The 115,343-nt window shown below is 57.9% G+C and carries 102 protein-coding genes (1 of these 102 running past the window's edge); 72 read left to right on the top strand and 30 right to left on the bottom strand.

What is annotated here, in order from left to right; all coding sequences use genetic code 11:
* Positions 1 to 594, top strand: partial view of a GTP cyclohydrolase FolE2 gene (gene folE2, locus AC07RZ_RS19260; RefSeq protein ID WP_144742076.1) — the 3' portion only. It extends 210 nt beyond the left edge of the window; 594 of the gene's 804 nt are visible here — the last part of the coding sequence; its start codon lies beyond the left edge, outside the window; the stop codon is at positions 592 to 594.
* A 59-nt stretch (positions 595 to 653) separates the two neighbouring features.
* On the opposite strand, the gene AC07RZ_RS19255 is transcribed toward folE2, so the two are convergent.
* Positions 654 to 1,211, bottom strand: coding sequence for a cob(I)yrinic acid a,c-diamide adenosyltransferase (locus tag AC07RZ_RS19255; protein ID WP_494669158.1), 558 nt, complete (start codon positions 1,209 to 1,211; stop codon positions 654 to 656).
* A gap of 123 nt (positions 1,212 to 1,334) precedes the next feature.
* Here AC07RZ_RS19255 and AC07RZ_RS19250 point away from each other — a divergent pair, with 123 nt between their 5' ends.
* The 5 genes from AC07RZ_RS19250 to glcF all read left to right on the top strand — a co-directional run bounded on the left by AC07RZ_RS19250 (position 1,335) and on the right by glcF (position 7,705).
* Complete coding sequence (locus tag AC07RZ_RS19250) at positions 1,335 to 2,744, top strand: FAD-binding oxidoreductase (protein ID WP_494669157.1); 1,410 nt, start codon at positions 1,335 to 1,337, stop codon at positions 2,742 to 2,744.
* A 23-nt stretch (positions 2,745 to 2,767) separates the two neighbouring features.
* A complete protein-coding gene (locus AC07RZ_RS19245; protein WP_494669179.1) occupies positions 2,768 to 3,655 on the top strand; it encodes a LysR substrate-binding domain-containing protein in 888 nt (295 codons plus the stop codon).
* Between the two features lie 177 nt (positions 3,656 to 3,832).
* The gene (locus AC07RZ_RS19240) at positions 3,833 to 5,344 is read left to right on the top strand and encodes an FAD-linked oxidase C-terminal domain-containing protein (protein WP_494669156.1); all 1,512 of its coding nucleotides are present in this window, start codon (positions 3,833 to 3,835) and stop codon (positions 5,342 to 5,344) included.
* Positions 5,345 to 5,359: 15 nt separating this feature from the next.
* Positions 5,360 to 6,433 carry a glycolate oxidase subunit GlcE gene (glcE, locus tag AC07RZ_RS19235; RefSeq protein WP_494669155.1) on the top strand — a complete coding sequence of 358 codons (1,074 nt, stop codon included), beginning with the start codon at positions 5,360 to 5,362 and terminating at the stop codon, positions 6,431 to 6,433.
* A 36-nt stretch (positions 6,434 to 6,469) separates the two neighbouring features.
* A complete protein-coding gene (gene glcF / locus AC07RZ_RS19230; RefSeq protein WP_494669154.1) occupies positions 6,470 to 7,705 on the top strand; it encodes a glycolate oxidase subunit GlcF in 1,236 nt (411 codons plus the stop codon).
* A 23-nt stretch (positions 7,706 to 7,728) separates the two neighbouring features.
* Here glcF and AC07RZ_RS19225 read toward each other — a convergent pair whose 3' ends face one another.
* The 6 genes from AC07RZ_RS19225 to AC07RZ_RS19200 form a co-directional block, all read right to left on the bottom strand.
* The gene (locus AC07RZ_RS19225) at positions 7,729 to 8,904 is read right to left on the bottom strand and encodes a porin (protein ID WP_494669153.1); all 1,176 of its coding nucleotides are present in this window, start codon (positions 8,902 to 8,904) and stop codon (positions 7,729 to 7,731) included.
* Positions 8,905 to 8,932: 28 nt separating this feature from the next.
* Positions 8,933 to 11,350: a glycoside hydrolase family 31 protein gene (locus tag AC07RZ_RS19220; protein ID WP_494669152.1), complete on the bottom strand. Its 2,418-nt coding sequence runs from the start codon at positions 11,348 to 11,350 to the stop codon at positions 8,933 to 8,935.
* Between the two features lie 20 nt (positions 11,351 to 11,370).
* Complete coding sequence (locus AC07RZ_RS19215; protein WP_144742092.1) at positions 11,371 to 12,642, bottom strand: MFS transporter; 1,272 nt, start codon at positions 12,640 to 12,642, stop codon at positions 11,371 to 11,373.
* Positions 12,643 to 12,693: 51 nt separating this feature from the next.
* Entirely contained in the window at positions 12,694 to 13,647 is a 954-nt protein-coding gene (locus AC07RZ_RS19210; RefSeq protein WP_494669151.1) for an aldose 1-epimerase, read from the bottom strand.
* Between the two features lie 19 nt (positions 13,648 to 13,666).
* Positions 13,667 to 15,022: a glucarate dehydratase gene (gene gudD / locus AC07RZ_RS19205; RefSeq protein ID WP_494669150.1), complete on the bottom strand. Its 1,356-nt coding sequence runs from the start codon at positions 15,020 to 15,022 to the stop codon at positions 13,667 to 13,669.
* A gap of 137 nt (positions 15,023 to 15,159) precedes the next feature.
* Positions 15,160 to 16,233, bottom strand: coding sequence for a LacI family DNA-binding transcriptional regulator (locus AC07RZ_RS19200; protein ID WP_494669149.1), 1,074 nt, complete (start codon positions 16,231 to 16,233; stop codon positions 15,160 to 15,162).
* A 139-nt stretch (positions 16,234 to 16,372) separates the two neighbouring features.
* Here AC07RZ_RS19200 and AC07RZ_RS19195 point away from each other — a divergent pair, with 139 nt between their 5' ends.
* The 4 genes from AC07RZ_RS19195 to AC07RZ_RS19180 all read left to right on the top strand — a co-directional run bounded on the left by AC07RZ_RS19195 (position 16,373) and on the right by AC07RZ_RS19180 (position 21,473).
* Entirely contained in the window at positions 16,373 to 17,176 is an 804-nt protein-coding gene (locus AC07RZ_RS19195) for a DeoR/GlpR family DNA-binding transcription regulator (RefSeq protein ID WP_494669148.1), read from the top strand.
* A gap of 324 nt (positions 17,177 to 17,500) precedes the next feature.
* A complete protein-coding gene (gene glpD, locus AC07RZ_RS19190) occupies positions 17,501 to 19,036 on the top strand; it encodes a glycerol-3-phosphate dehydrogenase (protein WP_494669147.1) in 1,536 nt (511 codons plus the stop codon).
* A gap of 129 nt (positions 19,037 to 19,165) precedes the next feature.
* Complete coding sequence (gene glpK, locus AC07RZ_RS19185) at positions 19,166 to 20,662, top strand: glycerol kinase GlpK (RefSeq protein ID WP_144742102.1); 1,497 nt, start codon at positions 19,166 to 19,168, stop codon at positions 20,660 to 20,662.
* A 97-nt stretch (positions 20,663 to 20,759) separates the two neighbouring features.
* Complete coding sequence (locus AC07RZ_RS19180) at positions 20,760 to 21,473, top strand: MIP/aquaporin family protein (RefSeq protein ID WP_041742976.1); 714 nt, start codon at positions 20,760 to 20,762, stop codon at positions 21,471 to 21,473.
* A 68-nt stretch (positions 21,474 to 21,541) separates the two neighbouring features.
* Here AC07RZ_RS19180 and AC07RZ_RS19175 read toward each other — a convergent pair whose 3' ends face one another.
* Genes AC07RZ_RS19175 through AC07RZ_RS19165 form a run of 3 tightly spaced genes read right to left on the bottom strand, consistent with a single transcriptional unit; the run spans position 21,542 to position 24,247 of the window.
* Entirely contained in the window at positions 21,542 to 22,036 is a 495-nt protein-coding gene (locus AC07RZ_RS19175) for a glutathione peroxidase (protein ID WP_144742106.1), read from the bottom strand.
* Positions 22,033 to 23,169: a PilT/PilU family type 4a pilus ATPase gene (locus AC07RZ_RS19170; protein WP_092396624.1), complete on the bottom strand. Its 1,137-nt coding sequence runs from the start codon at positions 23,167 to 23,169 to the stop codon at positions 22,033 to 22,035. Before AC07RZ_RS19170 ends, AC07RZ_RS19175 begins: the two co-directional genes overlap by 4 nt.
* A 34-nt stretch (positions 23,170 to 23,203) precedes the next feature.
* Positions 23,204 to 24,247: a type IV pilus twitching motility protein PilT gene (locus AC07RZ_RS19165; RefSeq protein WP_092396626.1), complete on the bottom strand. Its 1,044-nt coding sequence runs from the start codon at positions 24,245 to 24,247 to the stop codon at positions 23,204 to 23,206.
* A 122-nt stretch (positions 24,248 to 24,369) separates the two neighbouring features.
* Here AC07RZ_RS19165 and AC07RZ_RS19160 point away from each other — a divergent pair, with 122 nt between their 5' ends.
* Together AC07RZ_RS19160 and proC are read left to right on the top strand one after the other, a co-directional pair.
* Entirely contained in the window at positions 24,370 to 25,113 is a 744-nt protein-coding gene (locus tag AC07RZ_RS19160; RefSeq protein WP_144742108.1) for a YggS family pyridoxal phosphate-dependent enzyme, read from the top strand.
* Positions 25,103 to 25,927, top strand: coding sequence for a pyrroline-5-carboxylate reductase (gene proC / locus AC07RZ_RS19155; protein WP_494669146.1), 825 nt, complete (start codon positions 25,103 to 25,105; stop codon positions 25,925 to 25,927). Before AC07RZ_RS19160 ends, proC begins: the two co-directional genes overlap by 11 nt.
* Positions 25,928 to 26,029: 102 nt before the next feature.
* Here the strand turns inward: proC and AC07RZ_RS19150 are convergent, their stop codons facing one another.
* The 4 genes from AC07RZ_RS19150 to recG form a co-directional block, all read right to left on the bottom strand.
* Positions 26,030 to 26,350, bottom strand: a complete 321-nt coding sequence (locus AC07RZ_RS19150) for an ElaB/YgaM/YqjD family protein (RefSeq protein WP_092396632.1) — start codon at positions 26,348 to 26,350, stop codon at positions 26,030 to 26,032.
* Positions 26,351 to 26,430: 80 nt separating this feature from the next.
* Positions 26,431 to 27,285, bottom strand: coding sequence for a 4-hydroxybenzoate octaprenyltransferase (gene ubiA / locus AC07RZ_RS19145; RefSeq protein WP_494669145.1), 855 nt, complete (start codon positions 27,283 to 27,285; stop codon positions 26,431 to 26,433).
* A gap of 115 nt (positions 27,286 to 27,400) precedes the next feature.
* The gene (locus AC07RZ_RS19140) at positions 27,401 to 28,348 is read right to left on the bottom strand and encodes a LysR substrate-binding domain-containing protein (RefSeq protein WP_092396636.1); all 948 of its coding nucleotides are present in this window, start codon (positions 28,346 to 28,348) and stop codon (positions 27,401 to 27,403) included.
* Between the two features lie 93 nt (positions 28,349 to 28,441).
* Positions 28,442 to 30,562: an ATP-dependent DNA helicase RecG gene (recG, locus tag AC07RZ_RS19135; RefSeq protein WP_494669144.1), complete on the bottom strand. Its 2,121-nt coding sequence runs from the start codon at positions 30,560 to 30,562 to the stop codon at positions 28,442 to 28,444.
* A gap of 161 nt (positions 30,563 to 30,723) precedes the next feature.
* Between recG and queA the strand changes: the two genes are divergently transcribed.
* The 5 genes from queA (at position 30,724) to secF (ending at position 36,562) form a co-directional block, all read left to right on the top strand.
* A complete protein-coding gene (gene queA / locus AC07RZ_RS19130; protein ID WP_144742116.1) occupies positions 30,724 to 31,743 on the top strand; it encodes a tRNA preQ1(34) S-adenosylmethionine ribosyltransferase-isomerase QueA in 1,020 nt (339 codons plus the stop codon).
* 23 nt (positions 31,744 to 31,766) lie between these two features.
* Positions 31,767 to 32,894 (top strand): tRNA guanosine(34) transglycosylase Tgt, encoded by a 1,128-nt coding sequence (gene tgt / locus AC07RZ_RS19125; RefSeq protein ID WP_494669143.1) that lies wholly within the window; start codon positions 31,767 to 31,769, stop codon positions 32,892 to 32,894.
* A 214-nt stretch (positions 32,895 to 33,108) separates the two neighbouring features.
* Positions 33,109 to 33,462, top strand: a complete 354-nt coding sequence (gene yajC / locus AC07RZ_RS19120; RefSeq protein WP_092396642.1) for a preprotein translocase subunit YajC — start codon at positions 33,109 to 33,111, stop codon at positions 33,460 to 33,462.
* Positions 33,463 to 33,655: 193 nt separating this feature from the next.
* On the top strand, positions 33,656 to 35,521 hold the full coding sequence (gene secD, locus AC07RZ_RS19115; protein WP_494669142.1) for a protein translocase subunit SecD: 1,866 nt from the start codon (positions 33,656 to 33,658) through the stop codon (positions 35,519 to 35,521).
* Positions 35,522 to 35,617: 96 nt separating this feature from the next.
* Positions 35,618 to 36,562 (top strand): protein translocase subunit SecF, encoded by a 945-nt coding sequence (gene secF, locus AC07RZ_RS19110; RefSeq protein ID WP_144742122.1) that lies wholly within the window; start codon positions 35,618 to 35,620, stop codon positions 36,560 to 36,562.
* A 68-nt stretch (positions 36,563 to 36,630) separates the two neighbouring features.
* Here secF and purB read toward each other — a convergent pair whose 3' ends face one another.
* Positions 36,631 to 37,998 (bottom strand): adenylosuccinate lyase, encoded by a 1,368-nt coding sequence (purB, locus tag AC07RZ_RS19105; protein ID WP_494669141.1) that lies wholly within the window; start codon positions 37,996 to 37,998, stop codon positions 36,631 to 36,633.
* Here purB and AC07RZ_RS19100 point away from each other — a divergent pair.
* On the top strand, positions 37,997 to 38,230 hold the full coding sequence (locus AC07RZ_RS19100) for a hypothetical protein (protein WP_494669140.1): 234 nt from the start codon (positions 37,997 to 37,999) through the stop codon (positions 38,228 to 38,230). The genes purB and AC07RZ_RS19100 overlap by 2 nt on opposite strands.
* Before the next feature lie 30 nt (positions 38,231 to 38,260).
* Positions 38,261 to 38,869, top strand: a complete 609-nt coding sequence (locus AC07RZ_RS19095; protein ID WP_144742128.1) for a glutathione S-transferase N-terminal domain-containing protein — start codon at positions 38,261 to 38,263, stop codon at positions 38,867 to 38,869.
* 124 nt (positions 38,870 to 38,993) lie between these two features.
* Here AC07RZ_RS19095 and AC07RZ_RS19090 read toward each other — a convergent pair whose 3' ends face one another.
* The gene (locus tag AC07RZ_RS19090; protein WP_494669139.1) at positions 38,994 to 39,800 is read right to left on the bottom strand and encodes an AraC family transcriptional regulator; all 807 of its coding nucleotides are present in this window, start codon (positions 39,798 to 39,800) and stop codon (positions 38,994 to 38,996) included.
* 212 nt (positions 39,801 to 40,012) lie between these two features.
* Here AC07RZ_RS19090 and AC07RZ_RS19085 point away from each other — a divergent pair, with 212 nt between their 5' ends.
* A complete protein-coding gene (locus AC07RZ_RS19085; protein WP_494669178.1) occupies positions 40,013 to 41,215 on the top strand; it encodes an MFS transporter in 1,203 nt (400 codons plus the stop codon).
* An 82-nt stretch (positions 41,216 to 41,297) separates the two neighbouring features.
* Here the strand turns inward: AC07RZ_RS19085 and AC07RZ_RS19080 are convergent, their stop codons facing one another.
* The 10 genes from AC07RZ_RS19080 to AC07RZ_RS19035 all read right to left on the bottom strand — a co-directional run bounded on the left by AC07RZ_RS19080 (position 41,298) and on the right by AC07RZ_RS19035 (position 49,671).
* Positions 41,298 to 41,837, bottom strand: a complete 540-nt coding sequence (locus AC07RZ_RS19080; protein ID WP_494669138.1) for a peroxiredoxin — start codon at positions 41,835 to 41,837, stop codon at positions 41,298 to 41,300.
* Between the two features lie 115 nt (positions 41,838 to 41,952).
* Positions 41,953 to 42,210 carry a hypothetical protein gene (locus tag AC07RZ_RS19075; RefSeq protein ID WP_494669137.1) on the bottom strand — a complete coding sequence of 86 codons (258 nt, stop codon included), beginning with the start codon at positions 42,208 to 42,210 and terminating at the stop codon, positions 41,953 to 41,955.
* A 206-nt stretch (positions 42,211 to 42,416) separates the two neighbouring features.
* Complete coding sequence (locus AC07RZ_RS19070) at positions 42,417 to 43,349, bottom strand: carbohydrate kinase family protein (protein WP_144742136.1); 933 nt, start codon at positions 43,347 to 43,349, stop codon at positions 42,417 to 42,419.
* Positions 43,350 to 43,456: 107 nt separating this feature from the next.
* A complete protein-coding gene (locus AC07RZ_RS19065) occupies positions 43,457 to 44,833 on the bottom strand; it encodes a DUF3426 domain-containing protein (protein ID WP_494669136.1) in 1,377 nt (458 codons plus the stop codon).
* A gap of 10 nt (positions 44,834 to 44,843) precedes the next feature.
* On the bottom strand, positions 44,844 to 45,755 hold the full coding sequence (gene prmA, locus AC07RZ_RS19060; RefSeq protein ID WP_494669135.1) for a 50S ribosomal protein L11 methyltransferase: 912 nt from the start codon (positions 45,753 to 45,755) through the stop codon (positions 44,844 to 44,846).
* Positions 45,756 to 45,797: 42 nt separating this feature from the next.
* Positions 45,798 to 47,180, bottom strand: coding sequence for an acetyl-CoA carboxylase biotin carboxylase subunit (gene accC, locus AC07RZ_RS19055; RefSeq protein WP_092396668.1), 1,383 nt, complete (start codon positions 47,178 to 47,180; stop codon positions 45,798 to 45,800).
* 168 nt (positions 47,181 to 47,348) lie between these two features.
* The gene (gene accB, locus AC07RZ_RS19050; protein WP_092396864.1) at positions 47,349 to 47,816 is read right to left on the bottom strand and encodes an acetyl-CoA carboxylase biotin carboxyl carrier protein; all 468 of its coding nucleotides are present in this window, start codon (positions 47,814 to 47,816) and stop codon (positions 47,349 to 47,351) included.
* 125 nt (positions 47,817 to 47,941) lie between these two features.
* Positions 47,942 to 48,379 (bottom strand): type II 3-dehydroquinate dehydratase, encoded by a 438-nt coding sequence (gene aroQ / locus AC07RZ_RS19045; protein ID WP_494669134.1) that lies wholly within the window; start codon positions 48,377 to 48,379, stop codon positions 47,942 to 47,944.
* A 129-nt stretch (positions 48,380 to 48,508) separates the two neighbouring features.
* Positions 48,509 to 49,030 carry a TlpA family protein disulfide reductase gene (locus AC07RZ_RS19040; protein WP_494669133.1) on the bottom strand — a complete coding sequence of 174 codons (522 nt, stop codon included), beginning with the start codon at positions 49,028 to 49,030 and terminating at the stop codon, positions 48,509 to 48,511.
* Positions 49,030 to 49,671 (bottom strand): hypothetical protein, encoded by a 642-nt coding sequence (locus AC07RZ_RS19035; protein ID WP_494669177.1) that lies wholly within the window; start codon positions 49,669 to 49,671, stop codon positions 49,030 to 49,032. Before AC07RZ_RS19035 ends, AC07RZ_RS19040 begins: the two co-directional genes overlap by 1 nt.
* Positions 49,672 to 49,845: 174 nt before the next feature.
* Here AC07RZ_RS19035 and mpl point away from each other — a divergent pair, with 174 nt between their 5' ends.
* From mpl to corA, 8 genes are all read left to right on the top strand, one after another.
* On the top strand, positions 49,846 to 51,243 hold the full coding sequence (gene mpl / locus AC07RZ_RS19030) for a UDP-N-acetylmuramate:L-alanyl-gamma-D-glutamyl-meso-diaminopimelate ligase (RefSeq protein ID WP_494669132.1): 1,398 nt from the start codon (positions 49,846 to 49,848) through the stop codon (positions 51,241 to 51,243).
* On the top strand, positions 51,240 to 51,842 hold the full coding sequence (locus tag AC07RZ_RS19025) for a YqiA/YcfP family alpha/beta fold hydrolase (RefSeq protein ID WP_494669131.1): 603 nt from the start codon (positions 51,240 to 51,242) through the stop codon (positions 51,840 to 51,842). Before mpl ends, AC07RZ_RS19025 begins: the two co-directional genes overlap by 4 nt.
* The gene (locus AC07RZ_RS19020; RefSeq protein WP_494669130.1) at positions 51,842 to 52,531 is read left to right on the top strand and encodes a chorismate--pyruvate lyase family protein; all 690 of its coding nucleotides are present in this window, start codon (positions 51,842 to 51,844) and stop codon (positions 52,529 to 52,531) included. Before AC07RZ_RS19025 ends, AC07RZ_RS19020 begins: the two co-directional genes overlap by 1 nt.
* Before the next feature lie 8 nt (positions 52,532 to 52,539).
* Positions 52,540 to 54,627 (top strand): ribonuclease catalytic domain-containing protein, encoded by a 2,088-nt coding sequence (locus AC07RZ_RS19015; protein WP_494669129.1) that lies wholly within the window; start codon positions 52,540 to 52,542, stop codon positions 54,625 to 54,627.
* 107 nt (positions 54,628 to 54,734) lie between these two features.
* A complete protein-coding gene (locus AC07RZ_RS19010; RefSeq protein WP_494669128.1) occupies positions 54,735 to 55,634 on the top strand; it encodes a TonB C-terminal domain-containing protein in 900 nt (299 codons plus the stop codon).
* On the top strand, positions 55,631 to 56,452 hold the full coding sequence (gene aroE, locus AC07RZ_RS19005; protein ID WP_494669127.1) for a shikimate dehydrogenase: 822 nt from the start codon (positions 55,631 to 55,633) through the stop codon (positions 56,450 to 56,452). The genes AC07RZ_RS19010 and aroE overlap by 4 nt, the downstream gene beginning before the upstream one ends.
* A gap of 34 nt (positions 56,453 to 56,486) precedes the next feature.
* Positions 56,487 to 57,182: a monofunctional biosynthetic peptidoglycan transglycosylase gene (gene mtgA / locus AC07RZ_RS19000; protein ID WP_092396688.1), complete on the top strand. Its 696-nt coding sequence runs from the start codon at positions 56,487 to 56,489 to the stop codon at positions 57,180 to 57,182.
* A gap of 104 nt (positions 57,183 to 57,286) precedes the next feature.
* Positions 57,287 to 58,252: a magnesium/cobalt transporter CorA gene (gene corA / locus AC07RZ_RS18995; protein WP_494669126.1), complete on the top strand. Its 966-nt coding sequence runs from the start codon at positions 57,287 to 57,289 to the stop codon at positions 58,250 to 58,252.
* 43 nt (positions 58,253 to 58,295) lie between these two features.
* Here corA and hemL read toward each other — a convergent pair whose 3' ends face one another.
* Both hemL and thiD read right to left on the bottom strand, forming a co-directional pair.
* The gene (gene hemL / locus AC07RZ_RS18990; RefSeq protein ID WP_494669125.1) at positions 58,296 to 59,579 is read right to left on the bottom strand and encodes a glutamate-1-semialdehyde 2,1-aminomutase; all 1,284 of its coding nucleotides are present in this window, start codon (positions 59,577 to 59,579) and stop codon (positions 58,296 to 58,298) included.
* A 62-nt stretch (positions 59,580 to 59,641) separates the two neighbouring features.
* Positions 59,642 to 60,493, bottom strand: a complete 852-nt coding sequence (gene thiD / locus AC07RZ_RS18985; protein WP_144742161.1) for a hydroxymethylpyrimidine/phosphomethylpyrimidine kinase — start codon at positions 60,491 to 60,493, stop codon at positions 59,642 to 59,644.
* 110 nt (positions 60,494 to 60,603) lie between these two features.
* Between thiD and AC07RZ_RS18980 the strand changes: the two genes are divergently transcribed.
* The 6 genes from AC07RZ_RS18980 (at position 60,604) to AC07RZ_RS18955 (ending at position 70,867) form a co-directional block, all read left to right on the top strand.
* The gene (locus AC07RZ_RS18980; RefSeq protein ID WP_061536974.1) at positions 60,604 to 60,756 is read left to right on the top strand and encodes a rubredoxin; all 153 of its coding nucleotides are present in this window, start codon (positions 60,604 to 60,606) and stop codon (positions 60,754 to 60,756) included.
* 160 nt (positions 60,757 to 60,916) lie between these two features.
* Positions 60,917 to 61,333 (top strand): response regulator, encoded by a 417-nt coding sequence (locus tag AC07RZ_RS18975; protein WP_092396696.1) that lies wholly within the window; start codon positions 60,917 to 60,919, stop codon positions 61,331 to 61,333.
* Between the two features lie 53 nt (positions 61,334 to 61,386).
* Positions 61,387 to 61,752, top strand: a complete 366-nt coding sequence (locus tag AC07RZ_RS18970; protein ID WP_038485766.1) for a response regulator — start codon at positions 61,387 to 61,389, stop codon at positions 61,750 to 61,752.
* Between the two features lie 65 nt (positions 61,753 to 61,817).
* Positions 61,818 to 62,408: a chemotaxis protein CheW gene (locus AC07RZ_RS18965; protein WP_494669124.1), complete on the top strand. Its 591-nt coding sequence runs from the start codon at positions 61,818 to 61,820 to the stop codon at positions 62,406 to 62,408.
* Positions 62,409 to 62,475: 67 nt separating this feature from the next.
* A complete protein-coding gene (locus AC07RZ_RS18960) occupies positions 62,476 to 64,860 on the top strand; it encodes a methyl-accepting chemotaxis protein (RefSeq protein WP_494669123.1) in 2,385 nt (794 codons plus the stop codon).
* 160 nt (positions 64,861 to 65,020) lie between these two features.
* The gene (locus tag AC07RZ_RS18955; protein WP_494669122.1) at positions 65,021 to 70,867 is read left to right on the top strand and encodes a hybrid sensor histidine kinase/response regulator; all 5,847 of its coding nucleotides are present in this window, start codon (positions 65,021 to 65,023) and stop codon (positions 70,865 to 70,867) included.
* Positions 70,868 to 70,933: 66 nt separating this feature from the next.
* Here AC07RZ_RS18955 and AC07RZ_RS18950 read toward each other — a convergent pair whose 3' ends face one another.
* Positions 70,934 to 72,412 (bottom strand): cryptochrome/photolyase family protein, encoded by a 1,479-nt coding sequence (locus tag AC07RZ_RS18950; RefSeq protein WP_494669121.1) that lies wholly within the window; start codon positions 72,410 to 72,412, stop codon positions 70,934 to 70,936.
* A 53-nt stretch (positions 72,413 to 72,465) separates the two neighbouring features.
* Here AC07RZ_RS18950 and AC07RZ_RS18945 point away from each other — a divergent pair, with 53 nt between their 5' ends.
* The 6 genes from AC07RZ_RS18945 to AC07RZ_RS18920 all read left to right on the top strand — a co-directional run bounded on the left by AC07RZ_RS18945 (position 72,466) and on the right by AC07RZ_RS18920 (position 77,252).
* Positions 72,466 to 73,191, top strand: coding sequence for a YqgE/AlgH family protein (locus AC07RZ_RS18945; RefSeq protein ID WP_144742215.1), 726 nt, complete (start codon positions 72,466 to 72,468; stop codon positions 73,189 to 73,191).
* 30 nt (positions 73,192 to 73,221) lie between these two features.
* Positions 73,222 to 73,641 carry a Holliday junction resolvase RuvX gene (ruvX, locus tag AC07RZ_RS18940; protein WP_092396704.1) on the top strand — a complete coding sequence of 140 codons (420 nt, stop codon included), beginning with the start codon at positions 73,222 to 73,224 and terminating at the stop codon, positions 73,639 to 73,641.
* 24 nt (positions 73,642 to 73,665) lie between these two features.
* Positions 73,666 to 74,187 (top strand): bifunctional pyr operon transcriptional regulator/uracil phosphoribosyltransferase PyrR, encoded by a 522-nt coding sequence (pyrR, locus tag AC07RZ_RS18935; protein WP_494669120.1) that lies wholly within the window; start codon positions 73,666 to 73,668, stop codon positions 74,185 to 74,187.
* Complete coding sequence (locus tag AC07RZ_RS18930) at positions 74,180 to 75,139, top strand: aspartate carbamoyltransferase catalytic subunit (protein WP_014004791.1); 960 nt, start codon at positions 74,180 to 74,182, stop codon at positions 75,137 to 75,139. Before pyrR ends, AC07RZ_RS18930 begins: the two co-directional genes overlap by 8 nt.
* Positions 75,140 to 75,204: 65 nt before the next feature.
* Positions 75,205 to 76,494, top strand: a complete 1,290-nt coding sequence (locus tag AC07RZ_RS18925) for a dihydroorotase (RefSeq protein ID WP_494669119.1) — start codon at positions 75,205 to 75,207, stop codon at positions 76,492 to 76,494.
* Complete coding sequence (locus tag AC07RZ_RS18920; protein ID WP_494669118.1) at positions 76,491 to 77,252, top strand: lysophospholipid acyltransferase family protein; 762 nt, start codon at positions 76,491 to 76,493, stop codon at positions 77,250 to 77,252. Before AC07RZ_RS18925 ends, AC07RZ_RS18920 begins: the two co-directional genes overlap by 4 nt.
* A gap of 34 nt (positions 77,253 to 77,286) precedes the next feature.
* On the opposite strand, the gene AC07RZ_RS18915 is transcribed toward AC07RZ_RS18920, so the two are convergent.
* Positions 77,287 to 78,120 carry a symmetrical bis(5'-nucleosyl)-tetraphosphatase gene (locus AC07RZ_RS18915; RefSeq protein WP_494669117.1) on the bottom strand — a complete coding sequence of 278 codons (834 nt, stop codon included), beginning with the start codon at positions 78,118 to 78,120 and terminating at the stop codon, positions 77,287 to 77,289.
* Between the two features lie 366 nt (positions 78,121 to 78,486).
* On the opposite strand from AC07RZ_RS18915, the gene rfbB reads away from it, so the two are divergent.
* The 32 genes from rfbB to AC07RZ_RS18755 form a co-directional block, all read left to right on the top strand.
* Complete coding sequence (rfbB, locus tag AC07RZ_RS18910; protein WP_494669116.1) at positions 78,487 to 79,566, top strand: dTDP-glucose 4,6-dehydratase; 1,080 nt, start codon at positions 78,487 to 78,489, stop codon at positions 79,564 to 79,566.
* Positions 79,566 to 80,465, top strand: a complete 900-nt coding sequence (gene rfbA, locus AC07RZ_RS18905; protein WP_494669115.1) for a glucose-1-phosphate thymidylyltransferase RfbA — start codon at positions 79,566 to 79,568, stop codon at positions 80,463 to 80,465. The genes rfbB and rfbA overlap by 1 nt, the downstream gene beginning before the upstream one ends.
* A gap of 2 nt (positions 80,466 to 80,467) precedes the next feature.
* Positions 80,468 to 81,013, top strand: coding sequence for a dTDP-4-dehydrorhamnose 3,5-epimerase (gene rfbC, locus AC07RZ_RS18900; RefSeq protein WP_494669114.1), 546 nt, complete (start codon positions 80,468 to 80,470; stop codon positions 81,011 to 81,013).
* Positions 81,010 to 81,903 carry a dTDP-4-dehydrorhamnose reductase gene (gene rfbD, locus AC07RZ_RS18895; protein ID WP_494669113.1) on the top strand — a complete coding sequence of 298 codons (894 nt, stop codon included), beginning with the start codon at positions 81,010 to 81,012 and terminating at the stop codon, positions 81,901 to 81,903. The genes rfbC and rfbD overlap by 4 nt, the downstream gene beginning before the upstream one ends.
* Entirely contained in the window at positions 81,900 to 82,727 is an 828-nt protein-coding gene (locus AC07RZ_RS18890) for an ABC transporter permease (RefSeq protein ID WP_494669112.1), read from the top strand. The genes rfbD and AC07RZ_RS18890 overlap by 4 nt, the downstream gene beginning before the upstream one ends.
* Before the next feature lie 10 nt (positions 82,728 to 82,737).
* Entirely contained in the window at positions 82,738 to 84,138 is a 1,401-nt protein-coding gene (locus tag AC07RZ_RS18885; RefSeq protein ID WP_494669176.1) for an ABC transporter ATP-binding protein, read from the top strand.
* Positions 84,135 to 87,383, top strand: a complete 3,249-nt coding sequence (locus tag AC07RZ_RS18880) for a glycosyltransferase (RefSeq protein ID WP_494669111.1) — start codon at positions 84,135 to 84,137, stop codon at positions 87,381 to 87,383. Before AC07RZ_RS18885 ends, AC07RZ_RS18880 begins: the two co-directional genes overlap by 4 nt.
* Complete coding sequence (locus tag AC07RZ_RS18875; protein ID WP_494669110.1) at positions 87,380 to 88,357, top strand: acyltransferase family protein; 978 nt, start codon at positions 87,380 to 87,382, stop codon at positions 88,355 to 88,357. Before AC07RZ_RS18880 ends, AC07RZ_RS18875 begins: the two co-directional genes overlap by 4 nt.
* An 11-nt stretch (positions 88,358 to 88,368) precedes the next feature.
* Entirely contained in the window at positions 88,369 to 89,403 is a 1,035-nt protein-coding gene (locus AC07RZ_RS18870; RefSeq protein ID WP_494669109.1) for a glycosyltransferase, read from the top strand.
* Between the two features lie 28 nt (positions 89,404 to 89,431).
* A complete protein-coding gene (locus tag AC07RZ_RS18865) occupies positions 89,432 to 89,995 on the top strand; it encodes an acyltransferase (RefSeq protein WP_494669108.1) in 564 nt (187 codons plus the stop codon).
* Complete coding sequence (locus AC07RZ_RS18860) at positions 89,992 to 90,384, top strand: GtrA family protein (RefSeq protein WP_494669107.1); 393 nt, start codon at positions 89,992 to 89,994, stop codon at positions 90,382 to 90,384. Before AC07RZ_RS18865 ends, AC07RZ_RS18860 begins: the two co-directional genes overlap by 4 nt.
* Before the next feature lie 166 nt (positions 90,385 to 90,550).
* Entirely contained in the window at positions 90,551 to 91,843 is a 1,293-nt protein-coding gene (locus AC07RZ_RS18855) for an NAD-dependent epimerase/dehydratase family protein (protein ID WP_494669106.1), read from the top strand.
* Positions 91,840 to 93,420 carry an FAD-dependent oxidoreductase gene (locus AC07RZ_RS18850; RefSeq protein WP_494669105.1) on the top strand — a complete coding sequence of 527 codons (1,581 nt, stop codon included), beginning with the start codon at positions 91,840 to 91,842 and terminating at the stop codon, positions 93,418 to 93,420. The genes AC07RZ_RS18855 and AC07RZ_RS18850 overlap by 4 nt, the downstream gene beginning before the upstream one ends.
* A gap of 2 nt (positions 93,421 to 93,422) precedes the next feature.
* Complete coding sequence (locus AC07RZ_RS18845) at positions 93,423 to 93,887, top strand: GtrA family protein (RefSeq protein ID WP_494669104.1); 465 nt, start codon at positions 93,423 to 93,425, stop codon at positions 93,885 to 93,887.
* Complete coding sequence (locus tag AC07RZ_RS18840; RefSeq protein ID WP_494669103.1) at positions 93,884 to 95,437, top strand: hypothetical protein; 1,554 nt, start codon at positions 93,884 to 93,886, stop codon at positions 95,435 to 95,437. Before AC07RZ_RS18845 ends, AC07RZ_RS18840 begins: the two co-directional genes overlap by 4 nt.
* A 1-nt stretch (position 95,438) precedes the next feature.
* Entirely contained in the window at positions 95,439 to 96,383 is a 945-nt protein-coding gene (locus AC07RZ_RS18835; RefSeq protein WP_342830670.1) for a glycosyltransferase, read from the top strand.
* Between the two features lie 94 nt (positions 96,384 to 96,477).
* Positions 96,478 to 97,254, top strand: coding sequence for a glucose-1-phosphate cytidylyltransferase (gene rfbF / locus AC07RZ_RS18830; protein ID WP_494669102.1), 777 nt, complete (start codon positions 96,478 to 96,480; stop codon positions 97,252 to 97,254).
* A gap of 8 nt (positions 97,255 to 97,262) precedes the next feature.
* The gene (rfbG, locus tag AC07RZ_RS18825; protein WP_494669101.1) at positions 97,263 to 98,336 is read left to right on the top strand and encodes a CDP-glucose 4,6-dehydratase; all 1,074 of its coding nucleotides are present in this window, start codon (positions 97,263 to 97,265) and stop codon (positions 98,334 to 98,336) included.
* A gap of 22 nt (positions 98,337 to 98,358) precedes the next feature.
* A complete protein-coding gene (rfbH, locus tag AC07RZ_RS18820) occupies positions 98,359 to 99,675 on the top strand; it encodes a lipopolysaccharide biosynthesis protein RfbH (RefSeq protein ID WP_494669100.1) in 1,317 nt (438 codons plus the stop codon).
* Entirely contained in the window at positions 99,668 to 100,561 is an 894-nt protein-coding gene (locus AC07RZ_RS18815; protein ID WP_494669099.1) for an NAD-dependent epimerase/dehydratase family protein, read from the top strand. Before rfbH ends, AC07RZ_RS18815 begins: the two co-directional genes overlap by 8 nt.
* Before the next feature lie 172 nt (positions 100,562 to 100,733).
* The gene (locus AC07RZ_RS18810) at positions 100,734 to 103,283 is read left to right on the top strand and encodes an ArnT family glycosyltransferase (RefSeq protein ID WP_494669098.1); all 2,550 of its coding nucleotides are present in this window, start codon (positions 100,734 to 100,736) and stop codon (positions 103,281 to 103,283) included.
* A gap of 250 nt (positions 103,284 to 103,533) precedes the next feature.
* On the top strand, positions 103,534 to 104,571 hold the full coding sequence (gmd, locus tag AC07RZ_RS18805) for a GDP-mannose 4,6-dehydratase (RefSeq protein WP_494669097.1): 1,038 nt from the start codon (positions 103,534 to 103,536) through the stop codon (positions 104,569 to 104,571).
* Positions 104,568 to 105,419 carry a GDP-mannose 4,6-dehydratase gene (locus AC07RZ_RS18800; RefSeq protein ID WP_494669096.1) on the top strand — a complete coding sequence of 284 codons (852 nt, stop codon included), beginning with the start codon at positions 104,568 to 104,570 and terminating at the stop codon, positions 105,417 to 105,419. Before gmd ends, AC07RZ_RS18800 begins: the two co-directional genes overlap by 4 nt.
* A gap of 10 nt (positions 105,420 to 105,429) precedes the next feature.
* A complete protein-coding gene (locus AC07RZ_RS18795; RefSeq protein ID WP_494669095.1) occupies positions 105,430 to 106,851 on the top strand; it encodes a mannose-1-phosphate guanylyltransferase/mannose-6-phosphate isomerase in 1,422 nt (473 codons plus the stop codon).
* Positions 106,852 to 107,170: 319 nt separating this feature from the next.
* On the top strand, positions 107,171 to 108,145 hold the full coding sequence (locus AC07RZ_RS18790) for a glycosyltransferase family 2 protein (protein ID WP_494669094.1): 975 nt from the start codon (positions 107,171 to 107,173) through the stop codon (positions 108,143 to 108,145).
* A 245-nt stretch (positions 108,146 to 108,390) separates the two neighbouring features.
* On the top strand, positions 108,391 to 109,338 hold the full coding sequence (locus AC07RZ_RS18785; RefSeq protein WP_494669093.1) for a glycosyltransferase family 2 protein: 948 nt from the start codon (positions 108,391 to 108,393) through the stop codon (positions 109,336 to 109,338).
* Positions 109,335 to 110,318: a glycosyltransferase family 2 protein gene (locus AC07RZ_RS18780; protein WP_494669092.1), complete on the top strand. Its 984-nt coding sequence runs from the start codon at positions 109,335 to 109,337 to the stop codon at positions 110,316 to 110,318. Before AC07RZ_RS18785 ends, AC07RZ_RS18780 begins: the two co-directional genes overlap by 4 nt.
* Before the next feature lie 99 nt (positions 110,319 to 110,417).
* Positions 110,418 to 111,209, top strand: a complete 792-nt coding sequence (locus AC07RZ_RS18775; RefSeq protein WP_494669091.1) for a glycosyltransferase — start codon at positions 110,418 to 110,420, stop codon at positions 111,207 to 111,209.
* A gap of 307 nt (positions 111,210 to 111,516) precedes the next feature.
* Positions 111,517 to 112,488 (top strand): MraY family glycosyltransferase, encoded by a 972-nt coding sequence (locus AC07RZ_RS18770; RefSeq protein ID WP_494669090.1) that lies wholly within the window; start codon positions 111,517 to 111,519, stop codon positions 112,486 to 112,488.
* Between the two features lie 147 nt (positions 112,489 to 112,635).
* A complete protein-coding gene (locus tag AC07RZ_RS18765; RefSeq protein WP_494669089.1) occupies positions 112,636 to 114,129 on the top strand; it encodes a flippase in 1,494 nt (497 codons plus the stop codon).
* A 135-nt stretch (positions 114,130 to 114,264) separates the two neighbouring features.
* A complete protein-coding gene (locus AC07RZ_RS18760) occupies positions 114,265 to 114,585 on the top strand; it encodes an H-NS histone family protein (RefSeq protein WP_494669088.1) in 321 nt (106 codons plus the stop codon).
* Between the two features lie 234 nt (positions 114,586 to 114,819).
* Positions 114,820 to 115,343 (top strand): phosphohexomutase domain-containing protein (locus AC07RZ_RS18755; RefSeq protein WP_494669087.1); only part of this gene is annotated, 524 nt, incomplete at its 3' end.

The following is a 115,343-nucleotide window of genomic DNA, read 5'->3' as shown; positions in this document are numbered from 1 at the left end:
GCCTTGCTGGAAGGCCTGGAAGGACCGCTCGACGTTGCCTCGTTCGGCGCGCTGATGCGCAAGATGGTGACCCTGCTGGACGCCGAGCGCGGCCGCATCGAACTGACTTTTCCCTATTTCATCAACAAGACTGCGCCGGTTTCCGGCGTGCAGAGCTTGATGGATTACGAAGTGGGCCTGACCGGCGAGATCAGCCAGGGGCAACTGGAAATCACGCTCAAAGTGCTGGTGCCGGTGACCAGCCTGTGCCCTTGCTCGAAGCAGATTTCAGCCTACGGCGCGCATAACCAGCGCTCGCACATCACCGTCAATGCGGTGCTGGACGGCGAGCTTCAGGTCGACGAGCTGATCGCCAAGATCGAAGCGCAGGCATCCTGCGAACTGTTCGGCTTGCTGAAGCGTCCGGATGAAAAATACGTCACCGAGCGCGCCTACGAAAATCCGAAGTTCGTCGAGGACCTGGTGCGCGATGTGGCGGTGGCCCTGAACAACGAGCCGCGCGTGCTGGCCTATGTGCTGGAAGCGGAAAACTTCGAGTCCATCCATAACCATTCGGCGTATGCATTGATCGAGCACGACAAGCGCAGCAAATAAACGCGGTTGATCCGGCAGCGGAGCGGGATGAAGCCAGTTGTGGCGTCATCCCGCTTTTTTTATGCGTCCCGCAAGCGGTCTTTCTGCCACAGCACATCGCTGCCGCCGTCCGCGCGGTTCAGCACCCGCGACAGCACGAACAGCAGGTCCGACAAGCGGTTCACATACTGCCGCACCGCCTCATTCACCGTTTCGCTCTTGCCCAGGCTGACAATGCTGCGTTCCGCGCGCCGGCAGACTGTGCGGCAGACATGCGCCAGCGCCGCCGGACGGTTGCCGCCGGGCAGGATGAAATCCTTTAGCGGCGGCAGGCCGGCGTTGTATTTTTCCAGCAGGTCGTCGAGCCGGGCTACCTGCGCCTCGCTGACCAGCGCATAGCCGGGAATGCACAGCTCGCCGCCGAGGTCGAACAGGTCGTGTTGTATCGATAGCAATGCTTCGCACAATGGTGCGTCCAGCCCTTCGCACAGCAGCAGGCCAAGCTGCGAATTGAGCTCGTCGATATCGCCGATTGCCTGGATGCGCAGGCTGTCCTTGCCGGTGCGGCTGCCGTCGCCAAGGCCGGTAGTGCCCTTGTCGCCGGTACGCGTCGCGATCTTGGAGAGTCGATTGCCCATGGTTTTGAAGTCCCTTTGTTCCGTTTGTTCCGGCTGATCCTGGATGGAATAGCAAGACTTGTACTTTACACCAGCGCGCAGCAGCCTCGCAGAGTAAAATCCAGAGGAAAAGGAGACCTTCCAATGAACCACATCGCCGATCTCGCCGCCCTGAAAAAACCGTTGCCGGATGGCTTGCTTGCAGCTCTCGCCCCCTTGTTTGGCGAGCGCCTCTCGACCACCATGGCGATGCGCGAACATCACGGCCGCGATGCTTCTTCGTATGATCCGATGCCGCCGGATGCCGTCGTGTTCGTCGAATCGACCGAAGAGGTCGCCGCGCTGGTCAAGCTGTGCAGCGAATACCAGGTGCCGGTGATTCCTTTCGGCAGCGGCACCTCGCTGGAAGGCCACGTGCTGGCGCTGCAGGGCGGGATTTCCATCGACTTGTCGCGCATGAACCGCTTGCTGGCGATCCATGCCGAAGACTTGACGGCGACAGTGCAGGCCGGCGTCACCCGCAAGCAGCTGAACCACGAGATCAAGGACAGCGGCCTGTTCTTTCCGATCGATCCAGGCGCCGACGCTTCGATCGGCGGCATGGCCGCCACCCGCGCTTCCGGCACCAACGCCGTGCGCTACGGCAGCATGCGCGAAAACACGCTGGCGCTGACAGTGGTGACCGCGGACGGCCGCATCATCAAGACCGGCACGCGCGCCAAGAAATCCGCCGCCGGTTATGACCTGACGCGCATTTTTGTCGGCAGCGAAGGCACGCTGGGCGTGATCACTGAAGTGACCGTCAAGCTTTATCCGCAGCCGGAAGCCATTTCGGCCGCGGTCTGTTCGTTCCGGAACATCGCCGACGCGGTCAATGCGGTGATCCAGACCATACAGCTGGGCGTGCCGGTGGCAAGGGTAGAGCTGCTGGATGAGAACGGCGTCAGGGCCATCAATGCGCATTCCAGGCTGGCGCTGCCGGAACAGCCGTTGCTGCTGTTTGAATTCCACGGCAGCGAGAACGGCGTCAAGGAGCAGGCTGAACTGGTGCAGGCAGTGGTGGCTGAACACCATGCCGTCGGCTTTGAATGGGCGACGCGGCCGGAGGACCGTTCGCGTCTATGGACCGCGCGCCACAACGCCTATTTCGCCCTGCTGCAATTGCGTCCCGGCAGCCGCGCGATTTCCACCGATTGCTGCGTGCCGATCTCGCGCCTGGCGGAGTGCATCCTGGACACCAAGGCCGATTGCGAGGCGAACGGCATGGTGTATTCGATCATCGGCCACGTCGGCGACGGCAATTTCCATGTGCAGATGCTGGTCGATCCTGACGACGACGCCGACATCGCGCGTGCCGAGGGCGTCAATGCACGCATGGTGAGCCGCGCCATCGGCATGGACGGCACTTGCACCGGCGAACATGGCGTCGGCCTGCACAAGATCGATTTCCTGATTGAAGAACATGGCGTGGAAGCGATTGCCACCATGCGCGCGCTGAAGCATGCTTTCGATCCGAAAAACATCATGAATCCCGGAAAGATCATCCGGTGGTAAGTCTCATGTCGAACAAAACCCCACTGGTCAACCGCCTGCCGCCGGTGCATGCCTTGTCCGCGTTTGAAGCTGCCGCGCGCCATCACTCGTTCGCATTGGCGGCGGACGAGCTGTGCATCACGCCGTCGGCGCTGTCGCACCGGATCCGCCTGCTGGAAGATTTCGTCGGCGAACGCCTGTTCTCGCGCGAGGGCAGGACCGTCGCCTTGTCCGAATTCGGCCACCGTTACCTGGAGGTGGTGCGCAGCGCCTTGCGCACCTTGACCGAATTCCCGCTGCCGCAGCGTAACGCCCAGGTGCAGCCGCGCGTCAAGATCACCGCGCCGCCGACGTTTGCCCGCCAGCTGCTGATCCCGCACCTGCATGAATTTGCCGGCCGGCACCCTGAGATCGTGGTGGAAATATTCCTGTCGGTGCCGCTGTACGACCTGAGCTTGACCGAGAGCGATCTTGAAGTGCGTTTCGGCGCCGGCAAGTATCCCAACACCACCACCGAGAAACTGTTCGAAGAACCCACCTTTGCCGTCGCCAGCCCGGCATACCTGAAGCAAGTCGGCCCGCTGGAGCAGCCGGCCGACTTGCGCAAGGCAAGCCTGCTGCGCTCGGCGCTGGAGCCCTGGCAGCCCTGGTTCCAGGCGGCCGGGCTGGACTGGCCCGAACCTTCCTCCGGCTTGCGTGCCGACGACCTGGGGCTGCTGCTGGAACTGGTGCGCCATGGCCATGGGGTCGGCCTGACCCGCAAGCATTTTGCCCAGCAGATGATTGCGCAGGGAGAAGTGGTGCAATTGTTCGACATCAGCCTGACGTCGCCGCCCCATGCGTATTACCTGGTGTACCAGCAAAAGCCGCAGGAACGGCCGGAAGTGACCACCTTCACTGAATGGATGAAGGATACTTTCAGCCGCATCTGAAGCGGATTGGCGGCAGGCGGGCGGCCGCCTGAAAATATTTCATCCGCACGGTGCAAGCTTTTCAGGCGGATCCGAGGTGGATATCAGAGGAAAACATCCTGTTGAAAACACAATATCGTTATACTCGACGATAGAAAACACACTCTCCGATAGCCAGCCTGCCAATGGGAAAACAGCATGAACGGGAAAACAGCATCGCTCGCTACAGCTCCTGCTGAATCCGCCTTTAGCCCGGTCCGCCAGCAGCAAGTCGTCAGCGCGCTGCGGGCGCTGCTGCCGGAACACGCGCTGCTGTCGAACATCGAAGATACCCGGCCCTACGAATGCGACGGCCTGGCGGCCTACCGGCAGACGCCGATGGTGGTGGCGTTGCCGGAGGACGAACAACAGGTGATAGCCATCCTCAAGGCTTGCCGCGATCTCAAGGTGCCCATCGTGCCGCGCGGCGCCGGCACCGGCCTGTCGGGCGGCGCCATGCCGATCGCCGACGGCGTGGTCTTGTCCACCGCCAAATTCACCCGCATCGTCAAGCTTGATCCGTATGCGCGGACTGCCGTGGTGCAGCCCGGCGTGCGCAACCTCGCCATTTCCGAGGCGGCAGCCGCGCACGATCTGTATTACGCGCCGGATCCGTCGTCCCAGATCGCTTGCACCATCGGCGGCAACGTGGCGGAGAATTCGGGCGGCGTGCATTGCCTGAAATACGGCCTTACCGTGCACAACGTGCTGCGGGTCAGGATGGTGACGATCGACGGCGAGGTGGTTGAACTCGGCAACGGCGCGCTGGATGCGCCCGGCCTCGATTTGCTGGCGCTCTTCATCGGCTCGGAAGGCATGCTGGGCGTGGTCACCGAAGTCACGGTCAAGCTGATCCCCAAGCCGCAGGCGGCCAGGGTCATCATGGCTTCCTTTGACGACGTGGTGAAGAGCGGCAATGCGGTCGCCAACGTGATTGCCGCCGGGATCATCCCGGCCGGCCTGGAGATGATGGACCGCACCAGCTCGCGCATGGTGGAACCCTTCGTCAAGGCCGGCTACGATACCGACGCCGCCGCCATCCTGTTATGCGAATCGGATGGCACCGCGGAAGAGGTGGAAGAGGAAATCGGCCGCATGAGCGCGGTGCTCAACGCCAGCGGTGCGACCCGCATCGAAGTGTCGACGTCGGAAGCGGAGCGCCTGCGCTTCTGGTCGGGCCGCAAGAACGCCTTTCCGGCTGCCGGCCGCATTTCCCCCGATTATTACTGCATGGACGGCACCATCCCGCGCAAGAACCTGGCGCAAGTGCTGCTCGGCATCGAGCAGATGGAAGGCAAATACGGCCTGCGCTGCGCCAATGTGTTCCATGCCGGCGACGGCAACCTGCATCCCCTGATCCTGTTCGATGCCAACCTGCCTGGCGAATTTCATCGCGCGGAAGAATTCGGCGCCGAGATCCTTGAGTTGTGCGTGGCTGTCGGCGGCACCATTACCGGCGAGCACGGCGTCGGCATCGAAAAGATCAATTCGATGTGCGTGCAGTTTTCTCCGCTGGAGCGTGAAGCTTTCTTCAATGTCAAACGTGCCTTCGACACCGCGTTCCTGCTCAATCCGGACAAGGCGATCCCCACTTTGCAGCGCTGCGCCGAGTACGGCAAGATGCATGTGCAGCGCGGCCAGCTGAAATTTGCGGAACTTCCGCGCTTCTAAACCAGACCCGAGAATATGGACGCAGAGTCATTCAGGCAGCAGGCCAAGGCGCAGATCCTCGCCGCCGCCGCAGAACACCGGCCGCTGGAAATCCGCGGCGGCGGCAGCAAGCGCTGGTATGGCCAGCAGGTGCAGGGCGAGCTGCTCGACGCGCGCGGCTATGGCGGCGTCATCGATTATGAGCCGACCGAACTGGTGATCACCGCCCGTTGCGGCACCCCGCTGGCCGAGATCGAGGCGCTGCTGGCGCAGCACAACCAGATGCTGCCGTTTGAACCGCCGCATTTCGGCAGCGCCGCGACGTTGGGCGGCATGGTCGCCAGCGGCTTGTCCGGCCCGTCGCGGCAGGCGGTCGGCGCGTTGCGCGACTTTGTGCTGGGCGCGGTGCTGATGGATGGCAAGGGCGATATCCTGCATTTCGGCGGACAGGTCATGAAGAACGTGGCGGGATACGATGTGTCGCGTTTGCTGGCCGGTTCGCTTGGCACCCTGGGTTTGATCCTGGAAGTGTCGCTGAAAGTGTTGCCGCGCCCGGTCGCCAGCAGCAGCCGCCGGTTTGCCATGGGCGAAGCCGAAGCGATTCGCAGCCTTAACCAGTGGGGCGGCTTGCCCTTGCCGGTTTCCGCCAGCTGCTGGCAGGATGGCATGCTGACGCTGCGCCTGTCCGGCGCGCAGGCAGCGGTAAGCGCCGCGGAAAAGAATCTCGGCGGTGAAGCGGTCGCCGATGCGGACGATTTCTGGCACGCGCTGCGCGAGCAGACGCACGCTTTTTTTGCGCCGGCAGCCGCGCAGAAGCCCTTGTGGCGGCTGGCGCTGCCGTCGACCGCAGCGCCGCTGGCGTTACCCGGCGCCACGCTGATCGAGTGGGGCGGGGCACAGCGCTGGCTGTTCACCGGCGCCGACGCGCAGGCGGTGCGGGGCGCGGCGTCCGCCGCCGGCGGCCATGCCACGCTGTACCGCGGCGGCGACAAAGAGGCTGGCGTGTTTCATCCGCTGGCGCCCGCGGTGGAACAGATTCACCGGCGTTTGAAAGCCAGCTTCGATCCTGCGGCGATTTTCAATATCGGCCGCATGTATCCCGGCTTTTGATCCGAACCTCACAAACAACCTATAGCGCAGCAAGCCATGCAAACCAATCTCGCCGACTTCATCAAGAATACCCGTGCAGGCAAGGAAGCCGACGCGATTTTGCGCGCCTGCGTGCATTGCGGCTTCTGCACGGCGACCTGTCCGACTTACCAGCTGCTGGGCGATGAGCTGGACGGCCCGCGCGGCCGCATCTACCTGATCAAGCAGGTGTTGGAAGGGACCAAGGCTACCGTCAAGACCCAATCCCACCTGGACCGTTGCCTGACTTGCCGCAATTGCGAATCGACTTGCCCGTCGGGCGTCGAATACGGCCGCTTGCTCGATATCGGGCGCAAGGTGGTCGACGACCAGGTGCCGCGCCCTGTGGCGCAACAGCTGACGCGCAAGCTGCTGAAAGAATTCTTGCCGCGCCCCTGGCTGTTCAAGCCGGCCATGGCAGCCGGCCAGCTGCTGCGGCCGCTGTTGCCGCGCAAGCTGAAAAACAAGGTTCCGGAAAAACAGGAGGCGGGAATTTTCCCGCGCCGCGAACACGCGCGCAAGATGCTGTTGCTGGACGGCTGTGTGCAACCGGCGATGTCGCCCAACATCAACCACGCCGCCGCACGGGTTTTCGACGCGCTCGGGGTGCAGCTGCTGGTAGCGCCCAAGGCCGGCTGCTGCGGCGCGATCCGTTTCCACCTGAACGACCAGGCTGGAGGGCTGGACGACATGCGGCGCAATATCGACGCCTGGTGGCCGTACGTGATCGGCAGCAATGGACAAGGTGTCGAAGCAATCGTCATGACCGCGTCGGGTTGCGGCGTCACGGTCAAGGAATACGGACATCTGCTGGCGGCCGATCCGGCCTACGCCGTGAAAGCAAAAGCGATTTCCGCGCTGACCAAGGACCTGTGTGAAATCCTGCCGGCGTTCGAGGCGGAGCTGCAGCAAAAACTGCAAGGGAAAATCACCCAGCGCGTGGTCTACCATCCGCCATGCACCCTGCAGCACGGCCAGCAGATCCGCGGCAAGGTGGAGGGCCTGCTGCGCAGCGTCGGCGTCGATGTGCAGCTGTGCGCCGACAATCACCTGTGCTGCGGTTCGGCCGGCACCTATTCCGTATTGCAGCCGGAATTGTCGTACCGCCTGCGTGACAACAAACTGGACAATCTGCAGGCAAGCCAGCCGGACATGATCGTCTCGGCCAACATCGGCTGCCTGACCCATCTGCAGTCGGGCACGCAGACGCCGGTCAGGCATTGGATCGAACTGCTGGACCAGGCGCTGGCCTGACAGTTTGCAGGGCGCCGCCGCCCTTAAAACTGATGGCGGATGCCGACTGCCGCGACAAACTGCTTGCCGTTGGAAGACGGCGTGCCGTTTTGCGAGTCGCCGACCACTGCCACCGCGTCGACCGCTGTCACGCCATCTTTCCCCAAGGTCTGGCCACGCGCTTTTTGATAAGCTTCCAGGAAATAAAGCGCGGTGCGTTTAGAGAAATCATAGGTCTGCTCCAGGGACAGCTGCTGGTAGCGGGCCGGATTGCTGATGCCGTTGGCGGCTGATTCTCGTGTGTAGCTATAGCCTGCCGCTACCGTGACGGCCGGCGTCAGCTTGTAGCTGGAAATCACCCCCGCCGTATTGAAGCTGGCCTGGTGCGTGAACAAGGACGTGGCTCCCGGCGCCATCTGGACGTTGGAAAAATTCAAGCCCAGCATCAGGCTGCCTGAAGCCTGGTACCTTGCCGCCGCTGCGATCATCTGTACCGATTTGGCCGAGGCATAACCGGCATTGACCGGAGACTGGGCGTAGCTGCCCGACGTGACGTTCGGATCCCATGGCGCAAAACCCTTGAGGTTGTTGTTGTTCAGCTTGAGATATCCCAACGCGAGGCTGAGCGCATTATTGTCGTAGCGCAGCGCCGCGCTGAGGGTATTGCCGGAACCCATGGTTCCGGCGTTTTCACCGAAACCATACAGGGCGCTGGCCTGGAAACCGGCAATCGCCGGCGTCGCATAGACCAGGGAATTATTGATGCGTATGGTGGTGTCGAGGCCGTCCAGGTCGCCCGGATGGGCGCCGGTGGCGCCGGTCAGCACGCCGGTCGATCCCAGTCCGCCGACATAGCGCCAGTACGGCGTGTACTGGCGGCCTAGCGTCAATGTGCCGTAACGGGCGTCGCTCAATCCGACAAAGGACTGGCGGTTGAACGCCTTGCTGGGATCGCTCTGGGTGCCGTTGTCGATGTTGAATCCCTGTTCCAGCGTGAAGATGGCTTTGCTGCCGCCGCCCAGATCTTCGCTGCCGGTAAACCCCAGCTTGCTGGCATTCAGGTTGCCGCTGTTCATATACGTGTTGGCATGGCCGCGCTGGCTGCTGGAGTAGATGATCGCGGCGTCGGCGGTGCCGTAGATGGTGACGCCGTTTTGCGCCTGGGCATGGCCTGCGAATAAAGCGGCTGCTGTCGCCAGCGCCAATGTTTTGTGTTTCATGTGTCTCCCTTATGGTTATTGGACTGCTTCAGAATACCGGCTTGCTGATTCTTAACTTGATTTCGCGGTAGCCGTCGACGACGGCGTCGCTGACGGTGTCGGTAGCGTCAGCCGGCAGCCGGCGATTTTCGTGGCGCGGCAAGAGCACGGTCGCGACATCGGACGCCGGCTGCACGCCCGTGCATCCGACAGCGATTTCCAAAGTCGATGCGTTACTCCGGACACGGATCTGCCACATGCTGTGTTGTCCGTTTTGGTAGGCGTGGCTGCAGCCGTCGTCGTCGAAAAACTCGGCCGTGAAACTGCCGTCGGCCTGGTGCGGGAAGACCATGAAACCTTGCTGGTGCGCGGCCCGGTTGAAATGCTGTTCAGCGACGTTGACGGCGATGGCGCTGCCGGCCCTGGCCAGCAGCGGCGGTTGCTCGCCGACGGCAGGCAATACGATTTCTTGCCCGCCGCGGTGATGTGCGCCGCTCCAGAATTCGTACCAGTCCGCGCCTGCCGGCAGATACACGCTGCGGCTGTTCTGGCCCGGCTCCACCACGGCAGCCAGCAGCAGGCTAGGGCCGACCAGCATGTCGTCGTTTTCCTCGAAACAGCGCGGATCACCGGGAAAAGCCAGGAAGGTAGGCTTGACCATCGGCTCGTAGTGCTGGTGGTAGCGCCATAGCAGGTCGTAGAAATACGGCGTCAGGCGAGCGCGCAGCTTGAGCAGGTTGCGGATGGCGCCGGTGATTTCAGGGTACATCCAGGCTTCGTTGACAGTCTTGTCGTCGTTCCAGGAATGGATCGAAAAGCGCGGCATGAAAATGCCGAACTGGACCCAGCGCAGCAGCAATTCCGGACCCGGCGCCGGGCCGCTGAAGCCGCCTACGTCATGGCCGGTGTTGGAAATGCCGGACAAGGCCAGGCCAATGCCCATCTTGATGTTGTATTTCAGGGTTTGCCACGAGGTGTAGTTGTCGCCGGACCAGGTCTGCACGTAACGCTGCATGCCGGCGGCGCCGGAGCGCGAGACCAGGTAGGGCCGCTGGTGCGGCGCAAACGCGGTTTGCGCTTCCTGCGAGGCGGCCATCATCAGCATGGTTTGCAGGCCCTTGGCTTCGACTGCCTTGAACGGCTGGCCGAAACCGTGGACGCTCGCCTGCGGATTGAGCACCTGGAATTCGTTGTTGTCGTTCCAGGTGCTGGTGATGCCATATTCCAGCAGGGAGCTGGTCACGGCTTGCTTCCACCAGTTGATGGTGTCAGGATTGGTGAAATCCAGGTAAGCGCCGATTTCATCCCAGAACTGCACCATTTCCGGTTCGCCGTCCTGGTCGTTGATGAACAGGTTCAGGTCCCGCGCTTCGGCAAAACACGGATGGTCCTGCAGCAGGCAAGGCTTGATGTTGGCGCACAGGCGCACGCCATGTTGCAGGTAATGCTGGGCAAAAGCCTTGGGGTCGGGGAATTTCTCGCGGTTCCAGTTGAATACATAGCGCTTGTCGCCGATCGACGTGTAGCCGGACGACAGGTGGAACGATTCGCATAGCATGTCGTGCTGCTCGCAGCTCGCCAGGAATTCGTTCATCTTTTCCTGTGCATTCGGGGCATCGGTATACGTCATGGTCGAACCGGAGTAGCCGAGGCCCCATTTCGGCGTGAACGCCGGCTTGCCGGTCAGCCAGGTATAGCGCCGCACCACTTGCTCCATGTCGTCGCCGGCGATGAAGTAATAATCAAGGTCGCCATGGTCGGCAACGAAATAGCGGTAGTGGCCGTGATAATTGTCCAGCTCGCACCCCATGTCCAGCTTGCCTTCAGACAGCGTGTCGTAGAACAGGCCGAAGGCGTTTTTTTGCCGCCGGTTCCAGGTCAGGTAGAACGGGATGTGCTTGTACAAGGCGTCGGTGCTGCTGGCGTTGTAGCCCATCGCATCGATGGTTTTCAGGGAGTAGCTGCGGCCGTGGCGGTTGGTGTCGCCGCTGCGCTCGCCGAGGCCGAAATACATTTCATCCTTGGCGTCGCGCTTGAGGTAGTGGTAGACCTTATCGTCCCAATAGCCGAAATTGACATGTTGCGTGGCGCGGTCCTGGGCGGCGCTTTGCCAGGTTCCGTCCTCGCAGGTTGCCCAGCTGCAGGACAGTCCTTTGAGTTGCACCGTCAGCCGGATTTTCGCGGTTTGTATCAACAAGGCGCCGCCGCTTTCCTCGGTGCTGTAGGGTGGTTGTGCAAAACCCGCCAGCGAGAAACGGTCGCGTCCCTCCAGCGGAAGTTGCGGCGCGCCCGGCGCAATTGCCCAAGTGCGGGGAAAGCGCAGCTTCGCATCAGGCAATACCATGACGCGGATGATGTCTTGTTCCAGCACGAAGATATGGGCCACCTGGCCGCCGGAACCCTTGAGCGTCAGCAGCGGGCCTTTTTGCGCGGCGAGGTGAAATTCAGGTATGAGTTTGACTGACATGGAAGTCTCCAATTTCTTGTTCAGTTGCTGGCGACATTGCTGTCTTTATAGCCGCGGTACAGCAGGAAAAGAATCGTTACGCCGACCACGTCGAACATGCCGAGCGCGGCGAACAGCGGGGTGTAGCCGATCGATTCGGCCAGCTGCCCGATCAGCAATGAAAACGAGAGCCCGCCAATCCAGCTGATCATGCCGGTCAGGCCGTTGGCAGTGCCGACTTCGCGGGTGTTGAAGACGTCGGCGGTCATGGTGTTGACCAGGCCGGAAATCATTTGGTGGGAAAAGCCGCCTATGCAGAACAGGGCGATGGCCACGTAGGGGCTTTCTACATAACCGACAAAACCGACGCTGGTCATCAGCAATGCCCCGGTGGCGATGCCGGCGATGCGCGAGCTGATCAGCTTGAATTTGAAATGCTTCATCAGGAACGGCGACAGGTAGCCGCCCAGGATGCCGCCCATGTCGGCGGCAAAGAACGGCATCCAGCCGAAGACGGCGAACTCTTTCAGATTCATGCCGCGCACGGAAATGAAATACAGCGGAATCCAGAAATTGAAGGTTTGCCAGGCCGGTTCCGCCAGGAAGCGGGTGATCGCGATGCCCCAGAAACGGCGCGTCTTGACGATCGCCCGCACCGATGGCTTGGCGTGGGCCTGGCTTTCGGCAATGCTTTCCTGGCCGGAGAGGATATATGCCCGTTCTTTATCGGACAGGTTGGGATGGTCTTTAGGAGCCCGATAAAAGAAGAACCACAAACCCGCGAAAATGAAGCCCAGCGCGCCAGTGGCGATAAACGCTGCTTGCCAGCCATGTTTGTAGAGCAGCCATGCCACCAGCACCGGCGCGATCACCGCACCCATCGACGTGCCGGCGTTGAAATAGCCGACTGCCACCGAGCGCTCCTGTTTTGGAAACCATTCCGATACCGCTTTGACGCCTGCCGGAATCGCGACGGCCTCGGTCAGGCCCAGCAAGCCGCGGAAGAAAGCCAGCGATAACCAGCCGGTGGCGAAGCCGTGCAGCATGCCGACTATCGACCAGGCGGCGGCAAACAAGGCGAAGCCCACTTTCAAGCCGAGGAAATCGATGATGTAGCCGCATACCGGCTGCATGATGGTGTAGGCGACCTGGAAGGCCGCCACCACGTACGAATATTCCTTGGTGCTGAACGCCAGGTCGTGTTTCAGCGTATCTGCCAGCACGCCCAGCGAGTTGCGCGATATGTAGTTGAGTATGGTGCCAAAACAGACGAGGGCGATGATCCACCAGCGCAGGCCTTTGATATGTTTCATTGTTGTTGTCTCGGTTGGTTTTTATTTATGTGATTGAGGGCCGGCAGGGCGTCACGGCGGTTCCGTGATGGCCAGGCTGGAAAACGCCATCCGGAAATCGCAGCTGAACGTACGGCCGGCGGCCAGGGTTTTTAATCCGGTATCGGGAAAACCGGATTGCGCCAGGTTGACTGCGTCGGCGACGTGGGTCACCGGTTCGATGCAGAAGTAATCGCCTGCCTTGGGTGCATGCAGGACCAGGTGCGATAGCGGCGGCGATGCGGAAATCGCGATGCAGTGCTGCCGGCCGTCGCCGAGCATGGCTTGTCCGTTCCAGCCGCCGTAATACAGCGTCAATTCTTCCTCTGGCGGAATGCTGCGCAGGGTGCGGTAGTCATGCTGCGGAGGGATCTCGCCGACGCCGATGGCGACATGTTCGGCATCGGCTTGCCACAGCTGTTGCGCGGCAAAGGAAACCTGGCGGGCGAAGCGCCGCGGAAAATATGGATGGAATCCTGCGCCGAGCGGCATCGGCGGCAATGCCGTATTGCCGGTGCTGGTGACCTCCATTTTCATGGCGAGTGCGCCGGCTGCCAGGCTGATGGTCTGCTTCGCTTCGAAACGCCAGGGCCAGCCGTTGTCGTCTTCTTCGTGGACGTACAGCATTGCGGCGCTGCTGCCATCGCAATCGAGCAATTGCCATTCGGCGCGGTGGCCAAAACCGTGCATGGCATGCCGTTCTCCCGGATGCAGCGGCAAATCCAGAGCCAGGCCCGCCCAGGAAAACCTGCCGCCGCGGATGCGGTTGGAAAACGGCAGCAGCGGGTAAATGCCGGCCTTGGGCCAGGCGCTTGCCGGGAAGCCGTGCCGCCTGCACTGTTCCGGCATGGGGACGATCCAGTCGATTTCACGTTCGCCTTGCGACGACCTGAGGGACGTGACGCGGCCGCCGGCTGCAGGCGACAAGGTCAAATGCCAGCCGTCGTTGCCAAGGCTGATTTCCGGCGAGAGCAGGAGTGTCTTCATTGGACGTTCGTCGGGCGTCTTAGCGTAACAGGCAAGGTTTCTTGTTGTCGAATTTCCAGCCGGGGATCAGGTATTGCATGGCTGCGGCATCGTCGCGCGCACCCAGTCCCATGCTGCGGTAGAGCTGGTGCGCGGCCTCCAGTTCCACCGGATCAAGTTCGACGCCGAGCCCGGGTTTGTCTGGCACCTCGACCATGCCGCCGGCAATCTGCAGCGGCTGCCTGGTCAGGCGCTGGCCGTCTTGCCAGATCCAGTGCGTGTCGATGGCGGTGATGTCGCCCGGCGCCGCGGCGGCGACGTGGGTGAACATCGCCAGCGAGATATCGAAATGGTTGTTGGAATGGGAGCCCCAGGTCAGGCCCCATTCGCGGCACATCTGCGCCACCCGTACCGAACCCTGCATGGTCCAGAAATGGGGATCGGCCAGCGGGATGTCGACCGATTGCAACTGGATGGCATGGCCCATCTCGCGCCAGTCGGTGGCGATCATGTTGGTGGCGGTCTGCAAGCCGGTGGCGCGGCGGAATTCGGCCATCACTTCACGCCCGGAAAAGCCGTTCTCCGCACCGCAGGGATCTTCGGCATAGGCCAGCACCGCGTGCTGGTCGCGGCACAGGCGGATGGCGTCCTTGAGCAGCCAGCCGCCGTTCGGATCAAGCGTGATGCGGGCCCCCGGGAAACGCTCGGCCAGCGCCGTCACCGCTTCGATTTCATCCTCGCCGCGCAGCACGCCGCCCTTCAGCTTGAAATCGTTGAAGCCGTAGCGCTGGTAAGCAGCTTCGGCCAGGGCGACCACTGCCTGCGTGTCCAATGCTGGCTCGTGGCGCCGCCGCAGCCAGTCGTCGGCGGCGTCCGGGGCGCTGGCGTAAGGCAGGTCGGTGGCGTTGCGGTCGCCGACGTAGAACAGGTAGCCCAGCATCTTCACCGCAGTGCGCTGCTGGCCTTCGCCCAGCAACGCCGCCACCGGCACGCCGAGAAATTTGCCGAGCAGGTCGAGCAGGGCGGCTTCCAGCGCCGTCACCGCATGGATCGCGATGCGCAGGTCGAAGGTTTGCAGGCCGCGGCCGCCGGCGTCCCGGTCGCTGAACGCCGCGCGTGTGCTGTTGAGGATCGCCTGGTAGTTGCCTATCGATTTTCCCAGCAGCAGCGGGCGCGCATCTTCCAGCGTCTGCCGGATGCGTTCGCCTCCCGGCACTTCGCCCACGCCGATGTTGCCGGCATTGTCGCTGAGGATCACGATGTTGCGCGTGAAATAGGGGCCATGCGCGCCGCTCAGGTTGAGCAGCATGCTGTCGCGCCCGGCTACCGGCACCACGCGCATGTCGACGATATGCGGAGTGCCTGTGGCGGGCTGGCTGGTATTCGAATCTGTCATGAGGTTGCCTGTGGCTGTGTGCGCTAAAATATTTCGTTGTCTTTATTGCTAAAAATGGGACCGCTACCAAATCGAATTCGAGCAAATGGTAGCGGTCCCATTTTTGGCTGTCAACGATTTTTTTTGCGAAGAAGCGGTTAAACGCTGGCGCGCTCTATGATGGTGAAGCCGAGATCGCAGATCGGTTCGGCCACGCTTTTGCCCTCGGAGCGGGCGATGATGAAACGCGCGGCGGTGCTGCCGATGGCGGTGCCGTCGATGCGGACCGTGGTCAGCGGCGGCTGCAGGTCGCGCGAAAAGCTGAGGTCGCCCAGGCCGATGACGGCCAGCTGGCGGGGAATGGCGATGCCGCTGGCTTGCGCTTCTATCATCAGGCCCAGGGCCAGCAGGTCGGAGCTGCAAAACACGGCGTCGATGTCGGGCGCGCGCTGCAGCAATTCCCGCAGTCCGCTGCGGCCGTTGCCAAGCGTGGTGGGCGCCGTCACCAGGCAAGCCGGGATGTCGATTTCCTGCGGCCGCGCCATGCCCAGCCGGACCGCCGCTTCGGAAAACGCCGTGGCGCGGCGCCGGCTGCGTTCATCGTCGCCGCTGATGGCGGCCACCCGCTTCTTGCCTTTGGCGTGCAGGTACTGGGCCACCGCGGCGCCGATCTTTTCATGGGAAAAACCGACCAGCATGTCGACCGGGGTTGGCGTCAGGTCCCAGGTTTCGACCACCGGGATGCCGCTTGCCAGCAAGCGCCGGCGCGCCTGCGGCGAACGGGTGATGCCGGTCAGCACGATGCCGTCCGGGCGGCGGCCGATGATGGCGTCGAGCAAGGCGTCTTCGCGCGAATTTTCATAACCGCTCTGGCCCAGCATCACCTGGTAGCCGGCGCCGGCCAGGGTGTCGGTCAGCGCTTCCACGGTTTCCAGGAACATCGGACCGGACAGGGTCGGCACCACGGCCGCCACCAGGCGGCTTTTCTGCGACGCCAGCGCGCCGGCCAGCAGGTTCGGCACGTAGCCGGTCTGCGCCACCGCGGCCTGCACCTTTTGCAGAACCTTGGCAGAGACGGCGTCCGGCGTATTCAGTGCGCGCGACGCCGTGATCGGTGCGACGCCAGCCAGCTTGGCGACGTCGCGCAGGGTGAAGCCGCCGGTTTTACGGCCGCCTTTACGGCGCGCGGTGACGTCGGCGACGACGGCGTTCATCAAGGTTTCTTTTTCCATGGTGAAATTCTAACATGATAAAATGATACCGTTACCATTATACCCGGGCGGTGCGACAAAAGGCGCTGTGCATTCCCCCCTTATGGCAGAAATCCCATCATAATAAAAGCCTTTGAAAAATCCGCACAGGACAAGGTTCATGCCAGAGATATCAACGCTAAAGCTTAACGGTCGCCAGCAAGAGCTGTTGAGTTATGTGCAACGCGATGGCTTTGTGACGGTAGAACACCTGGCGACGCGCTTCAATATCACCCAGCAGACCATCCGGCGCGACATCAACCTGCTGGCGGAGATGAACCTGCTGCAGCGTTATCACGGCGGCGTCGGCCTGCCGTCCAGCGCCGAGAATATCGCCTATGGCGCCAGGCAGGGTTTGTATTCGGAAGAAAAGCGCCGCATCGCCGCCCTGGTGGTGGAACATATCCCGGACCAGGCGACGCTCTTCATCAACCTCGGCACCACCAACGAAGAAGTCGCCAAGGCCTTGAGCCGGCGCCGCAACCTGCGGGTCATCACCAACAACCTGAACGTGGCCGCCATCATGAGCGGCTATCCGGGCTGCGAAGTGATCATCACCGGCGGCGTGGTGCGCGCCCGCGACCTCGGGATTACCGGCGAAGAAACCATCGATTTCATCCGCCGCTTCAAGGTCGATTTCGGCATCATCGGCATTTCCAGCATCGAGGCCGACGGCACCCTGCGCGATTTCGACTATCGCGAGGTGCGGGTTTCGGAAGCGATCATCGAACATTCGCGCACCGTGTTCCTGGTGGCCGACCATTCGAAATTCTGGCGGCCGGCGCTGGTGCGGCTCGGCGATATCTCGAAAATCAATGCCCTGTTCACTGACAAGCCCGTGCCGGAAGCCATGGCCGGCATTTTCGAAGAAGCGAAAATCGACGTGTTCGTTACCGACGACGCGGACCGGCAGCAAAAAAAATAATCCCGCGAAGCCATTCGCACGCCGCACGGCGAACATCCATCCCCTTTTTCCTCCATCCGGGCGACGGCTCAGGCCAGTCCTATGCGCGACAGCCGCTTGCAAGCCTCCGGGCCGAGGAGGGGATAGTGCTTATCTATAAGCAATTAAGTTTATTTCTATTGAATAATTGCTTTCAATGAATATAAATGATTATCAATGTTCGAATTCGAACAATATACTTTCGAATATAAATATTTTATGATGTGCGGTGACATTGCAAGCATACCGTTTTGCTATTTGGCAACAACTGGATATGTCCGATGAGCGAGTTGCCGACACAAGGAGATGGCTGTGGCATCAGATGAGATTGTTGATTTGCTGGTAGTGGGCGGCGGCGTTAACGGCGCCGGGATTGCGCGCGACGCCGCGGGTCGCGGACTGAGCGTGTTGCTTTGCGAGCAGGACGACCTGGCTTCGCACACTTCATCGGCCAGCACCAAGCTGATACATGGCGGCTTGCGCTATCTCGAACATTACGAATTCGGCCTGGTCCGCAAAGCCCTGCAAGAGCGCGAACTGCTGCTGCGCATGGCGCCGCACATCATCGCGCCGCTGCGCTTCGTGATGCCGCATGTATCGAGCCTGCGGCCGGCCTGGATAATACGCGCCGGCCTGTTTTTATACGACAACCTGAGCAAGCGCGAATTGCTGCCCGGTTCGCGCTCCATCGATTTCCGCAAGCATCCGGCCGGCGCGCCGCTGAAGAAAACCCTGAGCAAAGGTTTCGTGTATTCCGACGCCTCGGTGCAAGACGCGCGCCTGGTGGTGCTCAATGCGATGGACGCCAAGGAACGCGGCGCCGCCATCCTCACCAGGACCCGCCTGATCGAAGCCAGGCAAGGCGCGCAATACTGGGACGCCACTTTGCTGTCGGCCGTGAGCGGCGCGACTACCAAGGTCAAGGCGCGCTGCGTGGTCAACGCTGCCGGTCCCTGGGTCGCCAGCTTGTTGAACAGCGCATTGAATACGCCGGCCCAGCATCACATCCGCCTGGTCAAGGGCAGCCACATCGTCACCAAGCGCCTGTTCGACCACGACCACGCTTACATTTTCCAGAATCCCGACAAGCGCATCGTCTTTGCGATTCCGTATGAAACCGACTTCACGCTGATCGGCACCACCGATGTCGAGTACAGCGGCAATCCGGGCAAGGTAGAGATTTCGGATGAAGAAACCGCTTACCTGTGCGAATCGGTGAGCCGCTATTTCGAAGCCGCCGTGACGCCGCAACAGGTGGTCTGGTCCTATGCCGGCGTGCGGCCGCTGCTGGAAGAAGAAGTCGCCAATCCGTCCGCGGTAACCCGCGACTACCGTCTTGAGCTGCGGGCCGAACAAGGGCTGGCGCCGGTGCTGTCGGTATTCGGCGGCAAGATCACCACTTACCGGCGCCTGGCGGAGGAAGCCATGGAGCAGCTGCAGCCGCTGTTCGGTTACATGAAATCGCACTGGACCGCGCATGAAGCGCTGCCGGGCGGCGACATCGCCAACGCCGATTTCGCAGACTTCCAGCGGATTTTCCAGCAGCGCCATGCCTGGCTGCCGGCCACCTTGGCGGCGCGTTATGCACGCACCTACGGCACCCGCGCGGCGCGCCTGCTGGACGGCATCCACGAGATGGCCGGGCTGGGCGAATTGTTCGGCGCCGACCTGTATGAGGCGGAAGTGCGCTACCTGATGCGCAACGAATGGGCGCTGACTGCCGACGATATCCTGTGGCGCCGTTCCAAGCTGGGATTGCGTTTTGACGCAGCCGGCGTCGAGCGCCTGCATGCCTGGCTGGAGGCGCAGCAAGTACCCGCACCGGCCGCCATGCTGGCTTGAAATGGTTTACCTGAAGTTTTGCCCGGCAGGCAGCAGCGCCGGAAGATAAAAAAGACAGGCCCGGCATCAACCCCGGATCAAAGTCGCCCGGTCCGCGCAGGCGGATTCACCAACCTTGGAGTAGACAAGTTGAAAGATAAATACATTTTAGCCCTGGATCAGGGAACGACCAGTTCGCGCGCCATCCTGTTCGACCGTCAAGGCAATATCGTTTCTTCAGCGCAGAAAGAATTCCGCCAGATCTATCCGCAGCCGGGCTGGGTCGAACACGATCCGCAGGAAATCTGGTCGACCCAGGTCGGCGTCGCCGCCGAGGCTTCAACCAACATCGGCCTGAACGGTACTTCGATCGCCGCCATCGGCATTACCAACCAGCGTGAAACCACCGTGGTCTGGGATCGCGAAACCGGCAAGGCGGTGTACAACGCCATCGTCTGGCAAGACCGCCGCACAGCCGCATTCTGCGACCAGCTGAAAGCCGACGGCCTGGCCGAAACCATCCGCGCAAAGACCGGCTTGCTGGTCGACTCGTATTTTTCCGGCACCAAGATCCGCTGGATACTGAACAACGTCGAAGGCGCGCAGCAGCTGGCCGACCAGGGCCGCCTGGCGTTCGGCACGATCGACACCTGGCTGGTCTGGAACATGACCCGCGGCAAGCTGCACCTGACCGATGTCTCGAATGCCTCGCGCACCATGCTGTTCAACATCCATACCATGGAGTGGGATGACGAGCTGCTCAAGATCATGGGCGTGCCGCGCAGCATGCTGCCGGAAGTGCGTTCCTCCAGCGAAGTCTACGGCCACACCGAGATTTCGGGCTTCGGCTCCGAAATCCCGCTGGCGGGGATCGCCGGCGATCAGCAGGCGGCCTTGTTCGGCCAGATGTGCACCGAACCCGGCATGGTCAAGAATACCTACGGCACCGGCTGTTTCATGGTGATGAACACCGGCACCAAGCCGATCATCTCGAAAAACAACCTGCTGACCACGGTCGCCTGGAAAATCGGCAACGAAGTCAACTATGCGCTGGAAGGCAGCATCTTCATCGGCGGCGCCGTGGTGCAGTGGCTGCGCGACGGCCTTGGCATCATCAAGACTTCCACCGAAATCGAAGCACTGGCGCGCAGCGTCAAGAGCAGCGACGGCGTCTACCTGGTGCCGGCGTTTGCCGGCCTCGGCGCGCCGCACTGGAACCCGCACGCACGCGGCACCATTTTCGGCATTACCCGCGGCACCACCTCGGCCCACTACGCGCGCGCCGCGCTGGACAGCATCGCTTACCAGACCATGGACGTATTGAAAGCCATGGAAGCGGACGCCGGCATCGTCATCCCGGAACTGCGCGTCGACGGCGGCGCCACTGCCAACAACCTGCTGATGCAATTCCAGTCCGACATCCTGGGCGTGGATGTGGTGCGTCCGAAAGTCACGGAAACCACGGCGCTGGGAGCGGCCTACCTGGCTGGCCTGGCGGTCGGCTACTGGAGCAGCACCGACGACGTGCGCGGCCAATGGCAGCTCGACCAGCGCTTCAAGCCGGCGCTGCCGGCGGAAGAAGTGCAGGCCAGCATCAAAGGCTGGCAGCGGGCGATTGCAGCGGCCACGGTGTGGGCAGATTCCTGACCGCAAACCGGTAGCAGGCACCGTTGGATAAAAAACAGACCGGAACGCAGAACAGAATCTGCGTTCCTCTCACTTCCCATTTCCGAAAGAGTTCCTCATGACTCCCTTTTTAGCTGAATTCGTGGGCACCGCCCTGATTGTCTTGCTTGGCAACGGCGTGGTTGCCAATGTACTTTTAAGTAAAACCCATGGCCATGGCAGCGGCCTGATCGTGATCACGGTCGGCTGGGCGATGGCCGTATTCGTTGGCGTTTTTGTGGCGGCATCGTCCAGCGGCGCCCACCTGAATCCAGCCGTGACCCTGGCGCTGGCGGTGGCCGGCAAGTTTGCCTGGGGCAGCGTGCCGGGTTATATCCTGTCGCAGATGCTGGGCGGGATGATGGGTGCTTTCCTGGTATGGCTGGTGTACCGAAATCACTTCGCCGAAACTACGGACGGCAATCTGAAGCTGGCGGCGTTTTGCACGGCGCCGGCGATCCGCAACACCTTCGGCAACGTAGTGTCTGAAGTGGTCGGCACTTTCGTGCTGGTTTATTGCGTGCTGAATATCGCTTCGCCGAAGATGGGCCTGGGCGCGCTGGACGCGCTGCCGGTGGCTTTGCTGGTGATGAGCATCGGCGTTTCCCTGGGCGGCACCACCGGCTATGCGATCAACCCGGCGCGTGACCTAGGCCCGCGCCTGATGCACGCACTGCTGCCGATTCCCGGCAAACGCGACAGCGACTGGGGTTATGCCTTGGTGCCTGTGGTGGGTTCGATCTGCGGCGGCGTGCTGGCGGCGCTGGTGTACGGCCTGCAAATGGCGCATTGAGCTGCGATTGACGATGTATCCGGATCGGCTGGCTGCAAAGCCAGGAACCGGTCCGGAATGTTCCTGCCTTATTTTCCCAGCAATTTCTCGATATCCGCCGCCAGCGCTTCCGGCTTGGTCTGCGGCGCAAAACGGTCAACCACGCCGCCATCCTTGTTCACCAGGAATTTGGTGAAATTCCATTTGATGCCCTCGCTGCCCAGCAAACCCGGCGCTGCGTTTTTCAGGTACTGGTAGAGCGGCGCCGCATGGTCGCCGTTGACGTCGATCTTCTCGAACAAGGGAAAGGTGACGCCGTAGTTCTTCTCGCAGAAAGCGCCGATTTCGTCGGCGGTTCCCGGTTCCTGGGCGCCGAACTGGTTGCACGGAAAGCCCAGTACTTCGAAGCCTTGCGCGCGGTACTTCTGGTAAATCTCTTCCAGTCCCTTGTACTGCGGCGTGAAGCCGCAGTTGCTGGCGGTATTGACGATCAGCAGCACCTTGCCGCGGAAGGCCGCCAGCGACTCGGGCGTGCCGTCCAGCTGCTTGACGGTGAAATCGTAAATGCTAGTGTCGGTAGTCATACTATCCCCAGGTGTTCAGTGCCGGCTGCAAGGTCGCGGTCCTTTGCATCCTTGCCGCGCAGCTTGATGGCGAGACGCAGATCGTTGACCGAATCGGCGTTGCGCAAGGCGTCTTCATAACTGATTTTATCCTCTTCGTACAAATCGAACAGGGCCTGGTCAAAAGTCTGCATGCCGAGTTCGCGCGACTTCTTCATGATTTCCTTGATCTCGTGCACATCGCCCTTGAAGATCAGGTCGGAAATGAGCGGCGAATTGAGCATGATCTCCACCGCTACCGCACGTCCCTTCACGGTTTTCAACGGCACCAGGCGTTGCGAGATGATGCCTTTCAGGTTGAGCGACAAGTCCATCAGCAGCTGCGGCCGGCGCTCTTCGGGGAAAAAGTTGATGATGCGGTCAAGCGCCTGGTTGGAACTGTTGGCGTGCAAGGTGGCCAGGCACAAGTGGCCGGTTTCGGCGAAGGCGATGGCGTAGTCCATGGTTTCACGGTCGCGGATTTCGCCGATCAGGATCACGTCCGGCGCCTGGCGCAAGGTGTTCTTCAGCGCCACGCCCCAGTTGTCGGTGTCGACGCCGACTTCACGCTGGGTCACGATGCAGTTCTTGTGCGGGTGGATGTACTCGACCGGATCCTCGATGGTGATGATGTGGCCGTAGCTGTTTTCATTGCGATAGCCGACCATCGCCGCCAGCGTGGTCGATTTGCCGGAGCCGGTGGCGCCGACCATGATCACCAGGCCGCGCTTGGTCATGGCGACCTCTTTCAGCGTAGGCGGCAGGCCCAGGTCTTCGAATTTCGGGATGTCGGTGGTGATCGTGCGCAGCACCATGCCGACCCGGCCCTGCTGGATGAATGCCGAAGCCCGGAACCGTCCCAGCCCGGCCGGGCTGATGGCGAAATTGCATTCCTTGGTTTCTTCGAAATCGGCAGCCTGCTTGTCGCTCATGATGGCGCGCGCCAGTTCCAGGGTATGCACCGAAGTCAGCGCCTGGTTCGACACCGGGGTGATCTTGCCGTCGATCTTGAACGCCGGCGGGAAGTCCGCGGTAATGAACAAATCGGAGCCGCGCTTGCTGACCATCAGGCGCAGCAAGTCGTGCATGAATTTGGTGGCTTGATCTCTTTCCATGATTCTTATCCTAATGTATTTTGCAGCCCGGGTTTTAGCCTGGGAAATTGTCCGGTGTCTTGGCCGCTGCGCGCGCGCTGGCCAGCGAGATCACATTGCGCTTGACCAGTTCGGTCAGGTTGCTGTCCAGGGTTTGCATGCCCATGTTGCTGCCGGTCTGGATCGCCGAGTACATCTGCGCAATCTTGCTTTCGCGGATCAGGTTGCGGATCGCCGGCGTGCCCAGCATGATTTCATGGGCCGCAACGCGGCCGGAGCCGTCCTTGGTCTTCAGCAGGCTTTGCGAAATCACTGCCTGCAGCGATTCCGACAGCATGGCGCGCACCATTTCCTTTTCTTCGCCCGGGAACACGTCGACGATACGGTCGATGGTCTTGGCGGCGGAAGAGGTGTGCAGGGTGCCGAACACCAGGTGGCCGGTTTCGGCGGCGGTCAGCGCCAGGCGGATGGTTTCCAGGTCGCGCAATTCGCCCACCAGGATCACGTCCGGGTCTTCGCGCAAGGCCGAACGCAGCGCATTGCTGAAGGAATGGGTATGCGGGCCGACTTCACGCTGGTTGATCAGGCATTTGTTCGACTGGTGGACGAATTCGATCGGATCTTCGATGGTCAGGATGTGCGCGTATTCGTTCTCGTTGACATGGTTGACCATGGCGGCCAGCGTGGTCGACTTGCCGGAACCGGTAGGGCCGGTGACCAGCACCAGGCCGCGCGGCTTGAGCGACAGCTCGGCAAAGATGCGCGGCGCGTTGAGCTGCTCCAGCGTCAGGACCGTCGACGGAATCGTCCGCAGCACGGCCGCGGCGCCACGGTCCTGGTTGAATGCATTCACGCGGAAGCGCGCCAGGCCGGGGATTTCAAAGGAAAAATCGCATTCCAGGTGTTCTTCGTACGCCTTGCGCTGGCCGTCGTTCATGATGTCATAAATCATGGAATGCACGTCCTTGTGCTCCAGCGGCGGCAGGTTGATGCGGCGCACATCGCCATGAACCCGGATCATCGGCGGCAAGCCTGCGGATAAATGCAAATCGGATGCCTTATTCTTCACCGAAAAAGCCAGAAGTTCGGAAATGTCCATTTATAATCCCTGTGCTGTATTTTGTTTGTTGAAATGCATTTTCCTGCCCAGGCGCTGCTTGTCAAAACCGCCTGGCCATGCAAGTTGGTAGTTCTTTACGGCAATTTTCAAACTCTCCGATTATGTCCTTAATGTCGCACAAGTTGCAAGCCGTCCATAGCAGTATTCATGCCACGGCCGTTGCGGTGTCGCGCCGACCTGACAGTGTGGCGCTGCTGGCGGTGTCCAAAACCTTCGGCGCCGACGCGGTGCTGGAAGCGATCGCCGCCGGCCAGCGTGCTTTCGGTGAAAATTATCTGCAGGAGGCGCTGGCCAAAATGGCTGAGGTCGAGCTGGCGCTGAAGTCCGGACAGCGCGACGATGTCTTGCTGGAATGGCATTTTATCGGTCCGATCCAGAGCAACAAGACGCGCGCCATCGCTGAGCATTTCGACTGGGTGCACACGGTCGACCGCGAAAAGATCGCTCAGCGCCTGTCGCAGCAGCGGCCGCCGCAACTGGCGCCGCTGAACATCTGCCTGCAGGTGAATATCAGCGGCGAAGCGAGCAAGAGCGGCCTGGCGCCGTCGGAGTTGCCGGCTGTGGCGCGTGCCGTTGCGGGATTGCCGGGGCTGAGGCTGCGCGGCCTGATGGCGATACCGGAGCCGACCGACGACCGGCAAAAACAGCATGCGGCATTTCGCCAGACCAGGGAGTTGCTGGAACAGCTGCGGCATGACCTGGGTACGCAGCAAGCTGGGCAGCAACTAGACACTTTGTCGATGGGCATGTCGGCAGACATGGTGGCGGCGATTGAAGAGGGCGCTACCATCGTGCGCGTGGGCAGTGCAATTTTTGGGCAACGGGAACGGAATCATGAAAAATAAATTGAATATCGGTTTCATCGGCGGCGGCAATATGGCGGCAGCCCTGATCGGCGGCCTGGCCGGCAAGGTGACCGACGGCGCCAACATCCATGTGGTCGACCTGAATCCGGAGGCGCTGCAGAATCTGGCGCAGCGCTTCGGCGTCAGCACGGCGACCGGGATCGACGCCGCGATCGAGGCTTGCGAAGTGATCGTGCTGGCGGTCAAGCCGCAGCAGATGAAGGAAGTCGTGGCCAAATTGCGGCCGCATGTCCGGACCCAGCTGGTGCTGTCGATTGCCGCCGGGATCCGCGCGGTGGACCTGGCGCGCTGGCTGGGCGGCCACGACGCCATCGTGCGCTGCATGCCGAATACGCCGGCGCTGATCGGCCAAGGCATTACCGGAATGGTCGCCACCGCCGGCGTGTCGCCGGCACAGCGCGAGACCGCCGACCTGATCTTGCGCGCGGTGGGCAGCACGGTATGGCTGGATGACGAAGCAAAGATCGATGCAGTGACGGCGGTGTCCGGCAGCGGCCCGGCGTATGTGTTTTATTTTATCGAGGCGATGCAGCAGGCGGCGCAGGAACTCGGCCTGACTGCGCAGCAGGGCGTCGAACTGGCCAAGGCCACCTTCACCGGCGCGGCGCAGCTTGCGGCGCAATCGTCGGAGCCGGTGTCGCTGCTGCGCGAGCGCGTGACCTCCAAGGGCGGCACCACGTATGCCGCGTTGAGCAGCATGGAGGCTGCGGATGTGAAGGGTGCGATCATCGCTGCCGTCAAATCAGCCGCGCTCCGCGGCCAGGAACTGGGCGACGAATTCGGACGCGATTAGCGCCGGGGCGGGCGTTACGCATAAAAAAACAGCGGCATCGCATGGCGATTGCCGCTGTTTTTTATTGCAGAGCCGCAGTGGTGTCGAGGCTCCGGCCGCACTTTATTTGTTGCGGCCAATCGCCAGGCCAGCCAGCAAACCGATGACGGCCGCCACGCTGACAGCTTTCCATGGATTGTCGCCGACATATTCATCGGTGACATGGGCCGCGTGCTTGGTGTGCGCCACGGCTTTCTTGGTAGCTTTCGGCAGTTCCGTCTTGGCTGTTTCCAGCGCGGCTTTCAGCTTCTCACGGGCCGAGTTGTATTTTTTTTCCGCATGGTCATGGGTATCGTCGAGCAGGGTTTCCGCTTCCTTGATCACGGATTTGAGTTCGCCAGCCAGATTGTCGCGCATCTCTTTTACGTTGTCGGTAGTAGCCATGTTTGCCTCTTCAATGTGGATTGCGGGGAAAGATGTTGCCTAATATATCACGATAATCATGCCGGGTTGCCGCCGGACATCTACCGGAACGCATAGTCCAGGGCGATCCCGCCGAATACCGCCGCTCCCAGCCAGTTGTTGTGGCGAAAAGCGGCGAAGCAGCCGGCGCGTTCGCGGCTGCGGATCAAGCGGTAGTGGTAGGCTGCACATCCGGCCGCCGCCAGCATGCCGGCGCTGAACCAGGCGCGCAGGCCGAATTGCCAGCCTACTGTAAATACTAATCCCAAACTGAGCGCGTAACAAAGCATGATTGCGGTTACGTCGTAGCGGCCGAAGGTAATCGCGGAAGTCCGGATGCCGATTTTCAGGTCGTCGTCGCGGTCGACCATGGCGTATTCGGTGTCGTAGGCGACCGCCCAGAATACATTCGCCAGCAACAGCAGCCAGGCGGCGGCCGGCACGGTTCCCTGGACCGCCGCGAAACCCATGGGAATGCCGAAGCCGAAGGCGATGCCGAGGTAGGCTTGCGGGATCGCGAAGAAGCGCTTGAAGTAGGGATAGCTGCCGGCCACGATCACGGCGACGACCGACAGCTCCTTGGTCAGCGTGTTCAGCGGCAGGATCAGCAGCAGCGACAGCAGTGTCAGCACGACGGCCACCATCACCGCTTCCCAGGCGGCGATCTTGCCGCTGGTCAGCGGCCGCTCGGCGGTGCGCTTGACGTGCTTGTCGAAATCGCGGTCGGCAAAATCGTTGATCGCGCAGCCGGCCGAGCGCATCAGGGCGGTGCCGAGACAGAAAATCGCGACCAGGGCCCAGGCCGGCTTGCCCTCGGCCGCCAGCCACAGAGCGGCCAGGGTCGGCCATAGCAGCAGCAGGATGCCGATCGGTTTGTCCATGCGGATCAGCCGGAAGTAGAGTTTGAGGCGATTCATTGCGGTCTGGATGATTAGCGTAGCCGCCAGGCGGCAGCGGGAAAAATGAGGGATGGAAACACGCCGGCGGACGTAAGCCAGGTTCTATCCCGGCCGGCATACATCGGCTTTTGGCTCAGCCTTCGACGGCAAGCGCGTCATGCAGCAAGGTAACGCCTTTCAGGCCGCAATCCAGCACCGCTTTTTGCACGGCTTCGATGGCGGCATGGCGCGTGAAGCTCTTGCGCCAGACAATCACCACCCGGCGCGACGGCTCCGGATCGGTGAACGGCACATAACGCAGCATGCCGTCCTTGGCGTCGATATCGGGCACCGAGGCCAGCGGCAGCACGGTGATGCCGATGCCGGAAGCCACCATGTGGCGGATGGTTTCCAGCGACGAACCTTCGAAAGTGCGGGCAATGCCGTCGCCGGCAGTCGAAAAGCGCGACATTTCGGGGCACACCTCCAGCACCTGGTCGCGGAAACAATGGCCGTTGCCGAGCAACAGCATGGTTTCCGATTTGAGATCCTGGGCGCTGATGCTGGTGCGGTTGGCCCAGGCATGATGCTTGGGCAGCGCTACCACGAACGGCTCGTCGTACAGCGGCTGCACCATCAGGCCGTGCTCGGGGAACGGCAAGGCGATGATGGCGGCATCCAGTTCGCCTTGGCGCAGCAGCTCCAGCAGGCGCACGGTGAAATTTTCCTGCAGTACCAGCGGCATCTGCGGCACTTGCTCGATCATGGTTTTCACCAGCGGCGGCAGCAGGTAGGGGCCGACCGTATAGATGATGCCCAGGCGCAGCGGGCCGGCCAGCGGATCCTTGTTCTGGTTGGCGATCTCGCGGATGGTGGCGGTCTGCTCCAGCACCCGTTCAGCCTGGGCCACGATCTGCGCACCCAGCGGCGTCACGGAAATTTCGGTGCCGCCGCGTTCGAAGATCACCACGCCCAGTTCGTCTTCCAGCTTCTTGATCGCCACGGAGAGGGTCGGCTGCGCCACGAAACAAGCTTCAGCGGCATGGCCAAAATGCTTTACGCGAGCTACCGCGACGATATATTTGAGTTCGGTCAGAGTCATGTTGTTATCTTCGCATATTTTTCGATGGAGATTGTGTCTCCCCGCGTTTCAGCGCCGCTTTTGCAAAATAACCATCATTTTTGCCCATGCCGCTCAAACCTTCAGGAAATCTTCGCGGCCGCCCAGCCAACGCGTCAGATGGGCGCTGACGGTAGCCTGGCTGGCTGGCGCCGGATCCTGCAGCAGCGTTTGCGCCAGGTCGCGGGCGCGGTCGACCAGCCATTGGTCGGTAGCCAGGTCGGCAAAACGCAGCATGGCCTGGCCTGACTGGCGCGCACCGAGGAATTCGCCGGGGCCGCGGATTTCCAGGTCGCGCCGCGCGATTTCGAAGCCGTCGGTGGTTTCGCGCATGGTCATCAGGCGTTGCTTGGCGACATAGCCGAGCGGGCTTTGGTATAACAGCAAGCATACGCTGGCGGCAGAACCGCGTCCAACCCGCCCGCGCAGCTGGTGCAGCTGCGACAGTCCGAAGCGTTCCGCATGTTCGATCACCATCAGCGAAGCGTTGGGGACATCGACCCCGACTTCAATCACGGTAGTGGCGACCAGCACGTGGCAGGCGCCGGCGCTGAAGGCGTCCATGACTTCCTGTTTTTCGGCTTGCTTGAGACGGCCGTGCACCAGGCCGATCCGCAGGTCCGGCAACGCTTCGGCCAGCATTGCGTAGGTTTCGGTGGCGGTCTGCAGCTGCAGGGCCTCCGATTCTTCGATCAGCGGGCAGACCCAGTACGCCTGGCGTCCGTCCTGTACTGCCGCATGCACCCGTGCGATCACCTCGTCGCGCCGTGCCTGGTCGACTGCGCGGGTGACGATGGGGGTGCGGCCGGGCGGCAGTTCGTCGATCACCGAGATTTCCAGGTCGGCGTAATAAGTCATCGCCAGGGTGCGCGGAATCGGCGTGGCGCTCATCATCAATTGGTGCGGCACCACCGGCGCCGTGTTTTGGACGGCATCGCTGCCGCCGTTTTCAGACACGGTCTTGTTGCGCAGCGCCAGCCGCTGGCCGACGCCGAAACGATGCTGTTCGTCGACGATCACCAGGCCCAGCCTGGCGAACTGCACGCTGTCCTGGATCAGGGCATGGGTGCCGATCACCAGTTGCGCCTCGCCCGACTCGATCATGGCCTGGGCCGCCAGCTTTTCTTTCTTTTTCAGGCTGCCGGTGAGCCAGGCGACGCGCACGCCAAGCGGCTCCATCCAGGCGGCGATCTTGCGGAAATGCTGGTCCGCCAGGATTTCGGTGGGCGCCATCAGCACCGCCTGGTAGCCGCTGTCGATGGCTTGTGCCGCGGCCAGGGCGGCAACCACGGTCTTGCCGCTGCCGACATCGCCTTGCAGCAGGCGCTGCATGGGAAACGAGGCTTGCAGGTCGGCGCTGATTTCGGCCACCACCCGCTGCTGCGCCTTGGTCAGGGTAAACGGCAGCGTGGCGAGGAAGGCTGCGGACAACTGCCCGACCACCGGCAGCGCGCGGGCATTCTTGGCGCGCCGTGCGACCTGGGCCCGTTTCAACGACAATTGCTGGGCCAGCAGCTCATCGAATTTCATGCGCACCCAGGCCGGATGAGAGCGGTCTTCCAGCGCATGCTCGTCGACGTCGGGCGGTGGATTGTGCAGCAGGCGCACCGCGCTTTCGAACGGCATCAGCTGCTGCGCCGCCAGCTGCGCCGGCGACAAGGTGTCATGCCAGGCGACGTTCTGCATGGCGTCGGCAATCGCCTTGCGCAGGAAAATCTGTGACAGGCCTTCGCCGGCCGGGTAAACCGGGGTCAGGACATCAGGCAAGGGAGCGCCTTCCAGCACCACCTTGTAACTGGGGTGGACTACTTCAGCGCCGAAAAAGCCGTGGCGGATTTCGCCGCGCGCGCGCACCCGGGTGCCGACCGCCAGCTGCTTGGTCTGGCTGCCGTAGAAATTCAGGAAACGCATCACCAGCTGGCCGCTATTGTCGGCGATGGTGACGATCAGCTGCCGCCGCGGCCGGTACTGGATATCGCAGGCAGTGACGACGCCTTCGACTTGCGCTACGCTGGTGCCCATCATGCCGGCTTGCTGGATGGCGACGATCTCGGTTTCATCTTCATAACGCAGCGGCAGGTGCAAAACCAGGTCCATGTCCGTGCGCAGGCCCAGCTTTTCCAGTTTGCTGGCGCGGGTGTTCGCAGCCGGGGCGGGGGGGGCAGCAGCGGCAGGTTTTCGCTTCGGAGCAGGCATATCAGGCGGTTTGTAGGCCACAGGGCGTAAAATAGCGGGTTTGCTCATAAAAAAGCATCGAGTTGCTGCATCCCTGTTGTGTACAGATTTCAGCGTTTGCCATTGTAAAGCCTATAGCTGTATTGGCAAGTTGAGCCTAATTTCATTATTTTTATCCGAGCATGCATTCTCTATCCGATTACGATTTCGAACTGCCTCCTGAGCTGATCGCGCAAACCCCGCTGCCGCAGCGCAGCGCCTCGCGCCTGCTGCATATCGACGGCGGACAGTTGATTGACCGCCGGTTCGCCGACATTGTCGACCTGTTGAATCCCGGCGACCTGCTGGTGTTCAACGATACCCGCGTACTCAAGGCGCGCTTCTTCGGCGTCAAGGAAACCGGCGGCAAGGTCGAGGTGCTGGTCGAACGCGTGGTTGACAACCGTACCGTGCACGCCCAGGTGCGCGCCTCGAAATCGCCGCCTGCCGGCGCCCGGATCTGCCTGGCCGAAGCATTCGACGTCGTGGTGGGCGAGCGCGTCGGCGAGTTTTATACGCTGGTGTTCCCGGACGATGTGTTCGAACTGATCGAGGCACATGGCCGCCTGCCTTTGCCGCCGTATATCGAGCACGATGCCGATGCTTTCGATGAAACCCGTTATCAAACCGTCTACGCCAAACACGCGGGCGCGGTGGCGGCGCCCACCGCCGGCCTGCATTTCGACCAGGCCTTGCTGCAAAGCTTGCAGCAAAAGGGCATCGGCTTCGCCTATGTCACGCTGCATGTAGGGGCCGGCACTTTCCAGCCGGTGCGCAGCGAGAACCTGGCGGAACACAAGATGCACAGCGAGTGGTACACCATCGCCGAAGCCACCGTGGATGCCGTGCGCGCTGCCAAGGCCGGCGGCGGCAAGGTGGTTGCGGTCGGCACTACCAGCTTGCGGGCGCTGGAGTCAGCCTCGCAGTCCGGCGTTTTACAGGCGGGCAGCGCCGACACCGCCTTGTTCATCACTCCCGGCTACGTCTTCAAGACCGTGGATCGCCTGATCACCAATTTCCATCTGCCGAAATCGACCTTGCTGATGCTGGTCTCGGCTTTTGCCGGCTACGACTGCATCCGCGCCGCTTACGCCCATGCCATCGCGCAGCGTTATCGCTTCTTCAGCTACGGCGATGCGATGCTGCTTACCTATAACGTTTGATCCTGATTACTGACTGAAAATCCATGCTTGAATTCACGCTGCTGAAAACCGAAGGAAAGGCCCGCCGCGGCCGCCTGAAACTTAACCACGGTACGGTCGAAACGCCGATCTTCATGCCGGTCGGCACCTACGGCTCGGTGAAGGCGATGTCGCCGCTGGAGCTGGTGGAGATCGAAGCCCAGATCATCCTCGGCAACACCTTCCATCTTTGGCTGCGGCCTGGCACCGAGGTGCTCGATAAATTCGGCGGCCTGCACAAGTTCATGGCCTGGGACAAGCCGATCCTGACCGATTCCGGCGGCTTCCAGGTGTTTTCGCTGGGCGCGATGCGCAAGATTACCGAAGAGGGCGTGAAATTTTCATCGCCGATCAATGGCGATAAATTGTTCCTCTCGCCCGAGGTCTCGATGCAGATCCAGAAATCGCTGAATTCCGACATCGTGATGCAGTTCGACGAATGCACGCCGTATGAAATCGACGGCCGTCCCGCCACCAGCGAGGAAGCGGCGCAATCGATGCGGATGTCGCTGCGCTGGGCCAAGCGCTCCAAGAACGAATTCGACCAGCTGGAAAACCCGAACGCGCTGTTCGGCATCGTCCAGGGCGGCATGTTTGAAAACCTGCGCGACGAGTCGCTGGCCGGCCTTGAAGACGTCGGTTTCCACGGCATCGCCATCGGCGGCCTGTCGGTGGGCGAACCGAAGGAAGAAATGATGCGCGTGCTGGAGCACATCGGCCCGCGCCTGCCGGCCGGCAAGCCGCATTACCTGATGGGCGTCGGCACGCCGGAAGACCTGGTGGCAGGGGTCGAAAACGGGGTCGACATGTTTGATTGCGTGATGCCGACCCGCAACGCCCGCAACGGCTGGCTGTTTACCCGTTTCGGCGACCTGAAGATCAAGAATGCCCGTTACAAGGATGACGAGAAGCCATTGGACGAGACTTGCGGCTGCTACGCTTGCCGCAATTTCTCGCGCGCATACTTGCATCATTTGCATCGTACCGGTGAAATCCTTGGCGCGCGGCTCAATACGATTCACAATCTGCATTACTACCTGGACCTGATGAAGAATATCCGGGCAGCGCTGGATGTCGGGCAGTTCAGTGTATTCGTAACCCAGTTCCACCTGGACCGGGCGCGCGGCGTATAGGATTTACCCTGGAAAAAGTATGCATTTTGCAACTATTTCCAGGCAAGCCGGTCTATGAACACCGGCCTGGTCTGCCGACTCCCGTAATAAGGGCGGCGCATCGGGCCGATTTTCCCGGCAATAAATAGCGCCGGGGGGGGCGGCTGGACGGTTGTATGCCGTTACCCAATGCTAGAATGCTGGGCTATTTTCAAACTATTACCTGGAGCAACTCGTGTCAATTATTTCCAGCGCTTACGCGCAAACTGCACCTGCGGCTACTGCTGCTACCGGCCCACTGGGCCTGAGCGGCAACCTGACCAGCTTTTTGCCGATCATCCTGATGTTCGTCGTGTTGTATTTCCTGATGATCCGTCCGCAAATGAAGCGTCAGAAAGAACAGAAATCCATGATGGAAGCGCTCGCCAAGGGCGATGAAGTAGTGACGGCCGGCGGCATGCTGGGCAAGATCACCAAGGTTGCCGACGCTTACATCACCCTGGAAATCGCCAGCGGCACTGAAGTCGTGGTGCAAAAGGGTTCGGTCACCACATTGCTGCCAAAGGGCACGATCAAGACGGCCCTGTAACCAGGCGCCCGACTGACGGAACGAGAGCATCCAGGCGGGTGCTCTCTTCAAATGTAAAGTCCGGAATAAAAAAGAGCCTGGCGGCGCAGTGCTACAAGCGCAGCACGGCAAGACATTGCACGCAGGGCATCGGCTGCACCAACCATGCAAGCAAGAGACTCCCTCTGAGACTCACACAGAACGCTGAATCAATATGAATCGCTATCCTCTCTGGAAATATATTCTGATCGTCATCGCGCTGCTGTTTGGCGTGCTGTACACCATACCGAATTTCTTTGGCGAATCGCCTGCGGTACAGGTGAGCAGCGGCAAATCGACATTGAAGGTCGACAGCTCGCTGGCCGACCGGGTGTCGCAAGTGCTGCAGCAAGGCAAGCTGCAGACTGACGGCGTGGCGTTTGAAAACACCGGCGCGCAGGGCACCGTGCGCGCGCGTTTCCACGATACCGACACCCAGTTCAAGGCCAAGGCCCTGCTGGAACAGAACCTGAATACAGATCCTACCGATCCGACCTACGTTGTCGCTTTCAACCTGGTGCCGAACACGCCGCACTGGCTGCAAGCGCTGCACGCCTTCCCGATGTACCTGGGCCTCGACTTGCGCGGCGGCGTGCATTTCCTGATGCAGGTCGATACCAAGGCGGTCATCAACAAGCGCCTGCAAGGCTTGCAAGCCAGCGCCCGCAGCGCCTTGCGCGACAAGGATATCCGTTACAGCGGCATCAACCGCAACGGCGACAGCATCGACATCAGTTTCCGCGACCAGGACACGCTCAACAAGGCGCGCGACCTGCTGGCGCCGCAATTGACGGAAATGCTGATCCAGGTTGCGCCTCCTGTCGCCGGCGCCGATCCGACGCTGACGGCGTCGCTCAAGCCGGAAGCGTTGAAGCAGATCGTCGACAACGGCGTCACGCAAAACATCACGACCTTGTCGAAGCGGGTCAATGAGCTGGGCGTGGCCGAGCCTATCATCCAGCGCCAGGGCGCTGACCGCATCGTGGTGCAGCTGCCTGGCGTGCAAGACGTCTCGCGCGCCAAGGACATCATCGGCCGCACCGCTACGCTGGAAGTGCGGATGGTGGACGAGTCGGTGACGCGCGGCACGGAAACCACCGCGGCCGTGCCTTTCGGTTCCGAGCTGTTCAAGGTCGGCAAGAATGCCCCGGTCGTGCTGTACAAGGAGCCGGTCCTGACCGGCGACTATATTTCCAGCGCAGCCGTGAGCTTTGACCAGAACCAGCAGCCGGCAGTCAGCATCGACCTCAACGGCGATGGCGGCCGCAAGATGCGCGACGCTACCCGCGGCAAGGTCGGCAAGGCGATGGCGATCGTGCTGTTTGAAAAAGGCAAGGGCGAAGTCCTGACCGTGGCTACCATCCAGAGCGAACTGGGCTCGCGCTTCCAGATCACCGGCATGGGTTCTCCTGAAGCGGCCGCCGACCTGGCGCTGCTGCTGCGCGCCGGTTCGCTGGCGGCGCCCATGACCATCATCGAAGAACGCACCATCGGCCCGCAGCTGGGCGCCGAGAATATCAAGAAGGGCTTCGATTCGACCATGTACGGTTTTGCCGTGATCGCCGTATTCATGATCATCTACTACATGCTGTTCGGTTTCTTCAGCGTGCTGGCGCTGTCGGTCAACCTGCTGCTGCTGATCGCCGTGCTGTCGACGCTGCAGGCGACGCTGACCCTGCCGGGCATCGCCGCGATCGCCCTGACGCTGGGTATTGCGATCGACGCCAACGTGCTGGTGAACGAGCGTATTCGTGAAGAGCTGCGCAACGGCAATTCGCCGCAAGCAGCGATCTCGATCGGTTTCGACCGCGCCTGGGCCACGATCCTGGACTCCAACGTGACGACGCTGATCGCCGGCCTGGCATTGCTGATTTTCGGTTCCGGCGCGATCCGCGGTTTTGCGGTGGTGCACTGCCTGGGCATCCTGACTTCGATTTTCTCGGCAGTGTTCGTTTCGCGCGGTTTCGCCAACCTGTGGTACGGCCGCAAGAAGAAGCTGACCAGCCTGTCGATTGGCCAGATCTGGAAGCCGAACGCTTGAGCCGCGGCTAAGCGCAAGCGCATATTGAATAACGTTGCGGCCGCCATCGCGCGGCTGCACAGGCAAGAACCAGTGGTGTGAACCAAAAGGAATGTGATGGAACTTTTCCGTATCAAAAAAGATATTCCGTTCATGCGCCATGCATTGATATTCAATGCGATCTCGGCGCTGACGTTTGTATTGGCCGTATTCTTCCTGTTCTCGAAAGGCTTGCATCTGTCGATCGAGTTTACCGGCGGTACGGTGATCGAAGTCGCCTACAGCAAGCCGGCCAATATCGAAGGCATCCGCAAATCGGTTGAAAGCCTTGGTTATACCGATAACCAAGTCACCAATTTCGGCACCGCGCAAGATGTGATGATCCGCCTGCCGGCCAAAAAAGGTGAAAACTCCAACGAGCAAAGCGCCGCCGTACTGAAGGCCCTGCAGCAGCAGGACGCCGATGTGCAGCTCAAGCGCACCGAATTTGTCGGACCGCAGGTGGGCGACGAGCTGGCGCATGACGGCTTGATGGCGCTGCTGTTCGTGGTGATCGGCATCGTCATCTACCTGGCCATCCGTTTCGAATGGAAATACGCGGTGGCGGCGATCATCGCCAACTTGCATGACGTGGTGATCATCCTCGGCTTCTTCGCCTTCTTCCAATGGGAATTCTCGCTGACCGTGCTGGCGGCGATCCTGGCGGTGCTGGGCTATTCGGTGAATGAATCGGTGGTGGTGTTCGACCGCGTGCGCGAAACCTTCCGCGACCGCCGCTTCGGCAAGCTGGCGGTGGCCGATGTCATGAACCACGCGATCACCAGCACGATTTCCCGTACCATCATCACCCACGGCAGTACCGAAATCATGGTGTTGTCGATGTTCGTGTTCGGCGGCCCGGCGTTGCACTACTTTGCGCTGGCGCTGACCATCGGTATCCTGTTCGGTATCTATTCTTCAGTGTTCGTGGCGGCGGCAGTGGCAATGTGGCTGGGCGTCAAGCGCGAAGACATGATCAAGCCGATCAAGGAAAAGGACGAGACTGACGGCGCGGTGGTATAAAGCGTCGCGGCAATAAAAAAAACCAGCCTCCGGGCTGGTTTTTTTTTGGTCTGGCGGAAAGCGGCGTTTCAGATTTTCCTGGCCAGCAATGCTGCATGTCCGATGTAGTTGGACGGTGTCATGGCCAGCAGATGGTCTTTGGCTTCCTGCGGGATTTCCAGCTTGAGGATGAACTCGCGCAATGCATCCTTGGAGATGCCTTTGCCGCGTGTCAGCTCTTTCAGCTGCTCGTAGGGATTTTCAATGCCGTAGCGGCGCATCACGGTTTGCACCGGCTCGGCCAGCACTTCCCAGGTAGCATCCAGGTCTTCCGCCAGGCGGCCGGGATTGACTTCCAGCTTGTTCAGGCCGCGCAGGCAGCTGTCGTAAGCCAGGATCGCGTAACCGAGGCCGACGCCGATATTGCGCAGCACGGTGGAATCGGTCAGGTCGCGCTGCCAGCGCGACAGCGGCAGTTTTTCCGACATGTGCTTGAGCACAGCATTGGCCATGCCCAGGTTGCCTTCCGAATTCTCGAAATCGATAGGGTTGACCTTGTGCGGCATGGTCGACGAGCCGATTTCGCCGGCCTTGGTGCGCTGCTTGAAAAAGCCCAGCGAGATGTAGCCCCAGATATCGCGGTTCAGGTCGAGCAGGATGGTGTTGCTGCGGCTGATCGCATCGAACAGTTCCGCCATGTAGTCATGCGGTTCGATCTGGATGGTGTAGGGATTGAACACCAGGCCCAGCCTTTGTTCGATCACGTTCTTCGAGAAATTTTCCCAGTCGAAGTCAGGATAGGCCGACAGGTGCGCATTGTAGTTGCCGACCGCGCCGTTCATCTTGCCCAGGATTTCCACGGCGGCGATGCGCTTCACCGCGCGCTGCAGGCGCGCCACGACGTTGGCCATTTCCTTGCCGAGCGTGGTCGGGCTGGCCGGCTGGCCATGGGTGCGCGACATCATCGGCAAATCGGCGTTGGCGTGCGCCAGCTCGGTCAGCTTGGCGATCACTTCCTGCAGGGCAGGCAGCAGCACGGTATCGCGCGCGGCTTTCAGCATCATGCCGTGCGAGGTGTTGTTGATGTCTTCCGAGGTGCAGGCGAAGTGGATGAATTCCGAGGCGGCGACCAGTTCCTGCACGTCCTTGACCTGTTCCTTGAGCCAGTATTCGACCGCCTTGACGTCGTGGTTGGTGACGGCTTCGATGGCCTTGATGCGTTCTGCATCGGCTTCGCTGAAGTCGCTGGCCAGCTTGTCGAGCAGCGCGCTGGCGCTGGCGGAGAAGGGTTTGATCTCGGCGAAGCCCGCAGTCGACAGGGCTTGCAGCCAGGCAATTTCAACCTTGACCCGATGGTGCATGAAACCGGCTTCGGACAGGATCGGGCGCAGCTTGCCGGTTTTGGCGGCGTAGCGGCCATCCAGCGGGGACAGGGCGGAAAGCGTGGAAAGAGACATGATAATGGTGGCTATAGAGGTGAATGAAGATAGGGCCGGTACGCCGGTTGTTTCTATTTTACAAGTGCGCAGCGCGCTTAAAAACGATGCGGATTCTGGCAACAACGTCTGTCAACAACGCAAGGCAATAACGAGCCAAACCGAATTTTACCATTTGCAACGTGGTAAATATGCCGCTTTGCGTCCGGGCCGGGCCAGTGATGGACAAAGTCGCTGGGGGCGAATGCTATAATCAGCCAACATTTTTTACCATAAGTGACATATGAAGCTGATCGGTTCCCTCGCTAGTCCTTTCGTCCGCAAGGTACGTGTTGTCATGGCGGAAAAGAAACTGGACTACGAATTCGTGCTGGAAGATGTCTGGGCCGCCGACACCAAGATTCATGCTTCGAATCCCTTGGGCAAGGTGCCTTGCCTGGTGATGGAAGACGGCGGCGCCATGTTCGATTCGCACGTGATCGTCGAATATCTCGACACCCTGACGCCGGTTGGTAAACTCATCCCGATTAACAGCCGCGAGCGCTCCGAAGTGAAATGCTGGGAAGCGCTGGCCGACGGCGTGGTGGAAGCGGGCGTGCTGATCCGCCTGGAAGGCACGCAGCGCGCCGAAGGCGAACGCAGCCAGGCTTGGATCGACCGCCAGCAGCGCAAGATCGACGGCGGCCTGAAAGCGATGGCGGCCGGCCTGGCGGAAAAGCCGTTCTGCTCCGGCATCCACTATTCGCTGGCCGACGTGGCCGTCGGTTGCGCCTTGGGCTGGCTCAGTTTCCGCTTCCCGGAAATTACCTGGCGCGAAGACTATCCGACGCTGGCCAAGTTGTACGAGAAATTGTCCGAGCGCCAGTCGTTCAAGGACACCGCTCCGCAATAAGCCGTACTACCGAAGCAGGCTGTTCCGTCCGTGTTGCGTCACACGGACGATGCAACAGCGGCTCTCGGCTGCATCTGTTCCCCCGCAAACCTCTTCTCATGCATGGCCTCGGCCCCGCCGTGCGCTAATTGCCTGCCTGGCCGGTTTTCTTTGGCGCGAAGAAGGTCGACGGCGACTGCCCGAAAGTTTTCCTGAACATGGCGGAAAATGCCGACTGGCTGGCATACCCCAGTTCGGCGGCAACCAGCGACAGCGGCATGCCGCGCGCGATCATCGGCGCCGCGTGCGCCAGCCTGATCTGCTGCCGCCACTGGCCGAAGGTCATGCCCAGGTCGCGCTCGAACAGGCGCGCCAGGGTTCTTTCCGAGGCCCCGACCTGGTCTGCCCAGCCGGCCAGCGTCATGCCGGAATCGGGCGTTTCCATCAGGACCTGGCAGATGGCGTGCAAGCGCTTTTCGGTCGGCAGGGAAATGCGTATGCCCTGGGTTTGCGCCGCCGTCAGTTCCTCCAGTATCAATTGGCTGAGCAGGGTTTCCCTGCGGCTGCCGTCGTCGGTCTGCGACAAGGCCGCGATCAGTTCGCGCAGCAAGGTCGAGACCTCCAGCACGATGCATTCCTGGCCGTCGAAAGGCGTCGCATCGGCATGGATGTACAAGGCGCGCAGCTGGGATTTTTCCATGGTGGCGATTTCATGCTCCACCAGCGGAGGAATCCAGATCGCCCTTAGCGGCGGCACGATCCAGGTGCTGTTGCCGACGCTCACGCGCAGCACGCCTTCCGCTGCATAGGTAACCTGGCCCCAGGGATGGAAGTGCGCGCTCAGCAGCTTGGCGGCGTCAAGGTCGCGCGCCCGCAGGCGTACCGGATGCAGTGCGTCCGGCACGACGTCAAGCAAGCCGATCTTGGTATGGGTGAGTATTTGAGCAGGCATAGGGACGAAATGGCAGAAATGCGACAAATTATGTCTTTCTATCTTAAAACAGTCTCTGTTTTTTTGCTTACACTGATGGCTTGCGAATGAAGAAATCTTTTTCGATGCCTAAGCAGGCCGTTTCTTGTTTCATTTGCGCCTTTCATCGTACCTAATTCGCCACTATTCATTTCACCGCCATGCAAACCGCAGCCAAGCAGATTTCTCCCGCCATGGGATCGCACGATGCCGAGAAAACCGGTTTTCGGGTACTGGGCGCCATCAGTTTTGCCCACTTCCTGAATGACATGATCCAGTCGCTGATCTTGTCTATCTATCCGCTGTTGAAGGGAAATTTCAATCTCAGCTTTGCCCAGATCGGCCTGATTACCCTGACTTACCAGATCACCGCCTCCATCCTGCAGCCGCTGGTGGGGCTCTACACCGACAAGCATCCGAAGCCGTATTCGCTGGCGCTGGGCATGGGCTTCACGCTGGTGGGCCTGCTGATCCTGTCGGTCGCGCCCAGCTACGGCATCTTGCTGTTCGCGGCGGCCCTGGTCGGCACCGGCTCGTCGATTTTCCACCCGGAGTCGTCGCGGGTAGCGCGCATGGCTTCCGGCGGCCGCCATGGCCTGGCGCAGTCGATTTTCCAGGTGGGCGGCAATGCCGGCAGCTCCATGGGACCGCTGCTGGCGGCCTGGATCGTGATCCCGCACGGACAGACCAGCATCGCCTGGTTTTCGGCGGCGGCGCTGCTGGCGATCGTGGTGTTGTGGCAGATCGGCAACTGGTACAAGCGCAAGCGCCAGGAAGCGCAGAACAAGCCGGCCAAGGCAAAGCAGCATTACGTGGCGTTGCCGCGCAAGAAAGTGCTGTTTTCGGTAGGCATCTTGCTGATGCTGGTTTTCTCGAAATATTTTTACATGGCCAGCCTGAGCAGCTATTTCACGTTTTACCTGATCGACAAATTCCAGCTGTCGGTGCAGTCGGCGCAGCTGCATCTGTTCGTATTCCTGTTTGCGGTGGCGGCAGGCACCGTGCTGGGCGGTCCGATCGGCGACAAGGTCGGCCGCAAGCTGGTGATCTGGGTCTCTATCCTCGGCGTGGCGCCGTTCACCCTGATGCTGCCGTACGCTAACCTGTTCTGGACCGGCGTGCTGACGGTGGTGATCGGCGTGATCCTGGCGTCAGCGTTCTCGGCGATCCTGGTATTCGCCCAGGAGCTGGTGCCTGGCAAGGTCGGCACGGTATCCGGCCTGTTCTTCGGTTTCGCTTTCGGCATGGGCGGCATCGGCGCCGCTGCCTTAGGCAAGCTGGCCGACATGACCAGCATCAGCTTCGTCTACCAGGTCTGTTCTTTCCTGCCGCTGATCGGCCTGCTGGCGGCGTTCCTGCCGAATCTTGAAGGGCATCGGCGCAAAGCCGCCGGCTGACCGGATTAAGCCGTAAATCAAGTCGTTAAAAAAGCGCGCTGTCGCCAGCGCGCTTTTTTTCTGCCCTCTGTCTATCGCTACATCATTTCTTTTGCTTGGCGACCCATTGTTCCAATGCTTGCAGCGTGTTGCCGACATGCTTGTCCGGATCCATGCTGCTGTATTCATAGATGATGCTGCCGTTGGGAGCGATCACATACGATACGCGGTCTGCATAGCTGGTCTTGGAGAGCAGCACCGAATCATAGGATTTCATGATTTTCCGGTCCTGGTCGGAGGCAACCGCGAATTTGCTGCGGCATTCGCTGACCGAGAATTTGTTGAGGGTATCGATGTTGTCGGCGGATACGCCGATCACGGATGCGCCGAGCGCCTTGTACTTGTCGACCGCATCGGCAAACAGATGGGCTTCGATAGTGCAGCCCTTGGTAAACGCGGCCGGATAAAAGTAGAGCACCACCGGCCCTTTTTTCAGTTCATCGGCCAGCGAGTAGCTGAACACCTTGCCGCCGAGAGAAGCCTGGGTAGTAAACGGCGGCGCTTGCTCGCCGGCCTTGAGGGCGGCAAAAGCCGGTGCGGCAACAGCGCTGCAAACCAATAAAGCGGCAATCAGTCGTTTCATGAGGACTCCTGGATGAATGATAAGCAGCATCATGCGTCGAGATCGCAGCGTTGTCCAATCACTTGTTTAACCTGGTGCTAGCCAAGGCTGCGAAGAGACATGCCGGGCAGTGGATTTAATGGCCGCCGTGCCAGCCGCCGCCGCCGCCCCAACCTCGACCGCCCCAGCCTCGTCCGCCCCAGCCGCGCGAATAGCCAAAGCCGATGTCCACGCTAGGCCCCACATACACCGGCGCCGGGGCGTAGTAGCCGCCGCCGTAATAACCGCCGTAGCCGCCATAATACGGATCGCCCGCATACGGATAGGCAACGCAGCCGCCCAGCAACATGGTTGCTCCCAGCAGTGTTGCTCCGATTAATAGTCGCTTTTTCATGAGACCCTCCGTCCCTGGTACTGATGGAAATTGGATATAAGCCTAGCAGATTAGTTCAGGTTGGACAGGGCGATGTGTATCACGCCGGAATCGGCAATTGCGGGGGTATATCTTGATTATCGAAGAAGATACTGGGGAGATGAGGGATTTTTGTTCCTATACTCCAGCCAGTACCAGCCCGGAGCACAGGATTTGATGTGCTACTTTTACAATCGGTAACCAAATTCACGCTGGAAGCGCTCATCGATTTCAGCGCGGCTCGGCGCGTGGTTCTGCGGTCCCAGATGCGCAATCTTGATGCTGCCCAGTAAACTGGAAAGGCGGCCGGTGGTGGCCCAGTCCATGCCGTTGCTCAAGCCATACAGCATGCCGGCGCGGAAGGCGTCGCCGCAGCCGGTCGGATCCAGCACCTGTTCAGCTTCGACGCAAGGAATGTCGATCTTGCCGCCGGCGGTGAATATCTCCGCGCCGAGTTCGCCGCGGGTGACGATCAGCGCCGATACCCGTTCGGCGATCTGCGCCAGCGACAAGCCGGTGCGCGAAGCCAGCATTTCGGCTTCGTAGTCGTTCATGGCGATATAGGTCGCGAGTTCGATGAACTGCTTCAGTTCGTCGCCGTTGAACATCGGCATGCCCTGGCCCGGATCGAAGATCAGCGGAATGCCTTGCGCCGCGCAGTCGGCGGCATGCTGCAGCATGCCGTCGCGGCCGTCGGGAGCGACAATCGCCAGCTTGACCGGACCGGCATCGGCCACCTTGTTCTCGTGCGAGAAAGTCATCGCGCCGGGATGGAAGGCGTTGATCTGGTTATTGTCGGCGTCGGTGGTGACGAAGCATTGCGCGGTATAGATCGACTCGATGGTGCGCACGGTCTTGCGCGAAATGCCTTGGCGGTCGAGGCGCGCCAGGTAGTCGCCGCCGTCGTGGCCGATGGTCGCCATGATTTGCGGATCGCCGCCCAGCAGTTTCAGGTTATAGGCGATGTTGCCGGCGCAGCCGCCGAAGTCGCGGCGCAAGGTCGGCACCAGGAAGGAAACGCTGATCTTGTGCAGCTGGTCGGCCAGCAGCGAATCCGAGAAGCGCCCCGGATATTGCATGATGACGTCGAAAGCCAGTGAACCGCAGATAAGAGAGGTCATAGTAAAAGAGGAAAACTTGCTGGTTGGCGCGGATGGTCTGCGCAAATAAAATAATTACGGAATAGAGTTTAAGCGCAACCGGTAAACTTTGCGCCGCTCGCTGCCGCTCAAGGGTAATACAGATACACCCGGTAACCGGACGCCTTCAGCTGCAATAACTCAAAGCCCAGTTTCACGGGCTGTTCCTGGTCGCTGGCGAAACCCTGGGCCGGATCGGCCGATGGGCTCAAATAGTCGCGCGGCGTAAATACCCGGCGCGCTATCGCCTTCTCGCTGTCGTCGTTCAAGGTCAGTTCGATATTGGGCCAGGCTTGCACCGTGTCGCTGCGGTTGCGCAGCAGCAGGTTCAGCGAAAACAGATTGCGGGCAGGATCGACCGCCTGCAGTTCATTGGCTTCGATCGAAATGCTGTCGATCTTCATGGGCAGGCCAACGCTGCAGCCGATTTTCGCGCAGGCGCCGACCAGCGCCGGCTTAAGCTGCGGCAGGCGCGCTGCCAGCTGGTCGCGGAAAAAATATGTCGATTGTCCGGCCAGCCCGACCAGCATCAGCGCAGCGGTGCCCCACATGGCCCAGCGCAGCGTGCCGCCGATACGCTGCTTGCGCCTTGCGCTCAGGACAAAATCGGGTTCGTCGGCAGCGGCGGGTTCGGGTTCAGCGTTTTTTTCGCGGTTCTTCTTTTTGCTGCTGTCGCCGCTGTCAGCCGCGCTCTGGGAATTTGCGGCGGCAGGAATTTTTTCGGCGCGCCACGGCTTGCGCTGCAATTCATCGATGATGCGGTCCAGCTCATCGACATCATCGGCCGCAGAGCCCGATCCGGCTCTTGCCGCCAGCGTGTCGTCGTCCTGGCCGGCGACGTGCATCAGGGTCATGCGCGCCATCTGCTTGTCTTCCTCATCGTCGACGTGGCGATGCCAGACATTGGGGGGTGGCGGATCGCTGGCTGCCTGGCCGGGATCGGTGGGCGCGGATGGCTTGATCAGGCCGAACGGGGTGTGGTGCACGTCGGCCGGCGCCGACTGGCTGGTTTCTTCAGCGATGCGCAAATCTTCTTCGAGGCCGTCAATCGCCGCTTCTACCCGGCCTGATGCCGTGGATCTTCCGGGTTCAGGCGTGACGACAGGCGCGATGATGACAGGCAGCGGGTGGTCTGTGGCAACGGCAACCGCCGGTTCGGGTTCCGGCGTCGGTCCCGGTTCCGGTTCCGGTCCCGGTTCCGGTGCGATGTAAGCTGGCGGCGGCGCGCTATGCTGCGGTTCTGCTACGGGGGTTTTGTCGGTAGCAAAGGCATGGGTCCGGGGCGCTGCGATGTCTGGTTCCGGCGCCGCTACCGGCGCCGCCACTTCGGACCGCACCAGGTGCTCGATGCCGTTGAAGACTTCGCGGCAGCTGCCGCAGCGAACCAGGCCGCCGCGCAGTTTCAGCTGGTCGTTGGCGACCCGGAAGGTGGTCTGACAATGCGGACATTGGGTCGCGAGCGCCATGGCGTGCCGCTTACTTCAGGGTTCCGGACAGCGCGACCCAGCCGTCCTGCTCTGCCCAGACGCTCAGGGGTATCCACTGCGCATAGGCGGCGATGACGTCTTCCGCCTGCTCCGCCAGCACGCCGGACAATGTCAGGCTGCCGCCGGCAGCGATGCGGCTGCACAGCATGGGCGCCATCAGCTTGAGCGGGCCGGACAGGATGTTGGCGACGACGATATCGAATACCTGCACTGCGCTCCGGGCGCTGAAATCTTCCGGCAGGTAGTAGGCCACGTCGCAATGGTTGCGTTCGCTGTTGTAGCGCGCTGCATCGATGGCGTGCGGGTCGATATCGACGCCGACCACGGTACAGTCGCTGCCCAGCTTCTTGGCCACCATGGCCAGGATGCCGGAGCCGCAACCGTAATCGAGCAGCGATTGCGGTTTCTGCTGCGGCACATGGATTTCCAGCCATTCCATGCAAAGGCGGGTAGTCGGATGGCTGCCGGTGCCGAAAGCCAGGCCGGGATCAAGTTCCAGGATCAGGCCGTCGGCGTCGGGCGCATCGTGCCAGCTAGGCACTACCCAGATGTTCTTGCCGATATGGATGGGTTCAAACTGGGATTGGGTCAGCCGCACCCAGTCCTGCGCCGCCACCGGCCGCAGCGAGTAGGGCGGGACCGCGACGCCGCATGCCTTGGCGGCGTTGCTGACGATCGCTGCATGGTCGGCGTCGACTTCGGCCAGGACCACCACCCGGCTGCGCTGCCAGGCGGCTTCCTTGGGCTCCATGCCGGGTTCGCCGAACAGGGGCTGTTCGGCTGCCGTTCCCAGGTCGGCATCTTCTACCGAGACCGACAAGGCGCCAGCGTCCATCAACGCATCAGACAGCGTTTCGGCGTCGCTCAGTGCAACTTCAATAACAATTTCGGTCCAGCTCATCAGATGCCTTACTGTGTAATGGAGATCCCCCGCAGGGAATCCTTATTTCTTCGCCGCTTTATCCGTTTCCTTGGCTACTACCGGCCGTTCGGCCAGTTTGTGTTCCAGGTAGTGGATGTTGGTCCCGCCTTCGATGAAACGGGCGTCGATCATCAGCTCGCGGTGCAGCTGGATGTTGGTCTGGATCCCTTCGACCACCATTTCCGACAGCGCAATCTGCATGCGCCGGATCGCCTGTTCGCGGGTCGAGCCGTAAGAGATCACCTTGCCCACCATCGAATCATAATGCGGCGGCACGAAATAGCCCGCATACGCATGCGAATCGACCCGGATGCCAGGGCCGCCGGGAGCATGCCATGACAGGATCTTGCCTGGCGACGGCGTGAACTTGAACGGGTCTTCGGCGTTGATGCGGCATTCGATAGCGTGGCCGGAGAGCTGGATATCGCGTTGGCGGAAGCGCAGCTTTTCACCGGCGGCAATGCGGATCTGTTCCTGCACGATGTCGATGCCGGTGATCATTTCGGTGATCGGATGTTCGACCTGGACCCGGGTGTTCATTTCGATGAAGTAGAACTCGCCATTTTCATACAGGAATTCAAAAGTGCCGGCGCCGCGGTAATCCATCTTGCGGCAAGCTTCGGCGCAACGGTCGCCGATTTTTTCGATGATCTTGCGCGGGATGCCGGGCGCTGGCGCTTCTTCGATCACTTTCTGGTGGCGGCGCTGCATGGAGCAATCGCGCTCGCCCAGCCAGACCGCGTTCTTGAACTGGTCGGCCAGGATCTGGATTTCCACGTGGCGCGGATTTTCCAGGTACTTCTCCATATACACTTCCGGATTGCCGAATGCGGCGCCGGCTTCGGTCTTGGTCATGGTCACGGCATTGGCCAGCGCTGCTTCGGTATGCACCACGCGCATGCCGCGTCCGCCGCCGCCGCCGGCCGCCTTGATGATGACCGGATAGCCGATCTTGCGGGCAATCTTGACGATTTCCTTCGGATCGTCGGGCAACGCGCCTTCCGAACCTGGAACGCAAGGCACGCCGGCGCGGATCATGGCTTGTTTGGCCGATACTTTATCGCCCATCAGGCGGATGTTCGCCGGCCGCGGGCCGATGAAAACAAAACCCGACTGTTCAACCCGTTCAGCGAAATCGGCGTTTTCGGACAGGAAGCCGTAGCCCGGATGGATGGCTTCGGCATCGGTCACTTCAGCAGCGCTGATGATGGCCGGCATGTTGAGATAACTCAGGCTGGACGGCGCCGGGCCGATACAGACCGATTCATCCGCCAGTTTCACATACTTGGCGTCACGGTCTGCCTCGGAATGGACCATCACGGTTTTGATGCCCATTTCACGGCAGGCGCGTTGGATGCGCAAGGCGATTTCGCCGCGGTTGGCGATAAGGATTTTTTCAAACATAGTAATTGGTATATGCGTCGCTAAGAGTTAAGCGTTATCAAGCATTGGGTTGCCAATACGGCCGTCGCTCAAAGGCGGATGGCGCTGTACTGGAAACCGGAACGGCGGGACCCGGGTAAGCGGATGCCGCCGTGCAGGCAACTCGGTAGTTCTCTCGGTACAGGTCTATTAACCAATGATGAACAGCGGTTGGCCGAATTCGACCGGCTGGCCGTTTTCCACCAGGATCTTCTTCACTACGCCAGAAGCGTCGGCTTCGATTTCATTGAGCAGCTTCATCGCTTCGATGATGCACAAGGTGCCGCCTTCCTTGATTTCCGAGCCGACTTCGACAAATGCCGGCGAACCGGGAGCCGACGAGCGGTAGAAGGTGCCGACCATAGGTGACTTGACGACATGGCCTTCCGGCACGGCAGCCACTTCCACCGGCGCGGCGGCGGCAGCTACCGGCGCCGGCGCGGCGACCTGGTACTGGGCCGGGTGCTGGTGTTGCGGTTGCATCATGACAACCTGGTTTTGCTGGGATGCAGACGACTTGACGATACGGACCTTGCTTTCGCCTTCCGTCACTTCCAGCTCTTCGATGTCTGATTCAGCGACCAAGTCGATCAGCGTTTTGAGTTTTCTCAAATCCATATGCAATCCTTCAGAATATATAAATAATGAAAAGCTATTTTTCGTTTTTTTGACAGGCATTCAGCGCCGTTGCAAGGAATCTGCAAAAACGCTGGAGTTACTGCAAATTATCAACTAGATATCAACTAGAGTTTCTTAATGGCAAATTCAACAGCTGCGCGATAGCCATCCACGCCTAAACCGCAAATGACTCCCACAGCGACATCCGATAAATAGGAATGATGTCGAAATGCTTCTCGCTGGTGGATATTCGAGATGTGGACCTCGATAAAACGGATCGCCACCCCAGTCAGTGCGTCGCGCAAGGCGACGCTGGTATGCGTGAGCCCGCCTGGGTTGATCACGATGGCATCGACGCCTTCTGCCTTGGCCGCATGGATGCGGTCTATCAGTGCGCCTTCGTGATTGCTTTGGAAATGCTCAAGCCGGGCCCCAGCGGCGGTTGCCTGGGCCCGAGCTGCCTGTTCGACATCGCTCAGCGAGGTCGAACCGTAGACTTCCGGCTCTCTTGTACCCAGCAGATTCAGGTTGGGTCCGTTGAGTAGAAGTATATTTTTTGCCATGGAGATGGTGCTCCGTTTGACGACGATGGCCGCATTTTGCCGTCAAATGACGTTGACTGGCAAGGGGAAATTTGTTTCTGTGAAATTTCGGTCCGGCATTGTTAAATGTTTCTGCGGTAAGTTTTCAGCTTATAGCAATGCCAAGTCTTTTCGCAGTTCATCGAATTTGATGCTGCCCAGGTACATTTTCTTCACCTGGCCATCGCTACCGATCAATACCGTGAAAGGCAGGCCGCCGCTCTGGTTGCCAAATTGCCGCAGCAATGCGGTGGCGCCGGTGCCCGCCACGTACAAGGGGTAGGAGATTTTGTATTTGTCAGCAAATTTTGCGATGTTGTCCGCAGAATCGATGCCGATGCCGATAATTCGTATATTTTTTGCGGCTATTTCAGTTTGCAGGGCATTCAGTTCCGGCATCTCTTCCACGCAGGGCGCGCACCAGGTTGCCCAGAAATTGACTACCAGGGGTTTGCCTTTCCACTGCGACAAGGCGCTGGCCTTGCCGCTGGCGTCGGGCATTTCCTGGGCCAGCAGGCTGGCTACCGCGGCGCTTTCCGGTGGCGCCGGCGTATGGCGCTGCATGCCAAAATAAACGCCGATCGCGCAAAATAAGATCGCGATAGGCACAAATATCAATATATTTCTTTTCATTAATTTTCTTCTTTGTCGATCAGGGCCAGTACGGTATTCAGGTCGGCCCGTTCAGCGCGTTTCCCGGATGCGGCCCTGATACTACCTCGCAAATCGTCAGTTTCATATAGGGTCAGATGCAGCCCCTCTTTTTTATACATGAAACTCACAGTTTCCACCGGGTCGTTATTACTGCCGGTTTTAAGCGGCGTGCCGGTCGAGACTTCGAATTGCACATTCTTGTTAAAAAGAAAAATTTCTACGTCTTTGGGACTGTCGACAAACAAATGCAGATGGATATCCGAGTGCTCCCCGGCAGTGCCGTTGAGGACCGCGCCGGTAAGATAAGGCTTGAATTGCACCAGTTCAGCCATGATTTCCGCGGCGATCTGGCGTAAATGCAAGAGCCGTGCCGGTTGTGTGTCGGCAAAGAACAGTTCGTTATATATGCGTACTTCTTCTTCGATCTGGGCGTTATCGGGCAGGAAATCGCCACGGATCTTGCCGCCGCCGCGCTTGCTGCCGACGCACAGTTCCACCGCTTTGCGCTTCGCGGTGCCATAGTCGGCGCCGTCTTCGGCGATCATGCGGGCCGCCGCGGCAGCAATTTCTGCGCGCAGCTGTTCTAGTTCGGGTGAGAGATTGGATGCCATGAGCGGCATGATAAATCGATTTGCCTGCGCGCGTCCCCTTGCTCCCCGAATACCTGGCTTAAGGCAAATCCGAAACTGCACCGATTTTTCCGTATTTCACTTTTTCCAAGCCCTGCTAACGAGTGCGGCAGCTGCTCAGGTAAAATCACGGTATTCCTCTTTTCAGCATAGTGAAATTCAAGAATGCATATTCATATCCTTGGCATCTGTGGCACCTTTATGGGCGGTTTGGCGGTGTTGGCCAAGCAGGCCGGGCATAAAGTCACCGGCTGCGACGCCAATGTGTACCCGCCGATGAGCACCCAGCTGGAGGCGCAGGGCATCAGCCTGATCCAGGGTTTCGGCGTGGAACAGACCGCCTTGCAGCCGGATCTGTACGTGATCGGCAACGTTGTGGTGCGCGGCTACCCCTTGATGGAAGAAATCCTGAACCGCAGCCTGCCTTACGTCTCGGGGCCGCAATGGATAGGCGAGCACATCCTGCGCGACAAATGGGTGCTGGCGGTGGCCGGCACCCACGGCAAGACCACCACCTCCGCCATGCTGGCCTGGATCCTGGAAGACGCCGGCTACGATCCGGGTTTCCTGATCGGCGGCGTGCCGATGAATTTCGGCATTTCGGCGCGTTTGTCGGGCAAGGGCGGCGCGCCATCATCGTTTTTCGTGATCGAAGCCGATGAGTACGACACGGCATTTTTCGACAAGCGCAGCAAATTCGTCCATTACCACGCCAGGACGGCGATCCTGAACAACCTGGAATACGACCACGCCGACATTTTCCCCGACCTGGCTGCGATCGAAACCCAGTTCCATCACCTGGTGCGCACCATCCCGGGCATCGGCCGGCTGATCGTCAATGCCCGCGAACCGGCATTGCAGCGGGTGCTGGACCGTGGCTGCTGGAGCGAAAAGGAATTTTTCGGCGGCGACCGGCAAGGCTGGACGCTGCGCACGCAGGACAACGGCCACTTTGAAGTGGCCCTCGATGGCCAGCCGCAGGGCACGGTGCAGTGGGAATTGAGCGGCGAACATAACCGCATGAACGCAGTGGCCGCGATTGCCGCCGCCCGTCATGTCGGCGTGCCGCCGGTCCAGGCCATCAATGCCTTGTCGCGCTTTGAAAATGTGAAACGCCGCATGGAGCTGCGCGGCACCGTGCGCCAGATTGCGGTATATGACGATTTTGCCCACCATCCGACCGCAATCGCCACCACCGTCGCCGGCCTGCGCAAGAAAGCCGGCGCGGCGCGCATCCTGGCGGTGCTGGAGCCGCGTTCGAACACGATGAAGCTGGGCGCCATGAAAGAAGCGCTGCCGGGCAGCCTGGGCGAAGCCGACCTGGTGTTCGGCTACGGCGCCAAGGGCGCCGGCAAGGATGCGCTGGACTGGGACCTGGCCGCCGCACTGCAGCCGCTGGGCGACAAAGCGAGTACTTACCACGAGCTTGACCGGCTGGTGGCGGCGATCGCCAAGGCCGCCAGGCCGGGCGACCAGGTGCTGGTGATGAGCAACGGCGGTTTCGGCGGCGTGCATCAAAAGATTCTTGCCGCCTTGTCTTCACTCCCGCCTGGCGCGCAATGATCCTGTACCTGCACGGCTTCCGTTCTTCGCCGCACTCGTTCAAGGCGCGCCTGCTGGCTGAACGCATGCAGCAGCTGGGAAGGGCGGCCGAATACCAGTGTCCGCAGCTGCCGGCCTCGCCGGCCGCCGCAATTGCCGTGGCGCAAGGCTGCATCAAGGATTGCGATCCTGCCGCACTGACCCTGGTCGGCTCGTCGCTCGGCGGTTATTACGCTACCTGGCTGGCCGAGCAAACCGGCTGCCGCGCGGTGCTGCTGAATCCGGCGGTCAAGCCGCCGCGCGACCTGGAAAAATATGTCGGCGTCAGTACCCAATACCATTCCGGCCAGCCATTTGAATTCAAGCGCGAGTACATCGCCGAGTTGCAGGCTTTGCAGATAACCCGCATCACCAGGCCGGAGCGTTATTTCCTGATCGCCGCCACCGGCGACGAAGTCCTGGACTGGCGCGAAATGGTTGGCCATTATCCGCAAGCCAGGCAGCAGGTGATTCAAGGCAGCGACCACGGCATCAGCGAATTCGCCGACTATGCCGGTGCGGTGCTGGCATTTTGCGGAATCGCCGCCGCTGCTGGACCTGCGCCGGCAGCGAGGACCTGATGCCGCGTTCCCGTACCTGCGCCCAATGGCATGACCATGCCAATGGCGTCCATCCCTCCGATAATTTGCGCGACTGGCTGACTGACCGCGTCTCGCTGACCTACAAGCTGATGGCCCATTGCCAGCAGTTCCGGGTCCAGCGCCTGCGCCAGCAGCGAGCGTTATGCCTGGCCGACGAGTGGCAAAGGATCGCGTTGCCGCGCCGCCTGCAGGTGCAGGAGCGGGATGTCCTGCTGCGTTGCGACGGCCGCCCGATGGTGCTGGGGCATACGGTGGTGGCGCTCGATGCAACCACTACCGAATGGCCGTTCTTCAGTACGCTGGGCGAGCGCTCGCTAGGCACCACGCTGTTCGGCGATCCGCTGGTGGCGCGCGGACAGCTGCAGTTCGCCCGGCTTTATCACGATCATCCGCTGGTGCGGCGCATGTGCGCCGCTACCGGCGTCGACGGTTTTACCTATCCGCTGTGGGCCAGGCGTTCCACCTTCCGCCGTAAAACCGGCGTGATGCTGGTGACAGAAGTATTTTTCCCCGAGATCGAACAATTGCAGAGGGTGCGGCCGGATCCGAAGGCGATGCCGTCCCCGGCTGCTCCCGGTCTTTCCTCGCCGATTGTTCCTGCCTATCAACAAACTTCATTTGACGCTGCAACAGGCCTGGCAGCGGTATCATCAGAAATCCACACGTAAAGCATGCAATGAATCTATTTTTTGAAGAGTCCGGCGACTTTAAAGCAGGTGTCGTACTGTCGCAGCAAGGCGAGGCCTACCAGGTCGAACTGCCGTCGGGCAAACGCAGCAAGGTCAAGTCCAAGGATGTGCTGCTGCAATTCACCGCGCCGACGCCGCAACAGCTGCTGGAAGAAGCGCAGCAGCTGGCGCAGGGAATAGAGCTCGATTTCCTGTGGGAAGTGGCGGGCCAGGAAGAATTCGGTTTTGCCGAACTGGGCGCGGAATATTTCGGCCATGCGCCGTTGCCGGCCGAAGCTGCGGGTTTGCTGCTGAGCCTGCACACGGCGCCGATTTATTTTTATAAAAAGGGCAAGGGCCGCTACAAGGCGGCGCCGGAAGCGTCGCTGAAAGCGGCCCAGGCCGGCATCGAAAAGAAACGGCAGCAAGCCTTGATCCAGGCCGAATACGTTGCCCAGCTGAAGGCCGGGCAATTGCCCGAGGTGATGAAGCCGCTGGCGCTGCAGCTGCTGTTCAAGCCAGACAAGAACAGTATCGAATACAAGGCGCTGGAAGCCGCCTGCAACGAATTGCAGACATCGCCGCAGCGCCTGATGCTGACGGTGGGCGGCATCGCTTCGCCGAAGCAGCTGCATCTTTCCAGGTTCCTGCTGGAATTTTTCCCGAAAGGTTCCGGCTTTCCCAAGATCGCCATTCCTGCGGTGGCGGATCTGCCGCTGGCGCCGGTGCAGGCATTTTCCATTGACGATGTAACCACTACCGAAATCGACGACGCCTTGTCGGTGCAGACGCTGGCGGACGGCAAGGTGCGGGTCGGCATCCATATCGCCGCCCCGGGCCTGGGCATCAAGCGCGGCGATGGGCTGGATGCGATTGCGCGCCAGCGCATGTCGACTGTGTATATGCCCGGCGACAAGATCACCATGCTGCCGGACGAACTGGTGGAAGCCTTCACCCTGGCCGAAGGCAAGAACTGCCCGGCGCTGTCGCTATACGCCACGCTCGACCCCGCCGACTGGAGCGTGGTCAGCACCGAGACCAAGGCCGAACTGGTGCCGATTTCAGCCAACCTGCGCCACAACACGCTGGACGAGCTGGTGACCGAAGAAAATCTCGCCAACGATGCCGGCGAGTATCCGCACAAGGCCGATATCGCCTTGTTGTGGAAATGGATACAGGTCCTGGAACAGGGCCGCATGGCCAAGCGCGAAAGTTTCGGTTTGCGGCCCGAACAGAACAACCGCGTCGATTTCAATTTCTATGTGGAAGACGATGTGGTCACGATTGCGCGCCGCAAGCGCGGTGCGCCGCTCGACAAGATCGTGGCGGAACTGATGATCTTCGCCAACAGCAGCTGGGGCAAGCTGATGTCCGACCACGGCGTGCCCGGCATCTACCGCGCGCAGGGCGGCGGCAGCGGCGGCTGGGCCGCCAAGATGCAGGTGCGCATGGTCACCCACGCAGCGCCGCACCAAGGGCTGGGCGTCGACCAGTACGCCTGGAGCACCTCGCCGCTGCGCCGGTATACCGACCTGGTCAACCAGTGGCAGATCCTGGCTTGCGTCGAAGGCGGGGTTGCCGCGCCGCTGGTAGCGCCGTTCAAGCCGCGCGACGCCGACCTGTTCGCCATCGTGTCCGGTTTCGACGCCGCTTATTCCGGTTATGGCGACTTCCAGTCGAACATGGAGCGATACTGGTGCTTGCGCTGGCTGGCCCAGGAACAGGCGCAGCACGGAACGCGCCAGGTCGACGCGGCGGTGCTGAAAGACGAAATCCTGCGCCTGGCGGAAATCCCGCTGATCATCAAATTGCCAGGCATGCAACAGCTGGCGCGCGGCACCCAGGTCAAGCTGGACATCATGCGCTGGGACGAGGTCGAGCTGACGGTCGAGGCGCGCTTGCTGGAAGTCTGTGCGGCGCCAAGCGCCGAGGCCCAGCTGCTGGAGCCGGAGGACGAAGAGGAAATTTCCGAAGAACTGGATGCGGCCATGGACATGCCGCATGAGATAGTTGATGTGCCGCCGGAGGCTCCGGCCGGCGATACGGCCGCCGAACCCGGAAGCGCCGTCGAGGAGATCAAGCCACTGGCGGAATGAACTCCTGCGGCAAGCGCGGAAAGCCACGATAAATTTCCCGTAGGCATCTCTCTGCACCTCTCTTTGCCGTAGAATCTCTCACTTTTATAGCCATTTTTAGCCCACGCGTGAAATCCTTTTTCCAAAATCGAATCCTGGTCGGCGCCATCGCGGCGTCGGTATTGGCGCATGCGGGCTTGCTGGCGGTGCGCTTTGCCGCGCCGGAAGCGTTCAAGCTGAAACCTACCGACCCGTTGCTGGAAGTGATCCTGGTCAATGCCAAGCACAATACCAAGCCGGTCAAGGCGGAGGCGCTGGCGCAAGCCAACCTGGACGGCGGCGGCAACGCCGATGCCGGCCGCGCCAAGTCGCCGCTGCCCGACATGCGCAAGTCGGAAGACGGCGACAACGTGCAGGCCACCAAGCGCCGCATCGAGCAGCTGGAACAGCAGCAGCAACAGATGCTGGCCCAGATGCGCAAGGAAACGCCGCTGCGGATGCCGGCCATGGACGTTAACGACAAGGCCAGCGACAGCACGCCGCAGCCTAACGGCAACGACCTGGTCGAAAGCGCCAAGGCGATCGCCCGCAAGGAAGCGGAAATCGCCAAGAATATCGACGATTACAACAAGCGGCCGAAAAAGACGCAGATCACGCCAAGCACGCGTGCCGTCGGCTACGCCGCCTACTACAAGTCGTTCCAGGACAAGGTCGAAAAACTGGGCACGCTGAATTTCCCCAAAAAGAACGGCAGGAACCTGTACGGACGGCTGGTGGTGTACATCCCGATTTACCAGGACGGCTCGCTCTACACCAGGGAAGGCGGTCCCAGGATCGAGCGCGGCTCCGGCAATCCCGAGCTCGACCGCGCTACCTTGAAAATCATTGAACGCTCGGCTCCGTTCGGACGCTTCCCGGAGAACATGCGCAGCAGCGGCAAGGATGATGTGTGGGAAGTGATCTCCACCTTCGAATTCACCCGCGAAGGCTTGCTCGAAGCGCAACTGATGGGAGGGACCAACCAATGACCGCTGCTTACGTGGTGATCGGCAATCCGGTCGCGCACAGCAAGTCGCCCGACATCCACGCACGCTTTGCCGCCGACACCGCCCAGGACATGCGTTATGGACGCTTGCTGGCGCCGCTCGATGGATTTGCGGCGGCAGTGCAGGAATTCATCGCGCAAGGCGGCCGCGGCGCCAACGTCACCGTGCCGTTCAAGCTGGAAGCGTATGCGCTGGCCACTGCCCTGACCCCTCGGGCACAGGCTGCCGGCGCCGTGAATACCTTGAAATTCGACGACGGCGCAATACTCGGCGACAACACCGACGGCGTTGGCCTGGTCACCGATATCGTGCGCAATGCCGGCTTTGAGCTGGCGCATAAAAAAATCCTGCTGCTGGGAGCCGGCGGCGCGGCGCGCGGCGTCCTGCTGCCGCTGCTGGAACGCCAGCCCGCACAGCTGACGATTGCCAACCGCACCGCGGCCAAGGCGCAGCAGCTGGTGCAGCAGTTCCAGCAACAGCGCGGCGGCTGCCTGTTGAACGCCTGCGGGTTTGCCGAAGCAACGCAGCAGTACGATCTCGTGATCAACGCCACCTCCGCCAGCCTGCAGGCAGAGCTGCCGCCGCTGGCCGCCAGCGTATTCGGTCCGGCCACGCTGGCCTACGACATGATGTACGGCGCCCAGCCGACGGTTTTCATGCAGTTCGCTGCCAGCCACGGCGCCCGGGTGCGCGACGGCCTGGGCATGCTGGTGGAGCAGGCGGCCGAATCGTTTTTTGTCTGGCGCGGGGTGCGTCCGCATACCGATGAATTATTTGCCGCCTTGCGCGCGCAGCTTTAAGCATTGTTCAGTTAATTATTTGCAGGGAACCGGGATGAAGTCAGTCGGCAAGCTTGTGTTGCGCTTATGTATGCTGCTGATCGCGGCAGTCCTGCTGCTGCAGCTGTATTTTTTCCTGCAGATCGGGTGGTGGGTCGATCACAATCCAAGTTCCACCAGCTTCATGCGGCACCGCTTGTCGGAGTTGCATGAAACCGTGCCGGACGCCCAGCTGCAATTCAAGTGGGTGCCGTACTCGCGCATTTCGAATAACCTGAAGCGCGCCATCATCGCCTCGGAGGATGCCAATTTCTCGGAGCATGACGGCGTCGACTGGGACGCCCTGCAGCAGGCTTACGAAAAAAACACCAAGAAGGGCAAGGTCGTGCGCGGCGGCTCCACCATCACCCAGCAGCTGGCGAAAAACCTGTTCTTGTCCGGCGAGCGCAGTTACCTGCGCAAAGGGCAGGAACTGGTCATCACCTACATGCTCGAGTTCTGGATGGACAAGGAGCGCATATTCGAAATCTACCTGAACGTGGTGGAGTGGGGCAACGGCGTGTTCGGCGCCGAAGCCGCGGCCCAGCATTATTTCAAGACTTCTGCCAGCAACCTCGGCGCCAGCCAGGCCGCGCGGCTTGCGGTGATGCTGCCGAAGCCGCGCTTTTACGACAAGAACCGCGGCTCGGCATATCTGTCGCAACGCACCGGCCTGATTTTGCGGCGCATGGGCTCGGCTGAATTGCCTTGATTTAATATACGCGCTGCCAGAAGTTGTTTGATTTGCAGCGAACCGCCATTCCCGGGACGCAGGAAATGGAAAAGCAACTTCCCTGAATACCAGTCGAGGTAAGCATGATCAATGTATTTGTTTTGCAGAACGGCCGCCTCAGCCAGGTCAACATCGAGAGTCACAGCGACCTTGAGAAAGTACAGCCGGTATGGGTCGACCTGACCGAACCGAACGACCAGGAACGGGCCTGGGTCAAGAGTATCTACGGCGTAACTTTGCCGGGGGAAGACGAGGTCAAGGATATCGAGGCATCAGCCCGTTACTATGAAGCCGAAAACGGCGACCTGCACCTGCGCACCGATTTTCTGTTTGAAGAGGACGACGGTCCGTCGTCCACCGTTACGGTCGCCTTTATCCTGGCGCGCAACATATTGTTTTCGGTGCACGGCGAGGATTTGCCGGTGTTCCGCCTGGTGCGCATGCGCGCACGCTCGCGGCCGGGGTCTATCGGCGATTACAAGGACGTATTGCTGGACCTGTACCAGACCGATGCCGAGTACTCCGCCGACGCCCTGGAGGGCGTATACAAGCAGCTGGATGAGGTCAGCCAGCGCGTGCTGCAAAAGAAACTGACGGACCAGGCCGCGGCCGAAGCCTTGAGCGCCATGGCGCATGAAGAAGACTTGAACGGCCGCATCCGGCGCAACATGATGGATACGCGCCGCGCGGTGAGTTTCCTGATGCGCGGCCGCCTGCTGAGCGTGGACCAGTTTGAGGATGCGCGGCAGATCCTGCGCGACATCGAATCGCTGGACGGCCACACTGCTTTCCTGTTCGACAAGATCAACTTCCTGATGGATGCGACGGTCGGTTTCATCAACATCAACCAGAACAAGATCATCAAGATTTTCTCGGTCGCCTCGGTAGCGTTCTTGCCGCCGACCCTGATCGCCAGCATCTACGGCATGAATTTCCATTTCATGCCGGAGTTCGACTGGGCGCTCGGTTATCCGTTTGCGCTGGTGCTGATGGTGTGCTCGGCGATCACGCCGTTCTGGTATTTCCGCCGGCGCGGCTGGCTCAACTGAAAATACTTTGAAAAGCAGAGCGGGAAACCGCCCTGCGTGCAGCTTAAACCAGCTGCGCGAATGCGCCGCGCGCTGCGGCGATGGTGGCCTCGATCACCGCGTCATCGTGCTGCGCCGATACGAAACCCGCTTCGAACGCCGACGGCGCCAGGTATACGCCGGCGTCCAGCATGGCATGGAAGAATTTGTTGAACAGGTCCTTGCTGGACGCCATCACTGTCGCATAACTATCCGGCACCGCCGCCGCAAAATACAAGCCGAACATGCCGCCGATCGCGTCGCCGCTGAAGGTGACGCCGGCTTCTTTCGCCGCCGCGCCCAGGCCGTTGACCAGCTTGCCGGTCTGCGTCCCCAGCCTGGTGTAGAAACCAGGCTCCTGGATCAGCTTGAGCGTGCTCATGCCGGCCGCCACCGCTACCGGATTGCCGGACAGCGTGCCGGCCTGGTACACCGAACCCAGCGGCGCCATGTGGCCCATCAGGTCGGCGCGGCCGCCGAACGCCGCCACCGGCAGGCCGCCGCCGATGACTTTGCCCAGCGCGGTGATGTCGGGCTTGATGTCATACAGCGCCTGGGCGCCGCCCAGCGCCACCCGGAAGCCGCACATGACTTCGTCGAAAATCAGCACGGTGCCGTACTGCGTGCACAGGCGGCGCATGGTCTGCAGGAATTCCGGCGTCGCGCGCACCAGGTTCATGTTGCCGGCCACCGGCTCGACGATCACGCAGGCGATCTGGTCGCCCATGTCCTTGAACGCGTCTTCCAGCTGCTGGGCGTTGTTGTAGTCGAGCACCAGGGTGTGCTTGACGAAATCTTCCGGCACTCCGGCCGAAGTCGGATTGCCGAAGGTCAGCAAGCCGCTGCCGGCCTTGACCAGCAGCGAATCGGCGTGGCCGTGGTAGCAGCCTTCGAACTTGACGATCTTGTCGCGGCCGGTGGCGCCGCGCGCCAGGCGCAGCGCGCTCATGGTGGCTTCGGTGCCGCTCGAGACCAGGCGCACCTGTTCGATCGACGGCACCAGCTTGCAGATCTCTTCGGCGATCTCGATTTCACCCTGGGTCGGCGCGCCGAAACTCAGGCCGCGCGCAGCGGCGTCCTGCACTGCCTTGACCACGGCCGGATGGGCGTGGCCGACAATCGCCGGACCCCAGGAACCGATGTAGTCGATATAGCGGCGGTCGTCGGCGTCCCAGAAATACGGACCTTCGGCGCGCGTGATGAAACGCGGCGTGCCGCCCACCGAACGGAAGGCGCGCACCGGCGAATTGACGCCGCCGGGAGTGGTCAGCTGGGCGCGGGCAAACAAGGTGTCGTTATTGGAAGTCATATTCTTGATCGTTGAAAAATAAGTATGGAAAGGTGCTGTCGCGTGCGACGGCCAGGGGCAGGTCAGGAGGCGTCGCCGCCATCCTCGTCATGCCGTTCCAGCCCCTCTTCGCGGGCCCAGAAATAACGGTCCGGGATCAGCTTGCCCATGCCCAGCCGTTGCGCGGCGGTGACGGCGGCCAGGGTGAATTCCTGCGCCTCGGACACCGCTTCCGGCACGTCAAGGCCGTTGGCCAGCATCGCTGCGATCGCTGCCGACAGGGTGGTGCCGGCGCCGCTGAAAGAGCCCGAAACGCGCGGCCAGCTGTCTTGCCGCACCACGCCCGATTCATTGAACAGGGTGTTGCCGATTTCGGCCGCGGGCGTAGGCGTGCCGGTCACGAACAGGTATTCGCAGCCGAGTTCGATGATGCGCATGGCATCGAGGCTCATCATGTCTTCGGACGAAGGTTCGCGCCAGGTCTCTGCCAGGCGCGACAGTTCCACCGCCGATACCAGCATCACCGTGGTCTGCGGAACCAGCAGCTCGCGGATGGCGGTCAGCAGGTCTTCGCTGTCTTGCCCCTGATCTGGCATGGCCGATAAAAAAGGGTCTAGAATCAGCGGGATTTCAGGATAATCCGAGACGATCTCGGCGATCACCGAAACGCTTTCGATGCTGCCGACGGCGCCTACCTTGAAGGCGGACACCGGCATGTCTTCCAGCAGCACGCGCGCCTGGTCCGCCACCCAGTCAGCGTCGATCTGCTGGGTGTCTTCGATGCGGGCGGTGTCGCCGATCAGGATCGACGTGATGACGGACAGGCCGTGGCAGCCCATGGCCGAAAACGTGGCCAGGTCAGCCTGGATGCCGGCGGCGCCGACGGGGTCGGCAACGCCGAAGGTCAATATAAGTGGAGAAGTTTGGTTTTGCACGGCGGGTAGATTAAGATATCCGACTTTGCATTTTACTTGATTGAAGGATCACCGCTGTGAGCAATGACGAAACTACCAAAACTACCAAACCCGCAGAGTTCAAAACCTGGATGTGCCTGATTTGCGGCTGGGTCTATGACGAAGAGGCCGGTTTGCCGGAAGAAGGCATTGCTCCCGGCACCCGGTGGGACGATGTGCCGATGAACTGGACTTGCCCGGAATGCGGCGCGCGCAAGGAAGACTTTGAAATGGTTGCCATTTAAGCCAAATACCACATTTTCATTGCAGGAATATCAAGTTATTGTCTCAAGTTACAAAATAAATTGAACTTTATCGGCTGCCCTTCATAAACATTGTTCTAAGGAATGTCTTTCTTTGTTACAGTGACGCCGTAGATTTATTTGGATTGAATGAGACGATTTCATGACAACATCACTTGGCGGCGTCAACCTGAAGGTAATGGTCATTGACGATAGCAGCACAATCCGGCGTTCCGCGGAAATTTTCCTGAGCCAGGCTGGTTATCAGGTCGTACTTGCCGAAGATGGCTTCGATGCCTTGGCGAAAGTGAACGATCACAAGCCTGCGCTGATTTTCTGCGACATCCTGATGCCGCGCCTGGATGGTTACCAGACCTGCGCGCTGATCAAGAAGAGCGCTAAATTCCATGCTACGCCGGTGGTCATGCTGTCGTCGAAGGACGGCCTGTTTGACCGCGCACGCGGCGCCATGGTCGGTTCCGACGAATATCTCACCAAACCGTTTACCAAAGACAGTCTGCTGAAGGCGGTGCGCCAGCACACGCAGACAGCGGACGGTGCCATCCCGGTCATTGCATGATGCAGGCTGACTGATTTACATAATTTGAAGTACGAAGCAAATAAAGGTTGAACATGGCCATACAGAAGATTCTCATCGTCGACGACTCGCCAACCGAGCGTTATTTCCTGACCGATATCCTGGCGAAGGCCGGCTACTCGGTGTCGACTTCCGAAAACGGCGAAGGCATCCTCGACAAGATCAAGGCCGACAAGCCGCAGCTGATCCTGATGGATGTGGTGATGCCGGGCCAGAACGGCTTCCAGGTAACGCGCTCGATCACGCGCGACGACGACACCAAGGACATCCCCATCATCATCTGCAGCAGCAAGGGCCTGGAAACCGACCGTATCTGGGGCCTGCGCCAAGGTGCGCGCGACTACCTGGTGAAACCTATCGATCCGAAAGAACTGCTGGCGAAAATCGCTGCGCTTGGTTAATCGAGCGCCGGTTCCAACGTTGCTGAATTTAAGCCGAGTTTACGCGAAATGAGCGCCCAATCAATATGACCCAATCAAGCTCACATCTGACGGCAGAAACATCGCCCTCGTCGCTACCCGTCAACAAGGTCGCCCTTGACGCCGACTCGCGCCGCAGCCGGCTGCGTGAATTCCAGTCGCACTTGCTGGAACGGATGCAGGCTGCGCGCAGCGGCACCGAAGCGCAGGAAAGCCAGCTCGGCTTGCTGATCGGGCAGACCCGCTGGTTGCTGAATTTGCAAGAGGCGGGCGAGATCGTCGCGGTCGACCAGATCTCGCGGGTGCCGTTGACCCACGACTGGTACCTGGGACTGAGCAATGTGCGCGGCACGCTGATCAGCGTGATCGATTTTGCGCGTTTCCAGGGCCTTGGGGTGACGCAAATTGACAAGGAATGCCGGATTGTCGCTTTTGCACCATCGTTTTCGTTCAACAGCGGCTTGCTGGTTTCTCGCGTCCTGGGCTTGCGCAACGTCGCCCAGATGACCCTGCAAGCCCCGCAGTCACTGGACCAGGCAGGCGCCAAGCGCTATCTCGACAGCGACTCGCAGCTCTGGACCGAGCTGAGCATGGCCCAGATCTTGCACGACCCTCGTTTTTTACAAGTAGGTTTATGAGTCCCAGGTGCCGTTGCAATTGCAGCGGTATCCGGTGGCAGCGAATTTGCAATTAGGAGATTCTGTAATGGCATTCAAACTACCGTCTTTATCCAAGGCGGCCAAGGAAGAGCAGGGCGAAGCGGGCGATCGTTTCGTGCAGGAAGCATTGATGCATGATCCGGAGCAGACCGTCATGGAAGAGCGTTTCATGCCTGAACCGCCGCCTGCGGCGCTGCTGGCGCCGCTGCCGAAGCCGGCCGCCGCGCCGCAAGCGGCCCCTGCCCCGGCGTTTGCCGCCGCTCCTCAGGAAGCTGCCAAGGAACCCGCCGCTGCACCGTCCTTCACCAGTGCCGCCGCCAGCCTCGCCAGTCCTGACTCCTCGCCATTGCCGCTGATCGGCAAACTGCCGCAGCAAAAGCAGATCCGGCTGCTGGTGACCGTGCTGGTCGGCGCGTTGCTGCTGACCATCCTGTTCCTGTGGCTGAGCGCCAAGAGTTCAGCGATGAGCTCGACCCAGACCCAGATCGCCGGCGATGCGCTGATGCACTCGCAGCGTATCGGTAAGGCGACGCCGAATGCGATTCAGGGTAACCCTGAAGCGTTCAAGCAGCTGGCCGACAGCCGCAAGGAATTCAACCAGGACCTGGGCATCCTGCGCAAGGGCGGCGACTACAAGGGGCACGATATCGGCACCCCTAGCGCCACCATGGGTTCCAAGCTGGCCGAAGTCGACAAGGTCTGGTCGAATACCGACAAGGCTGCGGAGACCATCCTCAAGCTGCAAAAGGAATTGACCAGCTTCGGTGTGACGCTGCAAAAACTGAACGGCATCTCGCCCAACCTGCTCGATTTGTCAGAGCAGATCGCGACACTGAAAACCCAGACCGGCGCCACTCCGCGCGAAATCGCGGCTTCCTCGCAGCTGGTCATGCTGACCCAGCGTCTCGGCCGCAGCGCCAATGAATTCCTGACCTCCGAAGGTGTGAACCCGGAAACCGCGTTCTTGCTGGGCAAGGACACCAATACTTTCCGCGACATCGTCAGCGGCTTCCTGAACGGAAGCGATGTATTGCGCCTGCCGGCCAGCAAGAGCGAAGAAGAGCGCAGCAAGCTGACCGAACTGGAAAAGAGCTTTGCCGAGTACCAGGAATCGGTGGCATCGATCCTGGGCAACATGCAGAACTTCGTTTCGGCGAAACAATCGGAACAGCTGATCTTTACCGAGAACGAAAACCTCAAGCAACGCCTGGGCGCATTGCAAGATACCTATCGCGAGGCGCAGGACTCGCAAAGCATCTGGTTCTGGCTGATGCTGCTGGCTGCCTTGGTTACCCTGCTGGCAGCAGCGGGGATTGCCTGGGTCCAGGTGCAGGACGGACGTCACCGTACCCATGAAGCCGATGTGCGCCGGATGGAAGCGGAAGAACAGCGTCTGCAAGCGATCAAGCAGGAAGAAGATGCAAGTAACGCCAACGACCAGAACCAGGCCGCGATTTTGCGCCTGATGAATGAATTGCAGGAAGTGGCGGACGGTGACTTGACGGTGCAGGCGACGGTGTCGGAAGACATTACCGGCGCGATCGCCGACTCGGTGAACTATACGGTGGAAGAGTTGCGCGGGCTGGTAGGACGGGTTACCGCCACCGCCCAGCAGGTGACGATCGCATCGGACCAGGCGCAAAGCATTTCGATCGAACTGCTGGCAGCGTCGCAGCGGCAGTCGCGCGATATTCAGGAAACCACGCAAGCGGTCCTGGACATGGCGACCCAGATTACCGACGTTTCCAAATCGGCCAGCGAGTCGGCTGAAGTGGCGCGGCAGTCGGTTAGTGCGGCTGAAGAAGGCTCCAAGGCGGTGGAAAACGCGATCTCAGGCATGAATGAAATCCGCGAGCACATCCAGGAAACTTCCAAGCGCATCAAGCGGCTGGGTGAATCGTCGCAGGAAATTGGTGAAATCACCGAACTGATTTCCGACATTACCGAACAGACCAACGTGCTGGCGCTGAATGCGGCGATCCAGGCGGCTTCGGCAGGCGAAGCGGGCCGCGGCTTCTCGGTGGTGGCGGAAGAAGTCCAGCGCCTGGCGGAACGTTCCGGCGCGGCGACCAAGCAGATCGGCGCGCTGGTGCGCACCATTCAGACCGACACTCACGATGCGGTGGTGGCGATGGAGCGTTCGACGCAAGGGGTGGTCGAAGGAGCCAAGCTGTCAGATGCGGCCGGTGCGGCCTTGTCGGATATCCGGCGCGTTTCGAACCGCCTGGCGGAACTGATTCAAAGCATTTCTTCCACAACCGAGCAGCAGGCCAATTCGGCAAACGGCGTGGCTACCAACATTCAAAACATTCTTTCAGTGACTGAAAAAACACGGGAAGGTACACGACAGACGGCCTTGTCGATTCGTGAACTGTCCAAGCTGGCAGAAGATTTGAAGAGCTCGGTATCGCGTTTCCGCGTGACCAATTAATGTGTGGCACCGTGCTTGCTGCCCCGTTTGTTGTCATTGAACCGGGACCAGCAGGCACGGCATCCTTGCCCCGGGGCTTGCGCTGTTGTCGCGCGTGCCCGGGCAATGGATATGCATCGTGGTCGATTCCCTGGCCACTCCCTGAATCCATGAGGCAGTCATGACCACCGATTTTTCCAGCACCGCTGACTCTGCGCGGACGCACCTTGATACCGGACCGTTGTCATGGGTGATGAGCGAAATTCGCGAGGCGCTGAACCAGTCCGGCGCCGCCCTGGCCCAAGCCGGCGATGTTGCCAGCGACAATTACCTGACAGCTGTCCGCCACGCCAAGACCTACCTGCACCAGGCGCACGGCGCTTTGCAGATGGTCGATATCGACGGCGTCACCATCATCACCGAAACGGTTGAAGACATACTTGAACGCGCCGAGTCCGGCCATGCCGAACTGAGCGCGCAGCATGCGCAGGTTATCGGCAATGCCTACCAGGCGCTGATCGAATACCTGGACGAAGTGCTGGCCGGCGGCAGCCACCAGCCGGTCCGCCTGTTTCCGTATTACCAGGCGCTGCTGGAGATCCGCGGCGCTGAACGCATCCATCCGGCCGACCTGTTTTTCCCCGACCTGACGATTCGCCCCCATTTCCCTGCGGCAGAGCAAGCCGCGGCGGTCCAGGCCGACGTTTACCTGCCGTTGCGCAAGCGCTTCGAGCGCGCGCTGCTGCCGTTCCTGAAAAGCGCCGACAAGGCGATTGAACTGGAAAACGCCACCGCCATGCAAACGGTGGTGACTGAAGTCGAACAGATGCAGCGCAACCAGCAATCGCGCGCGTTCTGGTGGGTGATGCATGGCTTCGCCGAAGCGGTCGCCACCGACCAGGTATCGAACGAGCTCTACGTCAAGCAGCTGTTTGCCCGCATCAACCTGCAGCTGCGCCGCCTGAGCCAGGGTTCGTCGAGCATCTCGGAACGGCTGTTGCGCGACGCCTTGTTCTTTATCGCCGGCATCGAGCAGACTTCCAAGCTGGCGACCCAGATCCGTGTCGCCTATCGCCTCAACGGCCTGGTGCCGGCCGACTACAGCACGCGCCACTACGGCCAGATCAGCCTGGATGCCTTGAGCGCCGCCAAGGACCGCCTGGCGCAGGCCAAGAACATGTGGGACCGCCTGGCCAGCGGCGACGCCAGCCCGGCGTCTGCCTTCGAACAGGAAATGCATGGCTTGAGCGAAGCCGGCAGCCGGCTGAACGCGCCGTCGCTGTCGAAGCTGCTGCGCGAACTCAACGGCATTGCCCGCCATGCTGCGCATTCGCGGCCGGGCGATGCGATCTGCATGGAAATCGCCACCAGCCTGCTGTTTATCGAAAACACGCTGAACCACATCAGCCGCCTGCCGGAGAATTTTTCCGAGCGCGCGGATGCAATGACGGCGCGCCTGCTGTCGGTCGTGTCCGGCGAGACGCTGGGCAAGCCGGCGCAATGGATCGACGATATCTACCGCGAGGCGCAGCAGCGCCAGACGGTCAAGATGCTGGCTTCTGAAATGCTGTCCAGCCTGCGCCAGGTCGAAAAGATGCTGGACGAATTCTTCAACGATCCGGAGCGGCGCGAAGTGCTGGCCCAGATCGAGCAGGTATTGCACCAGATCCAGGGCGCGCTGGCGATCCAGGAGCAGAGCGACGCCATGCGCGTGGTCGAACATACGCGCAGCACCCTGCAGCGCTTTGCCGCCGAAGGCAGCGACGTGGTGCCGGAGCAGAAAGAATTCGAGCGGATTGCGCAAAACATCGGCGCGCTCAGCTTCTTTATCGAAACGCTGCAGCACCAGTCGGATACCCAGAACAATCATTTCACTTTTGACGAAGAAGCGGGCGTGTTCCGCATCAACCTGCTGGAACGGCGCGCCGTGGTCGCCGCTCCGCAGCCTGATCCGATAGTGCCGTCGTCTGCATCCGACAATCAAACGCCGGCCGCCGCAGGCGACAGCTTGCCGTCCTTGCCTGAGCTGGCGACGGTGGAAGACGAGCTGCTGCAGCACCAGCAGGAATCGGCGGAACTGGCGCTGTCCTTGACCGCGCAGCCGCATGACCCGGAATTGCAGGAACGGCTGAAAGAGTCGCTGGTGCAGATGCGGGTCGATGCCGCCTTGAGCGACAATCCCGAAGCTACCGACCGCGCCCAGGCAGCCATCGACATCCTCGATCATCCGGATTTTTCAGCATCCCAGCAGTCGCTGGCGGAAATCGTCACCACCATCGTGCCGCTGCACACGGCAGAAGCCGCGGCGCCGGTAGCGCCGGCAGCAGTCAGCGACGAGGAGGCTGACGCCGAACTGCGTGAGATTTTTTTGTCCGAGGCGGACGAGGTCCTGACGAACGCCAGGCAGACCCTGCCGCAACTGCATCTGCACGACGCCCCGCATAAGCAAGAACCCTTGACAGTACTGCGCCGCGCATTCCATACCCTCAAGGGCAGCGGCCGCATGATCGGCTTGAACGCTTTCGGCGAAGCAGCCTGGAGCATTGAACAGGTATTGAACCTGTGGCTGTCGGAATCGCGTGCTGTGAGCGCCGACCTGAACGCCTTGCTGGACCATGCCGTGACCCAGCTGGACGGCTGGGTAAAGGAAATCCAGCAGCATGGGCATTCGCAACGGACGCCTGACGCATTGGCCGAGATCGCCGCGCGGGTGCGTGACGGCGGACCATTTGCCGATCCTGCAGCTGTTGCGGTGGTTGAGCCGGAGGAGCTGCTGGAATTCAGCGATCTGCTTGAGTTGCCGGCGCAGGCCGAAGAAATCCAGCTGAGCGACGACGCCCTGGCCTTGTTTACCGCCGCGTCGCAGCCTGCGGCTATAGCAGAAGCCGGCTTGCCGGAAATCCAGTTCGAGGCGCAGGCGGAAGCCGTTGCGGAACCCGCGGCTATCGAAACAGCGCCGGCGGCAGCGACGGCCAGTGCGGAAGTGATCGCCTTTCCTGGCATGCAGGAAATCCGCCATGACGACAGCACCAAGCAGATCGGCGACCTGACCATCAGCCTGCCGCTCTACAATATCTACCTGGCCGAGACTGACCAGCTGGTGCGTCACCTGTCGCACGATTTCGCCGAATGGCGGCATGAGCCGGAACGGCCGGTCATGACGCAGTCGGTCCATGCCGCCCACTCGCTGGCAGGCAGTTCCGCCACGGTAGGTTTCAAGCCTTTGCAGGAAGTGGCGCATGCGCTCGAGATGGCATTGCAGCGGATGGCGCTGCAGCCGAGCAGCTTGCACGGAACCGACTACGACACGCTCCAGTTTGGCGTCGAGCGGATCAAATGGATGCTGCAGCAGTTCTCGCAAGGCGACATGCCGTATTACGAGCCGGCCTTGGTCAGCAGCCTGGATAGTTTGTGGCAGGGCCAGGAATCGCGCGGCGTGGAAACGTTGCCGGAAACCGTCGGCGAGACGATAGCCGCTGTCCACGTAGCGCCGCCGCAAGCGGTTGCAGAGATAACCGAGCCAGTGGCCGAGAGCCATCTCCACGTGGTCCCTGCGATCATTGAAGAAACATGCGCAAGCGTCCCGGCTGATGCAGGCGATATGCAGCCGATAGCGGCGGCCCCGGCCGTAGCCGTGCAGCAGTTGTTTGAACCGGCGAAGGAAGAGATCGATCCGTCGCTGGTGGTGCGGGATGAACTGGATCCTGACTTGCTGCCGATATTCCTGGAAGAGGGCAGCGACATGCTGCCGCAAATCGGCAGCGCCCTGCGCAGCTGGCAGCAAAGCCCTGCCGACGTCAAGCCGTCGCAAGCGATCCTGCGTCATTTGCATACCATCAAGGGCAGCGCCCGCATGGCCGGCGCGATGGTGCTGGGCCAGCACATGCATGAGATGGAAAGCCATATCGAAGTGATCCTGCAAACGGGCAGCTCTTCGCGGCACACCATCGACGAATTGCTGGCGCATTATGACCGCGGCGTGCAGATGTTCGAGAACCTGCGCAATCCACAGGCGCAGCAGCCGGTCGTAGCCGCCGCGCCTGCGCCGGAAGCGCACGATCCTGTCAACCTGCCGAGCGTGATGCCGTCGCTGGCCGCTGGCGTGGCGCCGGTGCCCGCGGTTACCAGCGCCACCGGCCTGGTGTCGCAGGTGCGCGTCAACGCCGAAGTGCTGGACCGGCTGGTTAACCAGGCCGGTGAAGTGTCGATCACACGTTCGCGGCTGGAATCCGGCATCGGCACCTTGCAGATGTCCTTGTCGGAACTGACCGAAAACGTCGACCGCCTGCGCGGGCAGTTGCGGGAAATCGAAATCCAGGCGGAAGCGCAGATCAGCTCGCGCATGACGCTGGCCGGCGAACGCGAATTCGACCCGCTTGAATTCGACCGCTTCACCCGGCTGCAGGAACTGACCCGGATGATGGCCGAGAGCGTCAATGACGTCGCCTCGCTGCAAAAGAACCTGACCAGTACGGTAGACGGCGCCAACGCCGACTTGCTGACCCAGCGCCGCCTGACGCGTGACCTGCAGCAGGACCTGATGCATGTGCGCATGGTGCAGTTTGCCAGCATCGCCGAGCGCTTGTACCGGCTCACGCGCCAGGTCGCCAAGGAGCTGGACAAGCGGGTCAACCTCGACATCCGCGGCAGCAACGTGGAAATCGACCGCAGCGTGCTGGAAAAAATGATCGCCCCGTTCGAGCATTTGCTGCGTAACGCGATCGTGCACGGCATCGAATCGCGCGAAGCGCGGCGCGCTGCCGGCAAGAACGAAACCGGCGAGTTGAAGATTGAAATCCGCCAGGACGGCAATGAAATCCTGATCCAGCTGTCGGATGACGGCCAAGGCTTGAACCTGCAGCGCATCCGCGACAAGGCGCGCATGATCGGCTTGCTGGAAAGCGACGAGCAGATATCCGACCTGGAAACCACCGACCTGATTTTCCGTCCCGGCTTTTCCACCGCCGCAGACGTCACCGAACTGGCCGGCCGCGGCGTCGGCATGGACGTGGTGCGCTCTGAGGCAGCATCGCTGGGCGGCCGTGTCTCTGTCAGCAGCGATCCTGGCCAGGGCACGCATTTCACGATCCACCTGCCGTTGACGCTGGCAGTGACCCAGGTGGTGCTGCTGACCACGGGCGGCAGCACGTATGCGGTGCCGTCGGCGCTGGTCGAACAGGTGCAGCAATTGAAGGCGAAGGCGCTGGCCGCCGCTTATAACGATGGTTCGCTGATCTGGCAAGGCCATAAAGTGCCGCTGCAATATCTGTCTACCTTGCTGGGCGATATCGACATGGTGCCGGTGGCGCAGCAATATTCGCCGATCATCATCCTGCGCAGCGGCAACGACCGGGTAGCGATACACGTCGATGAAATCGTCGGCAACCGAGAAGTCGTGGTCAAGAACATCGGCCCGCAGCTGTCGCGGATGATCGGGATTGCCGGTGCAACCGTGCTGGGTTCGGGCGATATCGTGCTGATCTTGAATCCGGTGCCGCTGGCAATGCGTTTTTCGCACGAATTGCGGGCGCCGCGGCAATCGCACCTGGCGACCCACGAAACGCTGGGCGCGGTAGCGGAGATGAGCGTCGGCGCCGAATCCGGCACGCCGCATACGGCCCAGGCAGTGCAGGGCTTGCGCAGCCAGAGCGTGGTGATGGTGGTCGACGATTCGCTGACCGTGCGCCGGGTTACCCAGCGCCTGCTGTCGCGCGAAGGTTACCAGGTGGTGCTGGCGAAAGACGGCGTCGATGCGCTGGAGCAGCTGCAGGCGATTACGCCGGACGTGATGCTGGTGGATATTGAAATGCCGCGTATGGATGGTTTCGATCTGAGCCGCAACATCCGCAATGACGACCGCACACGCCATATCCCCATCATCATGATTACGTCGCGTACGGCGGCCAAGCACCGCAGCTATGCAATGGAGCTGGGCGTCAACGAGTACCTGGGCAAGCCGTACCAGGAAGATGAGCTGATCAGCACCATCAAGTCGTTCATCAACAAAGAAGTCAACACTCTGCAATAACCTTTCATGCGCGTGTGCGGAAGATGTATTTTTCGCACACGCGCATGGATTTCTCTTACTCCGCACTCATTTTTTTACCGCCTCGTAGCGCAGCAAGGTTGCCTTACGTGCTTCGTCATGCTGCACCAGCGGTAGCGGGTAATCCCGTCCCAGCTTGATTCCGGCCCGTTCCAGTTCCCGCGCGGGCGCCAGCCATGGCGCATGGATGTGTTTGCTGTCGAGCGCTGACAGTTGCGGCAGGTAGCGGCGGATGAACTTGCCATCGGGATCGAATTTCCCGGATTGGGTAAGCGGATTGAAAATGCGGAAATAGGGTTGCGCATCGCAACCCGACGACGCAGCCCATTGCCAGCCGCCGTTATTGGCGGCGAGATCGAAGTCGTTCAGGCGCTCGGCAAAGTAGCGTTCCCCCCAACGCCAGTCGATGCCGAGATCCTTGATCAGGAAGGAGGCAGCCACCATGCGCAGGCGATTGTGCATATAGCCGCTCTGATTGAGTTGCAGCATGGCGGCATCCACCAGCGGATAACCGGTGCGGCCGTCGCACCAGGCCTGGAACAGGCTGTGTGCGCGTTCGCCGCTTTCCCATTGGATGGCGTCATAGCCTGGCTTGAAGGCGGCCATTGCCACGTGCGGATGATGATGCAGGATCATGAAATAAAAATCGCGCCAGATCAATTCCGACAGCCATATTGCCGCACCTCCTGCGGCGGCGCCTTGGTGCAAGGTCTGATACGCCGTGCGGGCCAGCGTACGAATCGAGATAGTGCCAAAGCGCAGGTGTATTGAAAGATACGATGGTCCCTTGGCGGCCGGGAAATCGCGGCTCTGGCCGTACTGCCCGATACGTTCCGTGAAATCCTCCAGCAGGGCGGCGGCGCCAGCCATGCCTGGCGCGATCTTCAGTTCTCGCAGGTTGGTTCTCTTGAATCCCAGCGCGGCCAGGCTGGGGATTGTTTCAGGAGGAGAGGAGGACGGCGAGGCCAGGCGCGCCGCATATTTTTCTACCTGGTAGGGTTTCAAGAAAGAAGAGCCATCGGCCACTGCCAGTTTTTTCATCCAGGCGTTCTTGTAGGGCGTGAACACGGAGAACGGCTGGCCTGCCATGGTCAGTATTTCGTCGCGCTCAAAAATCACCTGGTCCTTATAGCTGTGCCAGACCCGGCCATCGGCAGCCAGCAATGCGGCGACATCGGCATCGCGCTGCCGCGCCCGCGGCTCATAGTCGTGGTTGCTGAACACGGCGTTGACGCCAAGCTGCTTTGCCAGCGCAGGAACGACATCGCCGGCGGCGCCGTGGCGCACCAGCAGTCCGCCGCCCAGTTTGCGCAATTCGAGGTCGAGCTCGATCACGCTGCCGTGGATGAACTCAACCCGGCGGTCGGCGCTCAGGCCGGCATCCAGCAATGGCTGCAGGATATCGGTGTCGAACACGAACACGCAGAACACCGCCGCGCTGGTTTTCAGGGCGTGGTGCAGGGCAGCGTGATCGGACACGCGCAAATCGCGGCGAAACCAGACCAGGGATTTCTCGAATTTCAGCATGCAGGCGCGATGGAGATGAAAAATGAATGATTGTGAGGCAACGCCGAGGCGGCTTGCGGCGACTTTACCCGACATGCGACACTATTCAAAGCGGCTTTAGCGTATTCAAAACTGATAAAATGCGGTCCATGGCCAAGCTAGATACAACTCCGGACGATTCTCCCGCGCGCAAGGGCGGCGCGAAGGCTGGTGCTGATTCCCCTCCTTTGAATCTGACAAATCATTTCCTTATTGCAATGCCTTCCATGCTGGATCCCGTTTTCGGCGGGACCGTGGTGTATTTGTGTGAACATAATGCCAACGGCGCACTAGGCGTGGTGATCAACAAGCCGACCGACATGACCATGCAGGTATTGTTCGACCGCATCGACCTCAAGCTTGAAATCAGCCCTGGACTGGGTTTCGACGACCCGATCGCCGACCGGCCCGTCATGTTTGGCGGCCCGGTCCAGGTTGAGCGCGGTTTTGTGCTGCATGCGCCGATCAAGAATTATTCGTCCACCTTGAAAGTGACGGACCAGATCGCCATGACCACCTCCAAGGACGTGCTGGAAGAAGTGGCGCATGGCAGCGGCCCGCAGCGCATCCTGGTCAGCCTCGGCTGTTCCGGCTGGAGTGCCGGCCAGCTGGAAAGCGAGATTGTCCACAACGGCTGGCTGACTGTCGCCGCCGACCCCGCCATCATTTTTGAATTGCCGATTGCCGAGCGGTTTGCCGCCGCGGTGAACCTGCTGGGGATTTCGCCGTACATGCTGACCGGGGAATCCGGGCGTGCGTGAGTTGCCGAAAGATCTGTGCGGGAGCCTGGCATGGCTGGCGTGACGGATATCGCCGGCACCGTGCTGGGATTCGATTTCGGCCTGAAACGCATCGGCGTGGCGGTCGGCAACACCGTGCTGAAGCAGGCGCAGCCGTTGCAGGTCATCAGCGCAGCCACCAACGACGGCAAGTTTGCCGAAATCTCGGCCCTGGTCAAAGAGTGGCAGCCGGTGCTGTGCGTGGTGGGCCTGCCCCTGCATCCGGACGGCGCAACGCACGAGATGAGCGTCCGTTGCCAGCGTTTTGCCAACCAGCTGCACGGCCGCTACGATGTCGCCACGGTGCTGGTCGATGAACGCTATTCGTCAGCGGTGATCAAGCAGCAGCGGGGAGATGTGATCGACGACCAGGCTGCCGCGATCATCCTGCAGCAGTATTTTGACGGTTTGCCTGACGATTTATCTGTATGACCTTGACTTAGCGGTGAAGATGCAATGACTACAACCACTCCCCAATTCGATGCTGAAGCGCTGTACCAGGTGCTTGAGGCAAAAGTAAAGGCAGCCCTGGCGCAAGCCGACAATGTCGCTGTCATCGGCATCTACTCTGGCGGCGCCTGGATCGCCGAACGCCTGGTCACGGCCTTGCGCCTGAATCCGGCTGAGCGTCTTGGCTTTATCGATGTCTCGTTCTACCGCGACGACTTTTCCGAAAAGGGATTGCGCGCCGACATCAAGCCGACCCAGATCCCGTTCGACGTCGACGACGCCACCATCCTGCTGGTGGACGACGTGCTTTACACCGGCCGCACCACGCGTGCGGCGATCAACGAATTGTTCGACTACGGCCGTCCCAAGAAAATCATGCTGGCGGCGCTGATCGACCGTGGCGAGCGCGACTTGCCGGTAGCCGCCGATTTCATCGCCGATGCGGTGACGCTGCAGCCGGGCCAGTCCTTACAACTTCAACGCGCCGACGACGGCAGCTTCACTTTAATCATCCAATCCAATGCTTAATCCCCAACTCAATAAAAACGGCGAACTGCAACATCTGTTGACGATCGAGGGACTGCCGACTTCCGTCGTCACGCATATCCTGGACACCGCTTCTTCCTTTGTCGGCGTCAGCGACCGCGATGTCAAGAAAGTGCCGCTGATGCGCGGCAAAAGCGTGTTCAACCTGTTCTTTGAGAACTCCACGCGCACCCGCACCACTTTCGAAATCGCCTCCAAGCGCTTGTCGGCCGACGTCATCAACCTGAATATTTCCGCCTCCAGCGCCAGCAAGGGCGAATCGCTGCTGGACACCATCGACAACCTGTCGGCCATGCACGCCGACATGTTCGTGGTGCGCCACGCGCAGTCCGGCGCTCCGTACCTGATCGCCAAGCACCTGACCGATACCCGGCAGCATCACGTCCATGTGGTGAACGCCGGCGACGGCCGCCATGCCCATCCGACCCAGGGTTTGCTGGACATGTACACGATCCGCCACTACAAGAAAGACTTCAGCAACCTGACGGTGGCGATCGTCGGCGACATCCTGCACAGCCGCGTGGCGCGTTCGGACATCCATGGACTGACTACCCTGGGCGTGCCGGAAGTGCGCGCCATCGGCCCCCGCACTTTGCTGCCCAGCGGCCTGGAGCAGATGGGCGTGCGCGTCTTCACCGACATGAACGAAGGCTTGAAAGGGGTCGATGTGATCATCATGCTGCGCCTGCAGAACGAGCGCATGAGCGGCGCCTTGCTGCCGTCGGCGCAGGAATTCTTCAAGAGCTACGGCCTGACGCCGGAGCGCCTGGCGCTGGCCAAGCCGGATGCGATCGTGATGCATCCGGGGCCGATGAACCGCGGCGTGGAAATCGACTCGGCGGTTGCCGACGGCGCGCAGGCGGTGATCCTGCCGCAGGTGACATTCGGCATCGCGGTGCGGATGGCGGTCATGAGCATCCTGGCCGGGAACTGAAGCTGCACCGTCCCGAGCCTTAATCCAGATAATAATCATTTATAGAATCGCCACGACATTTACAGATGAAACTCCACATCAAAAACGGCCGCCTGATTGACCCGGCAAACAATATCGATGCCCAGCAAGACCTGTTCATCGCCGCCGGCAAGATCATCGGCGTCGGCAGCGCGCCGGCCGATTTCACCGCCAACAAGACGATAGACGCCAGCGGCCTGGTGGTGGCGCCGGGCCTGGTCGACCTGAGCGTACGCCTGCGCGAGCCGGGCTACGAATACAAGGCAACGCTGGAATCGGAAATGCAGGCAGCCATGCAGGGCGGCGTCACCAGCCTGGTATGTCCGCCGGATACCGATCCGGTGCTCGATGAGCCGGGCCTGGTGGAGATGCTGAAGCATCGCGCCAAGAGCCTGAACCAGGCGCATGTCTATCCTCTGGGCGCCCTGACGGTCGGCCTCAAAGGCAAGGAACTGACCGAGATGGCCGAGCTGACCGACGCCGGCTGCATCGGCTTCGCCCAGGCGGAAGAGCCGATCCTGGACACCACCGTCCTGCTGCGCGCCATGCAGTACGCGCGCACCTTCGGCTATACCGTCTGGCTGCGGCCGCAAGACCCTTACCTGGGGCATGGCGGCATCGCGCATAGCGGCGCAGTCGCTTCGCGGCTCGGCCTGTCGGGTGTGCCGACCATGGCGGAAACGATTCGCCTGCAGACCATTTTCGAACTGGTGCGCGAGACCGGCGCCCGCGTGCATTTGTGCCGCATTTCATCGGCGCCGGGACTGGAACTGATCCGCGCCGCCAAGAAAGAAGGCTTGCCGATCACCTGCGACGTCGGCGCCCATCACATCCACATGACCGACGTCGATATCGGCTTCTTCGATTCCAACGCCAGGATGACGCCGCCGTTCCGCTCGCAGCGCGACCGCGATGCGATCCGCCAGGCGCTGCTGGATGGCACGGTCGACGCCATCTGCTCGGACCACACGCCGGTCGACGACGATGAAAAACTGCTGCCGTTCGGCGAAGCAACACCCGGCGCCACCGGCCTCGAACTGCTGTTGTCGCTGGCCCTGAAGTGGGCCGAAGAATGCGTGGCGCCAGGGCAGCAAAGGGTCAGCCGCGCGCTGGCGAAAATCACCACCGACGCCGCCGGCGTGGCCGGCCTGGCTGCCGGCCGGCTGACAGTCGGCAGCGTCGCCGATATCTGCCTCTTCGATCCCGCCGTGCGCTGGACAGTGGAAGCCAAGGAATTGGCCAGCCAGGGCAAGCACACGCCATTCCTCGGGTATGAGCTGTGCGGACGCGTGAAAACCACGATTGTGGCCGGCCATATAGCATTTGAACGCGCATGAAGCAGCTGTGGTTCGCCTTGCGCCTGGCGCGCGTGCTGCTGCACCTGCTGGTCGGCCTGTGGACTTGCGCCACGGTGTTTCCCCTGACCGACAACGCTGGACGGCAGCGGCGCATACGGCTGTGGTCGATCCGGCTGCTGGCGATCTGCCGGGTCCAGGTCACGCTGCGTAGTCCGCAGGACAGTGCGGCGGCAGCGCGCGCCTTGATCGTTGCCAACCATGTTTCGTGGCTGGATATTTTTGTCATCAACTCGATCCAGACCTGCCAGTTCGTGGCCAAGTCGGATATCCGCGACTGGCCCTTGATCGGCTGGCTGTGCGAAAAGGGCGGCACGATTTTTATCGCACGCGGCAAGCAGCGCGATGTCCGGCGCATATTCCAGGGGCTGGTGACGAGTATCGAAGCAGGCGCGCGGGTTGCCTTCTTCCCTGAGGGGACCACGGCGGCGCAGGGCTCTCTCCTGCCTTTCCACGCCAACCTGTTCGAAGCCGCGCTCGACGCCAAGGTGCCGGTGCAGCCGTATGCCTTGCGCTACCTGGATGAACACGGAGCACTGCATCCGGCCGCGGATTTTATCGGCGACATGACGTTTGCCGAAAGCATGCTGGCGATCCTGAAAGCCTCGTCGATGAGAGCTGAGCTGATCCAGCTGGCGCCTATCGATACGACCGGATCGCATCGCCGCGACCTGGCCGTCCTCGCACGTACTGCGATTGCCGAAGCATTGGAGATCACGGAAAAAGAAGGGGTCGCCTAGACAGGGTCGCCTAGACGGGGTAGAAACCTGACTTTTATCCCGGCCGTTGCGCTTGCGGGCAGCTGACCTGAAACAGCCGCCGGTCGGCCAGCCGTACCGCGGTAAGCTTGCCGCCCCACACGCAGCCGGTATCCAGTCCAATCAGGTTCGGCCTGAGCACCAGCCCCAAGGTCGACCAATGGCCGTACACCACGGTCACGTCCTGGGTCTGCCGCTGCGGCACATCGAACCAGGGCAGGTAGCCGGGCATGGATATGCCGGTGCTTTCCTTGGCCGCCAGCTCCATGGTTCCGTCTTCGGTGCAAAACCGCAATCGCGTCAAGGCGTTGACGATGCAGCGCAAGCGTTCGTTGCCGTGCAGCGCGTCGTCCCAGTGCAATGGCTGGTTGCCATACATTTCGCGCAAAAAGCCGACCCAATGCGGGCCGCGCAGCACAGCCTCGACTTCTTGCGCCAGCGCTACCGTCTTGGCGGCGGACCATTGCGGCAGCACGCCGGCGTGTAAAAACAGATGGTCTTGTTCCTGTAGCGCCAGTGGCCGCTGCCTGAGCCAGTCAAGCAGTTCATCGCGATCGGGCGCGTCGAGGATTTCCTGCAGCGTGTCGCCCTTGTGCAGTTTGCGGATGCCGTGCGCGGCCGCCAGCAGATGCAGGTCGTGGTTGCCGAGCAGGGCCTGGGCGCGATCGCCGAGGGAACGGATCAGCCTGAGCGTCGCCAGCGATTGCGGACCGCGGTTGACCAGGTCGCCGACGAAAATCAGGCGTGCATCCGGGGTGGCGGCGTCGATGCGCGCCAGCAGGTTCAGCAGGCTTTGGTGGCAACCTTGCAGATCGCCGACGGCGTATAGGGTAGGACTGATAGATGTCATATTTTGCAGCGATGGCAGCAATGGAGTCCGCCATTGTAGATCGCTAGCCGGTTTTTCAGATACCTATTGCGGTTTGGACGCCAAGAGCAGCACGGGATGGGCAACGTGGCACTTCCAAGGTTTGTTGTGGTCTGAAGCTTACTATTTAATGTCCAGTGTTGTTGAGTTGTTATTTCGCAACAATTTGTTACATTGCTTACTGCTCTGTACTTGGTCAAATGCGGGGAAATGATATTTAGGTAACTTATATTCCTTGCGAATAGTGGATAATTCCAGGTTACGCACGAATTTGGTGATTTCGAAGAAATGCGGGGTATCCGCTGAATGTGGCGCAAGTCTTCAGAACTCAATTTTTAGGATATATACATGATATTTATTACTGGTGGAGCGGGCTTTATCGGTTCCAATTTCGTACTCGACTGGCTGGCGCAAAATGACGAGCCGGTGATTAACTTCGATAAGCTGACTTACGCCGGAAATATCAATAACCTGGCGAGCGTTCGCCAGGATCCACGCCATGTCTTTGTGCAGGGCGATATCGGCGATACTGCGCAAGTCGCCGCTCTCTTGGCGCAATACAAGCCTCGCGCGATTGTCCATTTTGCGGCGGAAAGCCATGTCGACCGCTCGATCCACGGACCGGCGGCGTTCGTGGAAACCAATGTCAACGGCACGTTTGGCCTGCTGGAGGCTGCCCGTTCTTACTGGAGCGCCTTGCCCGATGCGGAAAAGGCAGGATTCCGCTTCCTGCATGTGTCGACCGACGAAGTCTATGGCACCCTGGGCCCCGACGACGCGCCGTTTACCGAAAACACACAGTACGCGCCCAACAGTCCCTACTCGGCATCGAAAGCGGCTTCCGATCACCTGGTCCGGTCTTACCACCACACCTACGGCTTGCCGACGCTGACCACCAATTGCTCCAACAACTATGGTTCCTACCATTTCCCGGAAAAACTGATTCCGTTGATTATCACCAATGCCCGCGCCGGCAAGCCATTGCCGATATACGGCGACGGCCAGCAAGTGCGCGACTGGCTTTATGTAAGCGATCACTGCGCAGCAATTCGCCGCGTGCTGGAAGCAGGCAAGCCAGGCGAGGTATACAACATCGGCGGCTGGAATGAAAAAGCCAACCTGGACGTGGTTCATACCCTGTGCGACATCCTGGATGAACTCGATCCGAAGGCGGCCGGCAGCTATCGCGACCAGATTACCTACGTTACCGACCGTCCCGGCCACGACCGCCGCTATGCCATCGACGCGCGCAAGATCGAACGCGAACTGGGCTGGAAACCGGTGGAAACCTTTGACACGGGCATCCGCAAGACGGTCCGGTGGTACCTGGCCAACCAGGATTGGGTAAAGGATGTCCAGTCCGGTGATTATTTGAAATGGGTTGAAAAGAATTACGAGCAACGCCGAGGTTCCGAAGGGACTGCCTGATGACAACGCCAATTTCTCCAAGCCGTAAAGGAATTATTCTTGCGGGAGGTTCCGGCACGCGCCTGTATCCGGTAACCATGTCGATCTCCAAGCAATTGTTGCCGGTGTACGACAAGCCGATGATCTACTACCCGCTGACTACGCTGATGCTGGCGGGCATAAGGGAGATCCTGATCATTTCGACGCCGCAGGATACGCCTCGCTTCAAAGAGCTGCTGGGCGACGGGCGGCAGTGGGGCATCGAACTGAGCTATGCGGTGCAGCCGACGCCGGACGGCTTGGCGCAGGCATTCATCATCGGCCGGGATTTTGTCGGCGATGCATCCTCGGCCCTGATCCTGGGCGACAACATCTATTACGGCCACGATTTTGAAAGCCAGCTGAGCGAAGCCTCGGCGCGCACGGAAGGCTCTACCGTATTTGCCTATCATGTGCACGATCCGGAGCGCTATGGCGTGGTTGAATTCGATGACCAGCGCCGTGCCGTCAGCATTGAAGAAAAGCCCCTGAAGCCAAAATCCAATTACGCCGTAACCGGCCTGTATTTTTATGATCGCGAGGTATGCGACATCGCAGCAGGCATCAAGCCGTCGCCACGCGGAGAGCTGGAGATTACCGACGTCAATCGGGTCTACCTGGAGCGGCAACGCCTGAATGTCGAGCTGATGGGGCGCGGCATGGCATGGCTCGATACCGGGACCCATGAATCGTTGCTGGAAGCGGGGCAGTTCATCGCGACCATCGAAAATCGCCAGGGGCTGAAAGTCGCCTGCCCGGAAGAAATCGCATACCGCAAAGGCTATATCAATGCCGAACAACTTGACGCGCTAGCGCAGCCGCTGAAGAAAAACGGCTATGGCCAGTACCTGATGCGTTTATTGACAGATAAGGTGTATTAACGATGCAAATACAAGCCACGAGTATTCCCGACGTGTTGATTTTCGAGCCTAAGGTATTTGGCGATGACAGGGGATTTTTCTACGAAAGCTTCAACGAACGCCGTTTCACAGAATTGAGCGGCGTAAGCAGCAGCTTTGTCCAGGACAATCATTCCAAGTCCGCACGGAATGTGCTGCGCGGCTTGCATTACCAGATCCAGCAGCCGCAGGGAAAGCTGGTGCGCGTGGTTGCCGGAGAAGTGTTTGACGTTGCAGTCGATATCAGGAAAAACTCCGCCACGTTCGGCAAATGGGTGGGTGTTGTCTTGTCCGCGGAAAACAAGCGGCAATTGTGGGTGCCGCCCGGCTTTGCCCATGGTTTCGTGGTTACCAGCGAATCCGCCGAATTCCTGTATAAAACCACCGATTACTGGGCGCCGGAACATGAGCGCTGCATCCTCTGGAACGACCCTGCGATCGGCATCGACTGGCCGCTGCAAGGGGAGCCTTTGTTGTCGGGCAAGGACCAGGTCGGTAAATTGCTTGCGGATGCCGAGGTTTTTGCATGAGGATACTGCTTACCGGGAAAACCGGTCAGGTCGGCCACGAGCTGGAACGCAGCCTGCGCGGCTTGGGTGAAATCATTGCGCTGGACCGCAGCCAGATGGACCTGTCGGATCTCGACCAGGTGCGCGATGTCGTGCGCACCGTCAAGCCGGCGCTGATCATCAATCCGGCCGCCTACACGGCGGTGGACAAGGCTGAGAGCGAACCGGAGCTGGCGATGCGCATCAACGGCGAAGCACCGGGTGTCATGGCGGAAGAAGCCGGGAAAATCGGCGCTGCGATGATTCATTATTCGACCGACTATGTCTTCGATGGCAGTAAAGACCGGCCATACCTGGAAACCGATCCTACCTGTCCGGTCAACGTCTATGGAAGCACCAAGCTGGCCGGCGAGCAGGCAATCCAGGCAGCAGGTATTCCACATCTGATTTTTCGCACCAGCTGGGTGTACGGCATGTACGGCAAGAATTTCTTGCTGACGATGATGCGCCTGGCGCAGGAGCGGGACGAATTGCGGATTGTGGCCGACCAGCACGGTTCGCCGACATGGAGCGGCACGATTGCCGACAGCACCGCAGCGGTCGTCGCCAAAAGCATCCAGGCGCCAGATGCAATTGACTGGTTGCGGCAGCACGCGGGAATCTATCACCTGACATGCCAGGGGCAAACCACATGGCATGGTTTCACGCAGGCGATCGTGGCAGCCACAATGACTGGCAAGAAACCGGTTCTGACACCGATTGCTACGCAAGACTATCCGTTGCCGGCCAAGCGCCCGGCGTACTCGGTGATGTCTGGAGAAAAATTTATCCGTAATTTTTCAGATTTGCCAAGTTGGGAAAGTGCTTTAGCATCCTGCCTTCAAAAAAAGACAGGGTCGGATAATCTATGAACCCGCATGCAATCCAGCCAGCTTCTTTGCAATCGCTTGCCAAGAGCGTGTGGCATAACCGCCAGCTTATTTTCCAGATGGCGCGGCGCGAGGTCGTGGGCCGCTACAAAGGGTCCGTACTGGGACTGGCGTGGTCGTTCTTCAATCCAGTCTTCATGTTGAGCGTATATACGTTCGTTTTTTCGGAAATATTCAAATCTCGCTGGGCCGGCTCCGGCGAAAGCAAAACCCAGTTTGCCGTGCTGCTGTTTGTCGGCATGATTGTGCAGGGTTTGTTTTCCGAGGTGCTCAACCGTGCTCCAAGCCTGATTGTTTCCAATGTCAATTACGTAAAGAAGGTTGTATTTCCAATCGAAATACTGCCGATAGTCGCGATGGGCGCAGCGCTGTTCCACAGCCTGATCAGCCTGAGCGTGCTGCTGGTTGCCTTTGCGATTTTCAACGGCTACCTGCAATGGACGGCGGTGTTTGCGCCTCTTGTATTGTTACCGCTGATTATCCTGATTGTCGGTTTTGCCTGGATGCTGGCGTCTTTGGGAGTGTTCCTGCGCGATGTCGGCCAGACCATCACCATTATCACGACCGTGCTGATGTTCCTCTCTCCGGTCTTTTATCCGGTGAGCGCCGTGCCGGAACGATTCCGCGTATGGATCATGGCTAATCCTTTGACGTTCATCATCGAACAAGCTCGAGAAGTGCTCATCTGGGGACATTTCCCGGACTGGACCGGCCTGGGTATCTATACGCTTGCTGCTGTAGCCGTCGCGTGGGCAGGGTATGCCTGGTTCCAGAAGACCAAGAAGGGTTTTGCCGATGTCCTCTAAAGAACTGAATATGCCGGTCGAGGCGACGAGGGCATGCAGCGAGAGCGAGCATGGCGCTATCGCTATCCGCGTCAAGAATCTCAGCAAGTGCTACCAGATCTACGAGAATCCGCGCGATCGCCTCAAGCAGTTTGTCATGCCGCGCCTGCAGCGCCTCGGCGGGCGGCCGCAGCAGCAGTATTACCGGGAATTCTGGGCCCTGAAAGACGTCTCGTTCGAGATCAAGAAGGGCGACAGCATCGGTATCATCGGACGCAACGGATCGGGCAAGTCAACCCTGCTGCAAATCGTCTGCGGCACGCTGCATCCTAGCAACGGCCAGATTGAAGTGAATGGCCGTGTTGCCGCATTGCTGGAACTGGGATCAGGCTTCAATCCGGAGTTCACCGGCAGGGAAAATGTCTTCATGAATGCGAGCGTCCTGGGATTGACGCGTCAGCAGACAGAGGCCAGGTTTGCTGAAATAGAGGCATTCGCGGATATCGGCGATTTTATCGACCAGCCGGTCAAGACTTATTCCAGCGGGATGATGGTGCGTCTTGCCTTCGCGGTCATCGCTCACGTCGATGCCGATATTCTCGTCATCGATGAAGCGCTGGCAGTCGGCGATGCGTTTTTCACGCAAAAATGCATGCGGTTTTTACGCGCCTTCATGAAAACCGGAACGGTCCTCTTTGTCAGCCATGACACGAGCGCGGTCAAGAGTCTTTGCAACCATGTCATCTGGATAGAAAAAGGCAAGGCGCTGCAGGAAGGCAGTCCCAAGGACGTGTGCGAATCGTACCTGGAAGCGTTTTACGAGGCGCAGCAAGGTAAGAGCAGCACCACCAAGCTCAAGGCCATCAAAAGCCGCGACAGCGATCGTCCGCAAAAAGACCAGCGGCTGGCGTTCATCAACGCCAGCAACCTGCGCAACGACCTGCAGGTGTTCAAGTTTGATCCGGAGGCGGGGTCGTTCGGCAACGGCGGCGCGCAAATCACGGCTGTCGAATTCCTGGATAAAGATGATTCTCCGCTGTCTTGGGTGGTCGGCGGCGAGCTGGTTACGCTGGCCGTGCAGGCAACTGCGCACGAGCGGCTAAACGGCCCGATCATCGGTTTTTATATCAAAGATCGCCTGGGACAGTCTTTGTTTGGAGACAATACCTACCTGAGCCACGTGGATGAACAACTGGTCGGAGCGGCGGGAGACGAACTGCGGGCGGAATTCACCTTTTTGATGCCGGTGCTGCCGCCGGGCGATTACAGCGTGAATGTGGCCATTGCCAGCGGAACGCAAGAACAGCATATCCAGCATCACTGGATCACGGATGCGGTGATGTTCAAGTCGGAATCTAGCAGTTCGTCTACCGGCTTGATTGGCATACCGATGCAGCAGATAAAACTTGATGTAGCAAGGAATTTGACGTGACGACAGAACTAGACGGTTTGGAATTTACGGGTGAACGCTTCGTGCCCGAAGAACAGGGCAATATCGTGCTTGAACATCTGCACCGGTATTTGCAGGCGTGCGAAATTGCCGGCGGCAAGGTGGTGCTGGATATCGCCAGCGGCGAAGGCTATGGTTCCGCCATGCTCGCCAACAAGGCGCTGCAGGTAATCGGCGTCGATATATCGGAAGAGGCGGTCGAACACGCCAAGAATCGCTACCAGAAGAAAAACCTGGAGTACCGGGTAGGCAGTTGCGCCAGCATTCCGCTGCCCGACGCAAGCGTCGACATGATCGTGAGCTTCGAGACCATCGAGCATCACGACCAGCATGAAGAGATGATGCAGGAATTCAAGCGGGTGCTGCGTCCGAACGGAGTGGTGTTGATTTCCAGTCCCGACAAATATCATTATTCGATTGAGCCTGGATACAGCAATCCCTATCACGTCAAGGAACTGCTCGAGGAAGAATTCAAGCAGCTGCTTGGAAATTACTTTAAAAATACCAGCTACTTTGGGCAGCGCATCGTATACGGATCGGGCATATTTTCGGAATCGATGGCCACGCGTTCATCGAGCTATTCGTACCAGGGCAAGATCGTAGGCCAGGTGCCTGGAATGAGCAAGCCGGTATATTGGGTCGCAATTGCGTCCGACGGCGAGCTGCCTGTGCTGGCGTCGGGAATGCTGGAACAGCCCATTAACGATTCGGAGCTGATTCGGGAGTGGAGCCGGGTCGTGGCTGAAAGAGATGGGCAGATCCGTGAGTGGTCCAGGGTTGCAACGGAAAGAAACAAGCAGTTGGTTAATATGCAGCAAATAATAAACCAGCTTGAACGCAGGGTTTCTACCTTGAGCACTGAGACGGTGACGCGTGGCGAATGGGCTGTGGGTCTGGATCAGCAGTTGCAACAGGCGCAAGCCGAATTATCCAGGCTGACATCAAGTCACTCCTGGAAAATCACAATGCCGTTGAGAGAAAGCCGGCGTTGGCTGATGCATCCGGTGGTACAAGCCAAGCGCTATGTGAAATTTGCAGCCCGTACCGGCAGGGCGCTCTATTTACGTCTGCCATTAAGTGAGGAAACAAGAGCAGGGCACCGAGCGGCGCTGGAAAAATATGCACCACGTTTGCTGCGGGCCAGCCTCGGACAGGTTGTTCCCCCAGCGCCGCTTCAGGCGAGGGCTGTGGTTGGAACACCATACTCAGAGTTCGATCTCAGCAAAAACAAGATTGAACTGGCAACTTCGCTTACGCCGCTTGTTTCCGTCATCGTGCCTATTTATGGCAAGAGCAACTACACGCTGCGCTGCCTGGCGTCGATTGCTGCACATTCGCCTGCGCTGGCGTTCGAGATTATCGTGGTTGACGATTGCTCGCCGGATGACTCCGCCAATATTTTGCGAGGCATAAAAGGCATACGGCTGATCTCGAATCAGGAAAACCAAGGTTTCATCCGTTCCTGCAACCTCGGCGCCAAGGCAGCCAACGGCCAATATTTATGCTTCCTCAACAACGACACTGAAGTCACCTCCGGGTGGCTCGATGAGCTGCTCCGGACTTTCCGAGAGTTTCCTGGAACGGGATTGGTTGGCTCCAAGCTGGTATATCCGGACGGCAGTTTGCAGGAAGCCGGCGGCATTATCTGGCAAGACGGCAGCGCCTGGAATTTCGGCCGCAACCAGGACCAATTGCAGCCCATGTACAACTATGCCCGCGAGGTCGACTATTGCTCCGGTGCGTCCATTATGTTGACCAAGTCCCTGTTTGAGGAGCTTGGCGGTTTTGACGAGCACTATCTGCCAGCATATTGCGAGGACTCCGATCTTGCACTCAAGATTCGCGACCGGGGATATCGCGTCATTTATCAGCCTCTCTCCGTCGTCGTCCACTATGAGGGCATTACTTCAGGCACGGATACCGGGCAGGGCGCCAAAGCTTATCAGGTAGCGAATCTGAAAAAGCAGTTTCAGCGCTGGCAAAAGCGCCTGGCCAGCCATCAGGCGAACGGCGTCGATGTCGATGACGCGAAAGACCGCATGGCCAAGCGCCGCGTACTGGTGCTGGATCATTGCACGCCAACTCCCGACCAGGATGCCGGCTCGGTCATTACATTCAACTTGCTGCTCTTATTGCGCGAGATGGATTTCCAGGTGACCTTCATTCCTGAAAATAATTTCTTGTACTTGCCCGACTACACTTCTGCGCTGCAGCGCGCCGGGATTGAAGTGCTTTACGCGCCGTATTGCAATTCGGTTAGGCAGCATGTGATCGAAGTCGGGGAGCGTTACGACCTGGTCTTCATGTTCCGGCCCATGGTTGTGGTGAATCATCTTGAGTTGGTGCGCAAGTGGTGCCCGCAGGCCAAGGTGCTATTCCATACTGTCGATTTGCATTATCTGAGAATGTCCAGGGAAGCGGACATGCTTGGCGATGCGGTGAAGCGGGAAGAATCGGAGCAAATGAAGAAAATAGAGTTCGACAGCATTCGTGGGGCCGACGCAAGCATTGTGGTCAGCATGACCGAGCAAGAAATTCTGCGTCGAGAAATGCCTGACCAGAAAATTCACGTTTTCCCGTTGATCATGGATATTCGCGGCACGGATAAAACATTCAACGACCGGTGCGATATCGTTTTCGTAGGCGGCTATCAGCATGTACCGAATATCGACGCGGTGATCTACTTCGTGACTGAGATAATGCCGATCCTGCGCCAGAAGTTGCCGGGAGTGCGGTTCTACGCGGTAGGCAGCAACGTGCCGGAGCAGATCGAAGCATTGGCCAGTGAGGATGTCATCATCACCGGATTTGTCGAAGATCTGTCGCCGCTGCTGGATCGTATGCGTGTGTCGGTAGCGCCGCTGCGTTTTGGCGCCGGCATCAAGGGCAAGATCGGTACGTCGATGGCCGCGGGATTGCCGGCAGTTGCGACCTCTCTTGCAGCTGAAGGCATGTCGTTGACGCCCGGTCAAAATATCCTGGTGGCTGACGGCGCGCAAGCGTTTGCTGACGCGGTGGTTCAACTCTATCAGGATGAGTCGCTCTGGACGCAACTTAGCGAAGCTGGAATTGCTTTCGCAGAAAGCGCCTGGGGGGCTGAAGCCGCCTGGAAGACTCTAGGAAACATTCTTCACGATCTGGATCTGGATGTTGAGCGCAATACGCGCCCGCTTGCGCTTTGGTGCAACAAGCTAGATGTAAAGCCGGCCGCTCAAGGAACTCTATGAAGCTGGGGCTCGGAACATGGCGTTTCTTTTTAGCGTTCCTGGTAGTCATTTCGCACCTGTGGTCAGGCATGCTAGATGGCCCCGCGGCCTATGCCGTCTGGGGATTTTTCATCCTGAGCGGTTTTTTGATGACGCACGTACTTACCCATAAGTACGGTGACAGCAGAGGTGGGTTGGCCGACTATGCTTACAACCGGTTCTTACGAATCTATCCGGCTTATGTTGTCGCCATACTGGCAGGCGTAGCTTGTCTCCTGATCTTGCCGAAATTCGGAGTGACACTTTCAAGCCTGAATCCGCAATTCAACTGGCCGCATAGTATTCGCGAGTGGGCGGCGAATCTGCTGTTGCTTGCAGTACCGGCTCCCGGTTTGTTTGTTCCGGTTTCGGGCGCACTTGCCGTAGAGGTCTGTGTTTATGTTCTGATGCCGCTATTGGCTTTCAGCCGGGCTGCAGCTTGGATATCATTGATTCTCAGCGTACTGTTGAATCTGAAGTATGGGCTCACCATAGAAACTTTTGGCGAGCGCTATTCGTCTTTCCTGACTTGTTTCATGGTCTTTTCCTGCGGTTGTTTATTGTCACAATATCGGGAAAAGCTTAACATTTTCAGGGCGCCTCTAATCAGCGTTATTGTCTGGTTGCTGCATTGCCTGGTGTGGCTTAAGTACGATCAATGGCCATGGACATACGGTCTCTATGCCTCCATCATCCTTTCGGGATGGGTGGTCTTGTCCTTGTCTTCTCAAAAGACCGGCAAGCTGGATTCTGTGCTGGGCGACCTGTCTTATCCTCTGTATTTGTTTCACACGACAGTTGCCGTATGCTTGATCCCGTTCGGGATCAAGATGCGGTCGTTCGAGTTTTTTGCCATTTCCTTCGTTTTGACCATAATAGTTTCATGGGGAGTAGTGATGCTGATAGATAAACCATTGGCTGGCCTCAAAAAGAAGAAGAATGTGGGGGTCACCTGACCATGCAATTCATGGAAACCCAGGAGCGGACGTCCTTGCCTGGTGCAAGCGCTGCCGAACAAGTGATCGCAGTTGTCATACCAAGTTATAAGGTGACGCGCCACATCATCGACGTGATAAGTTCGATCGGACCTGAAGTCGCGCGAATCTATGTGGTTGACGACAAATGCCCTGATAATTCTGGCGACTTTGTAGTGGCAAATTGCGTCGATCCTCGCGTGGTTGTATTGCGTCATGAAGAGAACCTTGGCGTTGGAGGCGCGGTCATGACTGGATATCAAGCAGCCATCAACGATGGCGTAGATATCATAGTGAAGGTTGACGGCGACGGCCAGATGGATCCGAAACTGATCCCACGTTTCGTGCAGCCGATTTTGTATGGGCAGGCTGACTACACCAAAGGCAACCGTTTTTATGATCTGGAAGAGATTGGCGCCATGCCGCCATTGCGCCTTTTCGGGAATGCAGCTCTTTCCCTGATGGCGAAATTTTCTACCGGCTACTGGAATTTATTTGACCCTACCAATGGCTATACTGCGATCCATGCCGATGTTGCGAAGCATTTGCCGTTCAAGAAAATAAGCCAGCGTTATTTTTTTGAAACCGACATGTTATTTCGTTTGAATATCATGCGGGCTGTTGCTGTGGACGTGCCAATGTCAGCAAAATATGCCGACGAAGTCAGTGGACTGAAGATATCAAAGATCGTTGGAGAGTTTTTGATAAAACACGTTCGCAATTTCGGCAAACGGATTTTCTACAACTATTATCTGCGGGATTTATCACTGGGTTCGATCGAACTTCCAATTGGGCTCGTGCTATTGGGATTTGGTCTTTGTTACGGAGCCTATCATTGGCTTGAGGCTGCTCGTTCTGTCATTCCTGCCCCCACTCCTGCCGGTACAGTAATGATGTCGGCCCTACCAATATTGACCGGCTTGCAGTTTGTGCTGGCGTTCATTGGGCAAGATATTGCGTCAATACCTCGGCGTCCACGGCATCTAGGGCGTTCGATCGGAGATAAATCAAAATGCGATGCACAATAATCGAATTGCCAATTTAGTCCATTAGCCAATGAAGTATATTCAATTTCTGAAAGAAAAGGCCAAAGGCTATTCGTTGACCGAGCTATTCCGTCTCGAATTCGAATCATTGTTCTTTGGTATTTTCGGGCTTGTACCGACTACCTTAGGAGTCATCCTGAGGGGGCTGATCTGCAAAGTTTTTTTCAGGTCGAGCAAAGGATTTATCTGGCTGCAACCTAACGTCGTTCTGGTGCATTCAGACCGAATTACCGTCGGGTCGAATTTTGCGGTCAATTCTGGCAGCTATATTAATGGTATTGGCGGCATAGAAATTGGTTCTTACGTACTTATTGGAAGCAACGTGACCATTTCGTCCGGACAACATCCAATCGAAGGCCGATTTCCGCCTGTTTTTGCAAGGAAAACAATTCCAAAGAAAATAGTCATCGGAGACGATGTCTGGATCGGCGCCGGTGCGGTAATTATGCCTGGCATCGTCATTGCGAAAGGCACGGTCATTGGGGCCAACTCGATCGTTACTAAAGATACCGAAGAGTATGCTGTGATGGTCGGCGCGCCCGCCAGGAAAATTAGGAGTCGATCCGATATATGAGCACATTTGTTAGGTACATCATCATTGCGGCCATCGCTTACGTGATCGACATGGGGGGGTATTATTGCCTGGTTAAGTTGGGATGGAATCCGATTGCATCGAATGTGCTTGTGAAAGTTGTAGCCGCGGTGAGCGGTTTCTTCATGCACCGGCGCTTCACCTATCAAATTACCGACTCTGCGGAAGTGACTGATCACGCCAAGAAATATTTTGGACTGGCGCTCTTGTATACGCCGGTGTCCTCCGCAGTACTATTTTTGCTCCTGTTCCTAATACATAATCCTATTTATGCCAAGGCGACATCCGATATTTTGCTATTTATTGTTACCTATTGGATTACTACAAAATTCACTTTCACAAAGTCAGTGTCCGGTGATCAAAAATCTTGATTCGAAATGATCGATGGTGATCTATCTTCGAAAAATTGCATTAGCGAGACATTATGGACATTGAAGTAAAAAATTATTTATTTTGGTTTCTCAATCGATTTCAATCCAGCTTCTGCAAGGCATATGAAGCCCCGCGTCATTTCATCGTGCCTGAGAAAGTAATTTAATGAAATTGTTGATTACGGGAGCCAACGGGTACATCGGTGCAAAGCTACGGCACATTGCCAAAGATCGTGGCCATGAAGTGATTTCCTTGTCTCGCACAAAGGGGGGAGCGAATACCGGGGAATGGTCACATTACGATATTAGCGACAAAGTTCCGATCGAAATTCCGGCCGACGCAGGAGCTGTCATACATCTGGCTATCAGCGGTAAGCTCGCATCTGAAAGCGATTGTGTTGCAGAGATATCTTCCGCTTGCTTATTGTTGAAGGCAACCCTGCGTTCCGGCGCCAAATTCATTTTCGTATCCAGCCAAACTGCCAGTAAAGATGCGCCGACCATGTATGGACGCACCAAATGGGCAATTGAGCAGGAAGTGCTGAAAGCAGGCGGTTGGGTCGTTCGTCCCGGCCAAGTGTATGGTGGAGATGAAAAGGGATTGTTTGGCATATTGAGCGCTACGGTGCGAAGCCTGCCAGTATTGCCAGCATTCTTTCCCGCGCCACGTGTTCAGCCGGTGCATGTGGATGATCTCGCAAACGCATTGCTGGCAGTGGCTGGACGTCAGGATTTAACCCCGCGTATTCTTTGTGTCGCGGCAGCGCAGCCAGTTTCATTCACGCATTTTTTGGGTTTGATTGCTTCAGAGCGGCTACGGGTTCGCCGTATTTTCGTGCCAGTGCCTACGTTTCTCGTGCGAGCGGCAACATTGGTGCTGGGAGAGCGAATAAGCATCAAACTTGGGATTGAGCGTCTTGCATCGTTGTTTGCATTACCACAAATGCATACCGCTGAGGATTTGCGCAGTCTGGCGCTGGATTTGCGCTCGCTGCAATCTGGTATGCGGCGCGCCACAATCGTAGGCGAGAGGCAGAATAGACGATCACTTGCGCGTGAGGCTAAATCTATGCTGACCTACGTGTTAAAGCGAAAGCCTGGGCTAGCTGTTCAAGGGCGCTATGTGCGTGCCGTTGAATTGTTCCGTAGCGGGATCCCGCTGGAATTACCGGCTTTTATGCTTCATGCGCCGTTGGCATTGGCGTTGCTGGACGACCGTGGCTTCACTTCATCAGCTGCAGGGAAAGAGTTTCTGTGGCGATTGAATACGGCAACGATTCTGGCCGAAGCAACGACAGTTGGCGCTTCACGGTTCATCGGTATCGGTGAGCATTCTGGCGCGGTCCGATATGGCATGTTGATTGCGTGGTCGGTGGTGATGGAGGCAGTATGGCGACTGTCTAGTTTTTTTTGGTTGCCGATCTATTTACGTCGTTTGAACGTGGAATTTACGAAATGACGGCGGATTTCGATGTAATTATTGTCGGAAGTGGGCCTGCTGGCGTTTCCGCCGCATTTCCGCTTGTCGCTGCGGGGAAAAAGGTATTGATGGTTGATGGGGGAAACAGTCCGGCCGGTGAGTTGCCACGGCAACCGTTTCTTGCAGCGCGCGAATACGACCAGGAACAGTGGAAGTGGATGATAGGCAGTGATTTGCATGCACTCGGTATGCACGATGCGATTTCTCCAAAAATGCGGGTTCCTGCGCACGCAAAAGTATTCAGCGAATTCAATACCGCCAATCATATTAATTCCGAGAACTTTGTCGCGATCGGCTCTCTTGCGCAAGGCGGCCTGTCCAATGCATGGGGCTGTGGCGTCGCACGATTTTCATCGGCGGAGCTAGAAGAGTTTCCATGCCCGCCCTTCGAACTGGAAAATGCCTATCGGTTGGTGGCGCAACGCATTGGAATCAGTGGACCAGAAGCCGATGATCTCTCGGACTATTTTGGATTGGACTCATGGTCGCAACCGCCGATTGCAATGGATGCGCTACATGAGCGCATGTACGCTCGTTACGAGAAACATCGCCAGTCGTTGAACGGAACGGGGTTTCGTCTTGGGCGTTCCAGGATTGCCGTGCTCAGCCAAGATCTTGGGCGCCGGCAGGGATGCAACAACCAAGGAAATTGTCTTTATGGCTGTGATCGCGGAGCGCTATATTCAGCCAGCACAGATCTGGCCGCCTTGAAACTGTTCCCCAATTTTTATCACCAAACCATGGTGGTCGATGCTTTAAGACAAGGCGACGGACATTGGTTGATTGAAGGTACCGCTGGAAAGCAGGCCAAATCGCTTTCTGGCTCCAGAATATTGTTGGCGGCCGGAACGTTGGCTACCACCCGTCTCGCTTTGAATGCATTGCAGATGCAACAGTCGGTTCGACTCCTGTCGTGCCCCACCGCCGCTTTCGTTTTATGCTTGCCGTCATCGTTTGGAGCTGCCCGTCATACTGGCTTCGGCCTAGGACAATTGTCATTTGTATTGTCTTTGCGCGACGACATCCATGTGCTGGGTTCTACTTTTGCAACGTCGGGCCTGCCGATCTCTGAATTTGTGAATTATTTGCCGCTGCGCCGGCGTTATGGCGTTGACCTATTGAAAGCATTGCTTAGCTCGTGCGTGGTCGGGAATCTGTTTTTGCCGGGTAATCTGTCGGACAACCATGTATCTGTTGATGGCGCCGGAGCGTTGCATATCAAAGGTGGCTTCAAAGAAGAGACCGCAGTGTTGCTGAAGACGGCGGGATCGCGGTTGCGTAAGGCATACGCACAGCTCGGCGCCTACATGCTGCCCATGAGTTTTACCGCTGCCAAAGCCGGCGCAGATATACATTATGCGGGTACATTGCCCATGCGGATCAATCCGGTGCGAGGCGAAACCGGATCTTCGGGAGAGCTATTCGGATTGGCTGGGGTGCATGTTGTCGACGGCGCCGCTTTGCCGCTGCTTTCCGAAAAATCACACACGCTTACCATCATGGCTAACGCAACCAGAATAGGGGAAAGGTTGGCAGTCGGTTATCATTGCGCCTAGGCATGGACCGGCATTTTTGCACAAAATTAAAATTTGACTTGAGAGCAAGTGCCGCTGCACTTGGTATTGGACCTGGAATCATGGTAGCTGCAAATTACAACAATAAAGAATTTGTCACCATCGTCAAATTCGGCATTAGCGGGATTTTAGTGACGTGCGTTGCGTATTTGGCATATTTGATGTTTTTCTCAATCACGTCGAATGATTTTAAGTCGGTTTTATATTCATATATTTTGGCAATTCCGCTTTCTTATCATTTGAATTGCAAATTTGTTTTTAAGAAAATATATTCATTGAGATCATATTCTTGGTTTGTATTTATTCAATTAATAGCCATGTTTCTGAATTATTTCATCTTGAGAAGATTGAATTTGTATTTTGAGTATTATATTTCGGCAATGATTAGTTATGGTGTTGTTCCAGTTGTAATTTTTTTATTAAATAGAATATTGGTTTTTAAAAAATGACTAAAGCTAGAAATATATTCGGAGTTTTACTTGCGCTGGCTATAGTTTTTTTTCTTGCAGAATTGAATTACGCACGATTCATCCACATGGCTGGGGACTCCGCTGGCTATGTTGATTTGATCAAAAGAGTATCGTTATTTGGAGACATGCGTTCGCAAGTATTTGCTGCTGCCTATCCATTATTCGATCTTGCAAAAACAGCTGAGGTATTCTGTTCCAATGCCTTGGTAAGTAAATATGAAAACAGCTCATTCTTCCAATGGCACTCTTATGCAATTGTATTTCCGATTGCATGGGTGGGAAAAATGTTTACAAACAACTATGCGTATACCGCCGCAGTTGCGAATGCATTAGCAGTTTTTTTAACTTTTTTCGGCACTTTTTTAATTGCAAGAAAAAATAAAATGGATTGGGTGGAAATTATTCTTTTCCTACTGATCATGCTGACATTCAGCCCTTTGGTTGGCTCGATATCTGGTCAATACTATTTTGATAGGTTATTTATCCCGGCTGCAATCTTTTATTTCTATTTCTATTTGCAAAGAGATTATAAATTTTCATGGTTGATTTCCATTGGAATTATTATCTTTGCTGCCCTTGTCAGTGAGCGGTCGGCATTGATGATTGGGGTGATTGCAATCTATTTGGCGGCCTGGGATACAAAAAATAATCCGAAATTCAGATATGCCACTATCTTTTTCGGTTTTGCGGCAATTGCATATTATGTGATATGGGCAAAATTCATTCAAGATAGTTTTTATGCCGATACAACATCGTTATCAGTGATTGTTTCTAACGTGAAACAAATATTTAATTTCCAGTCAAATATTTCGAAATTGACAGTTGAACTGCTCGTAATGCTGTTGCCGTTGATAATCATGATAGTTCCTGCGAAGAAATATATTGTATTGTTCGCCATTCTTTTAGCCCCCAACATTCTATTGAATGTTGGGGGGGCAGAGAAAACTGGCTATTTGACTCATTATCATTCTTACTATATTCCAGTACTTATTGTTGGCGCCCTGATGGGCTATTTGGAATACAAGAACAATGCAATAGTGGGTCGCTACCGATACCTGCTTCTGTTTGTTGTTCTTGTATTCAATGCCATAAATATTCATGGCCGCTTATTTGCAGTAGGCCCGACCTTGACACATAGTTTCTCAGGCGATATCGGTTTGCTTGTGGAGGGCTCGAATATAAGAAAAGCTTCTGATGAACGTTCAATAAAATTTAATGAGCTCTTGTCCAATATCAAGGAAGATAATCCGACAATATCCACCAATGAATTTGCAATGCCGATATTGGTATTAAAAGGATTTACGCATATCAGGATGTTTCCTATCGGATTGTATGATTCCGATTATTTGTTGCTGGAATCTGCTGTAGGTGATGATCAGGCCAATATAATTCTCCCTGTATATGGAGCTGCTGAAGATCTAAAAGAAATATCGAATTGCATGTTTTTGAAACTCAAAGATAGATATAAAGAAGTTGGAGCCCAAGATATTGGCGCGATTAAATACAGGTTGATGAAGCGGATTATTTAAAATGAAAGATATCAATATATTGTGTCCGGTTTATAATGAATCGGAGAATATTCGTTTATTTATTTCAGAATTCGATAAAATCATATCGGGATATGCTGATAAATATAAATTCACATTTTATTTCGCTGATAATTGTTCAACGGATGATACTCTTTCAATATTGAAGGAAATTTCCCAGTCTCGAAATGACGTTCGAGTTATCAGTTACGCAAAAAACTATGGTGTAATGAAATCGATTTATACCGGGATATTAAATAGCAAATGTGACGCACTGGCAGTTTTTGACTGCGATTTGCAGGACCCACCTGAATTGTTGGCAAAATATATTGCACTATGGGAATCTGGTTATTCTTTTGTCTATGGAGTGCGGGTATCACGACAGGAAGTGTATTTGCTGACCTGGTTTAGGAAAATGTATAAAAAAATCGAAAGATTTGTTAATCCCAATCCAGTGAATGTTGAAAGCGGCGCATGGTTTCTCGATAATGAAATTATCGAAGTGATGAGGAAAAATAATAATTTTGATAGCTATCTTCCGGGATTGCTGTCGAGAGTAGCCTATAACTCGGTTGGCGTACCTTACGATAGGGTCGATAGGAAATTCGGGACTTCAAAATTTAATTTCTTTGCCTATTTCTCATATGCGCGAGACGGTTTGCTAAGCGGTACCATTACTCCGTTGCGCATTTCTGTTTTTGTCGGCTTAGGTTTGTTTTTGCTGTCTATGTTGTCTTCGTTTTATTTTATTCTGGCTAAATTCTATTTGGGGATTCAATTTTCAAATGGCATTGCGGCGTTATTGATTCTGACATTGACATTATTCAGTTTTAATTTTCTTATCCTGGGCATCTTTGGCGAGTACCTCGGCAGGATCTATCTGGCACGAAGCAATCAGGATCCAGCCGTCATACTGTTTGATAGTGATAAGCAAAAAAAGGAAATTTGACGCGGTTTTTTGCAACCCGATTACGACCAACTATAAAAATTGAATTGTCAGATTTTATTAATGAAATTTATCTTTAGCCGATATTGAAAAAATTATGAAAGCAGTCATTCTTGCCGGAGGCCTGGGAACGCGCATCTCAGAAGAAACCAGTTCCCGTCCGAAACCCATGGTTGAAATTGGTGGTAAGCCTATCCTCTGGCATATCATGAAAATCTATTCATCCCACGGGGTCAATGATTTCATTATTTGTTGCGGCTACAAGGGTTATGTCATCAAGGAGTATTTCGCAAATTATTTTTTGCACATGTCTGATGTGACATTTGACATGGCAAATAACGAGATGCAAGTTCACCATCAATATGCCGAACCGTGGAAAGTCACGCTTGTTGATACGGGCGATCAAACCATGACAGGTGGGCGTTTGGCTCGAGTCAAGCAGTACATCAAGGATGAAGATGCATTTTGTTTCACCTACGGTGACGGGCTAAGCGATGTCGATATTTCAAAGCTGATCGAGTTTCATCGGATACACGGAAAAAATGCGACGTTGACGGCGACCTTGCCTCCGGGGCGTTTTGGTGCACTGGATATCCAGGCCGATCACAGGGTTTCTTCGTTTAATGAGAAACCAAAGGGCGACGGAGGGGTGATCAACGGAGGATTCTTCGTCTTGTCGCCGAAGGTGCTCACTCTCATTGAAGACGATATGACGACCTGGGAAAAAGGTCCTTTGGAAGAACTCGCTACGACTGGCGAATTGCTGGCCTACCAGCATGAAGGTTTTTGGCAGCCAATGGACACACTGAGAGACAAGAATTATCTCGAAGAGCTTTGGGCTTCTGGGCGCGCTCCTTGGAAAGTTTGGGACTAGGCCGAACCATGAATCCTCAATTTTGGAATGGCAGGCGAGTATTTGTTACTGGCCACACAGGCTTCAAAGGTAGTTGGCTGTCGCTGTGGCTGCAAGAGATGGGAGCTGAGGTTACCGGCTACGCTTTGCAGCCTCCGACATCCCCAAGCCTGTTTAATGTCGCATTGGTAGCAGATGGCATGACATCGCTCATCGGGGACGTCAGGGACCAGGATGCATTGCTGCAAGCCTTGCAGCAAGCTCAGCCGGAAATCGTGATCCATATGGCTGCGCAGCCGCTGGTGCGGTATTCCTATGATAATCCGGTCGAAACGTACTCGACCAATGTCATGGGCGTGATTTACCTGCTCGAGGCTGTGCGGCGAACTGGTTCGGTGCGCGCGGTTGTCAATGTCACGACAGACAAATGCTATGAAAACAAGGAGTGGCTCTGGGCCTACAGGGAAAACGAAGCAATGGGCGGCTACGATCCATACAGCAATAGCAAGGGCTGTTCGGAATTGGTTACGGCGGCGTATCGCAGCTCCTACTTCAATACGGACAAGTATCGGGAGCATGGGGTCGCACTGGCTACGGCACGGGCAGGGAATGTCATTGGCGGCGGCGATTGGGCGGTGGACCGTTTGATCCCCGATATCATGCAGGCGATTGCGGACGGCACTGCTGTCAATATTCGTAGTCCACATGCCGTACGTCCCTGGCAGCACGTGCTTGAACCGCTTTCAGGTTATCTGACGCTGGCCGAGAAGCTGGTTGAGAAAGGACCGGATTTTGCGCAAGCCTGGAATTTTGGTCCGCGCCAAGAAGATGCGCGGCCTGTCCAATGGATTGTCGAATATCTCACCAAACTGTGGGGTGGCGGTGCTTCATGGACCTTGGACCAAAATCCGCAGCCGCACGAAGCTACATATTTGAAGCTGGATATAGCCAAGGCTGCTTCATTGATGAATTGGACGCCACGCTGGGATTTGGCGCACACGCTAGAGTCAATCGTGGCTTGGCAAAAATCGTATCAGTCCGGCCACAACATGCGCCAGCTAACGCTAGAGCAAATAGCCTCCTATCAAAATAGTGCACATTAAACTAAGCCAAGAAATAAATATCATGACTAAAGAAGAACTACGACAACAAATATTGACACTCGTCCGCCAATACGGCGAGCTGGACAGCAAGGCCAAGCCTTTTTTCCCGGGCGTCACGCCAGTTCCTCCATCGGGCAAGGTTGTGGGCGCCGAAGAGATGGAACTGATGACGGAAGCCGCTCTCGATTGCTGGCTGACGACAGGGCGTTTCAACGAGCAGTTTGAAAAAAAGCTCGCCGATTTTATCGGAGTGAAACATCTCATAACAGTGAATTCCGGCTCGTCAGCGAATCTGGTGGCATTTTCCACATTGACTTCTCCCAAGCTCGGGGATCGTGCGATCAAGCAAGGGGATGAAGTCATTGGTGTTGCAGCCGGATTTCCAACTACAGTCAATCCGATTCTACAATTTGGCGCAGTACCAGTTTTTGTCGATGTCGAAAAAGGGAATCACAATATCGACGCGTCCAAAATCGAGGCTGCGATCAGTCCGAAGACCAAAGCAATCATGCTGGCGCACTCCCTTGGAAATCCCTTCAATCTAGAGGTGGTAACCGCCATCTGTAAAAAATACAATCTGTGGCTGGTAGAGGATTGTTGCGATGCGTTGGGATCCACTTACAACGGGCAGATGGTGGGTACCTTCGGAGACATTGCTACATTGAGCTTCTATCCTGCGCATCACATTACCATGGGTGAGGGCGGGGCGGTTTTTACCAATAATTATGAACTGAAACAAATCGCGGAATCTTTTAGGGACTGGGGCAGGGATTGCTATTGTCCTCCAGGAAAAGATAATACCTGCGGCAAGCGGTTCTGCTGGAAACTCGGTAATTTGCCAGAGGGTTATGATCACAAATATACCTATTCGCACCTGGGTTACAACCTGAAAATTACAGACATGCAGGCCGCATGTGGATTGGCCCAGTTAGAAAAAGCACCTGCGTTCATTCAGGCGCGGAAAGAAAATTTCGCTTTCCTGAAAGAGCGCCTGCAATCATGTGAAGAATTTTTGCATTTGCCTGAGCCCACACCTAATTCGGACCCATCGTGGTTCGGTTTCCCGATTACGCTCAAAGACAACGCTCCTGTCACACGTCTCGATCTCCTGACTTATCTGGACCAGAATAAAGTTGGAACGCGCCTGTTGTTCGCAGGCAACCTGACTCGTCAACCATATATGGTCGACGCAAAATATAGGGTTAGCGGGGATTTGACAAATACCGATGATGTAATGAACAACACCTTTTGGATTGGTGTGCAGCCGGCATTAACCAGGGAAATGCTGGAATATGCCGCGACGAAAATCGAAACCTATCTGGGATTGAACTTTGACTAAAGGGAGCACCTGTATCCTGGTTACTGGCGCGAGTGGTTTCCTGGGTTCGAATATCACTCGTGCTTTGCTTGGGGCGGGCCATTCAGTCCGGGCGCTGCGGCGTATTGATTCCTCCATGGCGCGAGTTGCGGACATCATGGACGATGTCGAGTGGCTCACGATTGGCGAAAGCAGAGAAGATGAATTTGCTGCTTTTTTCGAGGGCGTCGACTGCGTGATCCACACGGCGGCGAGCTACGGCCGCAAAGGGGAAAGCGTGGTCGATATTGCCAAGGCCAATACGATACTTGGTCTGGACGTACTCAACGCTGCGCTAGAACGAAAGGTGAAAACCTTTATTAATACAGATAGCGCTCTGCCTAAAAATACCAAGCCCTACACACTGTCAAAAGCGCATTTTGCGGAATGGGGCAGGTATTTTGCAGAAAATTCGCAGATTCGTTTTATTAATATCCGGCTCGAGCATATGTATGGGCCTGGTGACGACTCTGTAAAGTTCACGAACTATGTCATTGATGCTTGTCTGTCGAATGTTCCGATCTTGAATCTTACAGAGGGCAAGCAAGAGCGCGATTTCATTTATATCGACGATGTGGTTTCAGCTTATATGCTGTTGCTTCAGCGGCTGACGTCCATGGACTTGTCATATTGCGACATTTCCCTGGGTTCGGGAGAGACCGTATCAATTCGGGCGCTGGTGGAGACCATTCACCGTATTGCGAACTCCAAGACAAGGCTGGCTTTCGGTGCGACGAAACTGAGTGCAAACGATGTCATGCATTCATGCGCAGATATTTCGTACATGAAAAGCCTTGGATGGCAACCTGAAATGCCGTTGCATCAAGGTCTCCTTACTACCGTAGAGTATGCCCGGCAAGGGCAATGACGATCGTCTCTTTCGGTTTGCAGGAGATCATCGTTTGTAGAAAATGCGGAAAGCATACCGGCTGAATCATGCCCAAAGCAGGATTGCGGCGATAGGTGTTGCCTGGCGCCTAAATGAATTGAAGTTTTTTTGACAGAAGAACTCGCGGAAAACCAAATGGAAATGGATATTTATGTTTGTTGCGACTCGCGGTGACATTGAGCAACCAGTGTGGAAGGCATGGTTCTTTCTGACCTCTGCCATGCTGTTATTGGCTTGCGCAATCTATGGCACAGCAGCGGCTGGCTGGTGGGGCGGGAAGGTCTGGCCCATGGCGGCTAATCGAGACGCTTTTGCCATTTTGGCTGTCGGGAGTTTCCTGCTCTATTTTGCATCGCTGTACTTTGGCTTGCCAGTTTATGCCCTGCTAATCCTTCCAGTGATTCTGTACATCGGCATGAGCGGCTTGGCCCCGCTGGCGGCGGTGATCTGGATCTGGGCCTGTTCGGTGCTGATAGGGGCCGGCGTCACGGCGCTCCTAGGGGATAAAGACAGTACTACATGGACTCTAAGGAACGCAGCAGTCGGATTTGCGGTGATCGGGACACTGGTCGCGATGTTGGCCCATCTTCCGGTGAACATTCCTAGCCTTTATTTTGTTTTATTTTCATTGCTTGCAATTGTTGCTGCTTGGCGTCTCAAGCGAGTGGGGCGGTTCACTCGCCTGGCATGGCCCTCTTTCGTCAGAACGCAGCGCCCCCTTGCGGAAAACCTTCTTGCCGCCATCATGCTGGTGGGCTTCACGCTCGTAATGGCGGTAACGACATTTCCCGAGCTGGGATATGACGCTCTTGCGTTCCATTTGAACATTCCGGCCAAAATGCTGGAAACGGGCATGTGGCGTTTTGACGTGAAGCAATACGTCTGGTCGGTCATGCCGTTTGGAGCAGACTGGTTATTGGTGCCTCCCTATTTTTTGGCAGGTGAACAAGGTGCCCGTCTTTTAAATTCTTCGTTTCTGTTAGCCATAGTTCTGTACGGCTATCGTATGCTCGCCCCGAAGATCGGGCCGGCATTGGCAATGGCTGTGCCAGCGCTTTTGCTAACCTGGCCGATTTCATTTCTAGAGATGGGTTCCACCTTCATCGAGGCGCCCCTGGCCTTTTTCTTCCTGCTTTCCTTAGGTGAACTACAGACGTCTGATCGTGCCGGTGTTGCGAAGGGGCGGTGGATGGTGCTGGGCGCGATGGCCGGTTTTGCGTGCTCAATCAAACTGTTGGGAGTTTTAATTATTCCCTTTTTGCTGGTCGGCGCTTTGCTGCGGTCACGCATGGGAAAATTCCAGCAACTGACCCCTGCGGCTTTTATCCTCGGATTTGCGGTCTTTCTGGTATTCGCGCTGCCTCCTTATGTGGTGGCGTTCCTAAAGACAGGAAATCCCGTTTTTCCTTTTTATAACAGTGTGTTTCGCTCGCCGGATTTCATAGTAGGCAGCATGTTTGGCGATGGCAGCGATTTCAGCAACCCTTTTTATAAAAAAGCTGTCGACTTAAAATTGTTTTGGGACATGAGTATCCACTCAACCGGATTCGGTGAATTCCAATCCCCCGGAGCATTAGGCGTCGTACTACTGGTGCTTTTCCCGCTGTCGCTTCTGGTTGCAGCCAGCACTCGACGTTGGTGGGTACTGGCGACTCTTCTCGTCGCAACCGCATATGTGGTCCTTGTGTTCCGTAATCAGGCTTATCTTCGCTATGCGTTTCCAGTTTTTCCGTGGCTGGTGATATTCGGCGTATGGGCGTTGTCCCGACTGAGGCACGCACTCTTCTACGGAACAGTCATAGTTTTGGTTTTGTGTTTAATTAACCTGTTGCGCTTTCCGGTAGGGTTTTGGCCCTTGCAGCAATTCGACCTGAATTTATTGTGGAAAAGAGATGCAAATGCCGCGCTTCTGTTGAGAAGCAAGCCTGAAGCTGTGGCTGGCCAGATTATCTCCAAGATGGGGAACCTCAAAGGAAAGAAGATCCTGATTGTGGGGCTCGACCCGGTTTACAGCAGTTTCCCTGCCGATACGTTCGCAGATGCCTGGCACTCATGGACTTACTATGCACCGTCATTAAAAGACCGGAGCATGCGGACCTCGATTGCCAGGATAGGGGCCGAGATTGTGGTGCATACAGTCGGCCGCGGATATTCGCGCGAAGCGGAATTGTTCGATATTACGACCGAACTGTTTCGGATCGGTGATGTACGCGTGGGACTTGTGAAGCCGGACGCGATTTATACGCAAGAGCATATCGTCAATGGAGAACTCGCGAATGGTGCGCAAAACTGGCAACTTAACGGAGCAACGATTGAGGCCAAAGGGATCGCCGCATCTGAAAGCACGCCAATTACGCAAACTGTTGAATTTAAATCAATAGATCTTTCGGTGCTTCAGCCGGACTTGGCCCGTTTGATTCGTCTCATACTGCCCACCACTGTGAATGTTGATCCGTTATCCCTGGAAATACAGACGACTTGCCCCGCCGGGCATTCTTTCCGTTCCACGATACGTTGGATGGGGCCAAGCCATAATCTCATCTCTGAAGATGTTATGGCGTATCCTTGCGGACCGGATTTTGGCAAATCCCGGCATGCAATTTTGAAGCCTGGAGCTGCTAGCAGCGCAAGCATTTCAATAGCATCAACAGATCAGCGCCCAGTCACTTTCAATAGAATTTCTCTGCGCTCTACCGAGTAAAATGGATGATTGTTGAAAATGCAATAGGAATTTGTTTGCTGTTGGCACGGTCAAACTAGCTGGTATTTTTTGCCATCTGGATTATCTGGATAGCCCTAGAGTGGATATCTGGATATGATTTGTATTTTAATTAAATTGCATAATGACAATTTATTGCCATGCTGGCAGCTATGGTTTCAGTAGATAATACGGCTATTCGCCATTTCGATAACCGTATGGAAAATGATTTCTGATTATTTAAAATGACACTATGAAAAAAACCGCAATCATTACCGGCATTACCGGCCAAGACGGTGCGTACTTAGCGCAACTTCTGCTCGAGAAAAACTACACTGTTTACGGCACATACCGCCGTACCAGTTCAGTCAATTTCTGGCGCATGGATGAGTTGGGTGTCACAACCCATCCTAACCTGCATCTGGTGGAATATGACCTTACGGATCTGGGTTCCACACTAGCCTTGGTCCAGAAGGTGCAGCCTGACGAGATCTATAATCTCGCGGCCCAGAGTTTTGTCGGCGTCAGTTTCGACCAGCCGACCACCACCGCGCAAATTACCGGAATCGGGGCGTTGAACTTGCTGGAGGCAATTCGCCTGGTCAACCGGAAGATCAAGTTTTACCAGGCTTCGACGTCCGAAATGTTCGGCAAGGTGCAGGCTATTCCGCAAGTCGAAGACACGCCTTTCTATCCGCGCAGCCCATATGGCGTTGCCAAGCTCTATGCACACTGGATGACGGTCAATTATCGCGAGAGCTACGACATCTTCGGCTCCAGCGGCATCCTGTTCAATCATGAAAGCCCGTTGCGCGGACGCGAGTTCGTCACGCGCAAGATCACCGATTCGGTCGCCAAGATCAAGCTGGGCCAGCTGGATTGCGTGGAGCTGGGCAACCTGGATGCGAAACGCGACTGGGGCTTTGCCAAAGAATATGTGGAAGGCATGTGGCGCATGCTGCAGGCCGATCAGCCGGATACTTTCGTGCTGGCCACCAATCGTACTGAAACCGTGCGCGACTTTGTGCGCATGGCCTTCAAGGGAGCCGGCATCGTTGTCGATTTCAAGGGTTCTGCCGAAAACGAAACCGCGGTCGATGTTGCCACGGGCAAAACAGTAATGAAGATCAATCCCAAATTTTACCGGCCGGCCGAAGTGGAGTTGCTGATAGGCGATCCGGCCAAGGCCAAGGCCAAGCTCGGCTGGCAGCCGAAGACTACGCTGGAAGAACTTTGCGCGATGATGGTGGAAGCCGACTTGCGCCGTAATCGAGAAGGGTTTTCGTTTTGAGATTATTGCTTACCGGAGCTGATGGATTTACCGGGCGCCATTTTGCCGATAGCGCTAGCGCTGCCGGGCACCGGGTGACTGCGATCAGCTCTGATTTAAAAGACCGCGACGGCTTGAAGCAGGAAGTTCTGAAGGCTGCGCCGGAGGCGGTGATACACCTGGCTGCCATCAGCTTTGTCGGGCATGCGGACGCCAGCGCTTTCTATGACGTCAATGTCATCGGCACCCTGAACCTGCTGGATGCCTTGGCCGCGTTGCCGCAGCCTCCCCAGAAGATCCTATTGGCCAGCAGCGCCAATGTTTACGGGAATTGCGAGCAATCGCCCATTTCTGAACAACAGGCGCCTGCCCCGGTAAATCACTATGCGATGAGCAAGCTGGCCATGGAATACATGGCGAGGAACTACCTGGACAGATTGCCGCTGTTTTTCGTGCGGCCGTTTAACTACACGGGCGCAGGACAATCGGAGTCATTCCTGATCCCCAAGCTGGTGGCGCACTTTGCGCGGGCCGCGGCATTCGTCGAGCTGGGCAACCTGGATGTCGAGCGCGAGTTCAATGATGTGCGATTCGTCTGCGACGCTTATTTGAAGCTGTTGGACAAGGCCGTCCCGGGCGAGGTCTACAATGTCTGTTCAGGCAACCCGGTGACGCTTAAATCGGTGATCGAGCTGTTGCGCAAAATTTCCGGGCATGAACTGGAAGTCAGGGTAAACCCGGCTTTTGTACGTGCCAATGAAGTCCATCGTTTATGCGGCGTGCCGGCCAAGCTGGAAAAATGTGTCGGCGCATCGGTCCATCCATCGCTGGAAGAGACATTGCAGTGGATGCTGAAAAATCAACCCTAAAGTAAAAGTCATGCTTATACCTGTCATCTTATGCGGCGGCGCCGGTTCCCGCCTGTGGCCAGTCTCCCGGGAAATGCATCCCAAGCCGTTTATCCGCCTGGAAAATGGCCAAAGCCTGCTGCAGAACGCCTGGTTGCGCGGAGCGAGTTTTGCGGATGTGACCGATATTCTCACCGTGACCAACCACGAGCTTTATTTCAAGGTTGAAAGCGAATATCGCGAAGTCGCCGGCAAGGCTCACAAGGATCTCGTCAACAGTTTCATCCTGGAGCCCTTCGGCCGCAATACCGCACCGGCAGTTGCCGCAGCGGCGATGCAGATAGCCGCGGCCCACGGCGAGGATGCATTGATGCTGGTGCTGGCTGCGGATCATCTGATCGCAGACCAGGCAGCTTTTGCCCAGGCAGTGTCGACCGCGATGCAGCTGGCGCGGCAGGGCAAGCTGGTGACTTTCGGCATTACCCCGGAAGCGCCTGAAACGGGATTCGGCTACATAGAGGCCCGTGGTAATGAAGTTCTGCGTTTTGTTGAAAAACCCACCTTCGAAAAAGCGCAAGAGTACGTGGCGTCCGGCTCTTACCTGTGGAATTCCGGCATGTTCTGCTTTTCCGCCGGGACTTTGCTGAAAGAGATGGCGCTGCATTGCCCTGAGATTGTGGAAACTACGCGCGTTTGCCTGCAGCAAGCCAGCAAAACCGAGAGCAAGGGCGCCGCCAAGATTGAACTGTCCGGTGATGATTTCTCTCAGGTCCCGGATGATTCCATTGACTACGCCGTCATGGAGAAATCGAAAAACGTTGCGGTTGTCCAATGCAGTATCGGATGGAGCGATATCGGATCGTGGCGCGCCCTTGGCGACCTGATCAGCCCGGATGACGAGGGTAACCGCATCGAAGGCAATGTCATGATCCACGATGTGAGCAATACGCATATCCAAAGCCATGAACGCATGACCGGCGTTGTCGGCGTGGACAATCTGATTATCGTCGATACGCCTGATGCGTTGTTGGTAGTCGATCGCAGCCGTGCGCAGGATGTAAAGCATCTCTACGCGCAGTTGAAATCGCAAGGCCACGACACGCATAAAGTCCATCGCACGGTGCACCGTCCGTGGGGGACGTATACGGTCCTGGAAGAAGGGCCGCGTTTCAAGATCAAGCGTATCGTGGTCAAGCCGGCCGGCCGCTTGAGTTTGCAGATGCACCATCACCGCAGCGAGCACTGGATTGTGGTGAGCGGCATGGCAAGGGTTGTCAACGGCGACAACGAATTGTTTGTCAATTCGAATGAATCTACCTATATCCCTGCAGGTAACAAGCATCGCCTTGAAAATCCTGGGGTTGTCGATCTGGTCATGATCGAGGTGCAAAGCGGCGATTATCTGGGCGAGGACGATATCGTTCGATTTGACGACGTGTACGGCAGGAAATAGTTCTTTTACATCAATCGTCAGCCGTATTTTTGATGGCCCGGGCTTTTGCCCGGCGCCAGCATATTCTTGATATTTTTCAGTCCAGGCAGATAGTGACTCCATCCAATTAGTTGTTGCTGTGATGTTGTAAATCTGCAAATCTATCAATCTGACTTTTGTCTGTCGAGGATCGTTAAGAACCGAACGGGGCCTGGAAAACTGAATTGGTCAACGCCTCGCGAAGAAAGCAGAGCCGCTTGATGGAAACATGGCACGGATTGAATGGAGGCATTGGCCCATTGAAGACTTTGATTGGTCAACCAACTGATGGTGGATTACGATGATGGCGCGTAAGGATGCACTTACATGCGGAATAGCGCTCTGTACTTTTAATGGCTTGTCTTATCTGGACGAGCAGCTGACTAGTCTTTTGGCGCAGGATCGGCAGCCCGACCGGGTTGTGATCTATGACGACGGTTCAAATGACGGTACATGGGAATTTATAAAAGAATGGGCGCAACGAGCGCCTTTATCTGTTTCGGTCCACCAGCAGTCAGAGCGCGTAGGGTATGTGCGCAATTTTGAAGCGGCCGTACAAGCCTTGGATACGGATCTGATTTTCTTGTGCGACCAGGACGATGTCTGGCTGCCGCACAAGATTGCCTTGATGGCGCAGACATTTGAGGATCAGCCAGACCTGCTCTTGTTGCATACCAATGCCAAGCTGGTTGATGCAAATGCCGAAGACCTTGGGATTTCCTTGTTTGACGCACTCGAATTGTCGGAATTCGAACATGCCGCTGTATTGACGGGAAACGCACTGCAAGTATTATGTCGGCGCAATCTGGTCACCGGAGCCACGGCTGCCTTTCGTCGTCGCTTGCTGGAGATTGCCCTGCCGTTCCCGGCAGCCTTGGTACACGACGAATGGCTCGGACTTGTTGCGGCCGCTTATGGCCGGATTACCTTGCTTGATGCGTCGACGATTCTTTATCGGCAGCATGCAAATAATGCGCTTGGCATGCCGTTGGAAAAATCAAAGCCCGGAGGTTTAACCCCGAGGGGGGACTTTCATGCAAAATTTGCAGTGCGGGTCGCGGGTTTGGTGAGTCTGCTGTCAGAATTGACGCCAGCCGGCGCCGTTGAGCCTCCTCCAATACTGCAGGAAATGAAGACGCATATCGAATTTCGAGCAAATTTGCCGGTTGAAAACGTGAAACGAGTGGCAAGCGTTTTGTCGGAGTGGAAAAGCGGTCGTTATGGCATTTTTTCCAATGGCTTCCGCAGCGTGTTGCGAGACATCGCGAATTATTGAGATTCAAAGTTGCAAGTTTTTGGCCGCAAGCAGCGATTCTGTCCGATGTCTCATCAGAGGTGGCATAATGCCGGCCGCTTGGCGCTGAGCCGATCACAACCCTCGATTGATCAATGACAATGGCGCTTTTGCGCCAATGCTTATTCCGTGCTGCTAAATGCTTGTCAAATGACGGCCCTGGCAAGTCATCGTCTTTTTTGGAAAACTGGATTGCCTGGAACTGGCTAGTTGATGATTGACCGATTATGGCAAACGTTGTTTCTATCACCGTAGCGTATCAGCCGGATCCGGATTTGCTGGAGCAGCAGCTGCGCGCGCTTGCATCGCAAGTGAGCGTGATCGTGGTGGTGGATAACGGCAGCGATAATGTGTCCGACTGGCATTCGCGCATTGCGGCCGAAACCGGCGCCCGCGTTTTGCGGCTTGCCGGCAACGTCGGCATAGCCGCAGCCCAGAATGCCGGCATCCGCTTTGCGCAGGAGGCCGGCGCCAGCCATGTGCTGTTGATGGATCACGACAGCATCCCGGAACCAGGCATGGTTGATGCTTTACTGGCTGCCGAATCGCGGTTTCTGTCAAAAGGTGTCAATGTTGCTGTGCTAGGCCCGGTGCGCATCGATCGCCGTACCGGATCGTTGTCCGGATTTGTCAGGCAGCAGGGCGCGAAAATCGGGTGGGTGACCTGTGCCGCTGCCGTGGATGGATTGGTCGAGGCAGATTTCTTGATTGCTTCCGGAAGTTTGATACCTGTTGCCGCATTGGATGTGGTCGGTTTGATGAATGAAGGCTATTTCATCGACCACGTGGATACGGAGTGGTGTTTGCGGGCGCGCGACAAGGGACTGGCGATTGTCGGCGTATGCGCCGCAAGGCTCAGCCATCGCCTTGGCGACAGCGTAGTGCGTGTCTGGGTGGGGTATTGGCGTGAAGTGCCTCTGAATTCACCAGTCCGTAATTATTATATGTTTCGCAATACCGTGCTGATGATGCGATTCGCGCCCATGCCTTGGGTATGGCGGCGAACCCATGTGTTTCGCTTGCTGCAGTATGTCGTCTTTTCCTCTATCGCCGTTGCGCCGCGCTGGAAGCGGATCGGCTTGATGGCGAAGGGTGTCTGGCACGGATTGAACGGGCGTACCGGTCCCTTGACCGTATTGATTGATCGAACAACAACCGATGGTGATGCAGTATGAAGCAGGGCGATGAAGATAAGCTGACATGCGGAGTGGCGTTGTGCACCTATAACGGACGCGCTTATCTGGCTGAGCAGTTGGCTAGTCTTCTGGCGCAGGAACGCCGGCCGGATCAGGTTGTGATCTATGATGACGGCTCGGCGGATGGCAGTTGGGAGCTTGTGCAGGAATGGGCGCAGAAAGCGCCGTTGCCGGTTTCGGTGCACCGGCATCCGGAACGCGTAGGTTATATCAAGAATTTTGAAGCCGCAGTACAGCTGCTTGATACCGATCTGATTTTCCTGTGCGACCAGGATGATATCTGGCTGCCGAATAAAATTGCCTTAATGGCAAATGAATTTGAAAAGCATCCGGACCTGTTTTTGTTGCACACCAACGCCAAGCTGGTAAACGCCGCTGCCCAGGATTTGGGCGTTTCCTTGTTCGAGGCGCTGCGGTTGTCGGAAAGCGAGCGCCAGGCCGTGTTGGCGGGAAACGCGCTTGAAATATTATGCCGGCGCAACCTGGTTACCGGCGCCACGGCAGCCTTTCGTTGCCGTTTGCTGGATATTGCCTTGCCGTTCCCGGCTTCCCTGGTGCACGATGAGTGGCTGGCCATCGTCGCAGCGGCACATGGGCGCATGAGCCTGCTCGATGCGCCTACGATTCTTTACCGCCAGCATGCGAATAACGCGCTTGGGATGCCGTTGTCGAAATGGCGGATATGGGCCTTGCTGAGTGCGCCGCCGGGCCAGTTTCATAAACGCTATGCAGCACGGCAGGGGGAATTGATGCGGCAGCTGACAAAATTGTCCGCGATGAATGCCGCTAAAGCGCCTTCATTCTTGCCTGAAATGAAAAAACATGTCGAATTCCGCTCGAATCTCCCCTCGGGTAATTTGAAACGAATTGCAAGCATTTTCTCGGAATGGAAGAGCGGCCGTTATCATGTGTTTTCAAATGGCATTCGCAGCGTGGCACGGGATATTGTTAATCGCTAGGATGTATTCATGATAATTCCAATGGCAGGAAAGTTATAATTCCAAGACTGAGGGTGATATTCCCTCTTTTCGCTTATATATAACTATATTAAATAATTAATGATGACTCCCAGATTTTCAATTTCGATCGTTAGCCATGGTCATGGAAAATATATCGAGAGATTGATTGGAGATCTGGTTCGTTTGAACCGGCCAGACATCGAGGTAATTCTCACGTTGAATTTGCCGGAATCTTTCGCTTTCGATTTCTCCACAATGCCATTTGATTTGAGGGTCATAAAAAATGACCGGATCAAAGGATTCGCCTCGAATCACAACGACGCTTTTTCCATCAGCAAGGGCGAGAATTTTGTTATCTTGAATCCCGATATCAAATTGGGTGCAGATCCGTTTGATGTCATGCTGGCGGTAATCAAAGAGAATCCCAACTGCATTTGCGCGCCGCTGATAGTAAATAAAAATAACAAAATCGAAGATAGCGCCCGCAATTTCCCCAGTCCGGTTTTATTGGGGAAAAGGCTGTTGAGCCGCGTCTTTCATTTTTCCTTGCCGATGGAAGTGCTGGCCGTAAAAGGGGACGTCATCATGCCCGATTGGGTAGCCGGCATGTTCATGGTTATTCCGCGCGAGATTTATCAGCATCTGCATGGCCTGAGCGAGCGGTACCATATGTATTTCGAGGATGTCGATCTGTGTGCGAGGGCGCGCCTGGCCGGCTATCCGGTGCTGGTGAACCAGCGCGTGAGCGTGATCCATGAGGCGCAACGCGATAGCCACCGCAAATTGCAGTACCTGTCCTGGCATGTCCAAAGTGCGATGAAGTTCTTTACCTCCAGCGCTTATCTGAAGATCAGTGCAAATCGCTTGCTGGCCAATATGTCCAGGAAATAAATCTGATGCCAGCCATGACGTGCCGGCATTTCATACGGGTTCACATTATCTGGCTGGCATGCTTGCGCTGAATGCGAAAACAGCGCGCAAGTGTCGCCGGGACTGTGAAAAATTTCTGAATCATGTAGTTGGTGGAGTGCCATAATGGCCCTCGTTTGACATATCGGCGCTCTCTGGAATGACCTCTTTTCTCATCAGTTTCGTTATCTCATTTCTGGCAACGATGGTCGTATTGCGGTTGGCGCACCATGGCCATGTCCCGCTAGACCATGATCTCACCGGCGTCCAGAAATTCCATGCCCGGATCGTGCCGCGCATCGGCGGTTTGCCGCTTTTCATTGCCTCGATATCGGCCGGGGCCATTACGTATTATCGCGATGCGCCTATTGGAATCCTGTTATTGCTGTTGATGGCTTCGTCCGCCGTGGCGTTTCTTGCCGGCCTGGTGGAAGACCTGACAGGCAAGGTGCGGGCGATGCATCGTTTGCTGCTGACCATGGTTTCCGCTGCTGTCGGTATTTACCTGTTGAACGCGGTTGTCGTGCGCGTCGATGTCTCCTGGCTGGACATGCTCATGAAATATCGCTGGGTGACTATTCCGCTGACCATCGTCCTGGTGGCCGGGATAGCCAATGCGGTCAACCTGATCGACGGCTTTAACGGACTGGCGAGCGTCGTCACCATGTTCATGCTGTTTTCGCTCGGCTACGTTGCGTGGCAGGTCAATGATGTCTTTGTGATGACTGCCGCACTTGTGATCGGGGGAGCCATCGCCGGTTTCCTGTTATGGAATTATCCTTTCGGCCTCATCTTTCTCGGCGACGGCGGCGCTTATTTCATCGGCTTCATGTTGGCCGAACTGGCGATATTGCTGGTGGCGCGCAACCCGCAGATATCCGCATGGTATCCGGCTTTGCTATTGGTCTATCCTGCATTCGAGACGGTATTTTCCATCTATCGGCGGCTCCTGGTCCGGCGGACCTCGCCTGGCATGCCCGATGGGATACACCTGCACAGCCTGATTTTCCGTCGCGTCGTGCGTTGGGCGGTCGGCTATCGCGACGCTCGCATGATTACCCGCAGCAACTCACTGACCTCGCCCTATTTATGGGCCCTCTCGCTGATGGCGGTGGTGCCCGCAACGTTGTTTTGGCGCCATCCCTGGATGTTGCTGAGTTTCTTCCTGATATTCGTACTGTCGTATGTCTGGTTGTACCTTCGCATTGTGCGTTTCAAGGTGCCAGGCTGGATGGCGATCAAGCGGCGCCACAAGAAGTAGAAGGTGAATGCCCTTCATCGCCTGTTCTCGCAAACATCGGGTTTTGTTTGTTTTGGGATTGACGGTAGAGGATGTATAGGAACTGCCATATTTTCAAAGTGGCGCCGGTAACGGCCACGACGCAGCTGCAGGTTCTGGCTCTTGAATATGGTTTTTAAAGAGATTGCCATGTTGCGATTTTTCATCTTCAACCTGTTGGGAAATATCATCCCGATGCCGATCGCATTGATCTGCGTCCCCGTGATTTCTCATCACGCCGGCGTCGACCGCTTGGGAGCCTTGGGCGTCGTATGGGCTTTGGTCGGCTACTTCAGTTTTCTCGATTTCGGCTTGAGCCGCGTGGTTACGCGTCGTATCGCCCATGCGATTGAGAATGGGCGCCTGTCCGACGAGTTGTCCGAGTTGCGCAGCTTCTTCCTGTGGTGGGCGATCCCGGTGATGCTGGTAATCGCCCTGATATTGCTGATTGCCGGCTCAACCATCGGCCATATCTGGTCTGAAGGCCAGATCGCCATGGAAATCGACAGCGTATGGAGCTGGATTGCCTGGTGCGTGCCGATTACCCTGGCGACCAACTGGTTTCGGGGCATGCTTGAAGGCATGCAGCAATTTGGCCGCTTGAATGTGCTGCGGGTTGTCTTCGGCAGCTGGAACTATGCGGCGCCGGCAATCATCGTGCTCTGGTATCCCAATCTGGAAGCAATGGTCATCAGCATTGTGCTGGGGCGGATATTGGCATTGGCCGCGCATGTACTCGCCTGTGTTGCTGTCGAACGCCAGATCGTCTTTGGCCCCACCCCTCGGAAAACCGGTTCACTCAGGCTTTTTTTCCGTGAGGGAGGGTGGATGACGGTGTCGAACGTTATCAGCCCCTTGATGGTGTACTTCGACCGATTCTTGCTGGCTTCCATGGTGCCGGCGCGGGCGATTGCCTGGTACGTGGTTTCGCTTGAGCTGATGATGCGCACCAGCGTGATACCCGGGGCGCTCGCAAGCGTGCTGTTCCCGAAATTCTCGAAAGTGCATGGCGCCTCGGAAAGCGGCGCCGAGGCATATTTATACGAGCGCGGCATTCGTATCATCGCTTCCATCATGCTGCCGGTATGCGCCATTGCTGTGATTCTGTCGTATGAAGGCATGAAATTGTGGATGGGCGAATCATTTGCAGTAAATAGCTATCGGATAATAGAGATCATTGCCGTTGGGATATTCGTCAATTCGGTGGCGCATTTCCCGTTTGCCTGGGTGCAGGGAACAGGACGTTCACATTTGACTGCACGCCTTCATCTGGCGGAACTGCCGTTGTATATGGCCGGACTGTATTTTGCCGCCATCAATTGGGGAATCCTCGGCGCTGCATGGATGTGGACGATACGCGTATCCCTGGATTGCATCGCTCTTTTGTGGATGGGACCATCGGCTGCGCGGCGCAAGATTTTTCCTTTTGTCTGTTTGGGGGCGGGATTCCTGCTGTTTATTGGTTTCCTGGATGGAACGAACCTGTCGATGACACAGCACGCGGTGCTGGGGACAATATGGATAATGATCGCTTGCGGCATTTCCTGGTTTGTATTTCTTCCTAAAAGCGATCGTAAGGTATTGGTTAAATTAAGCTGGTCAATTACAAAAATTTTCGGTTAATAGCAAACTTTATATACGTTGATCGATCTCATCCAATTGCAATGTAGAGTGCAGCGTTGCAATTAGCTCCAGACTGTATATCTTTCCAGGTATGTCGTACAATTTTCAGAAATGCAAATTAATAAAGGAATTTTCATGAATTTATCCAGTATGTCGGTAGCCGAACTGCGTGCGCTGCAGGAACAGATAACGCAGGAAATTAAGGCCAAGACCCAGGCAGAATTGGTAAAGGCACGCGAAGAAATCCTGGCAATTGCTCAAAATGCAGGTATTTCCTTGAAAGATTTATTGGATTCACAATCGAATGCAAAAAATCGCGCCCCGAAAACAAAAGTGGCGGTACGCTATCGCCATCCGGCAAACAGTTCGCTGCAATGGACCGGCCGCGGCCGTCAGCCAAAATGGGTTCAGGAATGGGTAGCCGCCGGAAAAACCCTGGATGACCTGCGGGTATAAACCTCTACAGCTGTCATAAAACGCCATAGAAAAATATTCCGGGAGTTATTCATTCCCGGATAGGTTTTCGTTCGTCAAGCGTGAGGGATTGCCGGTATATGATTGCCGGCAATTGAGGCGATGGTTACCGATGATCAAATCCAATTTGATTGGATTTGATCAAATTTGATTAGCCAGGAAATCCGCTTAGACGCTTAGATATTCATGCTGGCATTCACATCTTACTTAGAAACCATGCTCCCAATCTCAAAATCGATATTCAAGGCCTACGACATCCGCGGCATCGTAGGTAAAACCCTGGACGCCGGCATCGCGCGCCAGATCGGCCAGGCTTTCGGCGCCGCCGCCATGGCCAAGGGTGAAAAAACCGTCATTATCGGCCGCGACGGCCGCTTGTCCGGCCCGGAGCTCGCTGCAGCTCTGGCGACCGGCCTGCAAGATGCGGGCGTGGACGTGATCGATCTGGGCCTGGTAGCGACACCTATGGTGTATTTTGCGACCCATGTGCTGGGCGCCCAGTCCGGCATCATGGTCACCGGCAGCCACAATCCTCCCGACTACAACGGCTTCAAGATGGTGCTGGCGGGCGAGGCGATATACGGCGACACGATCCAGCAGCTGTATCAAGCCATTGCAAACGGCGACACCAAGGCCACCGTTTCAGCGCCGGCCGGCAGTTACCGCCAGCACGATATCAAGCATGCCTATCTGCAGCGCATCGTCAGCGACACCAGGCTGGCGCGGCCGATGAAGATCGT

This window comes from Collimonas sp. GW821-FHT07E08 (genome assembly GCF_059418905.1).
Note: the sequence above shows the minus strand (reverse complement) of the source record. Positions and strands in the feature narration are given on the sequence as shown.

What these genes read in the sequence shown, in the direction of transcription:
- AC07RZ_RS18875 (WP_494669110.1), top strand. Translation starts at nt 87,380, where the DNA reads ATGAAGCTGGGGCTCGGAACATGGCGTTTCTTTTTAGCGTTCCTGGTA.
- AC07RZ_RS18890 (WP_494669112.1), top strand. Translation starts at nt 81,900, where the DNA reads ATGAACCCGCATGCAATCCAGCCAGCTTCTTTGCAATCGCTTGCCAAG.
- AC07RZ_RS18960 (WP_494669123.1), top strand. Translation starts at nt 62,476, where the DNA reads ATGGCATTCAAACTACCGTCTTTATCCAAGGCGGCCAAGGAAGAGCAG.
- queA (WP_144742116.1), top strand. Translation starts at nt 30,724, where the DNA reads ATGCATTCTCTATCCGATTACGATTTCGAACTGCCTCCTGAGCTGATC.
- ruvX (WP_092396704.1), top strand. Translation starts at nt 73,222, where the DNA reads ATGGCTGGCGTGACGGATATCGCCGGCACCGTGCTGGGATTCGATTTC.
- AC07RZ_RS19035 (WP_494669177.1), bottom strand. Translation starts at nt 49,671, where the DNA reads ATGCCGCTCATGGCATCCAATCTCTCACCCGAACTAGAACAGCTGCGC.
- AC07RZ_RS19255 (WP_494669158.1), bottom strand. Translation starts at nt 1,211, where the DNA reads ATGGGCAATCGACTCTCCAAGATCGCGACGCGTACCGGCGACAAGGGC.
- AC07RZ_RS19090 (WP_494669139.1), bottom strand. Translation starts at nt 39,800, where the DNA reads ATGCCTGCTCAAATACTCACCCATACCAAGATCGGCTTGCTTGACGTC.
- AC07RZ_RS19040 (WP_494669133.1), bottom strand. Translation starts at nt 49,030, where the DNA reads ATGAAAAGAAATATATTGATATTTGTGCCTATCGCGATCTTATTTTGC.
- AC07RZ_RS18860 (WP_494669107.1), top strand. Translation starts at nt 89,992, where the DNA reads ATGAGCACATTTGTTAGGTACATCATCATTGCGGCCATCGCTTACGTG.
- hemL (WP_494669125.1), bottom strand. Translation starts at nt 59,579, where the DNA reads ATGACTTCCAATAACGACACCTTGTTTGCCCGCGCCCAGCTGACCACT.
- AC07RZ_RS19085 (WP_494669178.1), top strand. Translation starts at nt 40,013, where the DNA reads ATGGGATCGCACGATGCCGAGAAAACCGGTTTTCGGGTACTGGGCGCC.
- AC07RZ_RS18965 (WP_494669124.1), top strand. Translation starts at nt 61,818, where the DNA reads ATGACCCAATCAAGCTCACATCTGACGGCAGAAACATCGCCCTCGTCG.
- AC07RZ_RS19195 (WP_494669148.1), top strand. Translation starts at nt 16,373, where the DNA reads ATGCCAGAGATATCAACGCTAAAGCTTAACGGTCGCCAGCAAGAGCTG.
- AC07RZ_RS18915 (WP_494669117.1), bottom strand. Translation starts at nt 78,120, where the DNA reads ATGACATCTATCAGTCCTACCCTATACGCCGTCGGCGATCTGCAAGGT.
- AC07RZ_RS18870 (WP_494669109.1), top strand. Translation starts at nt 88,369, where the DNA reads ATGGAAACCCAGGAGCGGACGTCCTTGCCTGGTGCAAGCGCTGCCGAA.
- AC07RZ_RS19220 (WP_494669152.1), bottom strand. Translation starts at nt 11,350, where the DNA reads ATGTCAGTCAAACTCATACCTGAATTTCACCTCGCCGCGCAAAAAGGC.
- AC07RZ_RS18785 (WP_494669093.1), top strand. Translation starts at nt 108,391, where the DNA reads ATGGCAAACGTTGTTTCTATCACCGTAGCGTATCAGCCGGATCCGGAT.
- AC07RZ_RS19025 (WP_494669131.1), top strand. Translation starts at nt 51,240, where the DNA reads ATGATCCTGTACCTGCACGGCTTCCGTTCTTCGCCGCACTCGTTCAAG.
- rfbH (WP_494669100.1), top strand. Translation starts at nt 98,359, where the DNA reads ATGACTAAAGAAGAACTACGACAACAAATATTGACACTCGTCCGCCAA.
- corA (WP_494669126.1), top strand. Translation starts at nt 57,287, where the DNA reads ATGATCAATGTATTTGTTTTGCAGAACGGCCGCCTCAGCCAGGTCAAC.
- rfbA (WP_494669115.1), top strand. Translation starts at nt 79,566, where the DNA reads ATGACAACGCCAATTTCTCCAAGCCGTAAAGGAATTATTCTTGCGGGA.
- AC07RZ_RS18925 (WP_494669119.1), top strand. Translation starts at nt 75,205, where the DNA reads ATGAAACTCCACATCAAAAACGGCCGCCTGATTGACCCGGCAAACAAT.
- AC07RZ_RS19080 (WP_494669138.1), bottom strand. Translation starts at nt 41,837, where the DNA reads ATGAAACGACTGATTGCCGCTTTATTGGTTTGCAGCGCTGTTGCCGCA.
- proC (WP_494669146.1), top strand. Translation starts at nt 25,103, where the DNA reads ATGAAAAATAAATTGAATATCGGTTTCATCGGCGGCGGCAATATGGCG.
- glcF (WP_494669154.1), top strand. Translation starts at nt 6,470, where the DNA reads ATGCAAACCAATCTCGCCGACTTCATCAAGAATACCCGTGCAGGCAAG.
- AC07RZ_RS19200 (WP_494669149.1), bottom strand. Translation starts at nt 16,233, where the DNA reads ATGGAAAAAGAAACCTTGATGAACGCCGTCGTCGCCGACGTCACCGCG.
- pyrR (WP_494669120.1), top strand. Translation starts at nt 73,666, where the DNA reads ATGACTACAACCACTCCCCAATTCGATGCTGAAGCGCTGTACCAGGTG.
- AC07RZ_RS18780 (WP_494669092.1), top strand. Translation starts at nt 109,335, where the DNA reads ATGAAGCAGGGCGATGAAGATAAGCTGACATGCGGAGTGGCGTTGTGC.
- AC07RZ_RS18970 (WP_038485766.1), top strand. Translation starts at nt 61,387, where the DNA reads ATGGCCATACAGAAGATTCTCATCGTCGACGACTCGCCAACCGAGCGT.
- AC07RZ_RS18790 (WP_494669094.1), top strand. Translation starts at nt 107,171, where the DNA reads ATGATGGCGCGTAAGGATGCACTTACATGCGGAATAGCGCTCTGTACT.
- AC07RZ_RS18760 (WP_494669088.1), top strand. Translation starts at nt 114,265, where the DNA reads ATGAATTTATCCAGTATGTCGGTAGCCGAACTGCGTGCGCTGCAGGAA.
- AC07RZ_RS19015 (WP_494669129.1), top strand. Translation starts at nt 52,540, where the DNA reads ATGAATCTATTTTTTGAAGAGTCCGGCGACTTTAAAGCAGGTGTCGTA.
- glcE (WP_494669155.1), top strand. Translation starts at nt 5,360, where the DNA reads ATGGACGCAGAGTCATTCAGGCAGCAGGCCAAGGCGCAGATCCTCGCC.
- AC07RZ_RS19165 (WP_092396626.1), bottom strand. Translation starts at nt 24,247, where the DNA reads ATGGACATTTCCGAACTTCTGGCTTTTTCGGTGAAGAATAAGGCATCC.
- AC07RZ_RS18950 (WP_494669121.1), bottom strand. Translation starts at nt 72,412, where the DNA reads ATGCTGAAATTCGAGAAATCCCTGGTCTGGTTTCGCCGCGATTTGCGC.
- AC07RZ_RS18850 (WP_494669105.1), top strand. Translation starts at nt 91,840, where the DNA reads ATGACGGCGGATTTCGATGTAATTATTGTCGGAAGTGGGCCTGCTGGC.
- AC07RZ_RS18845 (WP_494669104.1), top strand. Translation starts at nt 93,423, where the DNA reads ATGGACCGGCATTTTTGCACAAAATTAAAATTTGACTTGAGAGCAAGT.
- rfbC (WP_494669114.1), top strand. Translation starts at nt 80,468, where the DNA reads ATGCAAATACAAGCCACGAGTATTCCCGACGTGTTGATTTTCGAGCCT.
- AC07RZ_RS19210 (WP_494669151.1), bottom strand. Translation starts at nt 13,647, where the DNA reads ATGAAGACACTCCTGCTCTCGCCGGAAATCAGCCTTGGCAACGACGGC.
- AC07RZ_RS19180 (WP_041742976.1), top strand. Translation starts at nt 20,760, where the DNA reads ATGACTCCCTTTTTAGCTGAATTCGTGGGCACCGCCCTGATTGTCTTG.
- secD (WP_494669142.1), top strand. Translation starts at nt 33,656, where the DNA reads ATGAATCGCTATCCTCTCTGGAAATATATTCTGATCGTCATCGCGCTG.
- tgt (WP_494669143.1), top strand. Translation starts at nt 31,767, where the DNA reads ATGCTTGAATTCACGCTGCTGAAAACCGAAGGAAAGGCCCGCCGCGGC.
- accB (WP_092396864.1), bottom strand. Translation starts at nt 47,816, where the DNA reads ATGGATTTGAGAAAACTCAAAACGCTGATCGACTTGGTCGCTGAATCA.
- recG (WP_494669144.1), bottom strand. Translation starts at nt 30,562, where the DNA reads ATGCCTGCTCCGAAGCGAAAACCTGCCGCTGCTGCCCCCCCCGCCCCG.
- gudD (WP_494669150.1), bottom strand. Translation starts at nt 15,022, where the DNA reads ATGACAGATTCGAATACCAGCCAGCCCGCCACAGGCACTCCGCATATC.
- AC07RZ_RS19250 (WP_494669157.1), top strand. Translation starts at nt 1,335, where the DNA reads ATGAACCACATCGCCGATCTCGCCGCCCTGAAAAAACCGTTGCCGGAT.
- AC07RZ_RS18955 (WP_494669122.1), top strand. Translation starts at nt 65,021, where the DNA reads ATGACCACCGATTTTTCCAGCACCGCTGACTCTGCGCGGACGCACCTT.
- AC07RZ_RS19225 (WP_494669153.1), bottom strand. Translation starts at nt 8,904, where the DNA reads ATGAAACACAAAACATTGGCGCTGGCGACAGCAGCCGCTTTATTCGCA.
- AC07RZ_RS19070 (WP_144742136.1), bottom strand. Translation starts at nt 43,349, where the DNA reads ATGACCTCTCTTATCTGCGGTTCACTGGCTTTCGACGTCATCATGCAA.
- aroQ (WP_494669134.1), bottom strand. Translation starts at nt 48,379, where the DNA reads ATGGCAAAAAATATACTTCTACTCAACGGACCCAACCTGAATCTGCTG.
- accC (WP_092396668.1), bottom strand. Translation starts at nt 47,180, where the DNA reads ATGTTTGAAAAAATCCTTATCGCCAACCGCGGCGAAATCGCCTTGCGC.
- AC07RZ_RS18835 (WP_342830670.1), top strand. Translation starts at nt 95,439, where the DNA reads ATGAAAGATATCAATATATTGTGTCCGGTTTATAATGAATCGGAGAAT.
- mtgA (WP_092396688.1), top strand. Translation starts at nt 56,487, where the DNA reads ATGAAGTCAGTCGGCAAGCTTGTGTTGCGCTTATGTATGCTGCTGATC.
- AC07RZ_RS19215 (WP_144742092.1), bottom strand. Translation starts at nt 12,642, where the DNA reads ATGAAACATATCAAAGGCCTGCGCTGGTGGATCATCGCCCTCGTCTGT.
- secF (WP_144742122.1), top strand. Translation starts at nt 35,618, where the DNA reads ATGGAACTTTTCCGTATCAAAAAAGATATTCCGTTCATGCGCCATGCA.
- gmd (WP_494669097.1), top strand. Translation starts at nt 103,534, where the DNA reads ATGAAAAAAACCGCAATCATTACCGGCATTACCGGCCAAGACGGTGCG.
- AC07RZ_RS18930 (WP_014004791.1), top strand. Translation starts at nt 74,180, where the DNA reads ATGCTTAATCCCCAACTCAATAAAAACGGCGAACTGCAACATCTGTTG.
- AC07RZ_RS18840 (WP_494669103.1), top strand. Translation starts at nt 93,884, where the DNA reads ATGACTAAAGCTAGAAATATATTCGGAGTTTTACTTGCGCTGGCTATA.
- AC07RZ_RS19020 (WP_494669130.1), top strand. Translation starts at nt 51,842, where the DNA reads ATGCCGCGTTCCCGTACCTGCGCCCAATGGCATGACCATGCCAATGGC.
- aroE (WP_494669127.1), top strand. Translation starts at nt 55,631, where the DNA reads ATGACCGCTGCTTACGTGGTGATCGGCAATCCGGTCGCGCACAGCAAG.
- AC07RZ_RS18885 (WP_494669176.1), top strand. Translation starts at nt 82,738, where the DNA reads ATGCCGGTCGAGGCGACGAGGGCATGCAGCGAGAGCGAGCATGGCGCT.
- AC07RZ_RS19175 (WP_144742106.1), bottom strand. Translation starts at nt 22,036, where the DNA reads ATGACTACCGACACTAGCATTTACGATTTCACCGTCAAGCAGCTGGAC.
- AC07RZ_RS19065 (WP_494669136.1), bottom strand. Translation starts at nt 44,833, where the DNA reads ATGGCGCTCGCGACCCAATGTCCGCATTGTCAGACCACCTTCCGGGTC.
- AC07RZ_RS19240 (WP_494669156.1), top strand. Translation starts at nt 3,833, where the DNA reads ATGAACGGGAAAACAGCATCGCTCGCTACAGCTCCTGCTGAATCCGCC.
- rfbF (WP_494669102.1), top strand. Translation starts at nt 96,478, where the DNA reads ATGAAAGCAGTCATTCTTGCCGGAGGCCTGGGAACGCGCATCTCAGAA.
- AC07RZ_RS18810 (WP_494669098.1), top strand. Translation starts at nt 100,734, where the DNA reads ATGTTTGTTGCGACTCGCGGTGACATTGAGCAACCAGTGTGGAAGGCA.
- prmA (WP_494669135.1), bottom strand. Translation starts at nt 45,755, where the DNA reads ATGAGCTGGACCGAAATTGTTATTGAAGTTGCACTGAGCGACGCCGAA.
- AC07RZ_RS18920 (WP_494669118.1), top strand. Translation starts at nt 76,491, where the DNA reads ATGAAGCAGCTGTGGTTCGCCTTGCGCCTGGCGCGCGTGCTGCTGCAC.
- glpD (WP_494669147.1), top strand. Translation starts at nt 17,501, where the DNA reads ATGGCTGTGGCATCAGATGAGATTGTTGATTTGCTGGTAGTGGGCGGC.
- purB (WP_494669141.1), bottom strand. Translation starts at nt 37,998, where the DNA reads ATGTCTCTTTCCACGCTTTCCGCCCTGTCCCCGCTGGATGGCCGCTAC.
- rfbD (WP_494669113.1), top strand. Translation starts at nt 81,010, where the DNA reads ATGAGGATACTGCTTACCGGGAAAACCGGTCAGGTCGGCCACGAGCTG.
- AC07RZ_RS19140 (WP_092396636.1), bottom strand. Translation starts at nt 28,348, where the DNA reads ATGACTCTGACCGAACTCAAATATATCGTCGCGGTAGCTCGCGTAAAG.
- AC07RZ_RS18865 (WP_494669108.1), top strand. Translation starts at nt 89,432, where the DNA reads ATGAAGTATATTCAATTTCTGAAAGAAAAGGCCAAAGGCTATTCGTTG.
- AC07RZ_RS19075 (WP_494669137.1), bottom strand. Translation starts at nt 42,210, where the DNA reads ATGAAAAAGCGACTATTAATCGGAGCAACACTGCTGGGAGCAACCATG.
- AC07RZ_RS19170 (WP_092396624.1), bottom strand. Translation starts at nt 23,169, where the DNA reads ATGGAAAGAGATCAAGCCACCAAATTCATGCACGACTTGCTGCGCCTG.
- AC07RZ_RS19150 (WP_092396632.1), bottom strand. Translation starts at nt 26,350, where the DNA reads ATGGCTACTACCGACAACGTAAAAGAGATGCGCGACAATCTGGCTGGC.
- AC07RZ_RS18980 (WP_061536974.1), top strand. Translation starts at nt 60,604, where the DNA reads ATGTGCCTGATTTGCGGCTGGGTCTATGACGAAGAGGCCGGTTTGCCG.
- AC07RZ_RS18975 (WP_092396696.1), top strand. Translation starts at nt 60,917, where the DNA reads ATGACAACATCACTTGGCGGCGTCAACCTGAAGGTAATGGTCATTGAC.
- AC07RZ_RS19100 (WP_494669140.1), top strand. Translation starts at nt 37,997, where the DNA reads ATGATAATGGTGGCTATAGAGGTGAATGAAGATAGGGCCGGTACGCCG.
- rfbG (WP_494669101.1), top strand. Translation starts at nt 97,263, where the DNA reads ATGAATCCTCAATTTTGGAATGGCAGGCGAGTATTTGTTACTGGCCAC.
- AC07RZ_RS18855 (WP_494669106.1), top strand. Translation starts at nt 90,551, where the DNA reads ATGAAATTGTTGATTACGGGAGCCAACGGGTACATCGGTGCAAAGCTA.
- AC07RZ_RS18775 (WP_494669091.1), top strand. Translation starts at nt 110,418, where the DNA reads ATGATGACTCCCAGATTTTCAATTTCGATCGTTAGCCATGGTCATGGA.
- AC07RZ_RS18795 (WP_494669095.1), top strand. Translation starts at nt 105,430, where the DNA reads ATGCTTATACCTGTCATCTTATGCGGCGGCGCCGGTTCCCGCCTGTGG.
- AC07RZ_RS18765 (WP_494669089.1), top strand. Translation starts at nt 112,636, where the DNA reads ATGGTTTTTAAAGAGATTGCCATGTTGCGATTTTTCATCTTCAACCTG.
- mpl (WP_494669132.1), top strand. Translation starts at nt 49,846, where the DNA reads ATGCATATTCATATCCTTGGCATCTGTGGCACCTTTATGGGCGGTTTG.
- AC07RZ_RS19160 (WP_144742108.1), top strand. Translation starts at nt 24,370, where the DNA reads ATGTCCTTAATGTCGCACAAGTTGCAAGCCGTCCATAGCAGTATTCAT.
- rfbB (WP_494669116.1), top strand. Translation starts at nt 78,487, where the DNA reads ATGATATTTATTACTGGTGGAGCGGGCTTTATCGGTTCCAATTTCGTA.
- AC07RZ_RS19095 (WP_144742128.1), top strand. Translation starts at nt 38,261, where the DNA reads ATGAAGCTGATCGGTTCCCTCGCTAGTCCTTTCGTCCGCAAGGTACGT.
- ubiA (WP_494669145.1), bottom strand. Translation starts at nt 27,285, where the DNA reads ATGAATCGCCTCAAACTCTACTTCCGGCTGATCCGCATGGACAAACCG.